We start from the raw sequence: 115,343 nt of genomic DNA on the forward strand, positions 1-115,343 counted from the left end.
TCAAAGATGAGAATAGAACCAATATTCTAGATGCTGCGCTCCAAATCGTCAAAGAAGAAGGATGGCAGGCCTTAAGTATGCGCAAAATTGCAGATATCATCGAATATACTGCCCCCATGATATACGAGTATTTCGCCAATAAAGATGCCATCTTGATGGAACTTGCCAACCAAGGCTATCTCCTGCTTGCCAAAAAAGTAAAGCAAGCCAAATCAACTGAAACCGATCTGGAGAAACAATTGGAAGCAATGTGGTTTAGCTATTGGGATTTCGCCTTCGAAGAACGCGAATTGTACCAATTAATGTTCGGTGTGGGAACTGCCTGTTGTGGTTTTGAAAAAACCTATAAATGTGCAGAATCCCATGGAAAATTGATAAGTGATGTCATCCGTGAAATCATGAAAGAGAAAAATCCATCCGAAGAATTGATCTGTAGAAAGTATTTTACGTACTGGTCTATTATACATGGATTGATTTCGATCAATCTGGTAAACCAAGGCAATGGCGACAATACCAATCAAGAAGTATTAAAGGATGCTATTTATGGCATCACGCGCTCCCTGACTGACTAAATTTTTTTACAGCAAAAAATACAACGTTAAGAAATCTAACACCGTTAAATATACCAAAACTTCAATTTTTAATATCACATGAAAACAAATTTATCACCAAGTCTTAAAAAGATTTACGTTCCAGCACTTAACAGTGTTAAACGAATTAATATCGTAAAGACTGCATATGTGTTGAGTGCAATCTTTCTATACAGTTGCTCAACCGGAACTAGTAAACCCATTGATCCACCACCCGTTAACCTCCCGGTCGTTACCATCGAGAACGGTAACGAGACGGTTTACCAGGAGTATCCAGCCACTATTGAAGCTTCCGCCAATATTGAGATCAGACCTCAGGTAGAGGGAATTTTGGAAAATATCTATGTTGATGAAGGAGCCAAAGTAACTAAAGGTCAAGCACTTTTCAAGATCAACGACCGCCCCTATCAGGAACAATTAAACCAAGCGAAGGCAAATTTACTGGCAGCAAAAGCTAGCTTGGAAAACGCCGAATTAGAAGTCGAAAAGAAAACAAAACTGGTGAATACCAAAGTACTGACAGACTTCCAGCTAAAAACAGCTATTAGCGCACGTAATGCCGCTAAAGCAAACGTACAATTGGCACTATCGGCCGTTGAAACTGCAAAAATCAATGTCGGATATACGCTAATACGGGCTTCAGCCGAAGGATACATCGGTAGATTACAGCGCAAGCAAGGGAGTTTGGTTGGTCCTACAGACCCACAACCACTTACCGCATTGTCAAATGTAAGAGATCTTCATGTTTATTTCTCACTGGGAGAAAATGACTTTATCGCATTCAAAAACAATACAGAAGGGAGCAATTTACAACAAAAGCTTCACAACCTCCCTCCGATCAGCCTAGTTCTTTCGGATCAGACAATTTATGATCAGAAAGGAAAAATAGATATGGTGGATGGACAGTTTGATAAAAATACCGGTGCGATTACACTTCGTGCAACGTTCAACAATCCAGAAGGAGTTTTACGCAATGGAAATACGGGTCGTGTAAGACTACAGAAGAAGTATGCACAAGCATTATTGGTACCACAACTTGCTACCCTTGAAATGCAGGATAAAATCTTCGTTTATACCGTTGGTAAAGAAAATAAAGTTGTTCAACAGCCTATTACTGTCATTGGAAAAAGTGGTGCAAATTACCTTGTAAGTAAAGGACTGAATGCGGGAGATCGAATTGTCTACAAAGGCATTGACTTGCTTCAGGATGGTCAGAAAATTACACCACAAGCCTTATCAAGAGATAGCATCAATTCATTATAATATTAGAAAATCACATGCTTAAGAAATTTATAGAAAGACCTGTACTTGCTACCGTTATCTCCATATTACTTGTCATATTGGGGGTGATTGGTATCCTAAAACTGCCTTTGCAGCAGTTTCCCGATATTGCACCGCCCGCGGTGCAGGTAACGGCTTTATATCCCGGGGCAAATGCCGAAACGGTCCTTCGTGCCGTAGCCCCTTCACTCGAAGAGTCAATTAATGGTGTTGAAAATATGAGCTACATGAGCTCTACCGCCAGCAACGACGGTTCGTTAATGATTACGGTATATTTTAAACTTGGTACAGACCCTGACCAAGCTGCTGTTAACGTCCAAAATCGTGTGGCTCAGGCAACCAGCCAATTGCCTGCTGAAGTTGTACAAGCCGGGATCACCACCGCAAAACAGCAAAACAGCTTGATCATGGTATTGGACCTTTACACGGAAGATCAGAGTAAATACGATCAGACTTTTATTACCAATTATGCGCAGATCAATATCATTCCTGAATTGAAACGGATACCCGGCGTGGGACAAGCATTGGCATTTGGTGGTAGCAAAGACTACTCCATGCGTGTATGGCTCAATCCAAATCAAATGGCGACCTATAAATTAACGCCTGAGGAAGTAATGGCCGCCATCCAAGATAAAAACGTCGAAGCTGCTCCGGGTAAATTCGGAGAGAGCAGCCGTGAAGCTTTTGAATTTGTAATCAAATATAAAGGTAAACTCAACCAGCCAAGTGATTACGAAAATATTATTATCCGCTCCAATACAGACGGTTCTGTACTAAAACTCAAAGACGTCGCTCGTGTCGAACTGGGATCTTATACCTATGCGAGTCATACGCGCATCAACGGTAAAGCAGGATTGAATATTGGGGTCATGCAGCTTGCGGGTTCGAATGCAAATGAAATTCAGATTGCCATTCAAAAATTCATGGAGAAAGCCTCTTTAAGCTTTCCAAAAGGTGTCAAATATCTCGTTTTATACAACACAAAAGATGCACTTGATCAATCCATTGACCAAGTAAAACATACACTAGTTGAAGCATTTATACTGGTATTTTTAGTTGTCTTTCTATTCCTTCAGGATTTTAGATCGACATTGATACCAGCGATTGCGGTTCCGGTAGCCATCGTGGGAACATTTTTCTTCATGCAGCTCTTCGGCTTTTCAATCAACCTACTGACTTTGTTTGCTCTGGTGCTTGCCATTGGGATTGTCGTCGATGACGCGATTGTGGTCGTGGAGGCTGTTCATGCCAAGATGGAACATGAGAACCTCCCACCTAAATTGGCAACGACATCTGCCATGAGTGAAATTACAGGCGCCATCATCTCGATTACATTGGTGATGTCTGCCGTATTCCTTCCCATCGGCTTTATGGAAGGCTCTACCGGGGTGTTTTATAGACAATTTGCTTTCACCCTGGCGATTGCAATTGTTATTTCAGCAATTAATGCCTTGACACTAAGCCCTGCGTTATGTGCGCTCTTCTTAAAACCAACGCATCATGGTCATTCTGATGCCAAGAAACTTAATTTCAAAGAGCGTTTCTTCGCTGGATTCAATGTCGGATTTGATCGGTTGACGAAGAATTATTTAGGTAGTTTACGCTTCTTGATCCGTTATAAGTGGGTTGCATTTGCAGGATTGGGAATTACCCTGCTTTTGACCGTGTTTATGATCCGTAGAACACCTACTGGATTTATCCCATCAGAAGACCAAGGATTCATTGCTGTATCCTTATCTATGCCAGCAGGGGCCTCTTTGGATCGTACCTCTGGAGCATTAGCCGAAGCGGAGAAACAACTTCAACATGCTGATTTTACCAAAACTTTAAATGTACTTGCCGGTTTCAATATTTTGACACAATCCACAAGTCCATCAGCAGGTGTTGCATTTATTCTCCTTAAGCCACATGAAGAACGTGGTAAGATAAAAGACATCAATGCTATTATGGCCGATGTCAATCAGCGCCTGGCAAATATCAAAGGCGCAAATTTCTTTGTCTTTACCTTCCCTACTGTACCTGGATTCAGTAACGTGGATGGTCTGGATATGGTACTGCAGGATCGGACCGGTGGACAACTCGGAAAATTCAGTGGCATAGGCCAAAAGTTTATTGGCGAATTGATGAAACGTCCAGAAATTATGATGGCTTTCACAACCTTTAAGGCGGATTATCCACAATATGAACTCCAGGTAGATGATATCAAAGCAGAACAACTTGGCGTAAGCACAAAAAGCATTTTACAGACTATGCAGGCCTATTTTGGTAGTGCCCAAGCCTCAGATTTTAATCGTTTTGGAAAGTATTATCGTGTGATGGTCCAAGCTGATGCCAAGGATAGAAGTGAACCAACTTCAATGGACGGAATTTTTGTAAAGAACAGATTAGGAGACATGGTTCCCATCAATACATTAGTCAAATTAGAGCGTGTATATGGACCGGAAACAGCATCTCGTTACAACTTATTCAATTCGATTGGAATAAATGCGATACCAAAACCAGGATATAGTTCCGGAGATGCTATCCGTGCAGTTGAAGAAGTTGCAAAACAACAATTGCCGACTGGATTTACTTATGAGTTCTCAGGTATGACCAAAGAAGAAATTGTCTCCGGAGGCCAATCCACATTGATTTTTATTCTCTGTCTGATATTCGTTTATTTTCTGCTTGCAGCACAATATGAAAGCTATATCATTCCATTGGCGGTTATTCTCTCTATTCCTACAGGTATATTTGGGGTCTTCGCAGCAATTAGCTTCACTGATATTGCCAACAACATCTATGTACAAGTCGCACTCGTTATGTTGATTGGTTTATTGGCCAAAAATGCCATTCTGATCGTAGAATTTGCCATCCAAGGGCGTAAACAGGGACTATCAATTCCTAGTGCCGCACTTAAAGCAGCGAGATTACGTTTGAGACCTATTATTATGACTTCCTTAGCTTTTATCGTTGGTATGATTCCAATGATGACAGCGGTAGGTCCATCAGCGCAAGGAAATCACTCAATCAGTATCGCCGCTGCGGGTGGGATGTTCACTGGAGTAGTTTTAGGACTCTTTATCATCCCTATTCTTTTTATTTTCTTCCAATTTATCCAAGAGAAAATCGGAGGTACTCCACGGCAAAAACAGCATGAAAGCGATGTCGTTTCATTGGAAATACCCGTGCATACAAACAATTAGTACATCATGGCAGCATTTAAATATATCAATAGTAAATCAAAATTACTGACGGTTTTCATCTTATCTTTTGTTGCATGGTCTTGCAAAACAGATAAGTTGGTCAGCAATCAACACCTTGCCCCCAACTTACCCGAACAATACCGCGACCAGGCCAAAGCTTCGCAGGAAACTAGCATAGGTTCTATTCCATGGCGCGATTTTTTTAAGGATCAAGTCTTACAAACCTTGATCGATAGTGCTATACAACATAACTTAGATATGCAACTGGCACTAAAAAATATAGAAGCGTCTCAACTGAGCCTGAAACAGGCAAAAGCCCACTATCTTCCCACGGCCCAACTACAGATCCGCGGAAATAGCACCAACCCATCCAATAACAGTATGAATGGATTGAGCCTGGGGCAGTTTTTAGGTCAACACCATGTAGAAGATTATACGGCATCCTTAGGTTTATCCTGGGAGGCCGACATATGGGGTAAAATCAAAAATCAAAATATCGCTGCTTTAGCTTCCTATTTACAGACAGAAGAAGCGAAAAAAGTAATTCAAACCCAATTAATTGCACAAGTTGCACAAGGTTATTATCAACTACTGATGCTTTATCAATTGCGTGATATCGCCAAACAAAACTTGCAATTAAGCGATACAACTTTACGTATTGTCCAGCAACAATATGAAGTTGGTGACATTACGCTGCTTGCATTGGAGCAGGTCGATGCGCAGCGATTGTCTGCAGCTGCCTTGATCCCCGACTTTGAACAACAGATCCGTATTCAGGAAAATGCCATTCAGATTCTTAGCGGAAAACTCCCGCAGGAAATCAAAATAGCGGAGAAATTGTCGAATATTCAATTCCCCGAAGAATTAGCAACTGGCGTCCCAGCCGATTTGTTAAGTCATCGTCCGGATGTAAAACAAGCTGAACTGGCTATTACAGCCTCACAAGCTTATCAACAATACGCAAAGGCACGCATGTATCCTTCCTTGGTTATTAGCGCCGAAGCAGGCGTAAATGCATTCAAGGCAAGCAATTGGTTCAACTTACCGGCTTCATTATTTGGGGCAATTACAGGAAGTATTACGCAGCCAATTTTACAGCGGAAGGAATTGAAAACTCAATATGAACTGGCACGTGTCGAACAAGAAAAGAACGTATTGATCTTCAAGCAAAAAGTAATCTCAGCAGCTGGAGAAGTTTCCGATGCTTTAATTTCAATTCAAAAATTGAAAGAAAAACAAAAGATTACTTCGGATAGAACGACGCGTCTAAAGGAAGCAACGAAGCACGCCAATCTTTTATTTGAAACAGGAATGGCCACATACTTGGAAGTAATTACGGCACAAAGCAATATCTTGCAAAGTGAGCTCGAACTTGCTCAGGTAAAGAAAGCGGAGCTTTCTGCAGTTGTTGACCTGTATCGTTCATTAGGTGGTGGATGGAGCAACAATTAATGCTGTAAAAAAAAGCAATTTTCTAATTTTATTATACATATCTGGTAGATGGGGGGCCTTAGGGTCCCCTGTTTTATTTTATCCAAAGCGCATGCTTCGATCACCTTTAATTTGTTTCCATATAAAGCAGACTTCAAAGCAAGCTAAAAGAAAGCTTTTTCTTTTGTTTAACCTTCTTCTACAGCAGAATCTCATTCAATTTATAAATCCTTCAAACCTTGGAATAAAAGAGACAAATACAGCTGAAACAATGCGATTACTTTTGTGACATCATATAAATTTTATAAAATGAGAGATTTAAAAAAGATTGCATTAGCGGTATGTATCGCCTTAAGCACATTAGTAGCGATGAGCTGCAGTAAAGATGAAGAAACTGTTGTTGAACCACAGCTTACACCAAGTGAAATATTGGCCAGTACACCCTGGGAAACAACAAACGCAAAAAATAATAAAGGAGAAAGTGTAGTGTTAACAGATGCTAACGTGTCAAATTTTGTAGGATTTGCTTATTTCAAATCTGACGGCACATTTACCATGTTCAATCTTGACAATTCTCCCAAAATGCACGGCGACTGGACCGTATCTGCAGATGGTAAAACGAGAACAATTGTTGCTAAAAATGCTGCTGGTGAAACATTGTTTACCCGTGTGGTTGATATTACCGTATTAACGAAGAAAGAATTCACGTATAGAGTTTATCCAAACGCTAATGACAAAACAATCTATTTCGATATTATCCATACACCAACAACACATCAAGAGCCAAAATAATTTACAGGATAACACATCGAAAAAATAGTTACCTCAATAAAACAGAAAGGCTTGACGAAATGATGTCAAGCCTTTCTGTTTATAGCTAAAAACGAACCTCATCTCCAAAGTCATTCTTTGACACTGTTAGATCAACCGATCACAAAAAGTCAATAACAACAAGATTTACAATCCATTAAAAAAACAGAACATCCGAATTTCATAAAAAATTATATTCTGATATGCCAAGGCAAGATAATCTATCGACCTTCGTCAATATACGTCTGAGTACATCAAATTGATATTTCAGTCGGGGCTTTATACGCTTCAGCAGAAATTTGTCGTCCAATACTAAAAGGAATTACGAAATTTGCATAGATTTCACCGATACATATAAGTTAAAAGAATGCAGGATATAGCGATCTATAAAAACGATAAGACTCTTATTAGTACAAATAAAAAAAGGCTGATATTTACCTTTCTGTCCTTTCTGCTTATTTATCTCGTCGCCTATATTATTGATCCTTTCTCAAGTTGCTGGGATGGCTATTTTAAACGGAATATGTTCGAAATACTCGGTGAATGGACATTTACGATCATTTACAGCTTTATCATTTCCGAATTTAGTATCATTGTCCATGACAAGCTTAATAAGTTCTTAACCTGGAAAGATAGTCCGACAGAGCGACTTCTACTTGAAACCGTCATCAACCTTTTTGCAGTACTCTTTATCAATTTACTTCTGGAGTACCTGATTTCAAAATATTATTTTGGACCTCAAAATGTTACTATAGCCCCATCTTTGGAGGAAAAAAGGGGGATGATTCAAAACATTACAATCAGTGTATTAATTGCGCTCATGATCATGGGGATCAATATTGGTAGTCATTTAATCACCAACTGGAAGAATGAATCCATGCGCGCAGCAAAGCTTGATCAGGTCATTCTTGAAACAGAACTTCAATCGTTAAAATTACAGATCGATCCCCATTTTGTCTTTAATAACCTGAGCGTGCTCTCAGAAATCATCCTCGAAGACCAACAATTAGGCTATGAATATGCAGAAAACTTCTCCAAAATATATCGCTACCTTCTTGTCAATTCCAAAAAGGACATTATCTCACTCGAAGAAGAACTCAACTTTCTAAATTCCTACATATTTCTCATCAAAAACCGATTCGGCGATGGGGTAAACTTCGAAATAAACGTCAATCCCGCCAAACGCAATTGTCAATTACCTCCCCTTACCTTACAATTATTGGTAGAAAATGCATTAAAGCATAATCAGACAAATAAGAAAAAACCGCTGAAAATAAAGGTATACACCAACTCCCAGAATCAACTTGTTGTTGAAAATATATTAATCCCTATTGAGAATGTATCCGAATCATCGGGAATCGGGATTTCAAACATCATTAAAAGATACGATTTGCTATCCAACTTAAAATTGCAAATAAAGAATGATGGCAAAACATTTAATGTTATCCTACCACTTTTAGCCCAAGCATAATGAATATAACCAAAGTATTAATCATCGAGGACGAAAAACTCAATGCCGATCGTTTAAAACGACTTTTGAAGGAAATAAAGCCATCCATCGTTATTTTAGATGTGCTGGATAATATCGCTGATAGCATCAACTGGTTCAATGGCAATGAACTTCCCGACCTGGTGATGATGGATATTCGTCTATCCGATGGTTTAAGCTTTGAAATATTAGAGACTATAAAAATAGATTGCCCCATCATATTTACAACAGCATTTGACGAATACGCTGTGAGGGCCTTTAAATTCAATAGCATAGATTATTTGCTTAAACCTGTAGAAAAAACAGAGCTGGAAAATGCCATCCAAAAACTTGACTATCAAAAAGATCTTCAGATCAACCAACAACCGCTTCAAGGTTTATTGGATTTTATCTATCCGAAAGATTTTCGCTCACGCTTTCTAATTCCATTCAAAGACGGCTATAAAACCGTTCTTGTTGAAGAAATATTATACTTCTATTCCGAATTTAAACTTACCCATGCGCAACTCAAATGTGGTACTGTCGAAATTGTACCTCAAACAATGGAAGAACTCGAACAGCAATTAAATCCAAAAGTATTTTTTCGCGCCAACAGGCAATTCATTGTACATATAGATGCGATCAAAAGATTACATAACCACTTCAACGGAAAACTAAAAATAGAAATTAAAAATAACGATCAAGTGGAAATCCTTGTGAGCAGAGAAAAGGCTCAACTGCTGAAAACTTGGTTAGACTATTGATGTTCAAACGGATCCGTTTGCTCCTTTTACGTCAGAAAGGTCAAATAAGTTTTTCGCGATGAACAAGGGAATGTCAATCGATAAGACCAATATCATCAACACAATTGGATCGTACCATTTAATATCGTAAAATTCAGATCATCACTGATACGTTTCAGTAAGCAATTGTAACGTCTCGGTAGATTTCTTTGCCTTATGGCTTAAAAGAATTCTTTTCTTTGTTTCATTATAAAATGATAAAATGGCACAAAGAACGATGACTTTAAAACCTTTCCTTACACTTATTACAGCAGCAGCATTATTATCGTCCTGTGGAGGCAACCAAGAACAACCGCAAGAGCAGGCAGTTACTGTTGACTTTATCGAATTATCTCCTACCCACGCGGAGACCGAAAAAAAATATCCTGGTACTTTAGAGGGGACCGTCAACGTCGATGTCAAAGCGCAGGTAACGGGGTACCTCGAGCAGATTTATGTCAAAGAGGGAGACTATGTATCCAAGGGGCAACCTCTTTTCAAAATAAAAGCTGACGTCTACAACGAACAAGTAAACAACAGCAAGGCAGCTTACCAAGCTGCTTTATCGGCAGAACAAAATGCAAAATTGGAGATTGACAAAATCAAACCACTGGTTGAAGGTAAAGTGTATACCGAATTACAGTTAAAAACTGCAGAGGCCAATTATGCCGCAGCTAAAGCGCAAGTAGCACAAGCACAGGCTGCACTCGGTTCATCGCAAATAAATGCCAAATTTACGTTGATCAATGCACCAGTGAGTGGTTATATCGGCCGTATCCCTAATCGGATCGGAAATTTAATTACCGCAGCAGACGCGACACCTTTAACGACGCTATCTGAAATTAATACCGTAAATGTGTATTTTTCATTGAGTGAGGCCGACTTTATAGCCTTTATCAAAGATCAGAATAACAAATCATCCAATCAACAAGCAACGCTCTTATTGGCTGATGGAACAGCATACAACCATTCGGGGAAAGTAGCGTTAGCCAGCGGTAACATCGACAGAACAACCGGAAGCATGGCACTTAAAGCAAGTTTCATCAACCCTGACAAAATTCTCCGTTCGGGTGGCTCAGCAAAAGTAATCTTGAAAAAAGCGCATGAAAACGTATTGTTGGTCCCTATGGCTGCTGTCAAGGATATTCAAGACCGCTATTTCGTTTATGTTATTGGTGAGAAAAATAAAATTTCCATGAAACAGATTGAAATTGCAGGAAATACCGCTAACGCCTACTTACTTCAATCGGGACTCACAGCTGGTGAAAAAATCGTTATGAATAGAATTGATATGCTTAATGATGGAATGCAAGTTCAACCAACCAAAAAATCCACCATGTAACAAGGATAGCAGGTATAGCAAAAGCTGAACTGCTCAAAGAAAGGCAACAAGCCTATACATTCAGTATTCACTTTTGAAAAAAAACGGTACTAAAAGCTTTATAAAATTTAAACTAAAATGTTAAAGAAATTTATTGACAGGCCAGTTTTGGCAACTGTTATATCTATCATATTTGTCATACTGGGGGTTATCGGTCTTTTTAGGCTGCCTCAAACGCGATTCCCGGATATCGCCCCGCCCACGGTTCAAGTTACCGGAAGCTATCCCGGAGGAAATAGCGAAACAGTATTGAGGTCAGTTGTTACACCCCTTGAAGAGCAAATCAATGGTGTGGAGGACATGGAATACATTACATCAACTGCAAGTAACGATGGTACATTCTCTGTGCGTATTGTCTTTAAAGCAGGTGTAAATCCAGATCAGGCAGCCGTAAATGTGCAAAACAGAGTACAACAGGCTACTCCTATCCTGCCACAGGAAGTTGTCCGAATGGGATTAACGACTTCCAAGCAACAAAATAGTATGATCATGATATTTAATATCTATACAGAAGATAATAAAAAATATGATGAACTATTTTTACAGAATTATGTGAACATCAACTTGATCCCACAGATCAAGCGTGTACCTGGAGTCGGTCAGGCCATGGTATTCGGTTCCAAAGACTATTCGATGCGTGTATGGTTGAATCCGCAAAAAATGGCGAGCTATGGACTCGTGCCACAAGAAGTCATTGCTGCAATTTCCAAACAAAGTCTGGAATCTGCACCTGGAAAATTAGGGGAAGAATCAAAAGCACCACTGGAATATGTCATACGCTATAAAGGGAAAAAGAACCTTCCAGAACAGTATGAGAACATTATCGTTAAAAACAATGACGTTCAGATCGTACGCTTAAAGGATGTGGCACGTATCGAGTTTGGCTCGATCAGTTATAGCGGTAATTCGCAAAATAATGGACTCAATACCGTTACCATTGGTATATTTCAGACATCAGGCTCCAACGCCAATGAAATTGAAATCGGAATCGACAAACAGATTGAAATAGCGCAACGCTCCTTCCCTCCAGGAATCAAGATTTTTAAATTGATCAGTACCAAAGAACGCTTGGATGAAAGTACAGCTCAAGTACGTTCGACATTGATTGAAGCCTTTATTTTGGTTTTCTTAGTTGTTTTCTTATTCCTGCAGGATATACGATCGACTATTATTCCAGCAATCGCAGTACCAGTAGCTATCGTAGGGACGTTCTTCTTCCTGCTGGTGTTTGGCTTTACAATCAATATATTGACGTTATTTGCCCTAGTACTCGCCATTGGTATTGTTGTCGATGATGCAATTGTCGTCGTCGAAGCAGTACATGGAAAGATGGAGACTTCCAACTTAACCGGTAAGCAGGCTACCCATAGTGCCATGAGTGAAATCACAGGGGCTGTAATCTCCATTACCTTGGTTATGTGTGCAGTTTTTATTCCCATTGGATTTATGACAGGTTCATCGGGCATGTTTTATAAACAGTTTGCCTATACCCTTGTTATCGCCATTGTGATCTCTGCGATCAATGCCTTGACACTGACACCAGCACTCTGCGCATTATTGCTTAAAAATACGCACGCCGAAAATCACGATGGGCAGACCCCGAACACAGGATTTTCTCAACGTTTTTTCAAAGCGTTTAACGCTGGCTTCGAAAACATGACCAACCGATACGTTGGTTCATTAAAATTCCTGGCAAAGAAAAAATGGATTTCGGCACTTTTGATACTGGCTACGATCGGTGTTGCCGGATACCTCATGACAAGCACTTCCAAAAGTTTTGTACCAATGGAAGACGATAACTTTGTTGTATACAGTTTAGAAATGCCCCCAGGAACGGGACTTGATCGAACCACAAAAGCAGTAGAAAAAATCGAAAAACTACTAGCCGATATCCCTTCTATTGAAAGCCATACAAGTATTACTGGATTCAATATGATCGGCAACAACTCCAGCGCAGCCTATGCAACAGGATTCATACGCCTGAAAGATAAAAAGAAACGTGGTGAGATGAACGATATCGATCAGATTCACCAAGTGATCTCACAAAAATTATCCAGTGTCAAAGAAGGTAACGCAATGGCCTTTCGCTCCCCTCCTGTTGATGGTTATGGTATGATGAATGGCGCGGAACTCGTTTTGCAGGACAGGGCTGGTAAATCGCCGGTAGAGCTCAAAGCAATGTCCGACTCCGTTATTGCGCAGATTATGAAACAACCCGGGGTACAGTTTGCCTATACCATGTTCAGAGCAGATTATCCACAGATGGAGTTAGAAGTCGATGAAGACAAAGCTGCCCAACTTGGTGTAGATGTCAGTGAAATGCTTTCGTCCGTTCAAACTTACTTTGCAGGTGACCAATCATTGAATTTCAATCGTTTCGGTAAATTCTATCGGATAGCAGTTAAAGCGGATGGGATCTATAGAACCGATAAAGAAGCCTTCAACGAAATATTTGTCAAGAATAATCTTGGCCAAATGGTTCCGGTGAACACTTTGGTTACACTTCGTAAAGTGTATGGTCCTGAGTCGGTGACTCGTTATAATTTATACAATTCACTCACGATAAACGTGGTTAGCACGCCTGGTATCAGTAATGGTGCGATCATGGAAACATTGGAGAAAAATGTATTGACCAAGTTACCGGGAGACTATAGCTACGAATGGACGGGACTTAGCTTGGAAGAGAAGTCTTCGGGCAATCAAACCGTACTTATCCTAGCATTAAGCCTACTATTTGTATATTTCTTACTATCAGCACAGTATGAAAGTTATTTATTGCCCCTTGCCGTACTGTTATCAATCCCAACAGGTATGATCGGCTCTTTCCTAGGAACACGGGCCATTGGATTGGACAACAATATCTACGTCCAGGTCGGCTTGATCATGCTCATCGGTCTCTTGGCAAAAAATGCCATTTTGATTGTTGAATTTGCTTTACAGCGGAGAAGAGCAGGCTCCTCACTCATTGATTCGGCTTTAGAAGGAGCAAGAGCTCGTCTACGCCCAATCTTGATGACTTCATTGGCTTTCATTGCCGGCATGGTACCCTTGATGTTTGCGACCGGCGGGACGGCTACAGGTAACCATTCCATCAGTACCGGAGCAGCAATGGGTATGTTAAGCGGTGTTATCCTTGGGGTAATTATTATACCATTACTGTACCTGGTGTTCCAATATTTGCAAGAAAAAGTTTCGGGTAAAAAACTTACGGACAATACAGTACACAATACAAACGATTAAAATGAAAAAATTTCATCACTATATAACAATTTTCGCAAGCACTACCCTGTTGTTGTCCGCATGCAGCGTGGGAAAAAAATACACACGTCAGGAGATAGTAATGCCCGAAAATTTCAAAAACAGCGAGGTTGTCCTGACGTCTGATACGCTACAGTTATCCTGGCGTAAATTTGTACAGGATCCCTTGTTGACCTCACTCATTGAGAAGGCATTATCCAACAATACAGACGTCAATGTTGCACTCCTCAACATGCAACAATTGGAACTCGCGTACAAGCAGTCTAAGAAAGGATTACTGCCAACAGCTGATTTAAGCATTGGAGCGAACAGAACATGGTTATCGAGCAACTCCTTGAATGGCTCACTGAGCGACCAATTTATTGGGACGCCTTATATGGACGATTATAGCGCCACGCTCAGATTGTCTTGGGAAGCCGATATCTGGGGAAAGGTAAAAATGCAGAAAGAGGAATCCTTGGCCAATTTTTTTGGCCAAAAGGAAAATCTTTCCGCATTAAAAACACGCCTTATTGTACAGGTCATCCAGTCCTATTATAATCTGATTGCTTTGGATGAGCAGCTTAAGATTGCACAAAGAAATGTTCAATTGAGCGATAGTACACTTAGCATGATACGTTTGCAATACAACTCATCACTGGTCAGTTCGCTTGCCGTGAAGCAAGCCGAAGCTCAGAAGAAAACTGCTGAATTGTTAATTCCTCTAGCCCATCAAAACATGGCTGTAGAAGAAAATGCACTGAGCATTCTTTGCGGAGGTTTCCCCGAGGGTATTCAACGTACAGCAAGTTTAGATGATACGATTGTTGGAGACGGACTTGCCGCAGGGGTGCCGGCCGAACTCTTGAGCCGCAGACCAGATGTCAGAGCAGCTGAATACGCGGTTGTGGCAGCTACAAGCAGAATGGGACTCGCCAAAGCGGCGATGTACCCTTCCCTAAGCTTGACACCATCCATTGGTACAAACTCCATTCAATTTAACAAATGGTTTGATCTACCGGGTTCGATCGTAAAAACAATAGCGGGGAATATTGCACAGCCAATTTTCCAGAAAGGTGCTTTAAAAACAAACTATGAGATATCGGTCATCGAACGCGAAAAGATAGCATTGCAGTTTAAACAGTCGGTTATGGTCGCCGTTTCAGAAGTTTCGGATGCCTTGGCAAAAATCAAACATACGGAACAGCGCCTGCAACTTATCCATGCCAAATCAAATGCCCTCGCCAAAGCCACCGCTGATGCAGCCCTACTTTACAAAAGTGGGATGGCAAACTATTTGGAAGTGATAACTGCCCAAAACAATGCGCTCCAAAATGATTTAGAACGTATTACAGTAAAACGGGAAAAGCTCAATGCAGCCATAGATCTTTACCGTGCGCTGGGCGGCGGAACAGATACTTTACCCTCGAATACGCCATAAAATCACAAAATAAAGTCAACTGACTAAATAGATGCCCCTAGAACCAAAGACTTTCTAGGGGCTTTTTCATTCCCTGTTTGCAGCTCCGCCCAAAATTCCCTATCTTCGGGTAAATACAAATATGATGAATAGAACGAGTTGTCTTCCTCCTCCAATAGCGTAATATTTTTTCTCTATATTACTGAAGCCCAATGCCAGAAATGGACCAATTTGCTGTGCTTCTTATTTTCTATCAATTTCATTATTTAACACCTTTCGTCCTTCATGGACGGAACCGGAAGACAATTTCTTATGAAACATTCATATTTCATGCTGCACCTTGCTGTGCTGTGCCTGGGACTATCTGGCGTATTTGGAAAACTGATTTCACTTAACGAGGGGATACTCACATGGTACCGTGTATTTTTAGCTGCCACTATCCTATTTTTTATTCTAAAATGGTATAAAATACCTACAGATTTTACTTTCAAAGAGAAACTGCATATTGCAAAAAATGGGCTACTATTGACAGCATCCTGGCTATTATTCTATGCTAGCATCAAATATTCAAACATTTCCATCGGCGTGATCTGCTACTGTATGGCGAGTTTTTTCACCGCTATTTTTGCACCGATGATCAATAAAGCGAAATTCAGATTGTCTGAAATTCTGTTGAGTGGGCTTACGTTGTGCGGTATTGCACTGATATTTCACTTCGATACCTCACACCAGCTAGGCATAGTCTTAGGGATAATTTCTCCGGCTTTTGCTTCTCTTTATGCTATTAACAACGAACGATTGACCAAAAAGTACAATGCCATCTGCATCAACTATTACCAAATGGTTGGCGGTGCACTCGGACTAGCTTGCTTACTGCCTTTTTACATTCAGCACTATCCAATCAGCACTTTCATTCCCAATGTCCTGGATATTTTATATCTAATCATCCTATCGTTATGTTGCACTGTGGGAGTCTATCTGGCATTTACAGAAATCTTAAAGAAGATATCGGCATTTACTTTGAACTTAAGCTTAAATCTTGAGCCTATATATGCTATTTTGATTGCCTTTTTATTTCTGAATGAAGCAAAAGAATTAAACCTATCCTTCTATGCAGGACTGTTTTTGGTTGTTTCATCTGTGTTATTGCAATATTGGATCAGCAGTAAAAAGAGTGCTTAACAATCTCCATTCATTTCCCAGTCCAACGAAGATTGGGAAATGAATGTTGTTTCCTCCATGTGCCAAGCAGGTAGCCCCAATAAACAGGTCGCCTCCCAAAAAACATGTTGAAAAGAAAAATGTGTGTCATTTTCAACAAAGCCTTATATTTATGAAACGGTTCGGGTTTTAATTCCAAAACCGGGACAACCAGTCAAGCAATTTATTATATATACATTAAATAGATAGTTCCGTTATGAGCAATAGCAGTACAGAAAACAAATTTGTCAACCAGCAGATCCAATACCTTGAGTTTGTATCAAGCGACCTTGAACGTGCCAAAGCATTCTACTCAACGAGTTTCGGTTGGGAGTTTACGGATTACGGCCCAGCATATACAGCTTTTGGCGGAAAATATGTTGATGGTGGTTTTACACTTGGTGACCCAATAAAGGGCAGTATTCTCGTCGTTATCTATGCCGACGATCTGCAGGCTACGCGTGATGAGGTTATCGGTGCTGGAGGGACTATATTAAAAGATATTTTTAGCTTTCCCGGAGGAAAAAGATTTCAGTTCCAGGATCCTGACGGATATGAATTGGCCGTATGGACTGTTGAATAAAAGTTGAATACAATATTTACTCAAATACAAAGCCCCCATATCAGAAAAATATAGGGGCTTTGTATGTTAAAATCAGGCTCTTTTAGCTTTCTGATAGTTTTTATTTTTATTCCTATTGAAACGCTTCTTCTTATGCTGTGGATTCTTTTTGGCAGGATTGTAAGTAGGCCCCGCTTCAAAACCCGCTGGCAATGGTAGTTGTTCAATCGGATAACCTATTAAATTCTCAATCTGAGCGAAACGGTTTTGGTCTTTCTCATTGACAAAGGTAATGGCTGTTCCTGTAGTTGCTGCTCGAGCAGTACGTCCAATACGGTGTACATAGTCTTCCGGATCCGGTGGAACATCGTAATTAACGACCAAACTGATCCCCACCACATCGATACCGCGAGATATCACATCTGTCCCCACCAGTACCCGCACCTGACGAGATCGGAACCTGCCCATGATATCTTCCCGTTTCGACTGTTCGAGATCCGAATGGAAACCCTCCGCATCAATCCCCTGCTTCTGTAATTCCTGGGCGAGAAGTTTGACTGTAGTTTTTTGGGATGCAAAAATAATAACAGATACATAGTTGGGATCCTTCAGTATATTCTTCAGAAGCTCCATTTTCTGTTGATCATAGGCAAGATATACGCGTTGATCTATTCCTTCCGAAGGTTTAGAAATGGCAATATTGACTTCCACAGGCTCTTGTAGAATTTTTCGGGCAAAAGACCTGATCTTCATCGGCATCGTAGCCGAAAACAAAAGCATCTGCTTTTTCTTCGGTAGATAACTTACAATACGTAAAATATCGTCTTGAAATCCCATATCCAGCATACTATCGGCTTCATCCAAAACAAAGTGCTTTAAATGAGAGAGATCAATCTTCATGGAGGTAAGATGGCTTATCAACCTTCCCGGCGTAGCAACAATGATATTTACCCCCTCCCGTATGGCCCGTTTTTGCTGTTCATACCCCATACCATCACCACCACCATAAATGGCTATGGATGTTGCACCCGTATAATAAGACATGCCCATAATCTGCTGGTCAATTTGCATAGCAAGTTCCCGGGTCGGAACAAGGATAATAGCGAGGATAGATTCCCTTGAATTCCGTGCTATTGCATCGAGGATCGGCAACATATAAGCTGCTGTTTTACCTGTACCTGTCTGTGCACAGGCAATCATATCTTTTCCCTCTTTAATAATCGGGATGGTCTGTTCTTGGATCGGCGTAGCCTCCTCAAACATCATACTTTCTAAACCTTCTTCCAAAGCTGGAACAAAGCCAAATTCATCAAATCTCAACGTATTGTTTTTATTGTTGTGCCCTAAATTACTAAATCTAATTCATAAAAGTCTAAAATTAATACCGATAGCTCGTTATCCGCTTTCAAATTAACCCTCAGATAGGATTTATCCATGAAGGAATCAGGACTGAATCTGACCAAAACAACGGTCCTACACATTATTGTAAGCCAAACGTACGACATTGAAAGCCAAGCATACGACTGCTATCTATGCAAAATCTAATCAATAGCCTCTGTTTTCTTTGCGGCTGACACCGCGCTCAAAACGACATAGCCTAGCAAGCCAGCGCATAAAGAAGCGATCAGAACCGCGAACTTTGCTTCTTCAATCAGCATGCTATCATCAAAAGATAGTATCGAGATGAAGATCGACATCGTGAAACCGATTCCCCCCAACAAGCCTACACCAAAAATCTGTTTCCAGCCAGCCCCTTCCGGTAATTGCGCAATCTTCAATTTTTTAGCAATAAAACAGATCAAAAATATCCCAACTGATTTACCAGCGATTAGACCAAGGATAATACCGATCCCCAATTTTGACGTCAAACCACCAATCATTTCCCCATGGATCGGAATAAGCGTATTCGCAAATGCAAACAAAGGAATGATAATGAAATTGACCGGTTTGGTCAATAGATGCTCAAGTTTTTCCAAGGGAGATTCTTCCGCATCCGGTGTTGTTGGTAACGTCATGGCCACCAGCACGCCAGCTATTGTTGCATGAATACCCGAGTGGTGAACAAAGTACCAAATAAATAGTCCCGGAATCAGGTAAGCCCATATCGCTTTAACGCCCAATTTATTTAACACGATCAAAAACAGAAAGATACCTAAAGCGATAAATAAATAGGTCGCATGAATACCATTGCTATAAAAGATCGCAATAACCAATATGGCAAGTAGGTCGTCAACAATCGCTAGCGCAGCCAAAAAGATCTTAAGACTGGCAGGTACCTTATTTCCAAGAAGCGTGATAACCGCTAAAGCAAATGCAATATCCGTTGCCATAGGGATACCCCAGCCGTTTGCAGTACCGGTTCCCTGATTTAATACAAAATAAATGATGGCAGGCAAAAGCGCCCCCCCGACCGCAGCCAAAATGGGCAGGATTGCTTTACTTGGCGATGAGAGCTCACCCTCTACAATTTCACGTTTTATCTCGAGCCCCACTAGTAAAAAGAAAATAGCCATCAAACCGTCGTTGAGCCACAATAACCACGAATATTTTAAATGAATATGACCGCTCTCAAAGCCTACTTCCCGGTTCAAAAATTCCATTACACTGGCATACAATGACGTATTTGCTACGATCAATGCCAGAATAACACAGGAAAAAAGTATAATTCCGCCAGCAAAGCTGGATTTTAAGAATTCTTTAAAGACAGTTAAATTGATAAGTTTTGACATGATTTGAATATCTAAAAACGCTTACAAAGGTTCACAAGATACGATTTTTAGGACCATTTACCGAATTCCCTAAACAATATCCGGAGCTATATCCAATGTAAAAAAGTTGAATTAGCTGTGTTTTATTTAGTGGTAAAAGAACCAAAAAGCGAATAAAAAAGACAAAAACTCTTCTGCTATCCTTATATTTTTCGAAAATAACGAATCAAATGTGAGAAACAGAGGTTATGCATTAAAATTTTATGAAAATTTGTTTATTTTTTTACCGAATTAATTTGACTTTGTTGCAAAAAATACTTAGCTTGCTACTATAGTTAATAAACCGTTTATTATGTGCAAGAAGTGGATTTTCATGGTGCTTCTTTTCGTAGCAAATTTTACATATGCGCAGACGACAGAGGATAAAACCCAACATTCAGGTTCCCATTACATTATTTTAGCAATCATCGCTATCATTGTCATTGTTTATATATTATACAGGAGGCAAAAGAGGAAATTTAATGAATAAGGGAGATCAGTAGATCTCCCTTATTCATTAAATTTCCTTCCACATCCCCTTCACTTCCCATCAAACTTTCAATGACTCAACATATAATCACGAATCGGTTCATTCGTTTGTGCTAATCGTTGCGATCCTGTATTTGCTGGACAGGCAATATCATCGGTTGCATCGTATACAAGCTTCTTACCATTCAATTTTGTAATCAATTCTTGAGGGACATACACCTGAACTTTAGTAACCGCATAACCACTTGGATAATAACGAACATAATAACCATCAGGATGAAGCGTCCAAATACCACTTGGCACGTCCGTACGAGGCTCAGCCATACCAGCTAAGATCGCATATTGTTCAAAATCAGCGTACGAATAGTTTCCTGAGGAAACGAGCTGCCGAATATTATTTTCTGCTTCAAAGATTGTCTGTACTGCCGGTGGCATCTGGTCTTTTGCCTTTTGGACAACGTCAAATGGCAAAACGCCAAGTGCACCACCTTCCAAATGTAAAATTTGTTCAGCCGTAAGCAATTTTAAGGCTGTTTCTTTCACCGGACCAGAATAATCAATAAATTTTGTCTTCGCAATGATCGTCCACAATAGCATCTGTATGTCTGATTGTGCAACTTCAGGGTGTTTTTCAGCGCTTTTCAAAATTGCAATGACCACGTCTCTCTTCTTGCCCAAAGTAGGTGCATACATATATCCATCACCTTTCGAAGGCGCATAAGTACCCGCTTTCAAGCAATAGCTCTTATTGGTCATTTCAAAATGTCCAGCCTCCAATAAGTAACCATCATGGCCATTCTTTTGCAAATTCTCTAAAGGTTTATAAACAGCCGTATTTTGAAAATCGGGCATTTGCTCCCCCTTCCTATTTACATCTTCAAAACTGGTACTAATCGCTTCGGGTTCTTTTAAAAGTTTATCCAGCCCAAGTACCTTGCTTCCCTTGGAAGCAACGGCTTTGCTTGCCTTATCCAATAGTCCTCCAAATTGAGCCGAGGCTCCTTGGATATTAAATAAAAAAGCAACTGCAAGTATAACGGCACCCGTTATTCTATTTCTTTTCATAATTGATTTCATTTCAGCTCTTGTCCACAAAAAAGAAGCCAATTTAAATCACCAGCACAATATTTATAATTTATTAATTCATTATTTGCACACATTGCTGGATTTCACGCTTCATTTCAAAGATCCTCTTCATCCATTGAAATTTTACAGCAAACAGGTTTTCCAAAGAAGCTAAAAACAGTTGATTTCCCCAACATTACTCTCCTCAATTTCTCCTGAAACTGATCACCGCAAATAGTTAAAAATACAATATTAAAACGTATCTTTGCAGCATGATTAATGTGTCAAATCTCTCCCTTCGTTTTGGTAAACGTGTACTATTCGAAGATGTCAATCTAAAATTCACACCTGGAAACTGTTACGGTATTATTGGCGCTAATGGAGCAGGTAAATCTACTTTCTTAAAAATTATCTCAGGGGAAGTTGATCCTTCGACAGGTTCAGTGGCATTCACGCCAGGCGAACGCATGTCTGTTTTAAGTCAGGATCACTATGCTTTCGATGAATTTACTGTTCTTGAAACTGTCATGATGGGTAACCAAGAGCTTTACAAAATCATGAAAGAGAAAGATGCCATTTACATGAAAGAGGATTTCTCTGATGCCGACGGCGAACGCGCTGGCGAACTGGAAAGTCTTTTTGCTGAAATGGATGGCTGGAATGCCGAATCTAATGCCGCAACTTTATTGAGCAGTTTGGGCATTAAAGAAGAACTACATTATAAGTTAGTTTCTGAAATTGACGGTAACCAAAAAGTCCGCGTACTCTTAGCGCAAGCATTATTTGGCAAACCAGATATTTTGATTCTCGATGAGCCTACCAATGATTTGGATATTAATACCATCGCATGGTTAGAGGATTTTTTAGCGAGTTACGAGGCAATCGTCTTAGTTGTATCCCACGACCGTCACTTCCTGGATGCTGTATGTACGCATACGGTGGATATTGATTTTGGTAAGATGACAATCTATACGGGTAACTACTCGTTCTGGTACGAATCTTCCCAATTAGCGTTAAAGCAACGTTCTGATCAAAACAAGAAAATGGAAGATAAAGTAAAAGAACTTCAGGAGTTTATCCGTCGGTTCTCTGCCAACGCTTCCAAATCCAAACAAGCTACTTCTCGTAAGAAAGCATTGGATAAAATTAATATTGACGAGATTAAACCATCCAACCGTAAATATCCGGCCATCATGTTCAATACCATGAATCGTGAACCAGGAGATCAAACGCTACAAGTTGAAGGCTTAAGCAAAACGGTCAATGGCGAGGTATTCTTCAAGGATATTACCTTTATGATTAATAAAGGCGATAAAATCGCTGTTCTAGGTCCAAATTCATTGGTAACCACAGCATTTTATGACATTATAACTGGTAGAGACACCGATTTCGGTGGCGAATTCAAATGGGGCGTTACCATCACTCCTGCCGATATGCCGATTGAAAATGCCGCATTCTTCGAAGGAAAAAATGAGAATTTAGTGGACTGGTTGAGAAACTATACGACTAACCCGGAGGCGGACGAACAATTTATACGTGGATTTCTAGGGAAAATGTTGTTCTCTGGTGAAGAAGTTATGAAGAAAGTATCTGTGCTTTCAGGAGGAGAAAAAATGCGTTGTATGTTTTCTCGTATGATGCTTCAAGGCGCCAACTTCCTAATCTTTGATGAACCAACCAACCACTTGGATTTGGAATCTATCACTGCATTGAACAATGGAATGTCTGATTTTAAAGGATCAATGTTGTTCACATCCCGTGACCACGAATTGACTGAAACTGTTGCAAATAGAATCATCGAATTGACTCCGAAAGGTATCATCGACAAATTGATGACTTACGATGAATACATTAATAGCGATGTGGTGAAAGCGCAACGTGAAGAAATGTATAAATAAGATAATTTATCCCAATTTAATAAAGGCTCCATAATTCATTTTATGGGGCTTTTTTGATGCGCAATAAAAAAGCACTGAGGGGTTCAGTGCTAATCGCGATTGATATGAAAGAATTGAGAAAGTTTTACTTTACTGAACCGAAGGTTTGACAACACGCCAACCTAATTGTAAGGACACCGCACAATGGTCGGATAAATCCTGTCCCTTTTCGTTTTGAAAAAGCTTTTTTTGAACCTGATAATTCTTTGCCTCAAATAGCAAAAGATGGTTATTGCGATAGTAAATTTTATCAATACCTTCGCAATCCTCTGTCAACTCCAATGCTGTTTTCGCTTCAAAATTCACTTTATGCCCAGGAATATTACCTTTGTTGCGTAAACTTACCCATGCATCTACCAAACCTAAGTCCTTCTGAAAAGAACTGATGTTATCCAGCTCGTAAGCATAATGTGCATTAAAGTCGCCCATAATCAAAAGTGGTCTGTCAGCCGAATACTTTTTAATATAGGCTTTTAGCTGATTTATATTCTTCTGCCGGGCAATCGTTGCATTCGGATCATCCTGAGCTGTCGCATGTACATTATAAACATCAATAAATACCGCTTTGGCCAATTGAATTCGAGCATAAGAAAAGCCTTTAGGAGTCAGACAATCTGCACCATTGCAATCAGTCCAGCCCACCCGCTCAAACTCAACGATAGGATATTTTGAAAGTGTACTCAGCCCGTCCCCAAAAGGTACCCCACCCATATTTTCCGTTCGGTAGCTATGCTTATTTTCGCTGTAGAGGAACTTGTTGTAGTTAAAATCTTCCTGCACATTGACAATATCAAATCCGTTGATCCGATTGCCGATCGACGTAATACTGGAAGACCGCTCGGTTACAGCACTGGAAATCAATTCAGGGAGGCCAGCTATATTGTACGTTAACAAATTTAGTTTTCCGTAAGTCGCTTCCGGCATAGCTGCATACACAGCATTACTGAGCTTTGGCTGTTGTTTTGGTTTCAACTTAAAACCGAGCATAACGCCGGTAGACGCACAAATAAATAAGATGACAATCTTTCGAAAACCCTTAGGTCTAATTTTTTTTTCGAACAACAGATCTAATAGCATGGATTGAATATTTCGTTCACTCCAAAGCTACTGCGCCAACATTAGCTCTATTATTATATTCAATTAATTCTATTTTTAATAATTATGCACAAATTATTAAAAACTAATAATTTATAAACACTATAATGACAAAAGGTTAATACCTGCATAGCATAGGAGTTACAGCTTTCAGCTATTTTTATACAATCCCTAATAAGAATAATATGAGAAAGGTAGCCTTCTTTACAGAGATACTCGTCGAGGATTTCGACGGTGCATCACGGACAATGTTTCAGCTAATAAACCGTATAGATCAGCAGAAATTCAACTATTTTTTTATTTATGGTGGCGGCCCTACGCAATTTCGCAACTTTCATTCTTACAAGGTACCCACATTCAAAATACCGGTCAACGACGATTATTGTCTCGCTATTCCACAGCTTATTAAAAAAAAACTTGAGCTCGCCTTAGATAAATTTGCTCCCGACATGATTCATATTGCTACGCCTTCCCTTTTAGGTTTTTTTGCATTACATTATGCCAAACGAAAAGGTATTCCTGTCCTTACGATCTATCATACACACTTCATTTCATACATTGCCTATTATTTCAAAAACATACTCCCCTTGGTCAAGCCAACTGAACAATGGATGAAAAAAGCAATGAATAACTTTTATAACAAATGTGATATTGTCTATGTACCCACCAAATCTATTCTAAACGAATTACAGCAGATCGGCTTACAACAAGAAGGATTAAAACTGTGGCAAAGAGGAATAGACACAGCCTTGTTTAATCCCAATAAAAAGAATCTATCTCAGCTGCAGACTATCACAAAGAATAACAAACCAACAATCCTCTTTGTCAGTCGTATCGTCTGGGAAAAAAACATTAAAACGCTTATTGAAATCTATCAACAGATACAAGCTCAGAATCTTGACTATAATTTCATTGTTGTCGGTGAAGGAACAGCCAAAATAATTGCAATGCAAGAGATGCCTAATGCCATTTTCTTAGGAAAGAAAAGCCATGATGAGCTTGCAATTCTATATGCTTCGGCAGATGCCTTTGTTTTTCCGTCGGTCTCAGAAACGTACGGAAATGTCGTTGTCGAAGCATTGGCATCCGGACTTCCTTGTGTTATCGCCGATGGTGGGGGTTCGGCTTCCTTGATTCAGCACGGGAAAAATGGATTTAAGTGTCAACCTGAAAATGCAGCTGGATATGTTTACTACCTCAAAAAAATTCTCTCTGACGCGAGCTTAAAAAAGAATCTCATCACTGAAGGTCTATCCTATGTCGGACAACTGGATTGGAATAGACTATCTGGATGCTATTTTAATGACATTGAACTATTGGTTGACAAAACACAGGAAGTCGATTTGGCATGGGCAAACTAACAAACCCAAGCCAGCTCATCAAAGGTATTTTTCTATTTTTGATTCTGGCGTCCATCACTGTCTTTTTAGCGAAAAGCGACTTAAATGCCTTGAAAAAAGAGCTCTCCTCAGTTGGTTATCGCTTTATAATTATTTTGTTTACGACTTTCGCGGCCTATTTTGTTGGCACATTCGCTTGGTGGATATGCTTGGGCTCCGCAAAAAAGAAGGTCAATTTGATCGAACTCTTTGCCATCCGTCAAATCGGGGAAACCGTTGGACTATTTAACCCTACAAGCATTATAGGTGGTGATTTATTAAAGGCACAATTGATAACCCGTTATGACATTCCCTTAAAAGAAGGATTGAATTCAGTTGCAATATCCCGTATTACCGCCGTACTGTCTCAATTGACACTCTTTTTGATTGCTATGCTTTGGTTGGTATTTTCTCCTTTAAAAAATGAAATTATACGCTACGCAGGCCCAGTAATATATATGATCTGTCTATTTTTGTTCCTTTTGATGATCCTGATACTTTATTGGTTAATGGTTGCAAAAAGTCCCTCGCAAACCAAGGCTTCAACAGCAACACTTTTTGGAAAAGCAAAAGCGCATTTTCAGTCACTACTTTGGAACGTTAAAGACTTTTATCGGCATCAAAATAAGGTTTTTTGGTATTCTTACTTACTTTTTGCACTACATTGGATTATTGGCAGCCTTGAATTCTATTATATTCTAAAATTTTTGGATGTTGCAGTACAACCAATACATGGTCTAATAGTAGATATGAGTGTCATTGTGCTGAAAAGCATCGGTGCTTTTATTCCAGGGCAACTGGGCATTGAAGAAATCGCCAATAAGCTCCTACTCCATATGATCGGTATTACTGGAGGTAGTATCTGGCTCAGTGCTTCATTACTACGTCGCGGCCGACAGCTCACCTGGGTAGCGTTGGGTTTTATATGTTATCTATGCATCAAAAAGAAACCAGTACATGTACCCATCTGAAATAGAAATACTATTTGTCAGCCACAAATATCCCCCAAGTGTTGGCGGTATGGAAAAACAAAGCTTTGAACTGATCAATACTGCGGCTCTTTACTTGAAGGTACACACCTTAGTCTATGACAACCGGGAACCTCTTTTAGCTTTCTTCTTCCAGCTGAATCGCCGAATTCTAGCCAAAATTAACGATAACCCCGGCATCAAGCTTATTCACTTTAATGATGGATTAATTGCCTCTTTAGCCTCTTTTCACAAAGGATATTCCCATTTAAAACGAGTTGCCACGCTTCACGGACTGGATATTGTATTTCCCTTTCGCTATTTTCAGCGTAAGATCATACCGCGGTTTAACACATTTGATCAGCTTATTGCGGTTAGCCAAGCTACCGCCGACGCCGCCCATTTACGTGGTATCGATCCATCCAAAATTATTGTTATACCCAACGGTGTAGATCCGATACACCACTCCACTGAAAACAATGAACCAGTCTGCGAAAGCAAGCCCTATTTTATCACTTTGGGACGCCCTGTTAAACGGAAGGGCTTCTCGTGGTTGATGAAACATGTCATTCCCGCTATCCAGGGTGATTTCAAATTACTGATGGTAGGTCCATTCGATCACAAACCTACATGGAAAGAACGCCTATTGCGGCTTATGCCCAAAAAGATAAATCATTTAATCACCTTATTCCTCGGATTTCCGACCGATCAGGGCGAGATCAGAAAATTACTGAAAGCGTACCCCGAAAAAATTGAACATCTTGGAAAAGTCCCATTCGAACAACTGCAAAGCCTCTTGACCAACGCACAGGCCTTCTTGATGCCCAATATTGAAGTGCCCGGAGATATGGAAGGCTTTGGGCTCGTCTGTTTGGAGGCTTCTATAGCAGGCACCATTGTTGTGGCCGCCGAATTAGAAGGAATTACAAGCGCCGTGACACATCATTGCAATGGCCTGCTCCTGGCAAGCAAAAACCAAAATGCATGGATCGAACAACTTCAAGCCATTTTAGCAAATCCAGTCCATTATAAAAGCCTGAGCCTACAATTTAAACAAAATACCCTAAAACAATATAGCTGGGATATTATGGCCAGATCCTATTGTCAATCATTTGCGGACTTAGTTACAGCAGCAGACCAATAATTGACAGTAACACTTCATAGATTTGACTGCATCTACCATTTAGAGGAAATGGCTCTCCAGAAAGCAATTTTCAACATCTTTCAAGACGCAAAACTTTTTTATAGTGACCTGCTAACGTTTTATAAAAAATCAATTGAATCAAAGCGAAACATCCTACCAAAACAAGCCCCAATGGTGAATAAAAAGTTAGACCGATATACAGTAGCAATAAGAACAGCCGAAGCATCTCAAGTGGAAAAACCCAGTCTTCATGTTCCAGGAGCCCCCCAATACAAATGACGCTACAGAGAATAAATCCTCCGCCAATAAGGAGTTGTATGAGTTGCTGATAATTCCCATAAAGCAAAAAGAAAAAAAGAAGCGTTACCGTCAACATGGACTGAAAAAAAATATAGCGGCTTAACACCTGTGCGTGAACTTGCGGCCGAGCTCCTGCAAAAATGCGTTCTTCCAGTTCTTCCCGAATTTCAGGCTGTATGTCGTCGGGCCGACCAAATATCGTCCGCATTTTGTTTTTAAATCCTTCCGCCCGCTTAAATGACAAGCCTATTTCAAATAAATAATGAAAATGCTGCCAAAGAAAAGTGTAGCGATGAATAGGTTTGGTAAGACCATAGACACAGGGTTCATCCTTTTGTTCCGAGATAAATGTTCCAAACAGCTTATCCCAAATAATCAGGATATCCCCATAATTCTTATCCAAATAGAGTTCATTGCTGCTATGATGCACCCGATGGTGAGATGGCGTTACAAATATACGCTCCAAAATACCCAAATTTCCGACGGTCTGCGTATGGGAGAAAAATGGATATACGCCATGAATCAACAAAATAGCGGTCATCATAAAGGGCGGGAATCCCAAAAGGGGAATAAAAGCCCAAAATAACGAACGGAAAACGGCTTGAAATATGGTAATCCGGGCTGCTACGGTAAAGTTATAATCTTCACTTTGGTGATGTACAACATGAGCTGCCCACAACAAGTTTATTTCATGGCTATAGCGATGATACCAATACCAGAGAAAATCTGTAAATAGAAAAAGTATAACCCAGGTCCAAACATTCGCTTCAATGTGAAATATCGCAAAGTTTTGATACACCCAAACGAAAAAAAAGTAAAATAAACTAACAGAAAACATATCACACATACGCTCGACGATACCAACATTGAGATTTGAGATCGATTCATCAAAAGAATAAAAACGTTTCTGTTTTTTGAGGCTATACCAATATTCCAACACCATCAAGATTAAAAATAAGGGAATGATAAACGCCAAAAAATTAAGTTTTTCCGTATACATGCAGTCGCTATTTTGAAGACAAAAAATCTACCTTAATCGCAATTCAACAAGAACCGTCTTTTCTGATGCCAAAAGATCAATTCTTCCAAACTCTTTATTATTAAACAATCAATTTTAAATCAGGTTTTTCAATTTATGGTTTTTCAATTGCCAAAAATCAATGCTACATCATGTCCAAACAAGAAGAAACGTCAACCCAAAGTGCTTTTCTACCAAAAAAGAACCTGCACAAAAAAAGTCCTCAAAAAGTTAAACACTTTTTGAGGACTTCTGATTGAACGATAAATTGTTCTTCACGGATGGTGCACTATGATAACAGCGCAGCAGACGAACCCAATACTAATGTACACTGGACATATCGATCTGCGTTTTCCCTTGTTTGATCATCAATACAAAGGGCACACACAGCAAAAACACTACCCCGAGATACAAAAACACATCCATATAAGATAAAACGGTCGCTTGCTTCATTACACTCATGTCTAATATTTGATGCGCTTTGGCCAGCGCCTCATTAGGCGAAAAGCCTTTCGACTGAAAACTCATTTGCAATTGTTGCACCCGTTGTTGCACATCAAACTTGCTTGGATCTAAATTGGCAACCAGGTCAACACGATGTTTTTGGCTATCACGGGCAATAAATGTCGTGATCAAGGCAATTCCAAATGAACCACCCAACTGGCGCATCATCCCTGTAAAAGCTGCACCTTCACCAATTGACTTACCATGTAATGTCGATAGCGAGAGTGTCATCACAGGCACGAATAACAATCCTAAGCCAACGCCACGTAGAATCAGTGGCCAAAACATATGCTCAGATCCCGTATCATTGGTCATGAGACTATACATCCAAAAACAGAAGCCAAAAAAGATACTAAGCCCCACGGCAACCATATATTTTTGAGGAACACCATTTTGGATCATCTTTCCTATAAAAGGCATCATGATACCGGTCATAATCGAACTTGGTAATAAGAGCAAACCCGCATCGGTCGCTGTCCATCCCAAAATTGACTGGGTATAGATTGGAATAATAAAGGTCGAGCCGAACAAGCCAAAACCGAGGATAAAGCTCATCACTACACCCACCTGCAAATTTTTATCCTTCAATACACGCAAGTTAACAATGGGTTTGTCATACACCAGTTCCCGCCAGATAAAGAACAATAACCCGAAAACAGACAAGATTGATAAGCCTAAAATCAAGGGGTCGTCAAACCAGTCATCCTGTTGTCCATGTTCCAATACAAACTGAAGGGAACCAATAAACATGATCAAAAAGATCATACCAAACCAATCCACTTCCTTTGCAGATTGCTTTTGGCTATATTTAGGACTGCGCACAAAAGATAAGGTCAACAAGGTCGCAATAATCCCTAACGGCACATTGATATAGAATATATATGGCCAGGAGAAATTATCGATAATATACCCACCTAAAGGTGGACCAAGCGTTGGACCAATAATTACTCCCATACCATAAATAGCCTGAGCCATACTACGTTTTTCCTTCGGATAACTCTCTGTGATGATGGTTTGTGCTGTTACTAACAAGGCTCCACCGCCCATCCCTTGTATAAAACGAAATGCAACAAGCTCCCAAATGTTGGTCGCATTACCGCATAAAAATGAAGATACTGTGAATATGATAATAGAAGCCGCAAAGTAATTTCTACGCCCAAACTGTTGGGACAACCAGCTTGTCATCGGAATCACAATTACATTGGCAATTGCGTAAGCTGTGATAACCCATGCGACATCCGTCAATGTTGCGCCCAGTGAACCTTTCATATCGTTCAGAGCCACGTTGACGATGGTTGTATCCACGATTTCCAACAGCGCACAAAGTACCGCTGTAATCGTGATTACAACACGTCGAAAACCATATTCAACCAGACTATCTTGTTGATTTAAATTTTCCATAGTTATTGAACATGCACATCTACGTCAGCATTCATGCCCGGTCTGAGCAAAGCCACATTTTCTGCTTTATTGTCTTTTGTCAATTTGATCTTTACGGGTAAACGCTGAACCGTCTTTACAAAGTTACCCGTTGCATTATCTGGAGGCAATAAAGAGAAACGTGAACCAGTGGCTGGCGAGAAGGAGTTTACCTCTCCTTCAAACTCAATATTAGGATAAGCATCCACTTTAATACCGACTTTTTGTCCAGGTTTCATTTTTTCCAATTGCGTCTCTTTAAAGTTGGCAACGACCCAAGTTTCAATATTATCTACAATGTAGAACAAAGATTGACCTGGATTGACCATCTGCCCTGGTTGTACCTTGATATTCGATACCTGGCCATCCACAGAAGCAAGTACTGCAGTATAAGAAAGGTTCAATTTAGCCGCTTCAAGTTGCGCATTCGCTCTCTTTATATTTGCCTCAGCAACAGAAGTTTGCTTTGCAGCTACTGTAGTCTTACTCACGATTGCATTACGTTGTGAAGCACTGGCGTTGCGTTGTTGTTGTAAGATTTCAACCTGCTTATCAGCTTCCAATTTAGCCGTTAATGCCTGCTCATACTGTTGTTTGGTGATCGATTGGTTGTTGTATAAGTTTTGGTAACGGATATAATCATTGTTTGCTTGTTTCGCACGGATACGTGCGGCATCAATGCTTCCCAAATTCGATTGGATCGTTGCATCAGAGATAGCCACATTTGCTGAAGATGCAGATACATCTGCCTTTGAAACATCAAAGCTGCTTTGAGCTGCTGCCAAGGCGGCCAACGCTTCATCCACACGAACCTGATAATCCTGGCTCTCAATGGTGAACAACGTATCGCCCTTTTTCACCAAATCATTATCTTTTACATACACTTTCGAGATAAACCCGCCAACACGTGGAATGATCGGGCTCATATTTTTCTCTACCTGTGCATCATCGGTGGTCTCATGCGCTTGGCCGTGCATATATTTATACCCGCCATAAGCTCCTCCGAAGATGACCAATGCCGCCAAAATAATTGTAAATTTTTTATTTGTACCTTTTTTTTCCGGTGCGTTTTCTACTGTATTTTCCATGTCTAGATTAATTGCTATTTAATGTTTAAAGACCCATTTGCCAATAGAAGGTCGTAATATTTTTCAATGGTGTTTGCTTTGCTAATTGCCAGATTGATCTTGCTCTGTAACTGCTGTACATCGGCGGTTAATAAGTCGTCTGTATCTGCTATACCATTATCGTACTTATCTTTTGTAATCCGATAATTTTCAACCGCCTGATCCACCGCTTGGTGGTACACCACATCCTGCTTTTGTGCCAGCATATAGTTTTCATTGGCCTGTTGAACCTGAACTTTCACCTTATCATTTAATAATTCAATGTGCTCATCAATTTCTTTTATACGATTTTTCGCAACATTCACTTCTCTTTTGTTTTTATAAAGTGAACCGATGTCGTAGGATACACCTACACCCACCATGGCCGCATTTGTTACAGTAACCACTTTTTGCAAACCAAAAGCATTGTAACCTGCCGTTGCAGAAACCTGTGGCAATGTGGATGCTTTTGTTACCTTCAACTGGTCTTCTGCAAGCAAACGTTGAGACTCCAAAGATTTCACATCAGAACGCGAGGTTTTCGCAGCGTCATAAGATGCTTTTAAACCCAAATCAACACCGTTCACCTCAGCAAGATTGATCTGATCCAGCTGTGTATTTTCATCAATTTTCAAAAAATTAGCCAATTGATAGTTCAGCACCTTGATATTTTTCTGCGCCTCCTGAAGCGAAACCTGATAATTTGAAAGCTGCAGTTCTGCTTTTAACAGGTCGTTACGCGCGATCAAACCATTGTCCAACATCGCTTTAAAATCCGAAACACGCTGCTCCGACTGCTTGATATTTTCAGCAATCAACAAGTTGGTTTGCTGAGCCTTATAAAGACTTAGATAAAGATTCACTGCACGTATAGCCAGTTGTTCTTTACTTGCTACAGCGTTGTATTCCTCAGCTTTCAATGCATCTTTTGCAATATCAATACCGCCTTTAATACGTCCACCTGTATAAATTGGCATGCTCACCGAAGCCTGTCCTAACCACAATTGGTTTGCAGCAATATCCGGAGCAGAGCCCCCCTCACCTAAAGCCAACTTTAAATTCACATTTGGAGTAGTCATAGCCATGTATTGTCCACTCAATTTTGCATCAGGAAGCTGTTTCGATTTGGCCGTTTCAACTTCGAGCTGTCTCCCCAATATCTTCGTATCGGTAGACTTTGCTTCCACGCTTTGATTTGCGGCCAAGTGAATTATCTCTTCCAAAGTCATGTGTTTGTTGTCTTGCGCCAACAGACCCATAGGACTTAAAAGCAATAAAGCACTCAAATTGGCCAACTTATTTTTCATATGTCAATAAAGCTTTAATTGTTTTCTGTATAAATTCTGTTAAAGTTGTTTCAATATAATTTGCATAGTCCTCATCGTTATCGATATGCAACTGATCCTGTAAAAAACAATGGTTCATCTGAAAATTCATAAATACGCCCATCATCATGGAGTGGATCAAGATGGGATCATATCCTGCTTTGAATACCCCTTGTTCTACCCCCGCATTGATAACAGACGATATCACTTCAAGATTGTGCAGCTTGAGTTTGCGAAAAGCCTCCGAGATCAGCATGCGCTGTTTTAACGAACTTTCAATGGTAATGATATGATATAGCTTACGATGGGAGTTCATGGACTTAAACGACCTATCGACCATGGCGTCAATTTTGTCCAATGCATTATCAATAAGCGCCAGCTCATCCACATTGATCATAAAATCAGGAACACGCCATTCAAAGAAAGTATCCAGTAGCTTGTCTTTAGAACCAAAATAATAATTGATCATCGCGACATTTACATTCGCCTCATTGGCGATATCACGAACGGAAGTTCCATCAAACCCTTTTGTTGCAAAAAGACGCTCAGCTGCAAGCAGGATATCAATCTGTTTCTCGTTAAATTCCATTTTAAACCTCTATCTTTTATAGATACAATCGCAGATTCGTAGCGATTATAAAATACATTCTCGCTAAATGCGCGACAAAGTTAAACAAACGTTTAATTTAAACAAGTGTTTAATTATTAAATTTGTGTAAAAAAAAACACCATTTCTGGTGTTTGCTATGCGGGATGGAATCAGTTGAGGATCTTGTAGACCATTTCTTTTAGAATTTCCTCACTGCTGAAATTGCTCGGGACATTGACTCCCTTGGATTTCAAATCTGTTTCTTTCAACACATTGAGCACATCGAAAGTTTTCCGTCTGTTGTAATTTCTTGCAGCAAGCTCGTATTCTTTCAGAAAGAAAGGATGTACCCCCAATTCTTTTACTGCGACCGATTTGTCAATCAGATAATGGTATTTGAGAATCTTCGTGAAGTAGGTAGCAATTTGTCCAATGACCATTACCAGCGGATTATTTTTGGGGTTGGCCACAAAATAATCAACAATCTGATAAGCTTTTAGGGCATTACGTTTAGCCAATGCTGTATTTAATTCAAAAACATTGTAATCTTTGGAGATGCCAATATTTCGTTCCACATCTTCCATGCTGATCTCTTGACTCTTTTGAACATTAAGCATCAGCTTGTCAAGTTCATTAGACACTTTGGACAGATCATTACCGAGATAGTCCGCAATCATCATCGTCGCTTGCGGATGAATGCGCCAGCCGGCATCTTTCACATACGCTCCGATCCAAGGGCCCACCTTATCGTCGTATAGTTTGGCCGCATCAACAACTAGTCCTTTTTTTTCAAATACCTTATAGATCTTTTTGCGTTTGTCAAATTTCCCATGTTTAAAACAAAACACAAGAATGGTTGTCGGTGTAAGATGCTCCAGGTATTTGGTCAACAGTTCTTCCGTATCCGATTTCCATTTCAGCTCCTGCGCTTCCTTGATAATAATCAACTGATAATCACTCAACATGGGATACCGTTTTGCTGCATTGACAACGGTAGACATATCAATATCTTTTCCATAGAAAATCGATTGATCAAAGCCCTTCTGCGCATCATTCAATACTGTTGCTTCCAAAGCGTCGGCAATGGTATCAATGAAATAACTCTCCTCCCCTTGCAATAAATACACTGGTTTAAAAGACCTGTTCTTAATATCGGATAAGATCGGATTTATGTTCATATATAGTCTATTTATTCGCCCGCTGTAGATCAGTTGCCCCCCATTTGTTTCCGGCATCCAAGCGATCTGCTAGCGCTAAAATCATCCCATGTCACCGCACATCAAAACGTCTATCGAACTCGAGCATGGGCATTTTATGCGAAGCAAAATTACGATTTTAATGGCAATTCAACCGAGTAAACTCCGAAAATTACGCTTTAATAATTGACTCCTGCACCGCGATTACATTAAACTATTGATTTAATGCCATGAACATTCAGCAACATAGCTTTCACCATCTCGTTAAGTAATCGCATCATAAATACAGACCTCGGGTTTCCCTAACCTAAAAAATCAGACTAGTCAAAAAAACACATATTTCAGACTTCACGAATTTATTTCTTTTGCTAAAATTTTAGTATATTTGTGTATGTTTTCACCGACTCCACTGAACTTACCGCCGTTTAAAGCTAAAATATCCAAAAAGAACAATGCGATTTACATCTTTGATGAGCTCAGAAAAAAGGACTTGGTATTAACACCGGAGGAATGGGTTAGACAGCATTGGATCAACTATTTGTCGCTCATGAAAAATTACCCCAAAACACTGATGCATATTGAAGGCGGATTGAAATTAAATAACCTTCAGAAACGAAGTGATTTATTGATTTACAACAGTAGCGGGCATAAGGTCGTGTTAGCCGAGTTTAAAGCGCCACATATAAAAATCACACAACAAGTATTTGAGCAAATTGCAAATTATAATACGGTTCACCGTATACCATACCTGTTAGTGAGCAATGGCATGAATCATTACTATTGTAAAATTGATTTTATAAACGCGTCTTACGAATTTTTGGAAGACCTCCCCAACTACAACGAAATTGACTAAGGAGCTATGCATGAAATAGATAAAGAATTAATCCGGAGATACGGTATCCCCCAGGTCCTGAAAGGGGATCACCGAAAAAATGTAAAGTAGATGTAAAACATCTTTTCAATTTATTTGATTTTTAAAATATAGTTTTATATTAGTCCTACAGAATAGAAAAAATAAAAAGATGAATATAGATAAAAACGAATTCAGAAAATATGCAGTAAAGCATCACCGTATTGGAAGCCAACATGTTGATAGCTTCATTGCTCGTACAGAGACAAGCATTCCGACAAACCTTACACCTTACATCGTTGAAGAGCGTCAATTGAACGTTGCTCAGATGGATGTGTTTTCGCGTTTGATGATGGACCGTATCATATTTTTAGGCAGCGGTATTGATGATCAGGTAGCCAACATTATTCAGGCACAGCTCTTGTTCCTACAATCTACCGATGCACAACGTGATATCCAGATCTACATCAATTCACCAGGGGGAAGCGTATACGCTGGACTAGGAATTTATGATACCATGCAATATATCACGCCAGATGTAGCGACGATCTGTACAGGTATTGCTGCGTCTATGGGAGCTGTTCTTTTAGTTGCTGGTGCAAAAGGCAAACGTGCAGCCTTACGTCACTCACGCGTCATGATTCACCAACCTTCCGGTGGTGCACAAGGAGTTGCTGCCGACATGGAAATCAACTTACGTGAGATGATGAAATTGAAAGAAGAATTATACACCATTATTTCAGATCATTCTGGACAAACTTACGAATGGGTAGAAAAATCTTCAGATCGCGATTACTGGATGAGAGCCAATGAAGCCAAAGAATTCGGTATGATTGACGAGATTTTACTTCCTAAGAAGGAGATTATTAAATAACAATGGCAAAGAATAACGATAGAGACATTCACTGTTCGTTTTGTGGCATAAGCAAAAATGAGGCCCAGATGCTTATTGCAGGCAACGGAGCACACATCTGTGACAGATGTATCCAGCAGGCAGGCGAAATCTTGGCCGAAGAATTAAAACAACGAAAAAGTAAAACTTTACAGACTGCTTTAAAGTTGATCCGTCCTTTGGAGATTAAAACTCACCTGGATCAATATGTAATCGGTCAGGATGATGCGAAAAAAGTAATTTCAGTAGCAGTTTATAATCACTATAAACGTTTAAATCAGAAAGTGGATAAAGACGAGATTGAAATCGAAAAATCCAATTTGATTATCGTTGGTGAAACAGGTACAGGTAAAACCCTGCTTGCAAAAACTGTTGCCAAGATACTCAACGTCCCCTTCTGTATTGTGGATGCAACTGTATTGACAGAAGCAGGGTATGTAGGGGAAGATGTAGAAAGTATATTAACACGTTTATTGCAAGCAGCAGATTATGATGTAGCTTCTGCAGAACGCGGTATTATCTATATCGATGAGATTGATAAAATCGCTCGTAAAAGCGACAATCCGTCTATTACAAGAGATGTATCGGGTGAAGGTGTGCAGCAAGCTTTATTGAAGATTCTGGAAGGTACAGTTGTAAACGTTCCACCGCAAGGCGGCCGTAAACACCCGGATCAAAAAATGATCGCAGTCAATACTAGTAATATTCTATTTATCTGTGGTGGTGCATTCGACGGTATTCAAAAGAAAATTGCAAACCGTCTGCGCACGCAAACAGTAGGTTATAAAATGAACGAAGACGAAGAGGAAATTGACTTGAACAATCTATACAAGTATATTACACCTCAAGACTTGAAGAACTTTGGTTTAATTCCAGAGTTAATTGGCCGTCTTCCTGTATTGACTTACTTAAATCCATTGGATAAGGAAACTTTACTGAGCATTTTGACTGAACCCAAAAATGCATTGGTAAAACAATATAAGAAGTTGTTTGAATACGAAGGTATCGAACTAAAATTTGATCCTGACGTATATACGTTTATTGTTGATAAAGCTGACGAATTTAAACTTGGAGCCCGTGGCCTCCGCAGTATCTGCGAAGCCATTATGCTGGACGCCATGTTTGAGATTCCGTCAACAAAAGAGCAAACGGGACAGAAAGCATTAGAAATTACCTTGGACTATGCGAAGACAAAATTCGAAAAGTCCGATTTAAAAAAGCTTAAAGTCGCTTAAAAAAAATCCCGTTCGCTGAACGGGATTTTTTTTTAGAAAAGAATTAAAAATCTTATATTACAATAATAACATAGCCATAACGGAATGTTGACAGGAAGATAAGAGATTCAAGAAATTAAATTTAATGACTATGACAACAAAGAAAAGTGCAAAGAATACCGTAAATAGTCCGATCACACCAGGTTTAAAAACCAAAGAAGAAATCGTGAACAACTGGCTTCCTCGTTATACGGGAAGACCTTTGGAAGAGTTTGGGGAGTATATCCTTTTAACGAACTTTTCAAAATATATCCACCTGTTTTCTGAAATGCATGATAATGCGCCTATTTATGGCGAAGACAAACCGATGCAATCCGTCACTGCCGGAGGTATCACCATTATCAACTTCGGTATGGGAAGTCCAATGGCCGCAACCATTATGGATCTATTGTCAGCGATTGCTCCAAAAGCCGTTCTATTCTTGGGTAAGACCGGGGGTATCAAGAAAAAAATTCCTGTAGGTGAATTGATTCTTCCAATTGCCGCTATCCGCGGCGAGGGAACATCGAATGACTACTTTCCACCTGAAGTACCCTCATTACCAGCCTTCGCCATGCAAAAGGCCATATCCACTACAATTCGGGATCACCAACGTGATTACTGGACTGGAACGGTATACACCACCAATAGACGGGTTTGGGAACATGACAAAGCTTTCAAAAAATATTTAAAATCAATCCGTGCCATGTGCGTTGATATGGAAACCGCAACGATATTCAGCGTCGGATTTGCCAATAAAATTCCAACAGGTGCTTTACTGCTCGTTTCGGATCAACCGATGGTACCAGAAGGTGTCAAAACTTCTGTCAGTGATGTAACAGTTACAGCAAAATATGTCGAAGCACATATCAGTATAGGCATCGATGCCTTAAAACAGCTTATCAATAACGGATTAACCGTGAAGCACCTTAAATTCTAAGGTACAAGGCAGGCAACATCATATTTTCCTTTGGCTGGAAAATATGATGTACTACTCTCCATAAAACCATAACTACCAAACCCTAAAACTATTAAACATTATTATTGATTAATAATTGAACAGTTGTTAATTAAGATTTGAGATGTTAACAAATGTTAATCTTCACAATAATTAAACTATTTGACGTTTATATTGTAATAATCATATTACACTACATATATATCGTAAAAATTAATCAAACATTGTGAAGAAAAAAACATTATCTATTTTCAAAGTATCCGTATTAATTTGTTCAGCCTTAGCCACGCAGGTAAGTTGTTCTTCAAGTTCTTCAAAAGAAAATAAAACCAATGAAAAAGCCGTAGCCTTACCCGTTTATACCGTCACTAAATCAGATGCGATCACCATCAAGGATTATTTAGGGACTATTGAAGGTAAGGTCAATGTCGAAGTTCGCCCGCAGGTCGAAGGTCTGCTGCAGGAAATTTATGTTGATGAAGGTTCTTTTGTACAAAAAGGTCAGAAGCTGTTCAAAGTAGACCCATCAACTTATCAGGAAAACCTCAATAACATGGTTGCTACAGAGCAGGTCGCCAGAGCCAAACTTAAAAATGCACAGCTCGAAGTCGACCGACTGAAACCACTGGTTCAAAACGACGTTATCTCCGATGTCAGACTGGCATCGGCCAAATCAGATTACCAAGTAGCCAAGGCAACACTGGATCAAGCCATCGCTGCCGTACGTTCGGCTCAGATCAGCAAGGATTTTACAGTGATCACCGCTCCGGTAAGCGGTTATATCGGCCGGATTCCAAAACGCATTGGGAATCTGGTCTCAAAAGGTGACAAAGAACCTCTCACCTATCTTTCAGACATCCAGGAAGTGTATGTTTATTTTTCCATGAATGAATCTGACTTTCTTTATTTTTCCAAAGCACAGGCAAAAAAAGATAGCCTAGAAGGAAAAAAATACAACCAGAATCAGAAGCTTGTATTTCCCGAAGTGACGCTCGTCCTTGCAGATGGTGAAGAATACGCAAAAAAAGGTATAGTGGATGCCGTCAATGGCCAGATCAACCGTACTACAGGTGCGATCTCCTTGCGTGCGACATTTCAAAATCACGACAATATACTTCGGTCCGGAAGTAGTGGCACGCTTAAAATTGCAGAGGTTAAAAAAGACGTTCTTCAAATCCCCCAGATTGCAGTCAATGAATTGCAGGATAAATCCTTCGTGTATATACTGGACCAAAACAACAAAGCACAGAAACGAAATATCCAACTGACAGGCAAAAGTAAAAACAATTATATCGTCTACTCAGGACTACAGGAAAACGATCGCGTTATTACCAGTGGATTTGACAAATTGACAGACGGTTCACCAGTAACCCCGATTTTACAGAAATAATTATCAATCATTTTTACATGCTACAAGGTGTCGGGCATACTGTACACTTCATGTAGCGTGTTTAAAATTCCATATATATGCTAAAAACATTTATAAATAGGCCTGTATTAGCCACGGTGGTTTCCATTATCCTGGTAATCTTGGGCTTAGTGGGGCTAAAACTTCTGCCTGTTTCGCGCTTTCCGGAAATTGCACCACCAAGTGTGCTTGTTTCTCTAAGTTACCCGGGAGCAAATGCCGAAACTGTAGCAAAAAGTGTTTTACTACCTATCGAAGAAGCCATCAATGGTGTAGAGGATATGACCTATATCAAGTCGTCGGCCTCCAATTCAGGATCGGGAAGTGTGTCGGTCTATTTTAAGACCGGTACAAATCCTGATATTGCCTCGGTCAATGTACAGACACGGATTTCCAAAGCAATCAGTTCCATTCCGGCAGAAGTAAATGAGGCCGGAATCACGGTCATGCCGCGGCAAACGGGTGTCATTATGACCATCAATCTCTACTCCGATCACCAGGATAGTGCCTACGACGAAACCTTTCTCCAGGCTTATGCACAGATTAACCTGATGCGGCCTTTGCTGCGTGTCGATGGTGTAGCCCAGGTTTCCCGTTTGGGAGCACGGGATTATGCGATGCGACTTTGGTTGAACCCCGAAAAACTAGCCCTGTATAACCTCGTCCCGCAAGATGTCACCAACGCTATAAAAGATCAAAACTTTGAGATTGCCCCCGGTAAATTTGGAGAAACCTCAGATGAAGCTTTCGAAACAGTGATCAGTCATAAAGGGCGTTTCACCACACCGGAGGAATTCCAGAGTATTGTGATCAAAACCAACAGCGACGGTTCAGTGCTCTATTTAAAAGATGTGGCACGCGTCGAATTCGGTGCCACCAATCTAAGCAGCGACAATAAAGTAAATGGACATCCCGGTCTTACACTCAACTTAACACAAACCAGTGGTTCCAACGCACATGATATTGATATTGCCGTCAGAAAGGTTCTCGAGGAACAATCCAAAACATTTCCAAAAGGCATACACTATGAGGTGACCTACTCGGTACGTGACCAGATCGATGAATCGATCAACCAGGTTGAGCATACCCTTTTTGAAGCCTTTATCCTGGTATTTATTATTGTCTTTATCTTCCTGCAAGATTTTAGATCCACCTTGATCCCTGCAATTGCAATCCCCGTTTCATTGGTGGGAACCTTCTTTTTTCTGCAGCTTTTTGGATTTTCGCTCAATGTCCTGACGATGTTTGCCCTGGTGTTGGCTATTGGAATCGTAGTGGATGACGCCATTGTCGTCGTCGAGGCCATCCATGAAAAAATGCACAGCACAGGAATGAAACCCAGAGCCGCTACATTATCGACGATGTCCGAAATTACGGGTGCTATCCTGTCCATAACCATGGTCATGGCTGCTGTATTTTTGCCTGTAGGATTTATGGAAGGGCCAGCAGGTATCTTTTATCGCCAGTTTGCTTACACCCTTGCAACAGCGATTCTGATTTCAGCGCTCAATGCCTTGACTTTAAGTCCAGCCCTATGTGCGCTACTCCTGAAAGCCCCGCAACAGCATACCAATCAAAAAAACGGCAAAATCAATCAATTTAAAGATCGCTTCTTCAAAGCATTCAATACCTCTTTTGATCGACTGACTGCCCGTTATGTCTCGATTGTAGAAATACTGATCAAGAATAAGAAAATAGCCTGGGCAGGCTTAATTTTAATTACAGCACTTGGCATTGTGTTTATGATTAAAACACCTAAAAGTTTTATTCCGACAGAAGATGATGGATTTATCACATACAACATTGCCCTCCCTCCCGGCGCTTCATTGAGCCGAACAACTGAGGTTCTTCATCGTGCCGATAGTATTTTAAAGAAAAGACAGGACATCAATGGAATGACAACTGTTTCTGGTTTTAATGCCCTGGACGGAAGTTCAAGCCCGGCATTTGCCGCCGGTTACATTACCTTAAAACCACATGCCAAACGCGAGCACATCAAAAATATCAATGCGTTTATGGATACCATCAGAAATGATCTATCCCAGATTAATGAAGCAACGTTTACAGTATTCCCCCGCCCTACCGTACAGGGTTTTGGCGACTTTGCCGGAATTGAAATGGTTCTTCAGGATCGAATGGGTGGTGACATTCGGGACTTTAACACCATTGCAGATACATTTATTAACCAACTCAATACCTTACCGGAAATACGAAGTGCTTACACAAGTTTTAAATCAAACTTCCCTCAGTACGAGGTAAATATCGATGCCGTAAAGGCAAAATCTCTGGGAGTTGAGATCAAAGATCTCATGTCCACAATCCGATCTTATTTTGCACGTGTACAGGCGAGCGATTTTAATCGGTTTGGTCGCCAATACCGGGTTTATGTCCAATCAGATTTCGACTTCCGCAAAGATCCCGAATCCTTCAATTCAATTTTTGTGCGCAACAGTAAAGGCGAAATGGTGCCTATTAACACCATATTGACCTTAGAAAAGACGGTGGGTCCAGAAACCATTACGCGTTACAATCTATACAATGCAATTGCAGTAAATATTACACCCGCGGAAGGCTATAGTACGGATGATGCCATGCAGGCTATCCAAAAATTGGCCGACAACAAACTTCCGGGGAATTACGGTTTTGAATGGACGGGCATGAGTTATGAAGAAAGTCAATCCGGCTCACAGACCATCTTGATTTTTGCGCTTAGTATCCTATTCGTCTACTTTTTGCTTTCCGCTCAATATGAAAGCTACATTCTTCCTTGGGCCGTGCTATTATCTATACCAGTAGGACTGATCGGCGTATTTTCCGTGATCAACCTTGTGGGACTTCAAAACAACATCTACGTGCAGGTGGGGCTTATTATGCTCATTGGCTTATTGGCCAAAAACGCAATTCTGATCGTCGAATTCGCCGTCCAGGAGCGTAAAAACGGAAAAAGTATCGTCGAAGCAGCCATTAGCGGCTCCAAACTGAGATTACGGCCAATCTTGATGACCAGTTTAGCCTTTGTTGCTGGCCTGGTGCCCTTGATGTGGACGGTTGGCCCGTCGGCGATCGGTAACCATTCGATCAGTTTCAGCGCTGCCGGCGGCATGCTCTTTGGTGTAGCCTTCGGCATCTTTATCATCCCTGTACTCTTTGTCGTATTCAAAAGCCTGGATGAAAAATTACATGATAAACTAGCTAAAGAAGAGGAAGAATAATGAAAAACATAAAGAAATACCTTTCGGGAATATCGATCATCATTGGTCTCTTAGGCTTGATGAATGCCTGTAAGATTGGCAAAGATTATGTGCAGCCCAAATTCAAACTTCCCGAAAACTTTCGTGGCGATACGTTGGATTATTTCGGAGACACCTCCAGTATGGGACTGATCCATTGGAAATCCTTCTTTCACGATCCTACCTTGAAACTACTGATTGATTCTGCCTTGGCCAATAATTTTGAGATGAAAACTGCACTACTCAACCTGCAGATTTCAAATCGGGTTTTAGCGCAGAACAAAGCCAATTATCTACCCAGTGTCAATGCGACAATTGCCAATGGAAACCGCACCTGGCGATCGAAAGACTTCGGCAGTGGTCCGCTGACCAAATATTACGATCATAACGGTGAAAAGGCACCGCAAAATATGTTTGTCTATCAATCTATGTTTGGTTCCGATATTAATTTTAGCTGGGAAATAGATATCTGGAAGAAAATAGGAAGTAAACAAGAACAACTTTTAGCCGAATATTTGGATACACAGGAGGCAAAAAATGCGATACAGACCTCTATCATAACTGCTGTCGCAAAAGGTTACTTCAATCTTTTGATGCTCGATGCCAAGATTGAGGTTGCCAAACGTAACGTCCAATTAAACGACAGTACGCTGCGCATGATCAAGCTTCAATATGAAGCGGGTGAGATCACCGCCTTGGCGATCCAACAAACACAATCACAGCGTCTATTGGCGGCCTCCCTCGTTCCCGAAATCGAAAAGGAAATTGTCATCCAGGAAAATGCGCTACAGACACTGACCGGAAAATTACCCGATAGCATCAAAAGAGGCACTTCTTACGAGCATCTCTTCGCTGAAAGCAAAGACATCTCCTTAGGTTCCCCAATCGAAATTGTGCGCAATAGACCAGATATCCGATCATCTGAATTTCAATTGATGGCAGCCAATGCAAATGCCAATATCCAACAGGCCATGCGTTACCCTTCATTGACCGTAGGCGGCGTATTGGGGGTAAATAGTATGCTCCCCAAAAATTGGTTCAATATACCAGGGGCATTGCTCGGTGGAATAACCGGGAATTTGACCACACCTATTTTCAAAAACAAAACCTTGAAAACACAGTATGAGGTCGCTAAATTGGAACGTGATAAAGCCGAAATCCAATTGCAACAAAAGGTCGTCGAAGCCGTAGCCGAAGTCTCTAATGCAGTGGTGACGGTCGACAAGCAACGGGAGCAATTGTCTTTGGCCAAAGAAAGAGTCGATAATGCACATCTTGCCGTTAAAAATGCGGGTTTACTCTTTAAAAGTGGTTACGCCACATATTTAGAGGTGATTACCGCGCAAAGCAATGCCCTAAACAGTGACCTCGATCTAGTCGAGTTAAGGCAACAGCATTTAGATGCATTTGTGGATCTGTACCGGGCACTCGGAGGAGGTTGGAGATAAGGATTTAAAACGTTATTTTTGTGGTATGACTCCAGAAGAATTACAACAATATTTTCAATCCAAAGACTTGCCTGAATCGTTAGAAATACAGCAAGATATGCAGGTCTTCGACGTACAACGTTTCTTGAGCACAAGTTTTATCCATGTTGGATTATGGAAAAAAGATCTAAGCAAATGTCCATCCTGGATTAGACTTCTTAAATTCAAGGATGCTTTAGAAAATAAAGAAGAGGCCTAACATCTGTTAGACCTCTTCTTTATTTATAGCTATATGCTAGGAGCAAGTTGTTTCATTAATAGTGGCATCTGTTCTTTCGAAAAGATCTCTTCTGCCCCAGCGTCCCGCAATTCCATCCGTTCATTCTCATCACTACTTGATGTCAGCCCAAATATTCGAATAGAGGGAAACCGCTCCCGTATGATTTTTGCCGTTTCTATCCCGTTTAATACAGGCATATGCAGATCTAATATACATATTTCAGGAAGTTCGTGCTCGTTTTCATCGAGGTAGTCGATTAAATCCCTACCATTGGAAGCACAATAAACCAAATCCAATAAATGAGATTGAGCCATAGCTCGCATCAACACATGATGAATCAGCGCATCATCTGCGTAGACAACCGTACATTTATTTTTGGTATCCATTTGAAAAAGCTATCATTTTAATAATTATAAAAACAATATTATATAAATATGTAATAAAATAAAAAATACAGAAAAAAGTTAGCAATAATTATGTTATTATACAAATTTTATTTCAAAATGTTCACTATTAACAATCCAACAAGCTTTTAGTTTGATTTATACAATAAGAACATCATAGGTAGTAAATCTCTCCGTGTCAATACCGTTAGAAAAGATTAAGTAAAGAGAAATAAAGATCGGTAGCCTATACCTTAAAAATCATCTTCAATAATTTCAGCCACTCTTCCTACTTGGCCATCCGTCAACCTGACTTTAATTCCCCTCGAATGATATGAGGATGATGTCAGCAAGTCTTTCACTATGCCTTCTGTTAAATTTCCTGTACGTTGGTCCTTTTTTAAGATTATATTCACCAACATACCTGGCTTTACATCTGCTCTATTTCTTCCATCCATGGTCAAACTTAGAAAAATTGTTTTTTAAATGCAATATAAATAAACAATTTATTGTTAGAAAAACCTTCGTCTCGTATTTTGGAACAGGTACAATGAAAGCAAATGAAAGCCAATAGCGTAGATGAATGTTATAAACCGAACTACAGGCTATTTTATTCAATACCTGCCTACCATAAAAAATGGTCGGAATTTCTTCCGACCATGATTGGCTTTAAGCCTTTTTTTATGGGATGTAGGCCATCAGCATATTGGCTGTTTGACCAATTGAATTTATTTAAATAGCTTAAAAATATCGTTTCCGAATATAAAGACCATTAAAGCCAATAAAATAAAGAAACCGACCATTTGTGCTTTCTCCAGGAATTTTTCGCTCAATGGTTTGCCTTGTATCATTTCAACCAACAAGAACAATACGTGACCACCATCCAAAGCTGGAATAGGCAATAGGTTCATAAATGCCAATGCCATAGACAACATCCCTACTAAGGACCAAAAACGGATCCAGTCCACTTCTGTGCCGAACAAGGTAGCAATTCCAATTGGGCCAGATAATGCTTTATCGGCACGTACCTCCCCTTTGAAAATCTTGCCAAATCCTTTGGCGTTGTCGGTAATCACGGTGAAAGCTTTTTTAGCGCCGATTGGAAATGCCTCCATCAAGCTATATTGCGTTGTAAAAGATTTGATGGAATAATCACGGTTAATGCCTATTCCCAGCATGGCATCCGCAGGAACATTGCCTTGCAAGGAAACTTCATCACCTTTGCGTACGACTTTAATTGCTACAGCTTTATTAATATTCGCTTTTATTTGTGCTTTAAACTCGTCGAAGAAAGGAACCTGTACCCCATTCACTGCAATAATGCTATCGCCTTTCACAAAACCCATTTTACTTGCTGCCGACCCAGGTGATACTTCAGCAACACTTGTTGTTTTAACACGTGGCTCGATAAACTTTTCCCCTTTCTTATCTGAAAGCGTATTCAATAAATCGGCCGGAACTTTTACTTCTGTTGTTGCACCGTTGCGTTCAACTGTAAGCGCCACTCCGCCCATCAATACTTTAGAACTGATCAACTCCGAGTAATTTTCGATACGGTGACCGTCTATTGAAATCACTTTATCACCAGCTTTCAAACCGATGGATTCACCAATGGATCCCGGAACAATACCGTTTACCAGCTGATCCATTTTGATATCTGTATTGCCCATTTTAAAAGTCAGCATCCAAAAAACAACAACGCCGACCACAATATTGACAATAATCCCCCCAAGCATAACGATTAAACGTTGCCAAGCTGGTTTTGATCTAAATTCCCAAGGTTGTGGCTCACCCTTTAATTGCTCGGTATCCATCGATTCATCGATCATACCCGCAATCTTGACATAACCACCTAAAGGCAACCAGCCAATACCATATTCACATCCTTTATAATTGAATTTAAATAATTTCACTCCCCAGGCATCAAAGAACAGATAAAATTTTTCCACCTTGATACCAAATGCACGCGCTGCTAAGAAATGTCCTAACTCATGTAGAACAATTAAAATTGACAAGCCTAAAATCACTTGTCCGACCATAATTAAAACACCCATGTATGCTTTTTAAAATTTAATCTTTGATTATTTCCTTCGTTATTAATCTTGCGACACGATCCGTCTCCAGATAATCATCCAGCGTCGGTGTCGTAATGAATTCTACTTTATCTAATGTCTGTTCAATAATATCACTCATCTCCAAAAAACCAACTTGATCTTTCAGGAAGGCATCCACAACAACTTCATTGGCTGCATTTAATACACAGCTTCTATTTCCGCCGGCACGAAGGCTCTCATAAGCAAGTGCCAAATTCCGAAAAGTTTCCATGTCTGCTTTTTCAAAACTGAGCGTTGGATAGTCCATGAAATTAAATCGCTCAAAACTGTTTTCAAAACGTGCCGGAAAGGTCAGTGCATATTGGATCGGCAATTTCATATCAGGAACCCCCATTTGGGCCTTCATGGATCCATCCTGAAACTGAACCAGCGAATGTACAATAGACTGGGGATGTACAATCACATCGACCTGATCTATTGACAGATTGAAGAGCCATTTTGCTTCAATCACTTCTAGCCCTTTATTCATCAAGGAAGCTGAGTCAATCGTAATTTTGGCACCCATCGACCAATTGGGATGTTTCAAGGCTTCAGCCTTGGTCACAGCGAGAAGATCTGCCCTCTTTTTACCACGAAAGGGTCCGCCGGAAGCTGTGATATATATTTTCTCGATTGGATTATGCTCCTCGCCAGCCAAACACTGGAAGATCGCCGAATGCTCCGAATCGACAGGAAGCATGCGTACACCATATTCTTTCACCAAAGCCATAATCAGCTCACCGGCGACAACCAGCGTCTCCTTATTGGCCAGCGCAATATCTTTTTTCGATTGAATCGCTTTAACAGTAGGTTTTAATCCCGCAGATCCAACGATCGCATTCAAAACAACATCTACTTCTTCGTACTGCACCACTTCAACCAGTCCAGCTTCCCCCAAAAGAACAGCAATATCATGTCCTTTTAAAGCATCCTGCACATAACTATACTGAAGGGAATCTGTTACGACAACCGCTTTGGGCTTAAACTCCAAGGCCTGTTTAACCAACAATGTGGCATTGCTACCACAGGTCAGAACGATTGCTTTAAATTTAGTAGGAAAGGCTCGAATCACATCCAAGGCTTGTGTACCTATACTTCCCGTTGCCCCTAAAATGGCAATTCCTTTTTTACTCAAAACCTTTGCTATTAATTAAAATATATTATTTAAAATCTTTGGATCCTCTCCCCCATGGTAATCCGCCATCATGGATCGGTAAGCGACCGAAACAACAATACTAGCCAAAGGTACCACCAAGAAAGAACTCACGAGGTTCAAAATAATAAAAATTATGTAATATTCTAAATAATTAAAATACATCTGTAATAACTGGAAAAAAGCAAATACAGCCAAAATCAATAATAGTTTGAATACATTGCCCTTTGTCAGTGCAAAACTGAATCGTAATGACCTCAATGTGCCCGCGTGTTTATCGATAATGAAAAATGGATAAAATGCCACTCTAATAATCAAGATGAAAGTCAATATTGCCGCGACAAAAACAACAAACATCGTAAAGTTACTCATCAGCTCCATCCGATTGTCACCATTTTCAAATAGATAAAGGAATGGTAAAGAAACGGCTCCTAAAATCATCAGCAGTGCTATGGAGAGCACCATTATACTTAACATGGCACCAAAAAAATAGGCAAGCTCCTTTGAGCTGGGAATACATTGAATCAGTTTCTTATCATGATTTCCATCAATCAGACTTAAGATATACTTAAATAAAGTCATATTCAATCCGAAATACATCACCATGAAAAAAAACGCCATGAAACCACTCAACACCACATTGAAATCACTGATGGTAGTCGCAAGATAATTGGAGAGTCCGGAGGTCACGAACAGTAAAAAACAAAGCCCTGCCACTGAAAAATAATGTCTTTTCAGCAGCTCCCATGACTTATTAAAAACCTCATTAACGGCAAAAGTACTTTCCTTTAGGAATTGAATCATTTTTTCTTTGAATAAACTTCTACAAAGATGCCATATTTTTTAATTTTCAACAATTTACACTCCCATAAAAATCATTTTTTTTATAATATTTAACATAAAAAAATCCCCTATCCGAATGGACAGGGGATTTTATAGGGTATATCGAACTATGCCTATTTAAATTCTTTGGGAAGCGGCTTCTCCAATAAGTATTGGTAGTAGAAACGTGCACGCTCATTAGAATCATATTTACTTTTCGAACGGTCAAATCCATGACGGCTTCCCGGATAGATCATCAACTCAAAAGGAACACTTCGATCTGTCAATTTATCGACTAGTTGGATTGTATTCTGTAAATGAACATTATCATCCATATCGCCATGCATAATACGCAAAACGCCTTTATAGTTATTTGCATAGGTCAACACAGAACCCGCTTTATAGCCTGCAGGATTGTCTTGAGGCGTATCCATCCATCTTTCAGTATAATGACTATCGTACAGATCCCAGGAGGTTACGGGTGCACCCGCAATACCGAAATCAAATACGTCAGCAGCCTTCGTCATCGCCAAACAAGTCATATAACCGCCGTAGCTATGCCCGGTGATAAGCACTTTGTTTTTAGCTACCCAAGGTTGAGATTTTAACCATTTAACAATCGTTGAATAATCAATAATCTCCCAGTGGCCAAGATTGCGGTGCATATAAGCAACACCTTGTTTACCAAAATGACCAGATGCCCGGTGATCTGCAGAGACTTGAATGATTCCTTCATTAGCCCAATATTGATTATTCGTTCCTTTCCAGGTATCTTTTACCGTTCCAGCATCTGGACCGCCATAGATACTGAAAACAACAGGGTAAACTTTTGATTTATCGAAATCTGTCGGGTAAGTAATTGTCAATGGAAGATCGAACAAACCGTCATCTGATTTAAGATGTAAGTATTCGGTTTTACCGTAGGTATAGGAAGCAAAATCAGCCGCTTTACTATCTGCTAACTGACGGACGACCTTCCCCTGATTATCCAACAAAGCAAACCGATCAGGAGTACTCACATTGGAGTATTTGGTAATGAAATACTTGCCGTCAGGCGATACATTGACATCGTGTGAGTATTCACCGAAAGTCAGACGTTTTAAGTTTTTACCCGAATAATCCACGCGGTACAAATCAAAACGTGCCGAGTTCTCTTTACGTGCGGTAAAATAGATCACCTTATTTTTTTCATCAATCCGTTTTAATTCGGTTACCTGCCATTCGCCGGAAGTAATTGGATTGACCAATGTTCCATCCAATTTATAGAGGTAATAATGCGCCCAGCCCGTCTTATCCGATTTTAAGATATAATACTTGTTGTCCGCAAGATAGGTGATACGCTCATCGTGATCCAAATTGATCCATGAAGCCTGGCGCTCATCGTAAATTTCTTTTTTCGAGCCAGAATTCGGATCCACCTGATAAAACTTCAAATTGGTCTGATCCCTGTTCATCCACTGCACCATCACATTTTTGCTATCAAAGGCCCAGTAAGGCTGCCCAAAATACTGATCATCTTTTTCGTTGAAATCAGCCCAGGTAACGTTCCCCCCATCGAGATGAACGATACCCACCTTCACTTCCGGATTTGGATCACCGGCTTTGGGGTATCTTGTCTCCTCCAGGTAACCATGCTGGCCTTTGGACGAATAGATCGGAAACATAGGAACCTTGGTATCATCGAAACGCATGAAGGCGATTTTACGGCTGTCCGGAGACCACCAAAAGGCTTTGTATTTTGTTGGACGCCCAAGAATTTCCTCGTAATATACCCAAGATGACCAACCGTTGTAAATCACGTCGGTACCATCATTTGTATATTGCATTTCTTTTCCCGATGTCACGTCCACGCTATACAAATTGCTTTTGCGGGTAAAGGCAACATATTTACCATCCGGCGATAAGGTCGGATTCTGTTCCGCAACATCAGGAGAGTTGGTCAACTTCTTGGCTACACCATCTGTACTTTTCAGGAAGATATCATTGTTTTCGACATAGACAACCGTCCCTTCTTTAGGAGGAACTGTATAAATGCTTCTGTGACCTGATTTAATGTTAACCTGATATAAACGACCATCATTTACATCATTTTCCAGATAAGCTGTCGCGTCCGCCCAGCCAGGATACTGATTCGTACGAACTGTCAACGATGGCTTTTGCCCCCAGGACTGTGCAAAATCCAATTTCTTTTGTGCAAAACCAACCTCATGCACTAAAAAAACGATAGACGCACCTAAGAGTACTCTTGATACCGTATTCATTAATTTTTGGATATGTTTATTAATTATTTTGGCTAAGATAAAGAATTGTGGCAAATAACGACGATTTTGCCTGTAACAAGCTTAATTCAGATTGCGCGTACCATAATGGCTTAGCAAAGACTTGATTAAACCGGATGATTCCTTGCTAAGGACGATGTTCGAAAAGTTTTAGCTGAATACCTTCCTTTGGAAAATCAGCTTCTTCCACAAAATTTGATATCGAAACACCCAACAACCTCACTTTGTTCACCAGCTCAACCTTACTCAACAAACTATGGGCAGTGGCGTAAATTTTGTCTTCCGAATCAAAACTATTTTCTAAGGTTATACTCCGTGTCAACTGAACAAAATCGGCATATTTAATTTTTATGGTTAAGGTTCTTCCAGAGATTTCCTTTTTCCCGATGCGTGTCCACAACTGTTTGCAGAGCCGTTGCAAAATGGTATTTAATTCTTCAAATGCTTCTACATCCTCGCCAAACGTATCCTCAATCCCAACCGATTTACTGCTGCGATTGGGAACAACAGGACGGTCGTCGATCCCGCGTACGATACGGTAAAAAAAGTGCCCAGTCTTTCCAAACCAGCGCACCAAATCCTCCTCGCGTTGTTTTTTTAAATCGAGCCCGGTAAAAAGCCCCAGTTCGTGCATTTTTTTCGCGGTTACTTTTCCTACGCCAAAAAATTTATCCACGGGCAATGATTCCATGAACTTGACAATTTTCGAAGGACCTATAAATGTTAAGCCGTTGGGCTTGTCCATATCTGAGGCAATCTTTGCAACAAATTTATTGACGGAAACACCAGCAGAGACGGTCAGATTCAACTCTTCTTTGATAGCCTCTTTAATGGCTTTGGCGATATCAATAGCCGAACCAATACCCTGTTTGTCTATGGTCACATCCAAAAAAGCTTCATCCAGGGAAAGCGGCTCGATTAAATCCGTATAACGGAGAAAAATCTCCCGAATTTGGTAGGAAACCTGACGATAAACATCAAAGCGAGGATAGGTAAAGATAATATGGGGGCACAACTGAAGAGCCTTTCGGGAGCTCATAGCAGATTTGACGCCAAACTTTCGCGCTTCGTAACTGGCCGTTGCAACTACTCCCCTCCCATCCGGGGAACCACCTACTGCAATCGCTTTTCCCCGATATTCGGGAAAATCACGCTGATCTACAGAGGCATAAAATGCATCCATATCCAAATGAATAATCTTGCGATGTACCTGTTCGGAATCCATAATCCAAATTTACAAAAATTAGCATTATAGACTAAGAAAACCAAAAAATAACTAATAGAATTAGCAACACAGCAAAAAACGACAATCACTAGGCTCGCCAAGCGTTAATCTAGGTATAATGCATTCGTCATTATGCTGTTAATTATTTATCTTTAGGTGAACCTATCCGTTGGACAGAAAAATCATCGTTCCGGCGCATAGTCCCAGGCACTGCATTAAATGGTTTTAATTAGCACACATGATGGAAAATTTACCCGAACAAAAACCGAAAAAATCCGGATTTAAGAAGTTCTTACTCCTGCTGATCCTTTTCCTCCTTGTGGGGGCCGGTTCCTACGTTTACTGGAAATATTACTATGTATTCGGTGAAGGTGTAAAATCTGGCTATCTTAATTATGCTGTAAAAAAGGGCAATATTTTCAAGACCTACGAAGGCAAGCTCATTCAGGAGGGATTTGGAAGTATCAAAACGGGTGGTATCGCCAGCAATCAATTTGAATTTTCCATTGAAGATGATTCTATATTCCGTCAATTGGAGCTCAATAGTGGAAAATACTTCGATCTGCGCTACAAAGAATACCATGGTGTGCTTCCCTGGCGTGGAAACACGGTTTATATCGTTGACAAAATTGTCAATATGAAATAGCGAACTCCGCCGTGTTTACCAGCGGAGTTATCGAAGTTCCGTTTAAATAAGTTAAACTACATCAGTACGCTATTGTAGGGGTGCCCCCTTCCATGAGCTGCTTATTGTCCGCCGCATTTGCGTTTCCGATAGAAGATTTTTCGAAAAGGCCTATTTATGCAGAAAGCACATCCCGGACGATCAATTTTTCGTTAAAATAACGTTTTAAAATGCTTCCGTCACCGTGTAGTGTCCAAACTTCTTTGGGATTTACCATTTTAATGTACTGAAGAATGTCATTCCAGTCCACATGATCAGAAATATACAGCTCGATATCATTCTGTGCCTGTAAACGTTTCCAGCCTGAGGCAAATGCGCGTAATACTTTGGTCGCCCTAAAATAACTATTGAAGGTCATCGGCGGTACCAAGTACACTTTGTTCTGTTCGCCCTGTTTCATTTCTTTTCTGTTGTAGGGCTCATAGTCTAACTTCTTCAGCCCGTGTTGATCATAAAGGCGATGGTAGGGCAATATTCCACTATGCACAAGCACTTTTCGATCTGGACAGTACCTGTTGATCAAATCAGTAATTCGCTGCGCCTTGCCCAACACATAAGTACCTAATAAGATATTACTGGCATGTCCATCAAGTTTTTTTATCTCCTCCGCCGGATCGGGATGGATAATCTCGGGATTTGCAAAGGTACTTTCCGTAATGAGGACATCGGCCTGCTGCACTTCGATCGGCTCACAGGTATCATCAGTTTGTAATTTATAATCGCCGGTGTACAAGTAACGTACCCCCCGATATTCCATTAGAATCTGTGCTGAACCCAGTATATGACCTGCTGGTAAAAATGTGATTTCGACCGCGCCTATTTTAAAGGGACTATTAAACAATTTGACCTGATAAGAATCTTTGCGATTTTGTTTATACCGATAAGTCATAAACAGTGAGGTCGCCTGTGTGGCATAAACATAGTCGTGTCCTGAACTGGCATGATCGCCATGAGCATGAGAAACGACATTGTGCATAACGGGATTGCTGGCATCAATAAAAAAATCACCATAACGGCAGTAATAGCCTTCTGGCTTTCTGACTAAGAAGTCAGCCAATAGTGTAGACATCATATTATTTTAGAAACTTTTGATGCAAAGTCCACACCTGCGGTAATAGCGGAGTGGTTCCATCATTAATGATGACGAAGTCTGCCAATTTTAATTTTTCTTCGTCAGATAGTTGCTTATTAATTCGCTCCATGACCTGTTCCTCAGTAACAGCATCACGCTCCATGACACGTTTAACGCGTATGGGTAAAGGCGCAGTAACCAGTATGGTATAATCAAGATCCTTGTAGGACCCACTTTCAAAAAGCAAAGCAGCCTCTTTGAGTGAATAACGTGACTTTTGCTGTTCGGCCCAGTCCTTTGCCGCCTGAATAACGATGGGGTGTACAATGCTGTTCACAAGTTCGAGCTTCGCCTTGTCGGAGAATATCTGTTCAGCCAAAAAAGCCCGATCCAGTTTCCCATTCTTATAGGTCTCTTCGCCGAACTCCGCAATCAAGCGTGCTTTGATCCGCAAATCGGTATTCATTAGCTTCTTGGCTTCCTCATCAGCATTATAAACAGGTACAGCCATGGCTTTAAAAAGCTGACAGATAAATGTCTTACCTGACCCAATTCCGCCTGTTATTCCAATCTTCATGAAAATATTTTTATTTACGTACAAAAAAGTCCACGTTTTGAGGGACAATACTGATTACCTTACAATAGTCAGGTACTTTGGTCAGCAAAATGGGTAGATATTGCACCTCATTCTTCTCCCAGTCTGCCAGGTCTACCACAGCCTCAAAATCACGCGATGTATAATTATTATAATCTTTGACGGACATCAACACCGTGACGACAACTTTGCTCGGACTAAGCCTGACCGAACTATAACGTTGGCCATTCTCTACTTTTACGGGCAACTCGATTATTTTCTCGGTCAATTCACCTACAGGCATAAGCACCTCGACCGAAGTCGGATAAACATTGATATTCGCTTTTTGGTTACGTGCCAGGTTGGCCACGGTCCGAACGTCGGTTTCGACTTCCTTTCCACGAACGGTATCCGTTTCCCAATACTCAATCGCCGAAACATCCTCGTAAGGTCCGGTTATTGTCACATAAGCTGGTGTAACTTTGGTATCAGCGATAAAACCGTAGCCGCGTTTAAATCCGATATTTGCAAGGGGTTTTACGGGTACCTTACGCTGGGTCTGTTTGGAAAAATCAAAAAATAAGGTATCAGGACTAACTGACACCACGCGCTGTTCATGCGGAAACTGCCGGTTGATAAAACCCAATTGGTTGGAAAAAACAATCCAGTCTTTGGTTTTTAAAGAGCTTAGGTCCACCTGCACCTTTGGGGTTTCCAAAGCAGCTTTGGAAAACAGAAATTGCCATCCTGTCATCTCCAGCTTCACTTTTACCGTATCGGATTGCTGGGGGTGAAATGCGCGTTTCTCGGGAAGATTGACGTATTCAATCGCCGCCTTGACGGAAACAGTATATTGATTGGAGATCGAAAACAATAACCAAGCTAACAACGAAATTCCAACACAACGCACGAAGACATTAATCTTACGCCGTTGGGTCTTATTTATTCGAACTGCATTCGCCATGATACAAACTTAATCAATTTGCGTAAAAATCTGTGTTCTTATCTGCATTTCATCTTAAAGACAGCAATATTTCCATTGCATTTTTCTCTTTTGTGGCAAGAGTTCTGAAAATTTCTGATGCCTGCTGCACATCATCAAAACTGGCTGTCTCCGCAATTTTACTAAACAATTCCGACAAGGATGTCCACAATAATGCAATCTGCACAAACTCATGATGAACCGCGGCGATCTGCTCTATTCCGAGCAGATCATAACTTTCCTTAATAAAGTCACGATATAGATTTCGAAACATAGCGCCCCCAGTACCTGCCTTTTCCATCAAATTTGCAGCCATTTTAAACTCACTTTCAATCGCATGGCTCGTCTTGTACCATTTGGTCAATTCCTCAGCAGTTTTCAAAATTCCTTTATATGAAATGTTGCTGATGGGCGGTGCAAGATATTCCTTTGCATTATTGACCATTGCAGCAATCAGCACCTCTTTCAGGTCCAAATCCCCGCCACTACCTGCTATCGTGTAATACAGATTTTTAGACGCCATAGGCCCCTTCTCTGCCCTGGCTAGCGCCAAACTCGCTAGGGATGTACGCACGCTTCCCCCCTGCTGCCTCGTATCCACTAAATAGGCATTATCATGGTCATAACCATAAATTGCTACATAATGACCCGCAAAATGAAAGGGTTTTGTAAAATATTCCAGGTGATAGGCATCGAGTTTTAAGCCTACCGGTTGCCCCCCATCCAAGAGCTGTTTTACAGCCTGCCAAGCTTTTACTTTTGAAGAAGTTTCATGAACGCTGAGGTTTAGACCGAGATTTTTGCAGATATGCTGCGTCAGGAGATCTGGTTTTATTCGTCCGCCTAAAAATGGAAAATCCATGGTTTTCATTTTCCAATAGATAAAACTGAGGCCTTCCCCCAGTCCAAAAAGCATCGGCTCGGAAAGTTCAATGCCTATATGGGCAAGTAATGTACCTGTTGCTGTGGTTTCACAATGCTGCCCATCAAATGATCTAAGATTTTTCATATCGTTTTTTTTCATAAAGTTAATCCCTCAACCGACAGCCCGATGTCAGCAGTGGATTAAACCCTAAAAACAAATGAAAAACAGTGGAGAATAACATTGCAAAAACGATTGTTTTTGACAACTATTACGTTTTAGGTTTACAGGGGTTTTACAGGGTGATTACAGGGAGTTAACAGGGGTATAACAGGGGTCAATCCCCTGCTAACCCGGTGTTAATCCCCTGTAAAAATAGTGTTACTACTAAAGTAATTAAGAAAATAGTAGTAAATTGATAATAAGCTCAAAACAAGAATTATAAACTAAAAGAGGAATAGCTATGGCAATTTTACAAAACGGTCCGAATGGACCTATTATTGGTAAATTTGGATCGGTGAGTGCCTACATGTTGAAGGATCAAAATGTGGTGCGCGGCCCAAAACGAAAACGCAGCTCCCCACCAAGTGCTGCGGAGCTCTTAAACAGAAAAAAACAGCAAGTAGCCGGTAAGTTTGCCGGCCATAATAAGCGGCTTCTCGAATTTGGTTACCAGTTTTTAGCGGAAAAAGGAAGTCGCGTAGGTGCATTCCAATTGGCACAACGGCATATTTTTAAGGAGGCCATCGAAATAGACGCTGATAATAACCCTTTTGTTAATCCAGAACGACTGCTTCTATTTTCTGGTCCGCTAACCCCATTATCCAACTGCCAAGTCAGTATCAACAATGATGTAATCGACCTGAACTGGGAAGCAGATGATCAATATAGTGATAGCGTATATAAAATCAACCTGGTATTATTGGACCCGTTTAATGAATCCCATTTAAGAACTTCTATCGCAAGCGTAAGTGAAGGTTCTTGTTCAGTCCAATTTGACCGGTTAAAGCGAAAAACTACTGATTTCCATGTGTATGTCGGAATATGGGATACCTTAGATGGCGGTTTTTCGAATTCCATTTATTGTGGAGTAATCTAAAGCATTGTTATGCTAGCAATTTATTTGAACGCTCCGCCTGGGCTTTCTATTAACAGCATAAAAAAGCCAGTTTTCTACGAAAACTGGCTTTCATTTCTTTTAGGAAAAAGCTTAAGAAGCGCTCTTCTCCGTGTTGTTAACAGCTTTAGAAGCATCTAAAGCAATTGCTGATTTATCAAAACGGATTTTTACACCCGAACCTACGTCTACTAAGAAAGTCGTGTCTGAGACTTCTACAATACGGCCATGAATACCAGCTGTAGTTACCACCTTTGAATTTACACCTAATTGCTCAATATATTTCTTATGGTCTTTTTGCTTTTTCATCTGTGGTCTGATCATGAAGAAATAAAATACCACAACTAGACCAACCATCATTATCAGTTGACCATAACCGGCGCCACCTGCTGCTTGTAATAATACTGTATTCATTTGTTATTATATCGTTTAATAATGTGTTATTTTGCTAATACTTCGCCTTTTAGCTGCACTGTCGTCAGGCCATTAGAGGCATTCGATTGAACCGTAATGATCTTCTGCTGTTTACCAACTTGTCCTTCACTATTGAAAGTTACATGGATCTCAGATTTTCCACCCGGCAAAATAGGACTTTTCGAAAACTCAGGTTGGGTACAACCACATGAAGCAGTCACTTTCGAGATAATAACAGGCGCGTCACCCGAATTTTTCAACACAAAGGTATGTTTTACCTGTGCGCCTTCCTTTACCTGACCGAAATCAAATGCAGACTCTTCAAATTCTACTTTTCCCAATTGTGCTGCTGCCTTAGAAAGGCTATCTGCAGCTGCTGTTTCAGTCGCTGTCTTGGTCCCTTCTTCCTTTCCCTTTTGTGCATTTCCGCAAGAAAATAAAAGTACTGTCGACAACGCTAAAACTGAATATTTGCCAAAGTTTTTCATTCGTATAAATTATTTATGCGCGTTTGGTTTTAATCTTTTAAACCCCGACCTGCCTTCTGGATTCGTCCCTGTTGATTCAGATCGTTCAATATTTTATCTAAGATACCATTAATAAATGTATTACTTTTCAATGTACTGAATACCTTAGAAATTTCAATATACTCATTTATTGTTACTTTCACAGGAATTGATGGAAAATTAACCAACTCACATATTGCCATACGCATCAATAATGTATCCATTAAAGCAATACGATCTGATTCCCAATTCTTGGTTTTCTCCGAGATAAGCTTTTGATACTCATTTGTATTGCGGATTGTTTTACCCAACAATGCAATAATATAGTCGCTATCATCATTCCAGTTTTGCGTAATTTCTGCAAGTTTATTTTTACGCGGATCTTCAGAACTAAAATTCTTAAAAGTCTTCGCAATCAAAGCTTGCAATACTTCTTTATCTACCGGCCAGTTGATGAATTTTTCTTCAAAAACCTGCTCAATAACCGGCGATTTTAAGATGATCTTTTTAAAGATATGCTTGATGATATCCTTTTCCGTACCGATCGAGCGATCTTCTTGTTGCAAGTACTCCAAATAAGCTTCAGAATCCTTTAACTGCAAAAATACAGTACGCACGATCTCCGGATCAAAGCTCCAGGAAATCTTATATTTTTTGACACCTTCTCCATATTGTGGATTTTGTCTCAATGACTCAATAAAAGTGTTTGTACTTAACTTGGTCGTTAAAGACAAGTCTTTTTCAGTTGGTAAAAACTTATTAGCCCTACCCTCTGCATCTATTAAGACATAATCAGATACCTCATCTAAAAGATTCAGTGTCCACATATACATCTCATAAACTTCATCCACATTTTTTAATAGTGCTTTCTCAAATGTTTTGATGTCTTTATCTTCTGAAAGACTGTACGCATAAAGCGTTTGCACTACTTTTACCCTCAGGTGTCTCCTGTTTAACATAGTAATTTAAAGAACGATTTTTTTATAAAATAATAAATAAGAACGATTTTGGGATGAAGACTATCTCTTGATTTTTTTAATATCTTGGATACGCTTCTCCGCGATGCGATTAGCCGCTTCAAAAGTAGAAATATTCTCTTCTTTTGATTTTTTCAATACGTCTCTAGTCGCATTATAAATATTTTTGATCACAAATTCAGTGTGATCTACGCCATAATTTTGAATTTCCGAATAACAGCCAATTAATGCACCGGCGTTGATCAAATAGTCAGGGGCGTATAATATACCTCTTTCATGAAGGATAGAACTTGTAACATGTTCGTCTTTCAATTGATTATTCGCCGAACCGGCAATAATTTTACATTGCATTTTCTGCGCGGATTCTGGATTTACCGTACCACCTAATGCACAGGGAGAATATACGTCAAATTCGTGATCAAATACTTCACCGTAAGGTATTGGCTCAGCTTTGTACTTGGCCGCTACTTTCAACATTTTTTCTTCCGTAATATCGCTAACATATACACGCGCATTCTCTTCACGTAACATTGCAATTAAACGCTCACCAACTCCACCGACGCCATGCACAATAACTTTTTTACCAGCAACATTTTCCGATCCGTACAATTCCTTTAAACAGGCTTTTATACCAAAATAAACACCCTGAGCTGCAAAGATCGAAGGATCACCGACACCACTGCCATGAATTGCTTTTGGTAAACCAGCAACATGGTCAGTTTCGGTATAAATATGTTCTAAATCGCGTTGTGTGGTACCTACATCCAAAGAAGCAATGAAATTTCCATTCAATCCTTCAATAAACTGGCCCAAACGGCGCAATAAAACCTCAGATTTGTCCAAACGGCTATTCCCAATAATAACAGCACTACCACCGCCTAAATTCAATCCAGTGATGGCTGATTTATACGTAATGGCCTTGGATAAACGTAAAGCATCCTCAATAGCTTCTTCTGTACTTTCGTAAGGTAACATACGAACCCCTCCTATCGCTGGCCCTAAGGTTGTATCATGGATCGCAACGATAGCTTTCAAGCCCACCAATTCATCATTACAGAAAAATAAGTTTTGATGGCCAGACTGGCTCATCAATTCAAAAATAGAATTTTGAGATGTTGACATAAAATGTACTACTCTAATTTGTTTTAATTTTTTAAGGTACTTGATGCAAAAGTAGGAAAATTATTCGTTGTGCATAACAACTTTTTTTATCCAAGACTTAACATTTGATTTCCGAATGACAGTAAATTCACTCAAATCGTAAAGCATTTTGATGAATTAGTCCTACTTTTGTATTCGTAATATGAAGGATCTCGCCTACTTAAATAAGTACTTTTATAAATACCGCTGGAAACTGGTTCCAGGGGTTATTTTTGTTATCATCTCCAACTATTTCGGGGTATTGCCGGCAAAGGTAATTCGCGAAGCATTTGATTTGGTACAGGAAAACATCTATCTATACCGTCTATTTGATGGTTTCGACAGACAGGAACTCATCTACAAGGTATTTGGCACCAGCCTCCTGTTTTTTGGTTTCGTCGTCCTCCTACTGTCGCTCTTGCGGGGCATATTTTTATTCTTTATGCGTCAGACGATTATTTTAACCTCGCGTTATATTGAATACGACCTCAAAAACGAGATCTATAATCACTACCAAGATTTAAACTTCGGTTTCTTTCGGAAGAACAATACCGGAGATCTCATGAGCCGAGCCACCGAAGATGTCAATCAGGTACGTAACTACTTAGGACCCGCCATCATGTATGCGATCAATACGGTAGTTTTATCGATCATGGTCATCTATGCGATGTATAGCGTCAATGGACGCTTGGCTACTTATGCATTGGCGCCAATACCGGTCCTATCGGTTATTATTTTATTTGTCAACAAGATTATTAACAAGCGTAGCTTAAAAATACAGAAACAACTGGCGAAGCTTTCTTCTTTCGTGCAGGAAACTTTTGCAGGTATCCGCGTCATCAAGACCTATACCAGAGAACAAAATAAAATGCAGGAATTTGAGAAGGAAAGTACCATTTACCGCAACACGGCTCTTGATCTCGTAAAAGTACAGGCTGTTTTCTTTCCGCTTATTCTATTGCTTATTGGGCTCAGTACGGTAATCACCATTTATATCGGTGGAATTGAAGTTGCCAAAGGAACAGTAACTGCCGGAAACATCGCTGAGTTTATCATCTATGTCAACCAGTTGACTTTCCCGGCCATGTCTTTGGCTTGGGTTACCTCATTGGTACAACGTGCTGCGGCCTCACAAAAACGCATCAACGAATTCCTTCAAACGGAATCTCCTATTGTTAACGGAACAGCTACCAAAGAACTCGCGGGTGAGATCAGGGTTGATGGAATCTCCTTTACCTATCCGGAAACAGGTATTCAGGCGATTAAAAATATATCGTTCCAAATTCCGATCGGCAAAACACTTGCTATTATCGGAAAAACAGGCTCCGGAAAATCCACGCTGGCCAACTTACTCCTTCGGATGTATGATATTGACAAAGGAAGTATTCATTATGATAGTCTAGAAATTAAAAACCTTGATTTCAAAAGCTTGCGCCAACAAGTTGGATTTGTCCCACAAGATGTTTTCCTATTTTCAGATACCATTGCCAATAATATAGGCTTTGGTTTAGACCACTTTACACAGGAACAAGTGGAACAGGCCGCCAAAGATGCCGCTGTATACGACAATATTATAGCTTTTGAAGATGGATTTGAAACTGCCGTTGGGGAACGTGGTATCACCCTCTCCGGTGGACAAAAACAACGGGTATCCATCGCACGCGCTTTAATTAAGGAACCCAAAGTATTGATTTTTGATGACTGTCTTTCCGCCGTGGATACAAAAACAGAAGAAACAATTCTCCGTTCGCTAAGCCGCATCATGAAAGGCAAGACCTGTATTTTTATTGCCCATCGCATCTCGACGATCAAGAATGCAGACCATATATTGGTGATGGATCAAGGCGAAATTGTAGAACAGGGTACACATGCTGAATTGATGGAGAAAAGAGGTGAATATTTTGAACTCCATGAAAAGCAATTACTGGAAAGTGTCGAAGGATAATTAAAATATCCCTGAATTCAGCTAAAGGATAGAAGGGATATCTCTCTTAAATTTGTCTTAAATATTTAAGTCAAACATTTTACAATAAAGGATCATGGAGAGAACCCCTATTCAGAAGGCTACGTCAAATGACGGAAAAACAATTGCTATTATTTCTTACTTAACCATCATCGGCCTTGTTGCAGCCATCATCATGAACAACAAGGAAAAGACTGCTTTAGCGCAATTCCATATCCGACAAAGTATAGGCATTTCAGTAACAGGAATGGCTTTGGGATTGTTACGTTTTGTTCCGGGTATTGGCGGAATCGCCATTAGTATTGTTGGATTGCTCCTACTTATTGCTCTTATACTAGGATTAATGTCCGCATTTTCCGGAGAGCGGAAACCACTCCCCTTCATCGGTGAAAAATACCAGGAATGGTTCAATATGATCTAATAGGCATTTTAAAGACATGGAGCACCTTCCCATCATAGATGCTCCATGTTATCGTTTTTTACGGACGTTCTGCCTTTAATTGAACATAGCGCATCTTTAACTGGCTTTCATATCCGGCATCGTTTTCTCCTCTTTAAAAAACAGGGCAAATAGCAAAAGACAAAAACCAGAAATACCTGCCGGAATAAACCAAAGATATTCCCAAAATTGAGCAGCATAAGCTGTTTTCAGGTAATCTGAAACAGCACCGGCAACCCAAAATCCGATCAGCATACCTACACCATACATCGCGATGGTAATAAGCCCCTGTGCAGAAGCCTTGTATTTTTCACCAGCAATTCGATCGGTATAGATCTGCCCCACTACGAACATAAAATCATAGCAGATGCCATGCAATAAAATTCCGGATAACAATAAGAATGACCGTTCCTGTCCGTCGCCGTAGGCAAAAAACAAATAGCGAAGTGCCCAGGCCGCAATGCCCAGTAAAATCATCTTTTTATACCCCAAGCGTCTAAAGAAAAATGGAATCAACAACAAGCAAATGGCTTCGGAAAATTGCCCCAATGCCATTTTTGCTGTGGGGTTCGGTATTCCGGCATTGACCAAAAATGGGTTCGCATTTTGATAATAGAACGAAATGGGAATACAGATGACAATTGCTGTTACAAAAAAAATCAGAAAACTCCGCTGTTTTAAAAGCTTCAATGCATCCAAACCGATTGCCTTTCCAAAATCAAATTTTTCATCCCTGAGTTTCACCTGAGGTGGAGTTTTTGGCAGGGCCAAACTAAAGAATGCCAGTAACAACGAACAAACCGCGCCCATAATAAAGGTATTATGCAAGGCACCTGCCTGTATCGATTCGGGAGCATCCCAACGGAACAAATAACTGATCACAAGTCCCGAACAGATCCAACCGATCGTTCCCCACACGCGTACCCCCGGAAAATACTTCTTTGCGTCTTCAATATGCCGGAATGCGATTCCATTGGATAAGGATAGCGAAGACATGTAAGCCATAAAATAGACAAATACATAGGGGTAAAAATGTGTCGCATCCGGTGCCTGCGACATCCCGTAAAGTAGTCCAGCTCCAATGAGATGTAATGCTGAAAGTACCCGCTCGGCATTAAAGTATCTGTCGGCGACAAAACCCACTAAAAAAGGAGCAAATACAGCACCAAGGGATTGTGTTGCAAAAATATTCGCGACCTCCATACCCGAGGCATTGAGCGATTTAATAAGGTATGTTCCCAAAGTAACAAACCAGGCCCCTTTGATAAAATATTCTAAAAACATCATCAGGGACAATTGGACGCGTAATACTGGTTTCATCGATTAATTCGTGTTGGAGGTGTTTGTTTTGATTTATTTCATCGGTTTCAATGACCACGTAGAAGCCTTATGTTATTGATACACACAACGACAGCGAGCGATACGATTGCTGAAATAACGCGCTCGTTGTCCTCGAGTGACCATCGCTTAAACAGGCTATTGTCTTCGGTTGTCATTGCTCTATACAAGCTCAAATAGAGCTCTATTTTATTCTTATGATTCGGGCAATGCATTTCGCATAAAATTAAGCCAGTTCTTGCTGGCAATCTTTTCAAGATCGGTGTTATTATACCCCCTTTTTGACAGGATGCCAAATAGTTTTTGGATATCAGCAATTGTTTCCAGATCATAAGGACACTGCTCACGGCCAAATGCGCCGTCTAAGTCGCTCCCCACGCCAACATGATCGACATTTCCTGCCAATTGACAAATATGATCAATATTGTTGGCCATGATATCCATGGAGCAATTGCTTGTTTTAGGATCGGATACACCTCGTACCCAATTCGGTACCATCATCCAAGCATCGAGCGCTACCCCGATCACTGCTTTTTTCTTTACAAGAGCCTTGATCATTTCATCACTGAACTGCCTGTTATGGTCCACAAACTTGCGACAGTTATTATGGCTGGCCCAAATCGCACCCTGATAGCGTTGGACAGCATCCCAAAAAGCATCATCATTCAGGTGTGTCGCGTCCAATATCATCCCCAATCGCTCCATTTCTTCCAATAACCTTATTCCCTGCTCATTAAGCTTACCCGACGAGTCTGTTCCATTGGCATATCGACCCGGTCCGTAATGTGCTGGCCCAATCGCTCTTAAGCCATAGTTATAGGCTGTTTCGAGATAGCTGATATCTACAATGGAATCGGCACCTTCCAGACTCAGCAGATATCCGATTGGCTTATCGGCATGATCGCTGCCATCCGACCAAAGCGCCAAATGCTGGTCCAAATCAGTTTTTGTACAGATCATTTTCATTTGTCCATCGGCTTCCATTGCTTTATACCATGCAAGCTGCCCCTGTGTTTGTGCCCATGCCTGTTCCGGTGAGTACCAGCCTGGTAAAGAGCTCTCGGGTTTTACGAAACGGGCGATTTGTGTAGCAACAACCAAACCAATATGACCACGACGCAATTCGTCAAAAGTGACGGTTGCCTTAGCCCGATCGGGCTTGTCATCCATCCCCTTTTCCCTACGGTTCAGTTCGGTAATCGGCAATCGAAGATCCCGATTCCATTCCATGGCGTTCATACTCAAATCCAAATGTGCATCGACCAAAAATGGCATTTCAAATTCGTACATATCAATAATTTATTTTTTTATTTCGCGCATAAACAGTCCAAATTTGATCTGCCTGTCGTTCATTGACAACTTGAAGTTCGCCATAACAAGCTACTGTTGGGCAGATGTGCCTTGGCACGGCATAAAGGGCATCGCCTAAGTTAAACTGGGTACTATCTGCTACCTCAACGACCAAATGTTCTTCACTCTGCATTTTTATTTCACCAATACGCGGATCGAAAAACTTGACGCGGGGTTGCGGCGATTCACATGCAACTGATTTATACCCCAGATCCAAACAAAGGTGCTTGTAATCAACAATCGAGACGACACGCGTCAGAAGTACCGCCGCAAGCATAAAATCCTGTTCTGCGTAATTTTCGGCATAGCCAAAATCCCAAAACACAAACGTTCCGGGACTGCATTCTACATCGCTGCGTTCGGCATGAAAAGGGAAACTTGGCGAACCGCCAATAACTTTAGTCAACGGTTTAGAGGTGGACACCTGCGCCATAAGGTAGGCGGTTTCGAGTATACCATATGAATGTTGGGATTGCTTTTCGCGAAGTTTATAATCCTTGTCATGAATATGACCGTCATAACCATGCACACCTACCAACTGAATACCTTCCAAAAGATGGATATCCATAACGAGACGCTCAATCCCTTCTAAAGATACTCCTGTACGGCCCATGCCAATATTAACATCGAGATAAACAGCGCTGCGTAAGCCTTTCGACAGACTACGCTTTGAAATCTCCTGTGCTGCATCGACATGATCCACAAGACATGCAAAATGTGTCTCCGGAAAGGCGGTTACAAGATTCAAAAAACGATCTATCTTTGGCCCTACGGGCTGGTATGCCAGCAAAACATCTTTTGCACCGATAACACCCAATAGTTCAGCTTCTGCAATGGTTGCACACTTAAACTTTGTAATCCCCCTATCCATCATCAGTTGGCATACTTCCCGAGACTTGTTCGTTTTGATATGCGGCCGCAATCGATCAGCCCGCCCATGCACAATATGTAAAGCGCGATCTATGTTCTTGACAATGCGATCAGGGTAGACCAGTAAAGCTGGCGAATCGACCTGATCGACATCATGTATATGGCACCAAGTTTCCATACAATTCCGATTAGTATAACTCAAATAATGCTTCGATTTCTACGGGAATATTATCGGGCAAAGAACCAAATCCAACGGCACTGCGTGTTCCAATACCATTCTCTTCTCCCCAAACCGCAGCGAATAGCTCACTACAGCCGTTAATTACGCCTGGATGATAAAGAAAATCCGAGGTACAGTTGACCATACCCAATACCTTGATCACACGCTTGATTTTGTTCAATGAGCCCAAGTTGGTTTTAATGGTCGACAACATGGTTAGACCAACTTGTCTCGCCGCAAGTTTGCCTTCTTCAGGACTGATATCACTTCCAATTCGACCGATAATTAATGCAGCATCATCTTGTACAGGACCATGACCAGAAAGATACAGGTACTTGCCGTCAATGACGTATGGTTTATAGACACCTTTAGGTGCCGGTGCTGGTGGTAATGTCAAACCTAATTTTTCGAATTGTTCATCTGCGTTGTACATCTTTAACGATTTTAAAGTTTAAAATAATAGCTAATATAAAATTAATTGCAATAGTAAAACAGCAAGCAGCCCAACAATGGAAACAATCGCCTCCATGATGGACCAGGAAAATAAGGTATCCTTTATGCTAAGTCCAAAGTACTCTTTAAATAGCCAAAATCCGGCATCATTAACATGGGAAAACATCAAACTGCCGGCTCCTATCGCCAACACCATAAGGTTGGGATCCACTTTTCCCCCTGTAACAATCGGTAGCAGCACACCAGCCGCCGTTAGAGCGGCTACTGTGGCCGAGCCGACACAACCTCTGATAACAGCTGTAATTAACCAAGCCAATAGTAGCGGTGAAATCGACAGCTGCTGCAGGGTATTGGCCAATAATAGACTCACACCACTATCCTCCATCACCTGTTTAAAGATTCCCGAGCCAGCAATAATCAGTAGGATCATGGCAATATCTTTCACTGCAGATTCATAGATTTTCATCACATTGGCCATCGATCGCCCCAATTTCAATCCTAATAAATAGGTTGCTACACTGACCGCAATAACCATAACAACGGTGGGGTTGCCGATAAACTTAACTCCCTGCTGCAGCGCTATATTGCTTGTATGATAGCAATAAGGAAGCAATGTAAATAAGACAATGAGCAATACCGGCAGCAAGGCTACAACCAAACTCACGGCCACTGTGGGGCGCAGATACTGCGCTGATTTCGAGTGATCTTTCTCGCGGAAAATTGATTCCTGACTTGCCCGTATATTTTTGAGGCTTCTTCCAAAAATTGGCCCACCCAAAATAATAGCGGGTATGGCGATCAAAAGACCATAGATAAGTGTCAGTCCCATATCAGCGTGAAACAGGGCAACTAATGCAACCGGGGAAGGATGCGGCGGAATAAAGCCATGTGTCACAGACAGGGCTGCCAGCATCGGTAATCCAATATATACTGTCGGCAACTTATAGCGGTAGGAAATCGAAAATATCAAGGGGACTAATAAGACAAATCCGATTCCATAAAATAGCGGTATTCCAACGATAAAACCCGTCAACATAAGCCCCCACTGTAGGTATCGCTCTCCCATCAGGCGGACCATTTGCTCAGCAATTATCTCAGCGGCCCCACTTTCAGCAACAATTTTCCCCAACATTGCGCCCAAAACAATGATTAAAGTTAGGCTTCCCATGACGCCTGCAACACCTTTTTCAACTGTACCCACCAACTGTGCCGGTGGAATACCCAAACAAAGTCCGCTGAGTAAGGAAACAACTAAAAAAGCGAGAAAGGCATTGATCTTAAAATAAGTTATGCAAAGGATAAGCAAACAAATGCTGATTACAATGAGGAGTATAGTCATTATATCACTATTAGGTTTTCCCTCAATTTGAGAGCTTGTATAAAATTTGGTCTATTAAATCATTTTTTCATCCTGAAAGTAAGGTAATTTTTCATTTTTTGCAAGAAAAATGAAAAATTAATGAAAATAAAAAAGGTATGGCTTACACCATACCTTTCTGTTTCCTTGACCTATCTCTTTTTGCTTTCATGACCTATCGTCAAAAAAAACCAGCAATAGGCCCTTGTTGAAAATTTATTTTTTAGGGATCTCTTTGAGAATTTCGAGCACAAAACTCCAAAACTTCTGCACCGAAGAAATGGAGACACGCTCTGCAGGCGAGTGTGCACCCAAGATTGTAGGTCCAAAAGAAATCATATCCATTTCGGGATAGTTTGTTCCCAGGATACCGCACTCAAGTCCGGCATGGCAAGCGACGACTTCTGGAGCTTCACCATGTTGTCTTGTATAAATTGATTTGAGCACTTCTAAAATTTCAGAATTCGGATTAGGTGCCCATCCTGGATAATTGCCCGAAAAATTGACAGTAAAACCACCTAGTTCAAATGCGGCTTTTAAAGAATGGGCTAAATCAAATTTAGACGTTTCAACAGAAGATCTGGTTAGACATTTGATGGAAACCTTTTCCCCGCCTACTTCTACTTTAGCAATATTATTGGAGGTTTCTACCAAGTCTTCAAAATCGGCGCTCACACGATACACACCATTTAAGGCCGCATAAACACTGTTGATCAGGTTTTCCTGCACGTTTACTGGAACTACTGTTGCATAAGCAGCATCAGTTTGCTTTACGACAATTTCCATAGCTGGTTCTTTCGTTGCAAACTCCAATTTAATATCCTGAGCCAATTGTGTCAAATTCTGAACAAAGTCAGTTGCTTTATCCTTCGCGATAACCACCTTTGCAACACTTTCTCTCGGAATGGCATTGCGTAGACTTCCGCCCAACAAAGAGGCAATACGCAATCCATAATGTGCATTGGCGCCAAAGAGCAAACGGTTCATCACTTTATTGGCATTGGCAAAACCTTTATGAATGTCCATACCAGAATGCCCGCCATGTAGTCCTTTTACGGTAATTTCAAAAGATAACGTATCAAAAGGACAAGGCTCTGCAACGTAGGACTGCGTTGCCGTTACATCAATGCCCCCAGCACAACCAATATCAATTTCAGTATCATTCTCTGTATCAAGATTCAACAGGATTTCACCCGAAAGCACACCGCCTTTTAAACCTAAAGCTCCCGTCATGCCTGTCTCTTCATCAATGGTAAACAAGGCTTCGATAGCAGGGTGTTCAATAATGGATGATTCCAAAATCGACATGATTGTCGCAACACCAAGACCATTATCTGCCCCCAAGGTGGTGCCCTCAGCTTTCACCCAATCCCCATCAACATACATCTTAATACCTTCATTATCGAAGTCAAAAACAGTATCGTTATTTTTTTGGTGCACCATATCCAAATGCGACTGCAATACAATCGTTTTACGGTCCTCCATTCCCGGAGTAGCGGATTTTTTGATGAGCACGTTGCCAATCTCATCAACGCTTGTTTCTAAACCCAAGGATTTACCAAAGTCTACCATAAAGGCGATCACGCGCTCTTCTTTTTTAGAAGCTCTCGGGACCGCATTCAATGCAGAGAAATTTTTCCAAATTGCTTTTGGTTCTAAACTATTTTCAATCATATCTAAAATTTTTCCTTGGTCAAAGTTACTCCATTTTTATTAGAAATTCGGTGATTATTGGTTTAGAATAAAAACAAAAGCCAATCGCTGTTCGTTCTAATAAAGGGTATAAACATGAACAAATTAATATGCATAGACCAGTACAAGTTGAACGAAAGGATATTTATTTTAAACCTGATAAAAAGAGAGTGCTAGCACGTTTTTTTTCGTTGGGAGATGATCGCACGATAAAAGTTATTAAACGCATTTTATCCCTTAACGAGGCGCAACGAAAAGAAGTTTTTGGACAGGTCTTACGAAGTTATACGAAAAGACATCGCAGCATTGTCCATATCTTTGAACGGAACTTTGACCGGGTTAGCCACCTATTGGAGAAGATTCCATTTTCAAAAGATAAGCTAAGTCATATCGACAAGCTGCTGATCGGCTCTTATTTCACGATGGAATATTCCATAGAATCGGCGGCATTGTTTAATCCTTCCATTATCGAACATCCGGATCAAACAGAATTATTTCGAGGTGAAAAACGTGTTATTTTGAGTTTCAGGGCTACAGGAGAAGGCCATGTCTCTTCGATCGTTTTTCGGTCCGGCACATTGGATGTCGACAACAATATACATATCGATTACGTCGGCAGTTTATTGGACAAACCTATGCAAGTCAAAAATCACCGTTATCACAAGGAGTCATTCTTAAAGAAGATGAATGAGCTACATGCCGAGCCAACGGAAGTCAAGTCCAAATTGGAGGAAAAACTAACGGAAACATTTACTTACGAAGAACTCAAACGGTACATCGATGAAGTTCGAAAGGATAGTGACGAAAATCTAGAGAATGTCACCTTTCTGCAACAGGCGCTCTGGCTCGCTTCCTCGCATTATGAAATGACCTTCTCCCTGGATACTTCCATTTCAGAACGCGTGATATTTCCAATTGCCGATACCGAAAAAAGGGGGATTGAAGATGCGCGTTTTGTTCAGTTCAAAAACGAAAAAGGGGAAAATACCTACTATGCAACTTACACTGCGTACGATGGATTCAGCATCCTCCCGAAATTACTCACCACAAAAGATTTTTACCACTTCAAAGTGAAACCTATTTATGGTGAAATTGCCAATAAGGGGGCGGCACTATTTCCACGTAAAATAAATGGACGTTATGCCATGCTCTGCCGGATTGATGGTGAGAACAACTACATCGCCTACTCCAATAATATCAATATATGGCAGGAAACGGCAATCCGGATTCAGCAGCCAGAATATCCGTATGAATTTGTTCAGATTGGCAATTGCGGTTCGCCGATAGAAACACAATACGGCTGGCTGATTTTAACCCATGCCGTTGGACCAATGCGTGAATATGTCCTAGGTGCAGCGCTTTTGGACTTGGACAACCCGCATGTCGAAATTGGACGTCTACACAGCCCACTGATGACACCCAATGACGAAGAGCGAGAAGGCTATGTACCAAATGTCATTTATTCCTGCGGAGCCATTGTACACAACGAACACCTGATTTTACCTTATGCGATGTCCGATTATGCATCAACTTATGCAACCATCAAGCTCGAAGATTTGTTGCTCGCTATCTTGAATCCTGATCGTTATCAATAAAAGCACGATAAACTACGATATAAGCCAAATAGAAACAAAGGGTGCTCTCCGCCCCTTGGTTTCTATTGATGCCATAGGACTCGAGCCCATCACAGCAACCTTTGGTTTCCTCGTCATACAAAGCGAGCCGAAGGTCATTCTCGCCCAAAAACCAGCGAAAGGAAGCAATCATACGGGTAAAATAGACCTTTTTATTCGTGAGTCGAAAAGCTTCACGATACATAAATACCATTGCCGTGACATCAAGTGGCTGCTGACCAAACTTGCTGATATGCTTTCCTTGCTTGGCCCATTCTTGGTTTCCGACCAATGAGAGCGCACCGTTTTGGACAGTGATACTTTCGAGAAACTTTAAAGTCGATAGTCCCAACTGTTTTATTGCTTCATCGTTCAAAAAAGGATAAGCCATCAATAAGGCATAAGGTAAAATTGCGTTATCATAACTCAGTACCCCTTCAAACCATTGCCAATGTTCATCTGAACTTGCCTCGTATTCCTTTACCAGTTTGCCGATAAGTGTCCGCATCAACTCTATCATCAGCTCGTCATTGGATTGATGATGCAAATATTCCGCAATACCCAATACAGTGTATGCAATCGCCCGGTTGGAACGCAACTTGCCAAAATTTGGAACAGCACGATAGAAAAGCTCATGTCCCAATTGATAATAACTTGTTAGTTTTGTTTCCCGAAGAAGCAGTCCCAATGCCCATATCGTCCGTCCAAAGGAATCTTCCGAACCGACTTCATCGAGGAAACTATGTTGGAAATTCATAAAATTGTGAAAAAGGCCGTCTTCGCGCTGATGATAATAGATATAGCTCAGGTAGGTCGAAATACGACGGTCGAGCCTTTTGTCGGCAAAATCTTGCTGCGCCAATAAAGTAACTAAAAGCGCTCTTGCATTATCGTCAAGACAATAGCCCTCTTTGTAGTTCGGGAGAGAATAGGTTGCATGCTGTACGATACCGACCTGATTGGTCAGTCTGTCGATATGCTTCCAGCTGAATTTAGGCATTTCCTCTTTGCTAAATCCGACATTTTCTTTGAGGCTATCGTAGGTAGGAATAATTTTATTTAAAATTCGCGTGTACCGGAGGCCTATATTTTTCCAGGTCATCTCTTTCCCAAATGCGCTGGCATTGTCCCGCAATGTTGTTCGATAGTCCAAATTTGAAAACAAATTTTTGAGCACCTCGGCCATCTTGCTGGAATTTTTAAATTCTACGAGTACACCCCTTCCATCAGCTAGCAATTCCTTGGCATGCCAATAAGGAGTGGAAACCACCGCAGCTCCGGCACCGATGGCGTAAGATAATGTTCCACTTGTGATCTGTGCCTCATTAACATAAGGTGTAACATAAACGTCGCAGGCGCTTAGATAATCCACAAGATCGGCCTGGCTCACAAAGGAATTCACAAATTGTACGTGTTCCTGCAACTGATAAGCTTCGACTAGACTGCCCAGGTATTCCCGGTACTCCTCCCCGGAATGCGCCAATACATTAGGATGCGTTTTACCAATAACGAGGTACAACAGGTCCGGTTCATCCTTGACGACCTCGGGGAGAGCTTCGATCACCATTTCAATTCCCTTGTTTCGCCCCAAAAAACCGAAAGTCAATAAAACTTTCTTTCCAGAAAGACCCTTCTTTAGTTTTGCAAGCTCATGATCCAAAGTAAACTCTGGAACCCCGTGCTGAATCAATCTCACTTTAGAGGTATTTACCCGATAAATCGATTTGAGTAAAGTGATTGCATAATTGCTCATAACGATCACAATGGATGCTCGCTTAACAATTTCAATAAGAATAGCCTTTTCATCAACATTGGGTTTCTCAAGAATGGTGTGAAAATTTACCAGCAAGGGAATATGTAACGCGTTAATCAAGGACAATATATATGTTCCACTGTTTCCGCCAAATATGCCATATTCGTGCTCCAGTATTACACAATCGTAGCCGTTTTCATTAATATAATTTGCGGCTTCAATATAGGACAATTGATCATGTTGGTCTATTTTAAACACGACCTCACTGGGATAAACATAGTCCCGATCCGCGACCGCAAACACATGTTGTGTCAGCTCCTGATTATGCAGTGCTACAGCATGCAACAAATCTGATGTAAAAGTGGCAATTCCACATTCTTTGGGCAAGTAGGTACTTATATAAGCAATCTTCATTGAAATAATAATTTTGAATATAGCCCGGACAAAGGCAATAGCATCGTGTGCTCCACTATCTAAATGCTTCTCGACCCCAAATTGTTTGTCACAACTGTATGATTTAAATCGGAAGAGGGTTTAATGATACCTTGTACAAATCCGTACGGTGCTATAAAACTTGGTGTGGCAAGGCTGTCCAGTTGATGGAAACAGAGTAATTTGATGGAAACAGGCTATGCTTTGGTTATGCTTAGCAAAAAACAAGGGTTTCACTGATTCTGCGAAATAAGAGAACCTAAAACCTAACGTCTTAACGCGTAGATTGCTATTGTATTTAAACATCAATTTATCTAAGTTTGTTGCAGAAAAATGGCCATTGAATGAAATCAGCAAAGGAAAAAATGATTGCCGGCCTTCCTTACATCGATTCGGAGGGGCAATTATTTAAGGAAAGACAATACGCAAAAGAAGAACTGAAGCGATTTAACGATTCAGAGCCTAAACAACTGAAATTCAGAAAACAGATTATTCAAAAGCTGTTTAAAGCGACGGGAACTCGATTCTTTCTCGAACCTCCTTTTCGTTGCGATTATGGATATAATATTACGATCGGTGAGAACTTTTACAGCAATTATAACTGTACGATTTTAGACGGCGCACCGGTTACCATAGGTGAGAATGTATTATTTGGGCCTAATGTAAGCCTCTTCACAGCGGGTCATCCGCTCCATTTTGAAGCAAGAAATCAAGGTTGGGAATTTGCTTTGCCGATCGTTATCGAAGATAATGTATGGATCGGTGGACATGTTGTCGTCAACCCCGGTGTGCGAATCGGAAAAAATTCGGTCATTGGTTCTGGATCGGTCGTCACAAAAGATATACCAGCGGATGTCATAGCTGCAGGTAATCCCTGCCGGGTCATACGTAACATCACCGAAGCGGATCGGATCACCTACACTGAAAATCTGTAGGGATAACACAGGTCACAAGGGATAACATAGGTCACATTTATGGGGAAAAGGATCTATCTTCCCGCTTACACTAAATTCCCACTTACAATTAATCTATAGGATCATCTGTTATAGATAATGAATAGGTGACGGTATCTTCATGCTGTTTTAGAAGAACAAATCCATTACTTGTCCAAAAATGTTGCTGATCGCCGGTCACATTTGCAAGAAGATATTTACCAGCAAACGTATGGATAAATAGTCGCGCATGCTTCAATAATGCTGTACCTACACCTTTCAGCCTTACATGTGGAGCAACAGCGAGGAAATGGATTGTATAAGTATCACCTAAACTAATCAGGCTCAGCACGCCTACCACGTCGTTTCCATCGTAGGCCGCAAAATGCGTCGCTTCAAAATCGCCATCCAACATCACTTCAGCCAGCTTACCTTCGGGAGAGAAAACCTCTTTTCGAAGTTTCCAGGTCCGGGCAGCAAAGACTTGTTCAATGTACCAATCCATCATAATCCTTTTCTAATTCGAGAAATGCATTGGAAAGATGACTAATGGTATCCGACGGTAACAGGGAATAGGTACCGATGGTCTTTACGGCAATATCTGCCGCGCCCCCATGGATATATACCCCCATAATTAAAGCCTCTTTGGAAGAATAGCCCTGTCCAAGCAAGGAGGTAATTATCCCCGTCAGGATATCGCCACTGCCTCCTGTTGCCATCCCAACATTGCCTGTACTATTGAAGTACACCATTCCATCGGGCATAACCATAGCACTATTAGCTCCTTTTATTAACACGTAAAACTGATGTTTACGCGCAAAAACTTTCACTTTCTCCATCTTTTCGAAATCATCTTGCCAAGCACCCAATATCCGGCTAAGTTCTTTGGGATGGGGAGTCAATATACTGTGCGCCGGAACGAAAGCCCAAAGATTCGGTTCGCGGGCAAGAATATTCAAGGCATCAGCATCTAATACCAAAGGAGTATCATTAACACGGGTTATAAATACCTTTAGCGCATCAATTGTCTGCGGCGCTGTTCCCATGCCGATTCCGATACCCACAGACTGGTAGCCATCGATTGCCGGGAATTGGCTAATAAAATCCTGCTCAGGATCTGTTATCACCATCGCTTCGGACACAGCGGTCTGTAAGATGGTATTGCCACCGTCAGGCACATAAGCGGAAGCTAAACCGCAGCCCGCTCGGAGAGCCGCTTTTAACGCAAGCTGAACAGCCCCCATTTTACCTTTACTTCCGCCAATAATCAGGGTATGACCAAATGTTCCCTTATGATCAAATTTCCTTCGTTGCCGATAAAAGGACCTGACAAGCGGCTCGTCGACATAAAAAAGATTGGTTTCTGCCGCTTCAATTGCTCGTTGGCTAAGATCGATATCCAATACCTTGAAGTCTTTTACATACCATTGGTTTTCGGGCAGCAGCAAGGCCAGCTTTGGAAACTGAAAGGTATAAACCAAATCTGCCTTTACAATTGGAACATCTGCAGCAGTCTTTCTATCTGCCAGTAGTCCAGAAGGCATATCGACGGAATAGATTCTTGCACCACATCCATTTATACTGGAAATTATACCGCTCCAATCAGTTGTCAATACACGCTTTAATCCATAACCAAACAAGCAGTCCAGTACGATTGCATCGGAAGGGATAGCAACCTGGTCTTGCGCAGCAACTTTTTGAATGATATGATTGGGTAAACGCTTCTGATTGGCAAGATTATCAGCGGAGTAATCCTCCACATCGATTAAATAGACCTTGACTTGGGCCTGTTGTTGGTCCAACAGACGGGCCAGCACCAAGCCATCGCCGCCGTTGTTTCCTTTACCGCAGAAGATGAAAAAGGTACTGTACTCCAATCGGGGATGACGCTTTTTAATTTCCTCAAAAACAACTGTTGCAGCTCGTTCCATCAGGTCTATACCGCTAATTTTTTGATCCTTTAGGGTTTCACTATCAATTTTGTTTATCTGCTGAGCGGAAAGTATCTTCATGTGGCTGCTATTTTTATTGAAAGTACCTATTCTCAAGGTCAATTAAAAATTTCGGTATCATTTTTTGGCGAGCTAGCGATAGTGATCCTCGTGTAGGATCCCACAGAGGAACCACATTGGATCGCTATCGTTTAGCTCATGCACGTACCTGCTTTTTATTCACTTGTTGTTACCAGCTTCTTATTCATTTGCTATTACCTGCTTCTTATTCACTTGTTATTACCTGCTTTACTCCCCCTGTCCGTTTCAAAGTACCCCAAGTATTTAATTCACCTTTAATCGCTTTTCTGACAGACTTGAATAAAACGAAGTACATCAGTTGACGCCAGAAAAAACGCTGCGGAAACAAATAAATTAAATTGCTAAGCTTCTCGCCTTCCATTTTAAAGGCAATACCTGCAAAGAACATATCCACGAGTACAAAAAGGAAGTAATAAAACATCACTTGACCGAAACCGTTATGCAGTGAAAATAATCCTGCAATTCCTGTCCAGCTGATACCATTTACCTCGCTTAAGGAGAAAAGACCACTCACGAGAGAGAATAACATAAAAATATCGGCCAACGGAGCAAATAAAGGCAGTATAATCTGAAAAATCAGAATATTAGGCATTCCGACCATACCAAAATAGCCATATTTGGGATTCAACAGGGTCTGTTTATTTTTCCAAAAACTCTGCAACACACCAAAACTCCAGCGGAAACGTTGCTTGAAGAGCATTTTGACCGTATCTGGTGCTTCCGTATAAGCGATTGCTTCAGATGAATTTCGCACGGTATAACCCGCTCTTAATATGCGCATGGTTAAATCACAATCTTCCGCTAAGGTATCCGTAGTAAATCCACCCACTTCCAAAATAACAGCTCTACGGAAGGCCCCAATTGCTCCTGGTACGACCGATATCATATTGAGCAAATCGAACGCTCTCCGATCCATATTCTGTGAGGTGATATATTCGATCGATTGCCAATGTGTTAATATATTATGCACATTTCCCACTTTAACACTACCCGCAACAGCGGCGACCTGAGGTTTATTGAAATATTTCATCAACTGTTTTAACGCATCTGTTTTCAGTTGTGTATCGGCATCGATACAAAGCACAAACTGTGCTTCGGATTGTTGGATACCATAGTTAAGGGCAGACGCTTTCCCCCCATTTGGTTTTGTAAATAACCTTACCTTAGGATGATCGCCATACACCTTACTGACAATCTCAAAAGTCTTGTCTTTTGATCCATCATCAACAAAAATCAATTCATAGTTGGGGTAATCCAAATTCAACAGGCTTTTTATCGTTGCCAAAACTGTTATTTCCTCATTATAGGCAGGAATGATCACACTTACCTTTTCACGAGGCTCCACAACCAATTGAGATCGCTCTTTTTTACTTTTTTGTTTTTGTCGGATTGCCAGATAAGCAATCATTGCTGTTCTAAAAATTGCCAATACAATTGCAATGGAAAAAACCAAGTTAAGGAAGATGTTACCGTAAAACAATGTTCCTAAGAACAAGCGGTTGGAAGATCCACTAAATCCCGAATCGGAAGCATTTTCTACAGGAGGCATCAGTTCATCACGTTTTTTCCCCATTAAATCTCCAATCGTCGCAAATTTATAACCATGAGATTTAAAATAATGAATAATACGCGGCAAGGCGGCTATAGTCGCTTCTCGATTGCCTCCGGCATCATGTAATAGAATAATGTTTCCATTATCGCGTTGTTTTATGACTTCATTATAGATTTCATCTGCAGTACGACCAGGTAACCAGTCGTTGGGATCAATATACTCGCCGATATTGATGTAGTTCTCTTTCCGGCTCTGAGCAACAGGCAGAATTTCAGCAACAGTCTGTGGCTCGGCATCAGCATTAAAAGGAGCCCGGAAAAGAATTGTACTATGACCGGTTATGCATTCGATGATCTTTCGGGTGGCATTCAGTTCAAACTTAACGCGATTCGGCCCTATTGTAGACATATCAGGATGAAAAAAGGTATGGTTACCGAGTTCATGTCCTTCTTGATATTCTCTCCGAACCAGATCCATATTTTTCTCAGCCATAACACCAACAAGAAAGAAAGCTCCGGGAACATGTTCCTTTTTTAAGATATCCAATACTTGTGGTGTATACGTAGGATCGGGACCGTCGTCAAAGGTCAGGACCACAGTATTATCTTTTTCTCCAAAGCGTTTGATTACATAATTACTTGGCGTCTTTACATACTCCTGATTCTGAACCATAAGCGTTGATGGGTCGTAAGTGAATTTCACCTCTCCCGGAGCGGGACTATTGACCAAGTCCAAAATTTCCCCATCCCCAATATATTGAATACCACCGACATTGATCTGGCTTATCTTTCTAAAGTCAAAAGGTTCTTTTTGCAGATTTTCTCGGTCCAATGATCTCGAAATAAATGACCATAAACGGGAGTCTTCACTTCCTAAACGCCAAAGTGCAATACCAGCTAGCCCCCAGTCATCTGCTTTGCGGATAAGATTAAAATAGGTTGCAGCGTCTGTAAAATACACATCATGATGCATCCCTGCCCCATCTTTATAGCTAAAGTTGAGATTTGCAGATTCGGGATCAAAAGTAATCTTAGCATTGTAATTATGCGCCAAAATAACAGCATTATCATAAGTCAATGTCTTGCCGACACTGCCTTTTGGCCAATCATATCCATAACAGGCCAAAGCCAGAATCACCTTGTCTGCATCGATCTTATTGCAAAGTTCATCGAGATTTTTTTCGACCCATGCCTGATGTGAAATGGCGCCGGCATTACTTTCAATGGAATGTTGATCATAAGCCATCAAAATAATATAGTCGTTGTATTTTTGTAAGGCAATGGGATCGTAATCATCATTTTCAGGTGAGATATCCTGTGTGACAAGTAGGCCCTCCGTATGAAATACAGTATAGATATGCGCCATAAAATCGTTTAATGGCTTGTGATCATCCAACTGTAAATTCTCAAAGTCAATATTTATGCCGGCAAAGCCATTGCGCTTCACTTTAAGAAGGATGTCGTCTATAAAACGCTGTTGTTTATCCGGATTAAGTAAAATAGCCTTTACAGTCTGCCCGTCAAAATCATTACCACTGAAATTGGAAATCTGTGCAATAGCTTTGCGCTTATATTGATGAATGACCTTAAGTGCAGCAGTATCTGCTTTATCCACTACTGTATCTTGATTAGGCACAGTAAAAAAGGATTCCATAGCAACCATATCCAAATGACCAATATTGCGGCGTAGATCCGATAAAGACTGCTCTCGGACTTCATTAGACCAAGAACTGACATAAAACCCCATATTGATTCTATCTTTGCTACCAATATGTTTCAAATGCTTCAGCTCGCGGTCACGTTTAATCTTCTCTAATTCGGATTTTACAATGGTAAACTCCTTAAATTGTTTGGATTTTTTTAATCTGGCGGTGGACTTTTCAGTCAATGCTGTGTTGGTATTAATTGTTGGAAAAGGAGGAATCTGAATCTTTCCCAATGTATAAACCACACAGATAACACCAATGATCAAACTGATCACCAATGCTCTGCTCATCCATGAAAAAGCGTACCAGCGCTTTTTGCTTGACGTCTGAAAAATCTGTTTTCCTGACATAATCGTATTCTTATTAACTTCGGCTAAGCTACATCAGAAAATGATCCAAAAAGTGGATGAATAGCTTAAAAATTCCTTAATTTTTTCAGACGATTCACACTTCGAATTCTATCTAAATTTAAGTATATTCGATGAAACGCAATACACTAGCTCAGAAACTTTTATATGAGATCGATATATGTACTCATTCCACTCCTCTCGTGTCAGGTTTTCAGTGGATGTGGGCAGCCAAATGTTGCTGCACCTAATAACAAAACTTTGAATCCGGCAACTACTGAGTCAATAGCACCTGACGGGAACCAGTTTATCAACCCCGATGGGATGACGATCAAATCGCGCATTTTGTTACCAAAAGGCTTTAAAAGGCCTGCCTACCGGGTCGAAGAATTTGGAAATTTTCTCGAAAATCTTCCATTATACCCCATCGACCAGGAAGTACATTATTATGATGGAAAAATTAAACCTAGAAATAACATCTACAACAGTGTTGTGAAACTAGATATAGGAAAGCGCGATTTACACCAATGCGCCGATGCTGTCATGCGACTCAGGGCAGATTACTTATACCAACAAAAGCGGTATAAGGACATCAAATTCAACTTCCTTTCCGATAGCAAACCCCGCGCTTATACAAACTATGCAAAAGGAGACTATTCCTACCCAACCTATTGGAAATACCTGGAATATGTGTTTGCCTATGCCAACACAGCCTCTTTACACGATGAGCTGCCCAATGTAAAAACGACTCAGGAAGTTAAGATTGGAGATACTTTTATCCAGAAAGGATCACCCATTGGCCACGCAATCATTATAGTTGATCTAGCCAAGGACAGTACTGGAAAAACAATCGTACTCCTCGCACAAAGCTACATGCCGGCGCAAGAAATACAGATTTTAAACAATTGGAACAACAGCACGCTTAGTCCTTGGTACGATATAGACCAGGATATTATAAAAACCCCTGAATGGACATTTTATCCTAAAAACCTCAAAACTTGGCCATAGTCTGCAATGAACAATCCGCTCATTAAAATTGAGCGGATGATTAAATTCTGTTTCGAAAAGTACCCCTGACCCTTTCACCATGAGTTCAAAAGCATACGCAATAACCTATCGGAAATGCTTCAAAAAACAACGGTCGGCCAATTCAACGACGACCTGATTAAAGGGAAAATCCTATTAACAAAAAAGCCATATCAACCCTGATAAAACCATAGGTAATTCCTTGGATTAACAGGCTAATTCTTCAGCTTCTTCCTTCATTTTTTCTATTGAGTACCATTTTGAAAATAATTCGGAAGACGTAAAATTCGCTTTTTTCGTATAAAACCACACCTTCACATAATCCACATAATACAACTGATTAAAAGCAATATAAAAATTATGAAACATTAAAATGTATCGCATTTAAGTGTCCCGCCATTCAATTATTCAAATCATTGAAATTACGCGAAATAGGATGATCCTAGGACCATTTCTAAACTTGTAATAAGGTCACCACCAAACTCGATATAACTCCCTGAAAGTAACCCTCCCTTTTAATTTAATCCGCTCGATAAAACAAGGAAATAGGCTTTTTGGCGGCCGATACCAAGTAACAATGCTCCTTCTTTTGACGTCTTTCCTTTGGGTTAAACCCCAAAAATATGGATCATTTCCTGACTATCACGCCATTTTCATACAATTTCCCATCTTACAATAAAAAATCAAAAAAAATACAAATTAACATCTACACAACAACACATTACAGACTTTATATAAATAAATAAAACATATGTAAAACGATTTAAAAAGCTTTGTTTTTATAGCAGGAAAGGCATGGATAAAATTTTATCCATACCTTTTCTGCTATTCATGGATAACGCGAAAGCGGGCATTCCCTCCAGTGCCGGACAAAAAAATACAGGGCGCAACAAATCTTTAAATTCTTCCTGTGCATTGGACAATTTGAAAAATTGAATGACTTGAAAAATGGCATCGGTCACAGTTTCCGCCATTAACGATGGCCACCCACCCAAAGGAGCACCCATACAGCAGAGCGCGCACATGTACGTTACTACATTTTCTAATGCTTCTCCCAACATCATGCGAAACGTTTCGACACCCAAAGCAAGTTCATTTGTAAGTCCACTTCATTAAGTATAAGTAAATACCGGATTTAACACCATTTTAATCCGATCTGAGACAACATCTCTTCACAATCGACAATATACTCACAATTTGCATAAAATTGCTTAGAACGATTAATAACAACCTTTCAGCAAAATTATAGGATGATCTAAAAAACTTATCCGCTACATAGACACACAACTCCCACCGGAATCGATCTGCGTCGACCGAGCCCCAACCATCCAAATCACCCGACTTAATTCTAGCCCTCTTTTAATCAATTTAAGACATCATCTCCGAGTTGAGCAGGGCATGGTTACTCAGGAAAAAGAGAGGCACAAACGAGCTTAAAACAACATTTACAGCATCGGGACCGCAATCGAATTTGATGGGTCAGATACCCCATTCGGTATACTCAACAGCGTCAAAAAACAACAAAATAAATCAATAAGAAGATTTAATACAGCTAAATAAATACAATAACCTTAAGTAAAACATTACAACTAAAACTACCCAAATCCATTAAAATCAAATTCACACAGAACAAAACAAACTCTTTTATTATATTTAAGTTTTCCAAACAAACCATGCGTAACGACCCCTCTGTATTGAGATCATTTTTAAAAACAGAACTTATAAAAATCAGGAAAACCCGCAATGTGATCATTGGCATCTTCCTCGCGATGTTCGTTTTTTGTTACGGATTTTTTCTGGTGGCTTTTTTTCAGAAATGGTCGGACAGTGAAGACAGGCTGTCGTTTTTTTCAAAATCACTCCCTACCCTATCCTTTCTTTTCGTTTATCTAGGTTTTGCGTTCGGCCTGTTGAGTTGGATAGCTTACATTAAAAACCAAAAATTCATCCATGCACTGCAACAACTAAACGACGACGATCTTGACATCTACCAGCAATATAGCAGACGGTTGGTCCGCATCTTTTCAGCTATCGCCCCATATCTTTTTTGTGAAAATGAAATTTTATTTTTCCCATTCATTGGAAACAAACAGATCCCAATTAGTCAAATTCATCGCATTGAAACAAAAATCATCAGAAACTACCGGGGGCCCAACAGCTATCGCATCTATTTCTATAATGAATTCAACAAAATCTATCAGGTCACTATGAATCAGAAAGGAGCTTTTGATTTCTTACAGGAGCAACTTCGGAAAGAAAATCCAACGATAGTTGTTGTTGCTAGAAACCATTAAACACATACGAGTTTTCAGATAATTCAGCGAAAAAGTGGAGCATCCCAACATCATCGCTTATTGAACTGCTAAATGTGATCTAGTTGAAAAATTTACCCCAATGTTTCTCGCGAAAATTGAACGTCGACACCTACAACCTATCGTTTATTCCCGAAGGAAACTAGACCGGAAGATACACCTGAAATTTACCGGATTCAGCAACTTCTTTGATCACCTGATTTCTTTCTTCAAGAAAGCGCAGCATGTATCGGGTTAAAAATAGCCATTCAGCAAGCCTTCCCAGAACCCCGAGCGGAGCCTTAAAATTGAACACATCGCGCATTAATACTTTGCCATGTTCCAGTTCCTTGAAAATATGCTGGTGATCCATCGAATGAAACACTCCCTGAGTCATTCGATCTTCGAAAAAATGAGGTTTTTCCATCGCTGTTATCTGCACAGTCAATGTTTGCTTTACTCCAAGATGCCTTGCGCGCCAGCGCACCTGCTGACCTGCCTCGATTAATCCCGTCGTCACCCCATCAATTGCCCTCTCTCCAGTTTTCTTTGTCGAATACATATGCAGATCAATACTACGTGCCAAATCAAAAACAACCGATAAAGGAGCTTCTATAATTGTATCTAAAATAAGCTGCGGCATATTACTCTTTCAATATATTTCGCACGAATTTCGTAAAATTCAGTAATTTCCTTAGGATCGGGCACGAGAATTTTCTAAATTGATCTGCCGTTCGCATGGCAACTAGACAATAATCATGATAACACTACTTCAATTCGACAAATCAGATTTCCCGCTTTTTAAGTCATGGATTCGATCAGCAGAGGAACTATTACAGTTTGCTGGACCGTATTTTTCGTTTCCGCTTACTGACGACCAACTTGAAAAATACATTCAAGATCCGAAACGACAAGCCTTTAAAATAATCGATACAGTAACCAAAGAAATTATCGGCCACTGCGAATTAAGCTTCGAACGGGATATTCCAAGACTTTGCCGTATTCTGATCGCAAAAAATTCGGAACGAAATAAAGGTTACGGCAAGAGCACTGTGAACACACTACTCAGGCGGATTTTTATTGAAGGCAATTATGAAACTGCCGATTTAAACGTTTATGACTGGAATCACAATGCAATCCGATGTTATGAAGCCGTAGGTTTTCGAATTAACGAAAATATGATTTCGGAAGTAACAATTGGCAACGAAACCTGGAAAAGCCTCAATATGAAGATTAGCAAATCTGACTGGAAAAGTTAATTTAGCGCTATGAAAAATAAGCGAAAATTAAAACATATAGTAATATGTTTATTCGTAATGGGTGCATTGCTCGGTTTTTACAGCTGGAAAATCGAGCCCCATTGGGTAAAATACGAGCAGATCAATCTAACTGTAAAACATTTACCAGAAGCATTGGAAGGAAAATCATTGATCCAGATCTCGGACATCCATATCGGCAACTATGTGGATAAAGATTTTATAAAAAGAACCTTTCGGGAAATCGGAGCATTAAAGCCCGATATCGTGGTATACACCGGCGATTTTGTACGTCTTGTTAACAATAAAATCCCCTTGGAACAACTCAGTGAAGTCATGCAAGATGCCCCAAAAGGCAAACTTCAAACATTGGCAATCCTAGGCAATCATGACTATGGAAAAAATTTTCGGGACAGTGCTGCAGCAGATTCAATCGTTAGCCTACTCCATGGATATTCGATAAAAGTATTGAGAAATGAAAGCGTAATAACCCAGGGGTTAAGAATATTCGGTATAGATGACTTTTGGGGAACAAACTTTGACCTTGTAAAGGCCATGAAAGACTACGATCAATCTCAAGCCAGTTTAGTATTATGTCATAATCCGGATGCCGCAGACCTCGACGACTGGAATAGATACAATGGCTGGATACTGGCAGGACACACACATGCTGGCCAAGTAAGAATTCCTTTTTGGGGCTCCCCGATTATTCCCGTAAAAAATAAAAACTACGATCGAGGAATCAAGAAAATAAGCGGAGACAGAACATTATATATCAACCGCGGACTGGGACACAGCATTCCCATCAGATTCAACGCCCGACCCGAGGTTACCATTTTCACATTAAGGAAAGAATAACAATCCAAGGATCGATTCAATTTGCCCCGTTCCTTTAAACAAGATATGGATAAAAGGCCGTATGAATCGTCTGTCTATAATCTTCCAGTGGATTTCCATTTTGGTGTGCACCCAAAACAGCATAGCTTGAGCTCCAAAAATCTGAAATGATAAAAAGTTGGCGCACGAACCCCTGTAAATTTACCAAGGGTATATCAGAACGAAACATGCCTAACTCAGCGTAATACAAAAATAGAGAGACAAGTTGCTCTTCACGCTGTGCCACCAAATTTCTGTAAGCTTCTGCAATACTGGGGATCCAGTTGCAAATTTCAACAAAATTCTCAAAAATAAACCTGTATTTCGATATCAGCGCATAAGAGCCATCAATAAAACTATCCAGCACCTGGCGAAATGTGCTTGCATCATCTTCAGGCTTCAAAATCATCTTTTCATACTCATTTTGCAATAATTGGAAAAGTTGAAAAATAATATCCTCGGTATGTTTAAAATGATAATGAAGATTACCGGCACTTATATTCAGTTCCTGAGCAATTTGACGCGTTGTTACCGTACGTATACCATCACGATTATAAAGCTTCAACGCACCCACAATAATTTTTTCTTTCGTATTCATGATGCAAAATTAGAACAATTGTTCTAATTTTGCATCATGAACTAAAAATAAGATCATATACATGGAAAAATCAACGGGAAATTGGCTAAAAAGGCAATACATCGAATTAAAACAAACTTTAATCCCAGCTCATCCAAACGACAGTTCTTGGAAGAAATTCGGTAAACAGACTGCTTTCTTTATGTTTCTAACTTTAATGGCATGTGGTGCTATAGCAATGTTAATCGCCATCTCCTTCGCTCATTAAGTAAGGAGCTGTTTGACGGCTTATTTATCTTCTACTGGTTTTGTTGGTTCTTTATTCGATTTACTCGGGCTAATCATTTCCCTATCCCCTTCCTGAACGACTGGCTGACTGATTTCGTTTTTGTACCGATCATTATCCATTGTTCATCTATCGTGGGTAGTTATGTATTCAACAATGGCAGAGCCCATGGTTATCCGCTTTACCAAATCTGGATAATTTCATTCTTTACCTCCGTACTTTTTGAATGGATCATGCCTCAATATACCACGTATAATACTGGAGATATTGCTGACGTCGTAGCTTACTTTGCTGGAGGGTTATTTTATTTCTGTTTCCATCAATCCTTCTATATCAAAAAAAATCATCAACTTATACAAGAGAGGAACAATAAGCAGATATTTACCTCATAAATTCTTAGAAGATAACTTAGAACCAACAGCATTTAAGGCAAAATATCACAAATCTACAAGGGTGACTCCAGAAGGACCATATAAAAAGTATACACATCACATCAAAATTAGATCAGCGACATATTCAAAATAAAGGGGAATTCTAAAAATTGAACTTTTTCTATAAAGGTAATCGTGAAATTATACCGGTAGGGAAAACTCTTTTCGCTCTGAAGCGAGCGATTAATGAAGCGATTTAAAAGCTAAAACTGCGGAAAGCCTCTCTTTTAAAGAATGCCATTAACGGAAAAGCAGGCATTCAGATAAATGTAAAAAACCTTTGTTTGACTCCAAATACCCTGACATCAAACAAAGGGCCTTATAATCATCAATACTCGATTAAGAGTACTTTTTTAGCTAATACTCGATCAAGACTTCAGTGACTTGAGCTCCTTGTTTAGCACTTTTAAATTTAAACTTCACTTTCTGATTCAGGTTCAATTTATGTCCAGCAAGACGGTCATTGAAATAAATAGATTGCTGAGTTTCGTTGTCTCTAATAAACCCATAGTTGGAGTCGTTATTGTAATGGACAACTTTTCCGAAGGAATACTCGTCATGATGATTTGAGGCCATGCTTGGACTCTCCCCTTCTTTCAATTTTATCGCAGGTCTGTCTGAAATATTCCCATGTTCATCAACATAAGCAAACAATTCTTCCAAAGATTTCCCCTTGTCGTTGTTTGTTTTGTTGAATTCTTTTTTCTCAATTTTTTGTTGTTTTTTGAGTAGTTTCTTTTTTTCTCGTTCTTTTTTGTTAAATGTAATTTGGCTTTTGCTCATTCAATATGGATTAAAATAAATGTTCCCGAGGAGGTTACGGACCTTTAGAGCTTCGTTGAAAAGATAAAAATGCGATGTGTTCTAAGGAGATAATTGCAAAGGTACAAAAAATTCTTTAAAAAAAGGGATAGTGAGCGATCCTGTACCAAGAGATCTTAATCTGGAACCGATTCGTTCCTTTGATTTTAAACAGCCCACATCCAGTTCATAAGTTATTGTTTAAACCTAGTCGCCTACAATGGGGCTGACAACAATCAGTCGTCTGACGCCCACCGATCTTTCAACTTTTTAAACAAGATTTATTTCGATCACAAAATTGAAAAATTCCATAAAACAAAAAGATCATTTGGACGTTATTTTTAAAAAAAACTATGGAAATAAGAAACATCGAAAGGGACGAGAGAGGCAATTTTATTGCAGAAGTTGAAAATAATGAAGCCGGAATTTTAGAGTATACCTGGCAAAACGATCATGAGTTTTCCATTGATCATACAGAAGTCTACGATGAGTATCAGGGAATGAGTGTGGGAAAAAAATTGGTACTGGAGGCGGTCGACTATGCACGAAAAAACGATGCCAAAATTATCCCAAATTGTCCCTATGCGAAAGCTATCTTTGATAAAACAATAGCTTTTCAAGATGTATTGGCATAAAAAAGCCGTTTTATCCTGTCGATAAAACGGCTTTTTTATACTTAATTGAGTGGGTTAAATCACAATATTGATTATCTTTCCTTTGACAAAAATAATCTTTTTGATCGCCTTCCCATCTAAATGCCGTTGTACATCAGCATGTGCTCTAATCGTATCTTCTACAGCTTTTTGATCTAAATCAAGCGCTAGTGATAGATTGAATTTCATCTTTCCATTGAAAGATACGGGATATGCAAATTCAGATTCAACCAAATATTCTGCTTTGAACACAGGATATGAAGCGTAAGAAAGTGTACCAGCTTCTTTACCCAACAGCGCCCACAACTCTTCCGTAATATGTGGAGCATAAGGCTGAAGGATAACGACGAGCTGTTCCAATATCTGTCTTTTATTGCATTTCAACTCAGTCAATTCATTGACACAGATCATAAAGGCTGAAACAGAAGTATTGAATGAGAAACGCTCAATATCATCTTCCACCTTTTTGATAATTTTATGTAAGGCTTTAAACTCTGCTTTGGATGGATCTTCATCGGAAACACTGAAATTACCTTCAGCATCGTGGAACAGTCGCCATACTTTACGTAAAAACTTATAAACCCCTTCAATACCATTTGTATTCCAAGGCTTAGCCTGCTCCAAAGGCCCTAAAAACATTTCGTATAGACGCAATGTATCTGCTCCATAGGATTCGATAATATCATCAGGATTGACCACATTGAATTTGGATTTCGACATTTTCTCCACCTCACTACCGCAGATATACTTCCCATTTTCCAATACAAATTCAGCATTTGCAAAGTCCGGTCTGAAATTTTTGAATTTTTCCAAATCCAGTACATCATTATGAACAATATTCACGTCTACATGTAAAGGAATAGTTTTGTATTCATTTCTTAATCCATAAGACACAAATTGATTTGTACCTCTCCCTTCGTCATCGAGTACACGATACACAAAATTAGAGCGCCCTTGAATCATACCTTGATTAATCAATTTGCGGAATGGCTCTTCCTCATTTTGATACCCCAGATCTTTCAAGAACTTGTTCCAAAAACGCGAATACAACAAGTGCCCAGTAGCATGCTCAGAACCACCGATATATAAATCCACCGCTTTCCAATAATCCACAGCCTCTTTAGACGCAAAATTACCTTCATTTTTCGGATCCATATACCTAAACCAATACCATGAAGAGCCCGCCCATCCTGGCATCGTGCTCAGTTCATACTCGTACTGATCTTCATATTTCCAATCTTTGGCCCTTCCTAAAGGAGGTTCACCCGATTCCGTTGGTAAATATTTATCAACTTCGGGCAATAAGAGCGGTAATTCTTCTTCTTTAATTAAATAAGGTAATCCATTTTTAAAGTAGACAGGAACGGGTTCTCCCCAATAACGCTGACGCCCAAAAATAGCATCACGCATACGGAAGTTTATTTTCGCTTTACCTAATTTTAATTCTTCCAATTTAGCAATCAAAGCAGGGACCGCCTCTTGGTAAGTCATACCATTGATAAAATCGGAATTGATGTATTTTCCATCTTTATTTGGATCAGCTTCTTCTTCAATATTTTGAGTATCCGAAATAGGAATAATAGGAAGAGCGAAATGTTTAGCAAACACATAGTCACGTTGATCACCACTTGGCACAGCCATTACAGCACCTGTACCATAACCAGCAAGTACATAATCTGCGATCCAAATCTGTACATCCTGTCCAGAAATTGGATGTTTCGCGTAAGAACCCGTAAAAGCACCAGATACTGTTTTTGTATCGGCCATACGATCCAATTCAGATTTTTTCGAAGTTTTCTCGATATAGGCGTCTACTTCTGTTTGCTGCTCAGGGGTAGTCAATGCTGCAACCAATTCATGTTCTGGAGCCAAAACGACAAAAGAAACACCATATATCGTATCTACACGCGTCGTAAAAACTTCAATTGCTGTATTTAATTGTGGTACGGGAAATTTCACCGAGGCACCTACCGATTTCCCGATCCAGTTACGTTGCATTTCAACCAAAGGTTCTGGCCAATCAATGGTATCCAAACCTTTCAACAAACGATCCGCATAAGCAGTAATACGCATAGACCACTGCATCATCTTCTTTTGCTCCACAGGATAACCACCACGCTCAGAGACACCGTTGATGACCTCGTCATTCGCTAATACTGTACCTAAAGCAGCACACCAGTTTACTGTACTTTCACGCAAATAAGCAATCCGATATTTCAACAATTCCCGTTGTTGTTTTTCTTCATCAAAAGATTTCCATTCGTCAGCGCTGAATTCCAGGACATCTTCATCCGAAACTGCTAAAATGCCAGTTGAACCACTTACAACAAACCTCGCGATTAACGTTTCAATCGGTTCAGCTTTATCTGATTCCTTATTATACCAAGAATCAAACAATCTCATAAAAATCCATTGTGTCCATTTGTAATATGACGGATCGGAAGTACGTACTTCTCTACTCCAATCATAAGAGAACCCAATGTTATCCATTTGCTCACGATACCGATTGATATTTACCTCAGTCGTCACAGCAGGATGCTGACCAGTTTGAATGGCATATTGCTCTGCAGGAAGTCCAAAAGAATCATATCCCATCGGATGCAATACATTGAAACCTTTCAAACGTTTATATCTTGAAAAGATGTCCGAAGCAATATATCCCAGCGGGTGACCAACATGCAGCCCCGCTCCGGAAGGATAAGGAAACATATCCAATACATAGTATTTTGGCTTTTGATGCGTATCGGACGTTTTATATGTTTGATGATCAGCCCAAAACTTCTGCCACTTTTTCTCTAATGATTTGTGATTATACTCCATTTTTATTCGTAAGGAATTTTTATGACTTGCGAAATTACGATTTTAATACTGAAATGTGATAAAAGTTTTGTAGTTTGAACAATAAATTATAGTATTGAAAAGTTAATTAAACAAAGGAAGAAAATAGCCTTCGAATTGATTTTATCAAAGTAATTACAAGATTAATTCGAAATCTTCCACTCAAATAGTTACTTTCGCAAATAAATTTTTGCTTATTATGTCAGAATACGAATTAAGCACACAAAAAAGAAAAACAAAATCTGTATATGTATCTACGGTTATCAGTATCGCTCTCGTGTTGCTGGTAACAGGTATGTTGGGATTACTCTTGGTGCACGCTAAAAATCTTTCGAAATACGTTAAGGAAAATATCGTCTTAAATGTCATCGTAAATGATGGCACAAGTGAAGGTGATGTCCTTTCTCTACAAAAAGACCTGGAAAAAGATCCCTACGTGCTCCGTACCGAATATATCAGTAAGGAATTGGCTGCAAAAAACTTAAAAGAAGATCTTGGCGAGGATTTCGTACAATACCTAGGGCATAACCCTCTTCTACCTTCTTTGGATGTTTATATGAAAGAGAATTATGCCAATACAGATAGCATTAAAACTTTTATTGAAAAGATCTCCAAAAACAATAAAATTAAAGAAGTTGTATACCAAGAGTCACTAATTGACATGGTCAACAAAAACGTACGCATCATCGGAATGATTGTTCTTGCTTTTGCGGTTATCCTATTGATTATCGCCGTAGCTTTAATCAACAATACGATACGTCTTGCAATCTATTCACAACGTTTCTTAATCAAAAGCATGCAATTGATTGGGGCTACTAAAAACTTTATTCGTAAACCATTTATAACGTATGGTATCATTCATGGTTTACTGGGATCTTTGATCGCGATTTTACTCCTCATTTTAACGCTGAAATTTGCACAACAGCAAATACCAGAACTGGTCTTTTTACGCAACTGGTTTGAATTTGCAGTGATCTTTTTAGGGGTAATTCTGATTGGGATCCTCATTTCTGGACTTAGTACCTACTTCGCTGTAACAAAATATTTAAAGGCACAATCTAACGATTTATACAGATAAAAAATGGCTCAAATAAAGAAATCTACTGAATCAGTCAACAAAGGTTCATTTGTATTCTCCAAAGTAAACTACCAACTGTTCATAGCTAGCTTGGCTGTTGTAATCATAGGCTTTACATTGATGTCCGGTGAAACTGATATCTATAGTTTTACCAAGATTACCTTGGCTCCTATTGTTGTTGTTCTCGGGTTTGCGTTAGGATTCGCTGCAATACTATACCGCCCCAAAAACAAATCCAACTAAAGCATAATCTTATTTCAAACAGATGTCTATTATTGAAGCTATCATCCTTGCTATCATTGAAGGATTAACGGAGTTTTTGCCTGTATCTTCGACAGGTCATATGATCATTGCTACTGCCTTAATGGGTATTCAGCCATCAGCATTTGTCAAATTGTTTACAATTGTGATCCAGTTAGGCACCATATTATCCGTTCTGGTATTATACTACAAACGTTTTTTTAAAACGCTTTCATTTTATTACAAATTGGTTATTGCGGCGATTCCGGCCTCTGTGTTGGGCTTGCTATTCAACGATTATATCGATGCATTATTAGAAAGTCCCTTAATGGTCGCGGTTATGTTGGTGATCGGGGGTGTAGTTTTACTTTTTGTCGACAAGTGGTTTAACAAACCAACTGTTGAAGATTCAGACAAGGTTTCCTACAAACAAGCTTTTATGATCGGGGTATACCAATGTCTTGCATTAATCCCGGGTACCTCAAGATCCGCAAGTACAATTATTGGCGGTATGGCCGAGAAACTAACCCGTAAAGCTGCTGCGGAATTTTCTTTTTTCCTTGCTTTGCCTATGATGTTTGGCGCTTCTGCAGTAAAGCTTTTAAAGTTTTTTAAAGAAGGTAACACCTTCACAGGAGAAGAACTTAATTTGCTTATTATTGGAAATCTAATTGGTTTCGTTGTTGCAATTGTAGCCATTAAGTCTTTTATTGGCTTTTTGACCAAATATGGTTTTAAAGCATTTGGTTGGTACCGAATCATCGTTGGTGTTATTATTCTTGCCCTCCTACTTTCGGGCCATAGTTTACAAATTATCTAAAATCTTCGGATGGAAAATATAGAGGTTAGTGAAAACCCAGCAAAGTTCAACTTTGCTGAAGGAGAAATGTTGTTGATCGATAAACCTTTAACATGGACAAGTTTTGACGTTGTTGGTAAAGTTAGAAACTCAATCAAGCCATTAAAATTAAAAGTCGGTCATGCAGGCACTTTAGATCCACTGGCAACAGGTCTACTGATTGTATGTACCGGAAAACTAACAAAGAAAATAGACAGCTACCAAGCTGAAGACAAAGAATATACAGGTTCGATCACATTAGGAGCGACAACGCCTTCTTACGATCTGGAAACAGAAATTGACCAAACCTTTTCAATCGATCACATCACAGAGGAAATGATCTTCGAAGCAGCAAAATCCTTTGAAGGCGATATTCAGCAATTTCCCCCAGCCCATTCAGCCATAAAAATTAATGGTGAACGTGTCTATGAAAAGGCCCGTCGTGGCGAAGAGGTTGAAATAAAATCCCGCCAGGTACGCATCAATAGCTTTCTCATTGAAAAGATCGAGCTTCCTAATGTGTATTTTCGCATATCCTGCTCGAAAGGAACTTACATTAGATCACTGGCCTATGACTTTGGAAAATTCTTACAGAGTGGATCACATCTGAGTTCTTTGAGACGCACCAAAAGTGGAGATTATTCGGTAGAAAATGCCTGGAATCTTGAACAACTTATCGCTGAAATAAAACGTCATAAAGAAATCATTAAATAACTTTACCCTCCCATTTTATTGATTCTTTATCTTATTTTTGCAAAAACTCCTATAAATGAAAATCTACAGAAGTTTAGATGATTTCTCACCAGTTGAAAATGCAGTTGTAACCATCGGTACTTTCGATGGTGTTCATATTGGCCATCAAAAAATATTGGCTCACTTAAAAGAAGCAGCTCATAAAATTAATGGTGAGACAATTTTGCTTACTTTTTTCCCACATCCACGATTGATTATCAATCCAGATGATGATAGTTTACGTCTAATCAACGATATCGAAGAAAAGGTCAGTCAATTAAGCAAAGTGGGAATTGACCACTTAATTATCATTCCTTTTTCCCGTGATTTTTCAAATCAGACTCCGGAAGAATACATTAGTAATGTTCTTGTAGGCAAATTGGGTACAAAAAAGATTGTGATAGGCTATGATCACCATTTTGGAAAAGACCGAAAGGGTACTATGGGCGATTTAGAGCAATTTGCATCTATATTTGACTACAGTGTTGACGAAATTCCGGAGCAGGATATCAACGATATTGCGGTATCCTCCACACGAGTACGTGAAGCGCTTATAAAGGGCGATATAAGAACGGCTAATCTCTATTTAGGCTATCCGTTCGAATTAACGGGAACTGTTATTAGAGGCGACCAAATTGGGCGTACAATCGGATTTCCAACAGCAAACCTGCAGGTTCACGAACCTCATAAACTCATACCGGCCTATGGTATCTATGCTGTTGAGGTATATATCTATAATCATATCCAAAACATCACTACAGGGGAGTATAAAGAGGAAAGTCCGGTTTCAATTGCGAAAGGTATGGGCTATATAGGGACCAGACCCACTGTTGATGGGATGAATCGTGCTATTGAAATCAGCCTTTTCGATTTCGATCAGGATATCTATGGCAAGACACTACGTGTCAAGTTCCTTCATTTTATCCGACATGATGAACGGTTTGACTCGCTTGAAGAAATGAAAGCTCAGATCAAAGCAGACGAAGTCGAAATCAGAAGTCTTATTGGTTAGAACAAGTCTGTTAGCTATAAAATAAAAAAGCGGGAATTCCCGCTTTTTTATTTTATAGCTATTTCTTCTCTTCCTTGCAAAAGAAGATATTATTTAATAAACGCCTCGATACCCAATCTGTAGCTATCCAGGCCAAAACCACAGATCACCCCTTTACAATTCTTTGCCAGAAATGAATGATGGCGAAATTCTTCTCTTTGATGGACATTGCTAATATGAACTTCAATAACAGGCGTTGTAACTGCCGCAATTGCATCTCCAATAGCAACAGAAGTATGTGTATACGCACCGGCATTCAACACAATTCCGTCAAATTCAAAACCAACTTCATGGATCTTATCAATTACCCCCCCCTCTGAATTGCTTTGAAAATAGTGCAATTGCACCGTTTCAAACTGTTGTTTAAGCTCTTCAAAGTAGCTAAGGAAATCCTGGCTACCATAAATAGATTTCTCTCTTACACCCAACAAATTCAAATTTGGGCCATTCAGAATGAGGATTTTTTTCATTGAAATATAATTACTTTTGTACTGGTCCATTGGCTAACCGGAGTGAACCCATACCATTTTCTGTTTAAATAGATCGTTTTTAAGCCGTAACAAATCATAATAAGGGATCGTCAACCATCGGATATTTTATGTCGACTGTATCAAAGCTTTCTCCCTTATGTTGTCCATTTTTCCTGAGACATGGTTTTAAAAACAAACTATATTGATCCTATAGTCGAATCAATATAGTTTGTCCTATTTCAAATATAGTTCGATTTATATCATTTCTATAAATCGTTATAAATTGCCCGGAAACTTGAGCGAAGTCCAAATGAAACAACGCCAGACTTATTGACTACAGGTGTTTCATATTGTGCTTTTGCGTAACGTTGGGTATAACCAAGTTCTAAGCGAAGGTTATACTTGGGGTTAAGCACATAGGCAGCCTTAGCATCCGCATAATAGATATTGTTCTTTATTCCTTGCGCAATATGGTTTCCATATAAATTTGGTATTGTATTATAGGATTGGAAAATATCCCCCCCCATATTACTTCCATCAGGTAGATCAAGTCCGTTTTGGGTAAACATCCCCTGTAAGGAGAAATCCCATCTATCCCATGCATAATTCACAAGACCAACAAGCTCTCTAAAGTTTGCCCCTTTTGGATGAGCCAATGGTTCGGCATTGTTGCTATAGTTTGAATACGATTTAAAGTGCGCATAGGTATACGGCCTAGCGGTATTATACTCGGCAAGAAAATTCAAGTTCTTAACGCCAAACACATCATATCCTCTTACACCAAGTTGGGCTCCCCATTTGTTGTGCGCATATCCATTCCCAGCAAAGAACTCTTTCGCTGTAAATTCACCCAGTAAAAACTGTCCGTAGGCAGTCAATCTATAAGGTAATTTATATTTAGAGGTCAACCCTAAAAACATTTTATCAGGCGAAGTACGATTATTACTTTCAACAGGTCGTATAAAAATAATTGGACTTATATAACTAAAATCAAAACCTCTTTTTCCGCCTTCATCTTGAGCTGCCCAGACCACAGACTGGAAGAAACCAACAGATAATTTATTGGTAACATTCCAATCAAGATATTGAAAAGCTCCCCATTTCTTTCCGTCTCCTAAACGCGTATTATTCTGCCCTTCCATAGGTATTGTACCGGTCAAATCCTGTCTAGGATGCGTCGGATCATTCATATAGGCCCAAATCGAAGTATATTGAACATTCCCTATGGTCCCAGTCAATTTCAAATGCGCATAGTTTGAGGAAAAGTCCGATAAAAGCATCGATCGATACCCATCCCCAATAAAGTTTTTGTCATAGGCCAAAGTTGCCTGAATATACTTATGCGCATCATAAGTCATACTGGCTGTCGCATACATCCAGTCCATTTTATTCTTGGACTGAAATTTTGTATTTCCTTGCCCGGGAATAACTTTGTGCGCAACAATATAATCATCCAGATATTTGGGAAAGACGGCTTGACTTTCAAAAGCAGAAGTATTGAATGTAAATTTATTCCCCACATTCAATCCCACCTGAAATCCCCGACTATTCATCCATGTTCGACGTTTGTCGCCTAACATGTCCTTTCCAATATAAAGATCCGGTAAAAAATCAGCATAGAATGTGTAGTCGTCTTTCTCAACCTGCACAAGATGTTCGTTAAAAATCTTCCGCATAAACCAATTGGATGAAGAAACGGGTTTATTGGATTGGATCGAATCAAACTTGGCTAACAATAAAGAGTCTTTTATGACGAATGGTTTGGCAGAGGTATGCATCCTCGTTTCAGTAGAATAAACCGCATCGTTCATTTTTTGATAAAAATGATACGAATAGGGCTGACTCTTAATCTGGGCAAAACCTCCGAAGGTAATACCTACTCCCATGCTTGCCAGTACAATTCGGAGTAAATTATTATTTTTTGTTATATTAAGCCTCATAAAATTATTTCAAAGATTATTTTTTCTAGCAAAATGCATTCCTAAACGCAAATTAACCGAATAAAATTGACTTTATTCATATGTTCAGTCAATTTTATCATGCTAAATCGTATTTGCTGTTCCTTTTATTCAAAAATATTTATATCTTGCATATCAGTAAATAACCTTATATCATAAAAAATAGCCCTAATAAGCATGAAACGCAGAACATTTATCCAAAACGCAACCCTGTTAACCGCAGGTGCACTTACAAGCAAATTTTCATTTGCTCAAGAACATTCTTTTCCCACTGTACGGACAGCGAGAGAGAAAAGACTTTTCTCGAGCAAGGTAATCGAAGATGCCATTGTAGAATTTCAGAAAAATGTTAAAAATAAGGAATTGGCTTGGTTATTTAACAACTGCTTTCCTAATACCCTAGATACGACTGTATTTCCTTATGTCCAAAACGGAAGAAATTATACCTATGTGATTACAGGGGATATTGATGCGATGTGGTTGCGCGACAGTAGTGCGCAGGTATGGCCATACCTCCCTTTTATGAAGAAGGACAAAAAGCTTCAGGATCTTATTGTTGGCTTAATCCAAAAACAGAGTAAATGCATCAATATTGATCCCTATGCCAATGCATTTTATAACGATCCAACAAAAAAAGGCGAATGGTTCAGTGATCACACAAATATGAAACCTGGAATCCATGAACGAAAATGGGAAATTGATTCATTGTGTTATCCAATTCGATTAGCTTATCATTACTGGAAAGAAACAAATGACAGCAGTCCATTTAATGAAGAATGGTTAGAAGCACAACATAAAATATATCAGACTTTCGTTGAGCAACAACGTAAAGATAGCCTAGGCCCATATAAATTTGAGCGAACAACCTCCAGAGGATCCGACACATTACAGGTCGACGGCTTCGGATATCCTGTAAATCCAGTTGGTTTGATCTGCTCCAGTTTTCGACCTTCAGACGATTCAACTATTTTCTCATTTTTAATTCCATCCAACTTATTTGCGATTGTTAGCCTTAGACAGTCTGCCGAAATTTTGAAAAAAGTTAAAAATGAACATGAACTCGCTGCAAAAATGGAAGCGCTTGCCAATGAGGTCGAAGCAGCAGTCAATAAATATGGTATCATCGACCACCCGACACTGGGCCGGATATATGCTTTTGAGGTAGACGGTTTTTCGAGCCATCTTATGATGGATGATGCAAATATCCCTAGTTTGTTGGCCCTACCATATTTAGGGGCTGTAGATCTAAATAACGAAGTTTACCAACGTACGCGTAACTTTGTTTTGTCTGATAAAAATCCATTCTTTTTTAAGGGAACGGCAGCGGAAGGCATTGGTGGACCTCACATAGGAAGAGATATGATCTGGCCGATGTCCATTATTATGCGGGCGCAGACCTCAACAAATGATGATGAGATTCGTAATTGCATTAAAACGCTCGTCAATACGCATGGTGGAACTGGATTTATGCATGAGTCTTTTCATAAAAACGATCCTAAAAAATTCACAAGGCATTGGTTTGCTTGGACAAATACATTATTTGGCGAATTAATTTGGAAAATATATAAAGAGAAACCATCTTTGCTTCAATAATTCTGAATCTTGTAACACAATGTTATAAGTGCAGGAGCTTATAACATTGTGTTATGGATAATCTATCAAAATCAGGTCCGATTGGTATTTTTGATTCCGGTTATGGGGGACTCTCCGTATTTAAGGAAATTCAACAACTTTTACCGCAATACGATTATATCTATTTAGGCGATAACGCCCGTGTTCCATACGGTACAAGATCCTTTGAGACCGTTTATAATTACACCAAACAATGTGTATTTAAATTATTTGACCTAGGTTGTAATCTTGTCATCCTGGCATGTAATACAGCCTCTGCAAAAGCCTTAAGGACTATTCAACAACATGATCTTCCCCCTGGAAAGAAAGTCCTTGGCGTCATCAGACCCACTACCGAAATCGTACACAATTTCACGAAAACCAACAAGATAGGTATTTTAGCCACTACAGGAACGGTGAAATCCGAATCCTATAAAATAGAAATACACAAATTCAATCCAGAAATAGAGGTTTTTCAACATGACTGTCCTTTTTGGGTCCCTCTGGTAGAAAACAACGAGATCAATACTGAGGGCGCTCATTATTTTGTTGAAAAGGACTTACGGGAACTTTTGCAGCAATCCGATCAGATCGATACCATTGTGCTTGCTTGCACCCATTATCCGTTGTTGCTACCGGTAATCCAAAAATATACACCAAGTAATATAACGATCATCTCCCAGGGACCTATTGTAGCCAATAGCTTAAAAGAATATCTTGACCGACATCAAGAAATTGAAACAATTTGTTCGCAAAATGGCCAACTGGCCTTTTATACCACAGATGATCCGAGAGACTTTGAGAGTAAAGCTAAGATATTTTTTGGACAGCCGATAGCCGCAAGCCACATCAGTGTTTAAAAAATAAAAGGCAATGATTTTTAAAACTTTTACTTCCTAATTTTCGTTATTCTGATAAAAAGGCAAGTACAATGAAAAAGAACTTTATAACCATTGCTTATAATCAGGAGACACAGCATTGCGAATCCAAAGAATTTTCAAGTATTCAGGAAAGTGCAGATTATTTTAAGACTTTCGAGACCTCTGCTCAGCCCGACTATGTACCTGTGTGTATCTACAATTTAAACACAAACACCATTCTAGATGTAAGTGATTATTATGTAAACAAGGATATTGAGCTCGAGCGGATCGTAAAAAACTGTTTAGGAGAAAAGTAACACCTTATATATAATTACAGATTCAACATAACAATTCAACAGCGCTAACATTGCTCTTTTAACGTATTAACTGGTTATATGTATAATCATATTATTACATTCTGAAAAATAATATTTCATTAATTTTTGATATCTTCAAGCAGATAATCAGACCAAAAACAAGTCACAGATAATGAAAACCAAACTAACAATAAGCCTCTTAACAGTATCTTTAGGATTAACTGCATGTAATTCCAACCATGCAAATTCAAGTTCAAGTTCGGATAGCAGTGCAAATGCTGCAACTGACACAACAAGTTATCCTCCGGTAGAAACACAAAAGGCAAACACGAATTATAAACCAGCGTTTCCTGGACAAACCAGAATTAATGGTGCAAAGACAAGCACACCGTTCGAAGGTAAAGTAATTGCCGAGGGATTAAAATCCCCTTGGGGTATAACTGCGCTACCGGATGGCCGATTATTAATCTCAGAAAAAGAAGGTGATTTTCGCATTGCTACGGCAGATGGTAAATTAAGTGAACCAATTAAAGGTTTACCTCAAGTCAATAGCAGTGGACAAGGTGGGCTTTTGGGATTACGTCTTGATCCAAACTTCGAGTCAAACCGTATGATATATTGGGTTTTCTCTGATAATACCGCTGCTGGAACTTTGACCGCTGTTGCGAAAGGAAAACTGTCTGCAGACGAGAAATCGATAGAAGGTGCTAAGGTTATCTACCAAGCTACTCCTGCTCATAAAGGGAATCTGCATTATGGTGGCCGTATTATCTTTGATAAAGATGGAAATATTATTTTGAGTACGGGTGAAAGATCTGATTTGGTCACAAGACCATTGGCACAGGATCTAAATGCAGCATTAGGCAAGATCTTACGTATCACCACTGATGGACAGCCTGCCCCTGGGAATCCATTTATAGGCAAGGCAAATGCACGTCCGGAAATTTACAGTTATGGACATCGTAATCCACAGGGACTTGCCTTACATCCTGAAACTGGCGATCTTTGGGAAACCGAATTTGGTCCGCGGGGTGGCGACGAGCTGAACCGAATTGAAGCTGGTAAGAACTATGGCTGGCCGACGATTACGTATGGTATAGAATATAAAGGCGATAAAGTTGGTGAAGGCATACAACAAAAAGACGGCCTGGAACAACCTGTTTATTATTGGGATCCTGTACTCTCCCCTAGCGGAATTACTTTCTATACCGGACAAAATATTCCTGAATGGAAGAATAATCTCTTTATTTGTGGTCTAAGCAGCATGCACATTGCCAGAATCATACTTAAGGATAATAAAGTGGTTGGAGAAGAACGTCTACTAGGTAATGAAGGACAACGGTTCCGGGATATCACACAGGGCAAAGATGGCGCGCTTTACGCTATCACCGATATCGGAAAATTATATAAAATTGATAAAAAATAAATATATCGATTCAACGCAGCTCCTCTCAAACGAGCTGCGTTTTTTTTGTCTGGCCCTAAAAAAACATACTTTCAACTATTTTTTGTTGACCTTATTTACTATATTTCTTTTAGAATATGACAAAAATATAGTTTGGCTTGATTATTGATCATTTACTAGCAAATCAATAAATTATTATATGGTAAAAAAAGAAAAAATGAAAAAATTATTAGAAATTAACCCCTTGTCGTTCTATATGACCAACTGGGGATTCGTAAACAACACCGCCCCAAAAAGAACGCGCAAAACCTGCCAATCTTCTCCCAAAAATTAAGCGTTCTTGCTTAGACAATTCATTAAATTTATTAAAATCATCTGCTGATATCCTCCATACGGATATTAAGTAAGAGATTTATTTCTTTTACTCGATCCGTATGGAAGGGTATTAAACTATGCGAACAAATAGGCCAATACGATTACGATAATAATACAAGCAATCATAATGTATTTATTCAATTGGCTATTTTTCTCTCCTTCGTCACTTTTATAGTGATAATCTCGTTTGTTGGGCAAATTCATAAGCTTGTTTTTATTCATGATGAAGTTACGGACTTTTTTCCATATTATTCGTGATGATAAGGTTCCCCCTTCATGATGGAAAAAGCACGATAAAGCTGTTCTGTAAAAAACAAACGAATCATTTGGTGCGAAAACGTCATCTTCGATAAAGAGATTTTTGACTTCGCCCGATCGTAAATTTTTTGGTCAAACCCATAAGGGCCACCAATAATAAACACCAGGTGTTGAACACTTTGTATCATCATTCTCTCTAAATAAGCAGAAAACTCCAACGAGCGAAATTCTTTTCCATGTTCATCTAACAGCACAACTAAATCTTGTGGCTGTAGCTGTTTTAAAATCAGCAAAGCCTCTTTATCTTTTTGCTGTTCGGCAGAAAGATTCTTGACATTCTTGATGTCGGGAATAACGACAATATTGAAGTTCACATAAAACTTTAATCGCTTAATATACTTTTCAATACCTTCAATAAGGTATTTCTCATCCGTCTTACCTATACAAAGTAATGTTATTTTCATTGAAATATTTTATTAGTTTTTGCCATCAATACCCCAATTAAAGCAAACTTGTTCGATCCAAAATAATGAATTCTATTCGCTTCTTGTCATTATCGAAGGCTGTTCACCAACTTTTGCCTAAGGCCTGCTATTCTAACGTTAAGAGCTACCATTCTAACAAACCCAAAAGTGCACAAAGTTCTGATTTTATTTAAAATAAACACAATCAAAAGGACAAAAAAACATAAACCTCATTTATTCGTTTAGTTATAAAACATTTATTTTCTCGTACACGCTTAAAATATCACGCTGAAAATAGATAATAGCCTCGTTTTAAGCGCATCGATCAGATCGCATTTACTATATGTGACAATAGGAATGAAATATATTTCAACAACTTCAACATGCAGAAATAAAGCCGTTGCGTTAGTTGTCTAAAAAGATGTAAAACTAGCTGGCTCATTTGGCTTATAATAACATGGAAATGCAAACAAAATAAGTATACACATGAAAATAATAAAATCAATTATCCTTATTGCTTTAAGTTTAATAGCATATGAAACCTATGCCCAAACAGCCGCAGTAGACAGTTCCAAAACCTGGATTATCAAAGGAGAAAACACCTTTCTGATCAACCAAAGTTCATTTTCTAATTGGGCTGCAGGTGGGGTAAATTCATTCTCCGGCAACCTAACTCTTAATTACGACTTCAATTACAAAAAAGGCAAATGGTCATGGGACAACAAGGTCCTTGCGGCCTATGGGCTAACCTTTCAAAAAGAGTCGGACTGGCGCAAAAATGATGACCGATTAGTTTTAAATAGCTTATTGGGACATCAGGCATCTCAGTATTGGCTTTATACCTTTTTTCTAAACTTTAACACACAATTTGCCGATGGTTATGATTACACCGCATCACCTAAAAAAAGGATATCCAGATTTTTAGCTCCGGCATACCTGAGCTTTGGCCCCGGTTTTGCGTATAAACGATCCGACAACCTCCGATTTAATCTTTCTCCTGCCGCTGTGCGGTTTGTATTCGTAAGTGATACACTCCTATCCACACGATATGGATTGGATCCAAGCAGCAAGTCCCGTACTGAATTTGGAGCATCATTCGACGCCTATTACAAAGTGAATCTAATGGAAAACATTTCATTTGAAAATATACTAAAACTCTATTCAAACTATTTAGATAAACCTCAAAATGTGGATATCGACTATACGGCCAATCTTTTTATGAAGGTAAATAAGTTTATTACAGTAAATGCAGGCGTACAGATGATCTACGATGACAATACGGCTATTCCGATTATTAAAGATGACGTTGAAGTTGGAAAGAGAAATTCAGCTTTACAGATCAGGCAAATTGTCGGTGCGGGTGTGACGTACAAATTTTAAAGGTAAAAAAAATAGCACACGCCTTCATAAGCCACATAAATTACTTAGGCGCCGTAAACGAAAAAACCGAATTTAATCATTCGGTTTTTTCTGTTATTTAGGAATACTTATGTAAAATTAATCGCTAAAATGGCGCATCATCAGGCATATCGTTCATGCGGGATGGCATCGTAATACCCCCACTGAAGCCCCCAGCACTAAAATCATCAGCAAAGTTTGGCGACGGATTTAATGCAGAAGCAGAAAATGTAGCCGGCGCATCACCGAATCCATCTCCACCACCAAGACCCGAAAACTCATCTTCTAAATCCACAAACTTCACAAATTTACCCACAAAACGAAGTGGAACAATTCCGGTCTCCCCATTACGGTGTTTTGCAATAATAACTTCACCGACACCGGCAGTAGGACGCCCCTCTTCATCTTCTGTCAAACCATAATATTCGGGTCTATATAAGAAAAGAACCATATCCGCATCCTGCTCAATAGAACCAGACTCCCGCAAATCGGACAACATAGGACGCTTACTATTTCCTGGTCTTGACTCTACAGCACGACTCAGCTGCGATAATGCCAGCACGGGGATGTTTAGCTCCTTAGCTACAGATTTCAAAGCACGGGAAATACTACCGATCTCTTGTTCACGGTTCCCCCCACCTTTACCTTCAGCTTTTCCATGCATTAACTGCAGGTAATCGACGATCACCATTTGAATATCGTATTGAGCCTTTAACCGTCTACATTTAGCCCTAAATTCAAACACGTTCAACGCCGGCGTATCATCAATAATAATAGGCGCATCGGTTAAACGGCCAATTCTCGAATGTAATTGTTGCCATTCATGATCAGCAAGATTTCCTTTTTTCAATTTCTCTTGCTCAATTTCGGTTTCACCGGCGATTAGACGATTGACAAGCTGAACGGATGACATCTCCAAAGAGAATACGGCGACTGCTTTTCCGTGTTCCACTGCAGCATTACGTGCAACGGAAAGTACGAATGCCGTCTTTCCCATCGCTGGACGTGCTGCAATAATAACCAGATCAGAAGGCTGCCAACCTGAAGTCATACGATCCAAGGCAGTCAAACCCGAAGGCACACCTGTCAGACCATCTGTGCGGTCACGCAGCATCTCAAGATTAGAGATCGCCTCACGCATAATATCGTCCATCTTTCTTGAATCTCTCCGCAAGTTATTCTGCGCGATATCAAACAAACTTTTTTCGGCATGATCCAACAGATCGAAGATATCTGAGGTTTCATCATATGAACTGTTAATAATTTCCGTAGAAACCTTGATCAGCTCACGCTGAATATATTTCTGTGAAATAATACGTGCATGATACTCAATATTAGCTGCCGAAACCACTCGATCTGTCAATTGCGTAATATAATAAGCACCGCCAACCATTTCAAGAGCCCCCATCCGTCTAAGTTCCGAGGTAACGGTTAATATATCAATTGGAGAAGTCTTTTGAAAAAGGCCAAAAATCGCTTCAAAGATCTTTTGATGTGATTCCTTATAGAACGATTCTGCTTTTAAAATATCAATAATTTCACTCAGCGCATTCTTTTCAAGCATCAAAGCTCCCAAAACAGCCTCCTCAAGATCCACTGCCTGCGGCGGAAGTTTACCCAAACCACTCACCAAATTATTTAATTTGGTACGACGTTCGCCATAATTACCCCGTTTGTTATTATCCGTGTTATTCGCTTCAAAATTACTGTCGTTCATCATGATATTATATCAGAAATATAGCTTTGCTATCCGTATAAATTTTAGATAGGATAACAAATGTATAAAAAATAAAATTCACCACCATGCGGAGTTACACACAGAGAAATTCAACGATCACACCCGAAACCTCAAAAAGCTTTGAAGGACACAGATTTACATAGTGAGTTTTCAACACTTACTGTTGAAAAGATGTTGAAAATAAAAAATTACCACTTAAAATCAACACATTAAAAAATGTTAATAACTTAAGCCATTGTGAATAAGCAAAATGGTAAAAAGCAAATCAATACGCTCCACTATCATCAATACAAACTGACTTTAAGATGAAAACAAATCCCTTTTTTAGCTCTAAAAAATATTCATATATTGTATCTTTGTAACTATGACGCACGACTCCTCAACATTAAAACCCTACAAAGATACCAACGATGGGAAGAAGAAACAGGTGGCAGATATGTTTGACAACATCTCCCATTCCTATGATTTTTTAAACCATTTCATGTCTTTGGGTATTGACATTATATGGCGCAAAAAAGCCATCAATGCATTAAAGTCCATAAAACCGCAACTGATGTTGGATGTAGCGACAGGAACCGGTGATTTTGCATTGGAATCAATTAAAATCTTGAATCCAAAAAAGATTATTGGTGTCGATATTTCCCAAGGAATGCTTGAAGTCGCTAAGAAAAAAATTGCAAGCAAGGGATTAGCTAATCAATTTGAGGTAGCGTTAGGAGACTCAGAGAGGCTTCAATTTGAAGATAATACGTTCGACGCTGTTACCGTAGCATTTGGTGTCCGTAATTTCGAAAACTTGGAGAAAGGCCTATCAGACATATACCGCGTGTTAAAACCTGGTGGGAAAGCTGTTATTTTAGAATTTTCGAATCCGAAGAAATTCCCCATTAAACAGCTTTATAATTTTTATTTCAAGTTTATTACACCAACCATTGGAAAATTCTTTTCAAAAGATTCCAGTGCATATGAATATTTACCAGAATCTGTTGCTCAATTTCCAGATGGACAAAAGTTCGTTGCCATAAACAAAAAAGCAGGTTTTCATGACACTATTGTTAGACCGCAAACATTTGGTATCTGTACCATCTATATTGCTACAAAATAGTGCAAGCTAAGATCTGGTTTTGAATCAAATCGGATTAATTTTTAATATCAACGAGTTACTTTATATGACTAAAACAGTTTTTATTACAGGAGCAAGTTCAGGAATTGGTCAGGCTTGTGCCGAAGTTTTAGCGAAAGAGGGGTACAATCTTTTACTTTGCGCGCGCAGGTTAAACCGTTTAGAGGCATTAAAAGATGCATTGTTAGCGGCCTACCCTACTATTCAGATCCATATTTTTGAGCTTGACGTTCGCGATGCAGAACAAGTTGCGAATCAGATTGAGGGCCTGCCTCCAGCATGGAAAAAAATAAATGTCCTCATCAACAACGCTGGTCTGAGTCAAGGATTGGATCCTATCCAAGATGGTGATATCGGAGATTGGGACAGAATGATTGATACCAATATTAAAGGTTTACTGTATGTGAGTAAATCTGTGATACCACTTATGGATACCGAAAACGGCGCCCATATTGTTAATTTAGGATCTATTGCAGGGAAAGAGGTTTATCCGAATGGAAATGTGTACTGTGCTACCAAACATGCCGTTGATGCGTTGACTAAAGCTATGCGCATTGATTTGCTAACTCAGGGCATTAAAGTAACCTCTATCGACCCCGGAATGGTGGAGACAGAGTTTTCGGAAGTTCGTTTCCATGGAGATCGGGAAAGAGCTAAAAATGTTTACAATGGTGTACAACCCCTGACAGGGAAAGATATTGCCGAAACGATCCTTTTCGTCATTACCAGACCGGCACATGTGAATATAAACGATCTCTTAATAATGCCTACAGCGCAAGCGACAGGCGCAATTGTCAATCGAAAATAATTTAAATATCATGTCATTAGAAATACAAATAAATCAAGACATTAAGGCCGCAATGATCGCAAAAGACACGGCAAAATTACGTGGCTTACGTGCAATTAAGGCAGCTATCCTCTTAGCAAAGACAGAAAAGGGCCATGCCGAAGATCTTAACCAGGAGGCGGAGATTAAAGTTTTACAAAAACTTGTAAAACAACGTCGCGAATCTGCGGAAATTTATAAGACTCAAAACCGGGAAGATCTTTATGAAATTGAAGTTGAGGAAGAAAAAGTTATTGAAGCTTATCTACCAAAACAGTTAAGCAAGGAAGAAGTTGAAACGATTGTCAAAGCAATTATCGCCGAAACAGGAGCTTCTTCCATTAAAGATATGGGCAAAGTAATGGGTGCCGCAAATCAAAAGCTTGCTGGACAAGCAGATGGGAAAACCATCTCTGAAGTTGTTAAAAGTCTACTCGCATAAAACGCTCAAATCAATAGAGTCAAATTAAATTGGGTATGTCTTTCCAACCCTATCGATTGTATAATTTGGCTCTATTTTTATTTCAATTATGGCTTTTCAGTGGAACCTAAAGAGTTTTGACGAACTCAACACGAAAGAATTATATCGTATTTTAAAGCTTCGCATGGAAGTTTTTGTTTTGGAGCAGGAATGTTTATATCCTGAATTGGACGATAAAGATTTTGCTTGTCTGCATCTGTGGACAGAACAAGATGATCGTATTATAGCATACACGAGATTAGTTCCTCCGGGCCTTTCCTACCCACAAGCTTCCATTGGTAGGGTTATCGTTGCAGAGGAAGCGCGCGGAACCGGCCTGAGTAAACAATTAATGATGCATTCCATCGAATCGCTCTACAAAGAATTTGGTGAAGGCGAGATACAGATAGGTGCGCAATTTCATTTAAAATCCTTTTATGAAAAATTAGGCTTTGAGCAAATTTCCGAGCCCTACCCTGATTATGGAATCCTTCATATTGATATGATTAAACCCGCAATTTAGTAAATTTAGGCATGCAAAACGTTGTCATCATCACAGCCGCCCTATTTGGCGGCCTCGCTATTATCCTAGGTGCATTTGGAGCACATGCATTCAAAAAAATCCTATCCGCTGAAAAGCTGGAATCCTTTGAGGTCGGCGTTCGATATCAAATGTATGCTGCTCTTACACTATTGATTTTAGGATTTAATTTCCACTTTGAGCTTCAGTCTGAACGAGTCGCATTTTATTTAATCACACTAGGAACTATTTTATTCTCGGTAAGTATATATTTTCTATCGTTTGCCGAATACTGGAAAAAGAATTTAAAGTTTCTTGGCCCAATTACCCCGCTCGGCGGATTGCTTATGATCGCAGGTTGGGTTGCTATAATCATTCGCTTTTTGTAGATTTGAAATAAATATGGCAATGATGTCTGCCCCGAACCGCCCTAATAAGCTGATGACGTCTACTATTTTAGTATAAAACAACAATTTTATATAAAGTGTAGACTTATGGCTATAACACATTCAAATCAAAGCAATCTTCATTTTTTTCTTAAATGGCTTATCTCCTGTAGTGCGATAGGTTTCATCGTAGGATCTATTTGTGCATTTTTTCTCTTTTCCCTCAATTGGGTAACGCAGTACCGAGAAGCTCATCCTTGGATAATTTATGGACTCCCCCTAGCGGGATTTGCCATTGCATTGTCCTACAAGTATTGGGGCAATCCATCAAGCAAAGGAAATAATCTGCTGATTGAAGAATACCTTCATCCCCAACGCCGCATTCCGCTTATCATGGCGCCTCTTGTCCTATTCGGAACTTTACTTACACATCTGTTTGGAGGTTCGGCAGGCCGTGAAGGAACTGCCGTTCAGATAGGTGGAGCAGTTTCCGATCAGCTCAATCGCTGGTTTGACTTCGATAAAACTGAACGCCGTATCTTAATTTCCATCGGCATCACTGCAGGCTTTGCCGCTGTTTTTGGCACCCCACTCGCCGGAACAATATTTGGTCTGGAAGTCCTATTGATTGGCAAAAAAAGATATTTCGGTATCCTGCCCTGTTTATTTACCGCCTATTTTGCGAACTTCAGCTGTCAATTATGGAATATTCCACACACTCATTATCCAATTCATGATGTTATTCCAATGCTTTCTTTGACCAATATTGGATTTAGCCTTGCCGCAGGCATGCTATTCGGTGTTACAGCATGGCTTTTTACATTTACCAGCGATTTCTTTAGCCTTCAATTCAAACGAATTAAATATCCTCTGCTTAGACCGGTAATTGGCGGTATTATTTTGGTACTTATCATTAGGTTATTCCATAGCAGCAACTATATTGGACTTGGTATCCCGATGATTCAGAACGCATTTATCGATCAGTCGAATTATTATGACTTTATCATCAAATTACTTTTAACGACTTTCACCCTTTCTGCCGGATTTAAAGGCGGAGAAGTCACCCCGCTGTTTTTTATCGGGGCAACCTTAGGGAGTGCATTAAGCACCGTTATTCCACTTCCCATCAGCCTGCTGGCTGCTATGGGCTTTGTAGCTGTATTTTCAGGCGCTACAAACACCCCGCTGGCCTGTATTGTAATGGGTTATGAATTATTTGGGATTCAACCTATTTTATTTATAACAATAGCGTGTATAGTCGCTTTTTTATTTTCCGGGAAAAAAGGAATTTATATTGCGCAAAAAGGCGGTTTAAAGGAAAAATTATACCGCAGACTCAATTTATAAACAAGACAATGCGCTTTCAGCTTCTCAGCCTATCTCTTTGTATTCCATTATGAACTACTTCAAATAAAAACAGGATAGGGCAAAAAAACATGCTAAGAAGAAGAGTGCAGACCACAATGAATGGACAGATGACTTCAATAAAGACATGAGAAAGATTTTTTAATAAAAAGAGCCTAAATCATAAGTATGCTTTAGGCTCTTTTTATTAAATCTTATCATCCAAACTACAGTAGTTTTCCATGCAGAAAGAATGCTGCAACAGTAAAATAGATAATCAATCCTGAAACATCCACCAATGTAGCTACAAATGGCGCTGATGCGGTCGCTGGATCCAATCCAAACCGACGTAGAATAAATGGAATAAACGATCCTGACAAAGTCCCCCATAAAACAATAAACAATAAGGAAACAGCAACCGTAAAACCAATTGAAATCCAATAAGGACCATAGTCATACAGACCAAGAAAATGCCACGCCAATATCCGTAGGAATCCGATCGACCCTAATATTCCACCTAAGATTAAACCAGAAGAAACTTCGCGCTTCATCACGTACCACCAATCTTTCAGCTTTAATTCACCGAGTGCCATGGCACGAATAATTAAAGATGCCGCCTGTGATCCCGAATTACCTCCACTGGATATAATTAAAGGAACAAATAAGGCAAGTACAACCGCCTTTTCCAATTCGCCTTCAAAAAACCCCATTGCTGAGGCTGTAAGCATTTCGCTAAAAAACAAGATGATCAGCCAGCCGGCTCTTTTTTGGATCAATTGCAACAAAGGAGTTTTCGTATAAGCCAGATCCAATTCTTCCATCCCCCCAAATCGCTGGATATCTTCTGTATCCCGATCTTCAATTCGATCCAACACGTCGTCAAATGTCACAATTCCGACCAATACCCCTGCCTCAGTAATAATAGGCAAAGCACTACGGTCATATTTTTGAAAAATCTCAAATGCCTCTTCCATGGGTGTAGAAGCCTTAATCGCGGCAAAATTGTAGTCAATTAAGTCGGAAATCTTGGTAGAAGAATCCGATAGTAGTAATTGACCAATTTTCAAGTCATCGATCAACACATTTTTCTCATCGACTACATAAATAAAATTAAGCGTTTCGGCCTTTCTTCCAAACACCTTGATATGCCGAAAAACATCATCGACGGTATAATAAGGGCGTACCTGCACATACATTGGTGTCATAAGCCGGGCAATACTGTCCTCTTTATAACCAATCAGCTCCAAAGCCATTTGCTTCTCGCGCTCATTCAAAAGATTGATCAGATATTTGATCAGGTCATCCGGCAATTCCGACAACAATTCATTACGCGTATCCGGCTTCAGGTTATTCAGCAATTCAGACAGCTCATGTTCCGTCATGGATTTGATCAACGTATATTGGACATCCATTTCAAAAAAAGAAAAGATCTCCAATCTATCCTCCAAAGGATAGTCCATAAACTCTTGATGTTGCTCCCCTTTACTTAAACGCGATATTTCTTCCGCGATATCGGCTGGGTGTAATGCTGAATTTTGTTCCATTGGAAGAAAATTTTAATGGATTTAGCGCAAAAGTAGCTTATTTTGTATGATTTTCAACAATCTGAAAAACTATTTTTTCTAATGGGAATTGCTGCTAGTCTTTCGTAAAATCGTCTACTACTACATTGAAGAGTACATTTGACTTGAAATGCCCATGAACTTTACACTATCTTAAAAATTAATTAATCCAGGCGCTAGCTCCTCGGGCTCGAAACCAGCTTTAAATAGCCGGGCTGTTAAATTACCTTTCAGTTCTACATTTCCTTCATTTACCTGCAGCCAGCTCCCTTCACGTAAGCCTATGACTGGCTGAGGATTAAGTTGATGAAATTCCTGGATTCGCGTTTCCCTTGTTTCTCCTTTATGTGTAGAATTTGGATCCGGATCCAAATAATGTGGATTGATATTAAAAGGTAAGAAACCAAGTGCGTCAAAGCTAGGCGGATAAACAATAGGCATATCATTTGTAGTTCCTATTGTTAGTCCGGTCAAATTGGACCCCGCAGATGTACCGACATATGGAATCCCCTTTGCTACTTGTACGCGCAATTGCTGCACCAAATCAAGCTCATATAGTGTTTTTAAGAGTAGAAATGTATTTCCGCCGCCAATAAAAATAGCCTTAGCATCCTGAATAGCCTTCTTCATGTTATGAAACTCATGTAATCCCCTAACCGTTACCCCCTTATCTTTCAACGCATCTTGCACTTTAACAGTATAGGCATCAAACGAAATTCCAGAAGGTCGCGCAAATGGAATAAATAATAATTCGTCTGACTGAATAAATTCTACAAAATCTTGCTTAATATAAGCTAAAAACTCACTACCATGGATCGTGCTTGTACTTACGACCAATAACTTGTACGCTGGATTAATCTTCATCTTCTATCGTTAAAACATTAAATAAAAAGTACCTTTGGCTTTGTCAATTGCGAGGCCAAAGGTACAGTTTTCATTCCTTACTATAGGCATTCCTTACTATAGGCTATTTCTTATCGACAGTCTTTTTTTCTGTGCCCAATCTTTTATTTTCTTGCAGCGCTTTATGTAAAA

Annotated in this window: 100 protein-coding genes and 1 riboswitch (2 of these 101 cut by a window edge); of the genes, 52 read left to right on the forward strand and 48 right to left on the reverse strand. The window is 39.9% G+C overall.

Annotation, left to right across the window (positions count from 1 at the left end):
* From ACLCDV_RS16355 to ACLCDV_RS16410, 12 genes are all read left to right on the forward strand, one after another.
* On the forward strand, window positions 1–572 hold the 3' portion of the coding sequence (locus ACLCDV_RS16355; RefSeq protein ID WP_046674552.1) for a TetR/AcrR family transcriptional regulator. 28 nt of this gene lie to the left of the window's left edge; 572 of the gene's 600 nt are visible here — the last part of the coding sequence; its start codon lies off the left edge, out of view; it ends in the stop codon at window positions 570–572.
* A 78-nt stretch (window positions 573–650) separates the two neighbouring features.
* The gene (locus ACLCDV_RS16360) at window positions 651–1,853 is read left to right on the forward strand and encodes an efflux RND transporter periplasmic adaptor subunit (RefSeq protein ID WP_333574772.1); all 1,203 of its coding nucleotides are present in this window, start codon (window positions 651–653) and stop codon (window positions 1,851–1,853) included.
* A 14-nt stretch (window positions 1,854–1,867) separates the two neighbouring features.
* Complete coding sequence (locus ACLCDV_RS16365) at window positions 1,868–5,056, forward strand: efflux RND transporter permease subunit (RefSeq protein ID WP_317665754.1); 3,189 nt, start codon at window positions 1,868–1,870, stop codon at window positions 5,054–5,056.
* Between the two features lie 6 nt (window positions 5,057–5,062).
* The gene (locus tag ACLCDV_RS16370) at window positions 5,063–6,508 is read left to right on the forward strand and encodes an efflux transporter outer membrane subunit (RefSeq protein WP_411971676.1); all 1,446 of its coding nucleotides are present in this window, start codon (window positions 5,063–5,065) and stop codon (window positions 6,506–6,508) included.
* Window positions 6,509–6,796: 288 nt separating this feature from the next.
* The gene (locus tag ACLCDV_RS16375) at window positions 6,797–7,279 is read left to right on the forward strand and encodes a DUF4822 domain-containing protein (RefSeq protein WP_333574770.1); all 483 of its coding nucleotides are present in this window, start codon (window positions 6,797–6,799) and stop codon (window positions 7,277–7,279) included.
* Window positions 7,280–7,664: 385 nt separating this feature from the next.
* Window positions 7,665–8,768, forward strand: coding sequence for a sensor histidine kinase (locus tag ACLCDV_RS16380; RefSeq protein ID WP_182331310.1), 1,104 nt, complete (start codon window positions 7,665–7,667; stop codon window positions 8,766–8,768).
* Entirely contained in the window at window positions 8,768–9,529 is a 762-nt protein-coding gene (locus ACLCDV_RS16385) for a LytR/AlgR family response regulator transcription factor (protein WP_182331308.1), read from the forward strand. Before ACLCDV_RS16380 ends, ACLCDV_RS16385 begins: the two co-directional genes overlap by 1 nt.
* 241 nt (window positions 9,530–9,770) lie before the next feature.
* Window positions 9,771–10,889: an efflux RND transporter periplasmic adaptor subunit gene (locus ACLCDV_RS16390; protein WP_411971677.1), complete on the forward strand. Its 1,119-nt coding sequence runs from the start codon at window positions 9,771–9,773 to the stop codon at window positions 10,887–10,889.
* A gap of 117 nt (window positions 10,890–11,006) precedes the next feature.
* Complete coding sequence (locus tag ACLCDV_RS16395) at window positions 11,007–14,168, forward strand: efflux RND transporter permease subunit (RefSeq protein WP_317665744.1); 3,162 nt, start codon at window positions 11,007–11,009, stop codon at window positions 14,166–14,168.
* A gap of 1 nt (window position 14,169) precedes the next feature.
* Window positions 14,170–15,606, forward strand: coding sequence for an efflux transporter outer membrane subunit (locus tag ACLCDV_RS16400; RefSeq protein WP_411971678.1), 1,437 nt, complete (start codon window positions 14,170–14,172; stop codon window positions 15,604–15,606).
* Between the two features lie 291 nt (window positions 15,607–15,897).
* On the forward strand, window positions 15,898–16,767 hold the full coding sequence (locus ACLCDV_RS16405) for a DMT family transporter (protein ID WP_411971679.1): 870 nt from the start codon (window positions 15,898–15,900) through the stop codon (window positions 16,765–16,767).
* A 235-nt stretch (window positions 16,768–17,002) separates the two neighbouring features.
* A complete protein-coding gene (locus ACLCDV_RS16410) occupies window positions 17,003–17,368 on the forward strand; it encodes a VOC family protein (protein WP_411971680.1) in 366 nt (121 codons plus the stop codon).
* A gap of 72 nt (window positions 17,369–17,440) precedes the next feature.
* Here the strand turns inward: ACLCDV_RS16410 and ACLCDV_RS16415 are convergent, their stop codons facing one another.
* The 3 genes from ACLCDV_RS16415 to ACLCDV_RS16425 all read right to left on the reverse strand — a co-directional run bounded on the left by ACLCDV_RS16415 (window position 17,441) and on the right by ACLCDV_RS16425 (window position 21,648).
* Window positions 17,441–18,667: a DEAD/DEAH box helicase gene (locus ACLCDV_RS16415; RefSeq protein ID WP_411971681.1), complete on the reverse strand. Its 1,227-nt coding sequence runs from the start codon at window positions 18,665–18,667 to the stop codon at window positions 17,441–17,443.
* A 221-nt stretch (window positions 18,668–18,888) separates the two neighbouring features.
* Window positions 18,889–20,076, reverse strand: coding sequence for a Na+/H+ antiporter NhaA (gene nhaA / locus ACLCDV_RS16420; RefSeq protein WP_411971682.1), 1,188 nt, complete (start codon window positions 20,074–20,076; stop codon window positions 18,889–18,891).
* A gap of 576 nt (window positions 20,077–20,652) precedes the next feature.
* Entirely contained in the window at window positions 20,653–21,648 is a 996-nt protein-coding gene (locus ACLCDV_RS16425) for a hypothetical protein (RefSeq protein WP_411971683.1), read from the reverse strand.
* Window positions 21,649–21,920: 272 nt separating this feature from the next.
* On the opposite strand from ACLCDV_RS16425, the gene ACLCDV_RS16430 reads away from it, so the two are divergent.
* Window positions 21,921–23,546, forward strand: a complete 1,626-nt coding sequence (locus ACLCDV_RS16430; protein ID WP_075993261.1) for an ABC-F family ATP-binding cassette domain-containing protein — start codon at window positions 21,921–21,923, stop codon at window positions 23,544–23,546.
* Between the two features lie 129 nt (window positions 23,547–23,675).
* On the opposite strand, the gene ACLCDV_RS16435 is transcribed toward ACLCDV_RS16430, so the two are convergent.
* The gene (locus ACLCDV_RS16435) at window positions 23,676–24,662 is read right to left on the reverse strand and encodes an endonuclease/exonuclease/phosphatase family protein (RefSeq protein WP_411971684.1); all 987 of its coding nucleotides are present in this window, start codon (window positions 24,660–24,662) and stop codon (window positions 23,676–23,678) included.
* A 203-nt stretch (window positions 24,663–24,865) separates the two neighbouring features.
* On the opposite strand from ACLCDV_RS16435, the gene ACLCDV_RS16440 reads away from it, so the two are divergent.
* The 3 genes from ACLCDV_RS16440 to ACLCDV_RS16450 are packed head-to-tail and all read left to right on the forward strand — an operon-like array spanning window position 24,866 to window position 28,171.
* Window positions 24,866–26,041, forward strand: coding sequence for a glycosyltransferase family 4 protein (locus ACLCDV_RS16440; RefSeq protein WP_411971685.1), 1,176 nt, complete (start codon window positions 24,866–24,868; stop codon window positions 26,039–26,041).
* A complete protein-coding gene (locus tag ACLCDV_RS16445; protein ID WP_317665723.1) occupies window positions 26,029–27,030 on the forward strand; it encodes a lysylphosphatidylglycerol synthase transmembrane domain-containing protein in 1,002 nt (333 codons plus the stop codon). The genes ACLCDV_RS16440 and ACLCDV_RS16445 overlap by 13 nt, the downstream gene beginning before the upstream one ends.
* 49 nt (window positions 27,031–27,079) lie before the next feature.
* Complete coding sequence (locus tag ACLCDV_RS16450; protein WP_411971686.1) at window positions 27,080–28,171, forward strand: glycosyltransferase family 4 protein; 1,092 nt, start codon at window positions 27,080–27,082, stop codon at window positions 28,169–28,171.
* Window positions 28,172–28,241: 70 nt separating this feature from the next.
* Here the strand turns inward: ACLCDV_RS16450 and ACLCDV_RS16455 are convergent, their stop codons facing one another.
* The 6 genes from ACLCDV_RS16455 to holA form a co-directional block, all read right to left on the reverse strand.
* Window positions 28,242–29,471 carry a sterol desaturase family protein gene (locus ACLCDV_RS16455; protein WP_201667849.1) on the reverse strand — a complete coding sequence of 410 codons (1,230 nt, stop codon included), beginning with the start codon at window positions 29,469–29,471 and terminating at the stop codon, window positions 28,242–28,244.
* 339 nt (window positions 29,472–29,810) lie between these two features.
* Window positions 29,811–31,394, reverse strand: a complete 1,584-nt coding sequence (locus ACLCDV_RS16460) for an MDR family MFS transporter (protein WP_317665718.1) — start codon at window positions 31,392–31,394, stop codon at window positions 29,811–29,813.
* A 2-nt stretch (window positions 31,395–31,396) separates the two neighbouring features.
* Window positions 31,397–32,500 carry an HlyD family secretion protein gene (locus ACLCDV_RS16465; protein WP_317665716.1) on the reverse strand — a complete coding sequence of 368 codons (1,104 nt, stop codon included), beginning with the start codon at window positions 32,498–32,500 and terminating at the stop codon, window positions 31,397–31,399.
* Window positions 32,501–32,514: 14 nt separating this feature from the next.
* Complete coding sequence (locus ACLCDV_RS16470; protein WP_317665714.1) at window positions 32,515–33,825, reverse strand: TolC family protein; 1,311 nt, start codon at window positions 33,823–33,825, stop codon at window positions 32,515–32,517.
* Complete coding sequence (locus ACLCDV_RS16475; RefSeq protein ID WP_317665712.1) at window positions 33,815–34,432, reverse strand: TetR/AcrR family transcriptional regulator; 618 nt, start codon at window positions 34,430–34,432, stop codon at window positions 33,815–33,817. Before ACLCDV_RS16475 ends, ACLCDV_RS16470 begins: the two co-directional genes overlap by 11 nt.
* 170 nt (window positions 34,433–34,602) lie before the next feature.
* Window positions 34,603–35,610, reverse strand: coding sequence for a DNA polymerase III subunit delta (gene holA / locus ACLCDV_RS16480; RefSeq protein WP_411971687.1), 1,008 nt, complete (start codon window positions 35,608–35,610; stop codon window positions 34,603–34,605).
* A 409-nt stretch (window positions 35,611–36,019) separates the two neighbouring features.
* On the opposite strand from holA, the gene ACLCDV_RS16485 reads away from it, so the two are divergent.
* The 8 genes from ACLCDV_RS16485 to ACLCDV_RS16520 all read left to right on the forward strand — a co-directional run bounded on the left by ACLCDV_RS16485 (window position 36,020) and on the right by ACLCDV_RS16520 (window position 45,905).
* Window positions 36,020–36,481, forward strand: coding sequence for a type I restriction enzyme HsdR N-terminal domain-containing protein (locus tag ACLCDV_RS16485; protein WP_317665708.1), 462 nt, complete (start codon window positions 36,020–36,022; stop codon window positions 36,479–36,481).
* Between the two features lie 169 nt (window positions 36,482–36,650).
* The gene (clpP, locus tag ACLCDV_RS16490) at window positions 36,651–37,352 is read left to right on the forward strand and encodes an ATP-dependent Clp endopeptidase proteolytic subunit ClpP (protein ID WP_046674530.1); all 702 of its coding nucleotides are present in this window, start codon (window positions 36,651–36,653) and stop codon (window positions 37,350–37,352) included.
* A gap of 2 nt (window positions 37,353–37,354) precedes the next feature.
* Window positions 37,355–38,605, forward strand: a complete 1,251-nt coding sequence (gene clpX, locus ACLCDV_RS16495) for an ATP-dependent Clp protease ATP-binding subunit ClpX (protein ID WP_317665705.1) — start codon at window positions 37,355–37,357, stop codon at window positions 38,603–38,605.
* Window positions 38,606–38,729: 124 nt separating this feature from the next.
* The gene (locus tag ACLCDV_RS16500; RefSeq protein WP_070565520.1) at window positions 38,730–39,563 is read left to right on the forward strand and encodes an AMP nucleosidase; all 834 of its coding nucleotides are present in this window, start codon (window positions 38,730–38,732) and stop codon (window positions 39,561–39,563) included.
* 244 nt (window positions 39,564–39,807) lie between these two features.
* On the forward strand, window positions 39,808–40,971 hold the full coding sequence (locus ACLCDV_RS16505; protein ID WP_411971688.1) for an efflux RND transporter periplasmic adaptor subunit: 1,164 nt from the start codon (window positions 39,808–39,810) through the stop codon (window positions 40,969–40,971).
* 77 nt (window positions 40,972–41,048) lie between these two features.
* Entirely contained in the window at window positions 41,049–44,201 is a 3,153-nt protein-coding gene (locus ACLCDV_RS16510; protein WP_411971689.1) for an efflux RND transporter permease subunit, read from the forward strand.
* Entirely contained in the window at window positions 44,201–45,667 is a 1,467-nt protein-coding gene (locus tag ACLCDV_RS16515; RefSeq protein WP_411971690.1) for an efflux transporter outer membrane subunit, read from the forward strand. Before ACLCDV_RS16510 ends, ACLCDV_RS16515 begins: the two co-directional genes overlap by 1 nt.
* A 25-nt stretch (window positions 45,668–45,692) precedes the next feature.
* Window positions 45,693–45,905, forward strand: a complete 213-nt coding sequence (locus ACLCDV_RS16520; protein WP_120332699.1) for a DUF6965 family protein — start codon at window positions 45,693–45,695, stop codon at window positions 45,903–45,905.
* A 29-nt stretch (window positions 45,906–45,934) separates the two neighbouring features.
* On the opposite strand, the gene ACLCDV_RS16525 is transcribed toward ACLCDV_RS16520, so the two are convergent.
* The 7 genes from ACLCDV_RS16525 to dinB all read right to left on the reverse strand — a co-directional run bounded on the left by ACLCDV_RS16525 (window position 45,935) and on the right by dinB (window position 53,881).
* Window positions 45,935–46,312, reverse strand: a complete 378-nt coding sequence (locus ACLCDV_RS16525) for a response regulator (RefSeq protein WP_088162127.1) — start codon at window positions 46,310–46,312, stop codon at window positions 45,935–45,937.
* A 251-nt stretch (window positions 46,313–46,563) separates the two neighbouring features.
* The gene (locus ACLCDV_RS16530; RefSeq protein ID WP_046674525.1) at window positions 46,564–46,767 is read right to left on the reverse strand and encodes a YwbE family protein; all 204 of its coding nucleotides are present in this window, start codon (window positions 46,765–46,767) and stop codon (window positions 46,564–46,566) included.
* A gap of 270 nt (window positions 46,768–47,037) precedes the next feature.
* Window positions 47,038–48,363 (reverse strand): RIP metalloprotease RseP, encoded by a 1,326-nt coding sequence (gene rseP, locus ACLCDV_RS16535; protein ID WP_317665691.1) that lies wholly within the window; start codon window positions 48,361–48,363, stop codon window positions 47,038–47,040.
* Between the two features lie 16 nt (window positions 48,364–48,379).
* Window positions 48,380–49,537 carry a 1-deoxy-D-xylulose-5-phosphate reductoisomerase gene (locus ACLCDV_RS16540; protein ID WP_317665689.1) on the reverse strand — a complete coding sequence of 386 codons (1,158 nt, stop codon included), beginning with the start codon at window positions 49,535–49,537 and terminating at the stop codon, window positions 48,380–48,382.
* 15 nt (window positions 49,538–49,552) lie between these two features.
* Complete coding sequence (locus ACLCDV_RS16545) at window positions 49,553–50,359, reverse strand: beta-carotene 15,15'-monooxygenase (RefSeq protein ID WP_153846361.1); 807 nt, start codon at window positions 50,357–50,359, stop codon at window positions 49,553–49,555.
* 152 nt (window positions 50,360–50,511) lie between these two features.
* The gene (locus ACLCDV_RS16550) at window positions 50,512–52,638 is read right to left on the reverse strand and encodes a DPP IV N-terminal domain-containing protein (protein ID WP_411971691.1); all 2,127 of its coding nucleotides are present in this window, start codon (window positions 52,636–52,638) and stop codon (window positions 50,512–50,514) included.
* Window positions 52,639–52,783: 145 nt separating this feature from the next.
* Window positions 52,784–53,881, reverse strand: a complete 1,098-nt coding sequence (gene dinB / locus ACLCDV_RS16555; protein ID WP_317665683.1) for a DNA polymerase IV — start codon at window positions 53,879–53,881, stop codon at window positions 52,784–52,786.
* Window positions 53,882–54,119: 238 nt separating this feature from the next.
* On the opposite strand from dinB, the gene ACLCDV_RS16560 reads away from it, so the two are divergent.
* Entirely contained in the window at window positions 54,120–54,527 is a 408-nt protein-coding gene (locus ACLCDV_RS16560) for a hypothetical protein (RefSeq protein WP_075993279.1), read from the forward strand.
* Between the two features lie 154 nt (window positions 54,528–54,681).
* Here the strand turns inward: ACLCDV_RS16560 and ACLCDV_RS16565 are convergent, their stop codons facing one another.
* Genes ACLCDV_RS16565 through ACLCDV_RS16580 form a run of 4 tightly spaced genes read right to left on the reverse strand, consistent with a single transcriptional unit; the run spans window position 54,682 to window position 58,203 of the window.
* Window positions 54,682–55,638, reverse strand: coding sequence for an exonuclease (locus ACLCDV_RS16565; RefSeq protein ID WP_333574741.1), 957 nt, complete (start codon window positions 55,636–55,638; stop codon window positions 54,682–54,684).
* A 1-nt stretch (window position 55,639) separates the two neighbouring features.
* Entirely contained in the window at window positions 55,640–56,215 is a 576-nt protein-coding gene (gene coaE, locus ACLCDV_RS16570; RefSeq protein ID WP_317665676.1) for a dephospho-CoA kinase, read from the reverse strand.
* A gap of 10 nt (window positions 56,216–56,225) precedes the next feature.
* Window positions 56,226–57,176 (reverse strand): hypothetical protein, encoded by a 951-nt coding sequence (locus tag ACLCDV_RS16575; RefSeq protein WP_075993280.1) that lies wholly within the window; start codon window positions 57,174–57,176, stop codon window positions 56,226–56,228.
* 49 nt (window positions 57,177–57,225) lie between these two features.
* Entirely contained in the window at window positions 57,226–58,203 is a 978-nt protein-coding gene (locus ACLCDV_RS16580) for a BtrH N-terminal domain-containing protein (RefSeq protein ID WP_411971692.1), read from the reverse strand.
* Window positions 58,204–58,519: 316 nt separating this feature from the next.
* Between ACLCDV_RS16580 and ACLCDV_RS16585 the strand changes: the two genes are divergently transcribed.
* Window positions 58,520–59,155: a hypothetical protein gene (locus ACLCDV_RS16585; RefSeq protein ID WP_411971693.1), complete on the forward strand. Its 636-nt coding sequence runs from the start codon at window positions 58,520–58,522 to the stop codon at window positions 59,153–59,155.
* Window positions 59,156–59,266: 111 nt separating this feature from the next.
* Here the strand turns inward: ACLCDV_RS16585 and yajC are convergent, their stop codons facing one another.
* From yajC to ACLCDV_RS16605, 4 genes are read right to left on the reverse strand one after another with little or no spacing between them, the layout of a single operon-like run.
* Complete coding sequence (gene yajC / locus ACLCDV_RS16590) at window positions 59,267–59,587, reverse strand: preprotein translocase subunit YajC (RefSeq protein WP_317665669.1); 321 nt, start codon at window positions 59,585–59,587, stop codon at window positions 59,267–59,269.
* A 26-nt stretch (window positions 59,588–59,613) separates the two neighbouring features.
* Window positions 59,614–60,075: a DUF1573 domain-containing protein gene (locus tag ACLCDV_RS16595; RefSeq protein ID WP_317665667.1), complete on the reverse strand. Its 462-nt coding sequence runs from the start codon at window positions 60,073–60,075 to the stop codon at window positions 59,614–59,616.
* Window positions 60,076–60,104: 29 nt separating this feature from the next.
* Window positions 60,105–61,052: a transcription antitermination factor NusB gene (gene nusB, locus ACLCDV_RS16600; RefSeq protein ID WP_333574739.1), complete on the reverse strand. Its 948-nt coding sequence runs from the start codon at window positions 61,050–61,052 to the stop codon at window positions 60,105–60,107.
* Between the two features lie 60 nt (window positions 61,053–61,112).
* Window positions 61,113–62,192, reverse strand: a complete 1,080-nt coding sequence (locus tag ACLCDV_RS16605) for a Glu/Leu/Phe/Val family dehydrogenase (RefSeq protein WP_294182569.1) — start codon at window positions 62,190–62,192, stop codon at window positions 61,113–61,115.
* A gap of 181 nt (window positions 62,193–62,373) precedes the next feature.
* On the opposite strand from ACLCDV_RS16605, the gene ACLCDV_RS16610 reads away from it, so the two are divergent.
* On the forward strand, window positions 62,374–64,155 hold the full coding sequence (locus tag ACLCDV_RS16610) for an ABC transporter ATP-binding protein (protein ID WP_317665662.1): 1,782 nt from the start codon (window positions 62,374–62,376) through the stop codon (window positions 64,153–64,155).
* A gap of 94 nt (window positions 64,156–64,249) precedes the next feature.
* Complete coding sequence (locus ACLCDV_RS16615) at window positions 64,250–64,594, forward strand: hypothetical protein (protein ID WP_159730972.1); 345 nt, start codon at window positions 64,250–64,252, stop codon at window positions 64,592–64,594.
* 96 nt (window positions 64,595–64,690) lie between these two features.
* On the opposite strand, the gene ACLCDV_RS16620 is transcribed toward ACLCDV_RS16615, so the two are convergent.
* From ACLCDV_RS16620 to ACLCDV_RS16645, 6 genes are all read right to left on the reverse strand, one after another.
* Window positions 64,691–65,932 (reverse strand): MFS transporter, encoded by a 1,242-nt coding sequence (locus tag ACLCDV_RS16620; RefSeq protein ID WP_411971694.1) that lies wholly within the window; start codon window positions 65,930–65,932, stop codon window positions 64,691–64,693.
* Between the two features lie 213 nt (window positions 65,933–66,145).
* Window positions 66,146–67,240 carry a dipeptidase gene (locus ACLCDV_RS16625; RefSeq protein ID WP_411971695.1) on the reverse strand — a complete coding sequence of 365 codons (1,095 nt, stop codon included), beginning with the start codon at window positions 67,238–67,240 and terminating at the stop codon, window positions 66,146–66,148.
* A gap of 1 nt (window position 67,241) precedes the next feature.
* On the reverse strand, window positions 67,242–68,348 hold the full coding sequence (locus ACLCDV_RS16630) for a D-TA family PLP-dependent enzyme (RefSeq protein ID WP_411971696.1): 1,107 nt from the start codon (window positions 68,346–68,348) through the stop codon (window positions 67,242–67,244).
* Between the two features lie 10 nt (window positions 68,349–68,358).
* Window positions 68,359–68,823 (reverse strand): RidA family protein, encoded by a 465-nt coding sequence (locus tag ACLCDV_RS16635; protein ID WP_075993294.1) that lies wholly within the window; start codon window positions 68,821–68,823, stop codon window positions 68,359–68,361.
* Window positions 68,824–68,853: 30 nt separating this feature from the next.
* On the reverse strand, window positions 68,854–70,182 hold the full coding sequence (locus ACLCDV_RS16640) for a gluconate:H+ symporter (RefSeq protein ID WP_317665652.1): 1,329 nt from the start codon (window positions 70,180–70,182) through the stop codon (window positions 68,854–68,856).
* A 234-nt stretch (window positions 70,183–70,416) separates the two neighbouring features.
* Window positions 70,417–71,874, reverse strand: coding sequence for an aminoacyl-histidine dipeptidase (locus tag ACLCDV_RS16645; RefSeq protein WP_317665650.1), 1,458 nt, complete (start codon window positions 71,872–71,874; stop codon window positions 70,417–70,419).
* A gap of 128 nt (window positions 71,875–72,002) precedes the next feature.
* Between ACLCDV_RS16645 and ACLCDV_RS16650 the strand changes: the two genes are divergently transcribed.
* Window positions 72,003–73,487, forward strand: a complete 1,485-nt coding sequence (locus ACLCDV_RS16650; protein WP_317665648.1) for a glycoside hydrolase family 130 protein — start codon at window positions 72,003–72,005, stop codon at window positions 73,485–73,487.
* On the opposite strand, the gene ACLCDV_RS16655 is transcribed toward ACLCDV_RS16650, so the two are convergent.
* Window positions 73,459–75,672, reverse strand: a complete 2,214-nt coding sequence (locus ACLCDV_RS16655) for a glycosyltransferase family 4 protein (RefSeq protein WP_317665646.1) — start codon at window positions 75,670–75,672, stop codon at window positions 73,459–73,461. The two genes, ACLCDV_RS16650 and ACLCDV_RS16655, sit on opposite strands and share 29 nt — an antisense overlap.
* Window positions 75,673–76,034: 362 nt before the next feature.
* Between ACLCDV_RS16655 and ACLCDV_RS16660 the strand changes: the two genes are divergently transcribed.
* Window positions 76,035–76,625 carry a sugar O-acetyltransferase gene (locus ACLCDV_RS16660; protein WP_317665644.1) on the forward strand — a complete coding sequence of 197 codons (591 nt, stop codon included), beginning with the start codon at window positions 76,035–76,037 and terminating at the stop codon, window positions 76,623–76,625.
* An 88-nt stretch (window positions 76,626–76,713) separates the two neighbouring features.
* Here ACLCDV_RS16660 and ACLCDV_RS16665 read toward each other — a convergent pair whose 3' ends face one another.
* From ACLCDV_RS16665 to ACLCDV_RS16675, 3 genes are all read right to left on the reverse strand, one after another.
* Window positions 76,714–77,130, reverse strand: coding sequence for a GNAT family N-acetyltransferase (locus ACLCDV_RS16665; RefSeq protein ID WP_317665642.1), 417 nt, complete (start codon window positions 77,128–77,130; stop codon window positions 76,714–76,716).
* Window positions 77,111–78,634: an NAD(P)H-hydrate dehydratase gene (locus tag ACLCDV_RS16670; protein WP_317665640.1), complete on the reverse strand. Its 1,524-nt coding sequence runs from the start codon at window positions 78,632–78,634 to the stop codon at window positions 77,111–77,113. The genes ACLCDV_RS16665 and ACLCDV_RS16670 overlap by 20 nt, the downstream gene beginning before the upstream one ends.
* A gap of 205 nt (window positions 78,635–78,839) precedes the next feature.
* A complete protein-coding gene (locus ACLCDV_RS16675; RefSeq protein ID WP_411971697.1) occupies window positions 78,840–82,262 on the reverse strand; it encodes a glycosyltransferase in 3,423 nt (1,140 codons plus the stop codon).
* A gap of 165 nt (window positions 82,263–82,427) precedes the next feature.
* Here ACLCDV_RS16675 and ACLCDV_RS16680 point away from each other — a divergent pair, with 165 nt between their 5' ends.
* Window positions 82,428–83,267, forward strand: coding sequence for a DUF4846 domain-containing protein (locus ACLCDV_RS16680; RefSeq protein ID WP_411971698.1), 840 nt, complete (start codon window positions 82,428–82,430; stop codon window positions 83,265–83,267).
* 797 nt (window positions 83,268–84,064) lie between these two features.
* Here ACLCDV_RS16680 and ACLCDV_RS16685 read toward each other — a convergent pair.
* Window positions 84,065–84,349, reverse strand: a complete 285-nt coding sequence (locus tag ACLCDV_RS16685) for a hypothetical protein (protein WP_411971699.1) — start codon at window positions 84,347–84,349, stop codon at window positions 84,065–84,067.
* Between the two features lie 609 nt (window positions 84,350–84,958).
* Between ACLCDV_RS16685 and ACLCDV_RS16690 the strand changes: the two genes are divergently transcribed.
* The gene (locus ACLCDV_RS16690; RefSeq protein WP_341831831.1) at window positions 84,959–85,579 is read left to right on the forward strand and encodes a hypothetical protein; all 621 of its coding nucleotides are present in this window, start codon (window positions 84,959–84,961) and stop codon (window positions 85,577–85,579) included.
* 160 nt (window positions 85,580–85,739) lie between these two features.
* Here ACLCDV_RS16690 and ACLCDV_RS16695 read toward each other — a convergent pair whose 3' ends face one another.
* A complete protein-coding gene (locus ACLCDV_RS16695; protein ID WP_411971700.1) occupies window positions 85,740–86,219 on the reverse strand; it encodes an SRPBCC family protein in 480 nt (159 codons plus the stop codon).
* A gap of 115 nt (window positions 86,220–86,334) precedes the next feature.
* Between ACLCDV_RS16695 and ACLCDV_RS16700 the strand changes: the two genes are divergently transcribed.
* Window positions 86,335–86,835, forward strand: coding sequence for a GNAT family N-acetyltransferase (locus tag ACLCDV_RS16700; protein ID WP_411971701.1), 501 nt, complete (start codon window positions 86,335–86,337; stop codon window positions 86,833–86,835).
* A gap of 57 nt (window positions 86,836–86,892) precedes the next feature.
* Window positions 86,893–87,690, forward strand: coding sequence for a metallophosphoesterase (locus tag ACLCDV_RS16705; protein WP_411971702.1), 798 nt, complete (start codon window positions 86,893–86,895; stop codon window positions 87,688–87,690).
* A 34-nt stretch (window positions 87,691–87,724) separates the two neighbouring features.
* Here the strand turns inward: ACLCDV_RS16705 and ACLCDV_RS16710 are convergent, their stop codons facing one another.
* A complete protein-coding gene (locus tag ACLCDV_RS16710; RefSeq protein ID WP_411971703.1) occupies window positions 87,725–88,306 on the reverse strand; it encodes a TetR/AcrR family transcriptional regulator in 582 nt (193 codons plus the stop codon).
* 61 nt (window positions 88,307–88,367) lie between these two features.
* Between ACLCDV_RS16710 and ACLCDV_RS16715 the strand changes: the two genes are divergently transcribed.
* On the forward strand, window positions 88,368–88,553 hold the full coding sequence (locus tag ACLCDV_RS16715; RefSeq protein ID WP_088162164.1) for a hypothetical protein: 186 nt from the start codon (window positions 88,368–88,370) through the stop codon (window positions 88,551–88,553).
* 806 nt (window positions 88,554–89,359) lie between these two features.
* Here the strand turns inward: ACLCDV_RS16715 and ACLCDV_RS16720 are convergent.
* Entirely contained in the window at window positions 89,360–89,785 is a 426-nt protein-coding gene (locus ACLCDV_RS16720) for a cold-shock protein (RefSeq protein WP_317665621.1), read from the reverse strand.
* Between the two features lie 371 nt (window positions 89,786–90,156).
* On the opposite strand from ACLCDV_RS16720, the gene ACLCDV_RS16725 reads away from it, so the two are divergent.
* Window positions 90,157–90,438, forward strand: a complete 282-nt coding sequence (locus tag ACLCDV_RS16725; RefSeq protein WP_070565582.1) for a GNAT family N-acetyltransferase — start codon at window positions 90,157–90,159, stop codon at window positions 90,436–90,438.
* Between the two features lie 54 nt (window positions 90,439–90,492).
* On the opposite strand, the gene leuS is transcribed toward ACLCDV_RS16725, so the two are convergent.
* Complete coding sequence (gene leuS / locus ACLCDV_RS16730; RefSeq protein WP_317665620.1) at window positions 90,493–93,276, reverse strand: leucine--tRNA ligase; 2,784 nt, start codon at window positions 93,274–93,276, stop codon at window positions 90,493–90,495.
* A gap of 217 nt (window positions 93,277–93,493) precedes the next feature.
* Between leuS and ACLCDV_RS16735 the strand changes: the two genes are divergently transcribed.
* The 5 genes from ACLCDV_RS16735 to ACLCDV_RS16755 are packed head-to-tail and all read left to right on the forward strand — an operon-like array spanning window position 93,494 to window position 97,194.
* The gene (locus ACLCDV_RS16735; RefSeq protein WP_046674489.1) at window positions 93,494–94,372 is read left to right on the forward strand and encodes a cell division protein FtsX; all 879 of its coding nucleotides are present in this window, start codon (window positions 93,494–93,496) and stop codon (window positions 94,370–94,372) included.
* Window positions 94,373–94,375: 3 nt separating this feature from the next.
* Window positions 94,376–94,615, forward strand: coding sequence for a DUF3098 domain-containing protein (locus tag ACLCDV_RS16740; protein ID WP_317665619.1), 240 nt, complete (start codon window positions 94,376–94,378; stop codon window positions 94,613–94,615).
* Window positions 94,616–94,637: 22 nt separating this feature from the next.
* Window positions 94,638–95,432, forward strand: coding sequence for an undecaprenyl-diphosphate phosphatase (locus ACLCDV_RS16745; RefSeq protein ID WP_317665618.1), 795 nt, complete (start codon window positions 94,638–94,640; stop codon window positions 95,430–95,432).
* A 9-nt stretch (window positions 95,433–95,441) separates the two neighbouring features.
* Window positions 95,442–96,164, forward strand: a complete 723-nt coding sequence (truB, locus tag ACLCDV_RS16750) for a tRNA pseudouridine(55) synthase TruB (RefSeq protein ID WP_336836004.1) — start codon at window positions 95,442–95,444, stop codon at window positions 96,162–96,164.
* Between the two features lie 55 nt (window positions 96,165–96,219).
* A complete protein-coding gene (locus ACLCDV_RS16755) occupies window positions 96,220–97,194 on the forward strand; it encodes a bifunctional riboflavin kinase/FAD synthetase (protein WP_046674485.1) in 975 nt (324 codons plus the stop codon).
* 89 nt (window positions 97,195–97,283) lie between these two features.
* On the opposite strand, the gene aroQ is transcribed toward ACLCDV_RS16755, so the two are convergent.
* Window positions 97,284–97,703 (reverse strand): type II 3-dehydroquinate dehydratase, encoded by a 420-nt coding sequence (aroQ, locus tag ACLCDV_RS16760; protein ID WP_317665614.1) that lies wholly within the window; start codon window positions 97,701–97,703, stop codon window positions 97,284–97,286.
* Window positions 97,704–97,969: 266 nt separating this feature from the next.
* On the reverse strand, window positions 97,970–99,643 hold the full coding sequence (locus tag ACLCDV_RS16765; protein WP_317665613.1) for a gliding motility protein RemB: 1,674 nt from the start codon (window positions 99,641–99,643) through the stop codon (window positions 97,970–97,972).
* Window positions 99,644–99,838: 195 nt separating this feature from the next.
* Between ACLCDV_RS16765 and ACLCDV_RS16770 the strand changes: the two genes are divergently transcribed.
* The 4 genes from ACLCDV_RS16770 to ACLCDV_RS16785 all read left to right on the forward strand — a co-directional run bounded on the left by ACLCDV_RS16770 (window position 99,839) and on the right by ACLCDV_RS16785 (window position 103,875).
* On the forward strand, window positions 99,839–101,254 hold the full coding sequence (locus ACLCDV_RS16770) for a glycoside hydrolase family 125 protein (RefSeq protein WP_333574729.1): 1,416 nt from the start codon (window positions 99,839–99,841) through the stop codon (window positions 101,252–101,254).
* Between the two features lie 53 nt (window positions 101,255–101,307).
* Entirely contained in the window at window positions 101,308–102,132 is an 825-nt protein-coding gene (murI, locus tag ACLCDV_RS16775) for a glutamate racemase (protein ID WP_317665610.1), read from the forward strand.
* A 71-nt stretch (window positions 102,133–102,203) separates the two neighbouring features.
* Window positions 102,204–102,449 (forward strand): hypothetical protein, encoded by a 246-nt coding sequence (locus tag ACLCDV_RS16780; RefSeq protein ID WP_317665608.1) that lies wholly within the window; start codon window positions 102,204–102,206, stop codon window positions 102,447–102,449.
* A gap of 172 nt (window positions 102,450–102,621) precedes the next feature.
* The gene (locus ACLCDV_RS16785; RefSeq protein WP_317665607.1) at window positions 102,622–103,875 is read left to right on the forward strand and encodes a PQQ-dependent sugar dehydrogenase; all 1,254 of its coding nucleotides are present in this window, start codon (window positions 102,622–102,624) and stop codon (window positions 103,873–103,875) included.
* A gap of 429 nt (window positions 103,876–104,304) precedes the next feature.
* Here the strand turns inward: ACLCDV_RS16785 and ACLCDV_RS16790 are convergent, their stop codons facing one another.
* Together ACLCDV_RS16790 and rlmH are read right to left on the reverse strand one after the other, a co-directional pair.
* Entirely contained in the window at window positions 104,305–104,433 is a 129-nt protein-coding gene (locus ACLCDV_RS16790) for a hypothetical protein (protein WP_317665605.1), read from the reverse strand.
* A gap of 44 nt (window positions 104,434–104,477) precedes the next feature.
* Complete coding sequence (gene rlmH, locus ACLCDV_RS16795) at window positions 104,478–104,951, reverse strand: 23S rRNA (pseudouridine(1915)-N(3))-methyltransferase RlmH (protein WP_317665603.1); 474 nt, start codon at window positions 104,949–104,951, stop codon at window positions 104,478–104,480.
* A gap of 486 nt (window positions 104,952–105,437) precedes the next feature.
* On the opposite strand from rlmH, the gene ACLCDV_RS16800 reads away from it, so the two are divergent.
* Window positions 105,438–106,331 (forward strand): DUF3078 domain-containing protein, encoded by an 894-nt coding sequence (locus ACLCDV_RS16800; protein WP_317665601.1) that lies wholly within the window; start codon window positions 105,438–105,440, stop codon window positions 106,329–106,331.
* Between the two features lie 124 nt (window positions 106,332–106,455).
* Here the strand turns inward: ACLCDV_RS16800 and dnaB are convergent, their stop codons facing one another.
* A complete protein-coding gene (gene dnaB, locus ACLCDV_RS16805) occupies window positions 106,456–108,066 on the reverse strand; it encodes a replicative DNA helicase (protein ID WP_411567704.1) in 1,611 nt (536 codons plus the stop codon).
* Between the two features lie 385 nt (window positions 108,067–108,451).
* Here dnaB and ubiE point away from each other — a divergent pair, with 385 nt between their 5' ends.
* The 6 genes from ubiE (at window position 108,452) to ACLCDV_RS16835 (ending at window position 112,749) form a co-directional block, all read left to right on the forward strand.
* Window positions 108,452–109,192 carry a bifunctional demethylmenaquinone methyltransferase/2-methoxy-6-polyprenyl-1,4-benzoquinol methylase UbiE gene (gene ubiE / locus ACLCDV_RS16810; RefSeq protein ID WP_317665598.1) on the forward strand — a complete coding sequence of 247 codons (741 nt, stop codon included), beginning with the start codon at window positions 108,452–108,454 and terminating at the stop codon, window positions 109,190–109,192.
* 64 nt (window positions 109,193–109,256) lie between these two features.
* Window positions 109,257–110,018, forward strand: a complete 762-nt coding sequence (locus ACLCDV_RS16815) for an SDR family oxidoreductase (RefSeq protein WP_075993324.1) — start codon at window positions 109,257–109,259, stop codon at window positions 110,016–110,018.
* 10 nt (window positions 110,019–110,028) lie between these two features.
* Entirely contained in the window at window positions 110,029–110,478 is a 450-nt protein-coding gene (locus ACLCDV_RS16820; RefSeq protein ID WP_317665596.1) for a GatB/YqeY domain-containing protein, read from the forward strand.
* Window positions 110,479–110,566: 88 nt separating this feature from the next.
* Window positions 110,567–111,019, forward strand: a complete 453-nt coding sequence (locus tag ACLCDV_RS16825) for a GNAT family N-acetyltransferase (RefSeq protein WP_411971704.1) — start codon at window positions 110,567–110,569, stop codon at window positions 111,017–111,019.
* Between the two features lie 11 nt (window positions 111,020–111,030).
* Window positions 111,031–111,405 carry a DUF423 domain-containing protein gene (locus tag ACLCDV_RS16830; RefSeq protein ID WP_411971705.1) on the forward strand — a complete coding sequence of 125 codons (375 nt, stop codon included), beginning with the start codon at window positions 111,031–111,033 and terminating at the stop codon, window positions 111,403–111,405.
* A 6-nt stretch (window positions 111,406–111,411) separates the two neighbouring features.
* Window positions 111,412–111,474: riboswitch (Fluoride riboswitch) on the forward strand.
* A 36-nt stretch (window positions 111,475–111,510) separates the two neighbouring features.
* Complete coding sequence (locus ACLCDV_RS16835; protein WP_317665592.1) at window positions 111,511–112,749, forward strand: voltage-gated chloride channel family protein; 1,239 nt, start codon at window positions 111,511–111,513, stop codon at window positions 112,747–112,749.
* Between the two features lie 224 nt (window positions 112,750–112,973).
* Here ACLCDV_RS16835 and mgtE read toward each other — a convergent pair whose 3' ends face one another.
* The 3 genes from mgtE to ACLCDV_RS16850 form a co-directional block, all read right to left on the reverse strand.
* Window positions 112,974–114,290, reverse strand: coding sequence for a magnesium transporter (gene mgtE, locus ACLCDV_RS16840; RefSeq protein ID WP_317665591.1), 1,317 nt, complete (start codon window positions 114,288–114,290; stop codon window positions 112,974–112,976).
* Between the two features lie 171 nt (window positions 114,291–114,461).
* Window positions 114,462–115,172 carry a dipeptidase PepE gene (gene pepE, locus ACLCDV_RS16845; RefSeq protein ID WP_411971706.1) on the reverse strand — a complete coding sequence of 237 codons (711 nt, stop codon included), beginning with the start codon at window positions 115,170–115,172 and terminating at the stop codon, window positions 114,462–114,464.
* 103 nt (window positions 115,173–115,275) lie between these two features.
* Window positions 115,276–115,343 carry the 3' portion of a ribbon-helix-helix domain-containing protein gene (locus ACLCDV_RS16850; protein ID WP_411971707.1) on the reverse strand. 109 nt of this gene lie beyond the right edge of the window, so the window shows 68 of its 177 coding nt (coding positions 110–177); its start codon lies beyond the right edge, outside the window; its stop codon occupies window positions 115,276–115,278.

It is taken from the genome of Sphingobacterium sp. Lzh-3, assembly GCF_046764375.1.
Lineage (GTDB): Bacteria > Bacteroidota > Bacteroidia > Sphingobacteriales > Sphingobacteriaceae > Sphingobacterium.

Bases quoted from the DNA above. Each gene is read 5' to 3' on its own strand.
- ACLCDV_RS16360 (WP_333574772.1), top strand. From the start codon at position 651: ATGAAAACAAATTTATCACCAAGTCTTAAAAAGATTTACGTTCCAGCA.
- ACLCDV_RS16365 (WP_317665754.1), top strand. From the start codon at position 1,868: ATGCTTAAGAAATTTATAGAAAGACCTGTACTTGCTACCGTTATCTCC.
- ACLCDV_RS16370 (WP_411971676.1), top strand. From the start codon at position 5,063: ATGGCAGCATTTAAATATATCAATAGTAAATCAAAATTACTGACGGTT.
- ACLCDV_RS16375 (WP_333574770.1), top strand. From the start codon at position 6,797: ATGAGAGATTTAAAAAAGATTGCATTAGCGGTATGTATCGCCTTAAGC.
- ACLCDV_RS16380 (WP_182331310.1), top strand. From the start codon at position 7,665: ATGCAGGATATAGCGATCTATAAAAACGATAAGACTCTTATTAGTACA.
- ACLCDV_RS16385 (WP_182331308.1), top strand. From the start codon at position 8,768: ATGAATATAACCAAAGTATTAATCATCGAGGACGAAAAACTCAATGCC.
- ACLCDV_RS16390 (WP_411971677.1), top strand. From the start codon at position 9,771: ATGGCACAAAGAACGATGACTTTAAAACCTTTCCTTACACTTATTACA.
- ACLCDV_RS16395 (WP_317665744.1), top strand. From the start codon at position 11,007: ATGTTAAAGAAATTTATTGACAGGCCAGTTTTGGCAACTGTTATATCT.
- ACLCDV_RS16400 (WP_411971678.1), top strand. From the start codon at position 14,170: ATGAAAAAATTTCATCACTATATAACAATTTTCGCAAGCACTACCCTG.
- ACLCDV_RS16405 (WP_411971679.1), top strand. From the start codon at position 15,898: ATGAAACATTCATATTTCATGCTGCACCTTGCTGTGCTGTGCCTGGGA.
- ACLCDV_RS16410 (WP_411971680.1), top strand. From the start codon at position 17,003: ATGAGCAATAGCAGTACAGAAAACAAATTTGTCAACCAGCAGATCCAA.
- nhaA (WP_411971682.1), bottom strand. From the start codon at position 20,076: ATGTCAAAACTTATCAATTTAACTGTCTTTAAAGAATTCTTAAAATCC.
- ACLCDV_RS16425 (WP_411971683.1), bottom strand. From the start codon at position 21,648: ATGAAAAGAAATAGAATAACGGGTGCCGTTATACTTGCAGTTGCTTTT.
- ACLCDV_RS16430 (WP_075993261.1), top strand. From the start codon at position 21,921: ATGATTAATGTGTCAAATCTCTCCCTTCGTTTTGGTAAACGTGTACTA.
- ACLCDV_RS16435 (WP_411971684.1), bottom strand. From the start codon at position 24,662: ATGCTATTAGATCTGTTGTTCGAAAAAAAAATTAGACCTAAGGGTTTT.
- ACLCDV_RS16440 (WP_411971685.1), top strand. From the start codon at position 24,866: ATGAGAAAGGTAGCCTTCTTTACAGAGATACTCGTCGAGGATTTCGAC.
- ACLCDV_RS16445 (WP_317665723.1), top strand. From the start codon at position 26,029: ATGGGCAAACTAACAAACCCAAGCCAGCTCATCAAAGGTATTTTTCTA.
- ACLCDV_RS16450 (WP_411971686.1), top strand. From the start codon at position 27,080: ATGGAAAAACAAAGCTTTGAACTGATCAATACTGCGGCTCTTTACTTG.
- ACLCDV_RS16455 (WP_201667849.1), bottom strand. From the start codon at position 29,471: ATGTATACGGAAAAACTTAATTTTTTGGCGTTTATCATTCCCTTATTT.
- ACLCDV_RS16460 (WP_317665718.1), bottom strand. From the start codon at position 31,394: ATGGAAAATTTAAATCAACAAGATAGTCTGGTTGAATATGGTTTTCGA.
- ACLCDV_RS16465 (WP_317665716.1), bottom strand. From the start codon at position 32,500: ATGGAAAATACAGTAGAAAACGCACCGGAAAAAAAAGGTACAAATAAA.
- ACLCDV_RS16470 (WP_317665714.1), bottom strand. From the start codon at position 33,825: ATGAAAAATAAGTTGGCCAATTTGAGTGCTTTATTGCTTTTAAGTCCT.
- ACLCDV_RS16475 (WP_317665712.1), bottom strand. From the start codon at position 34,432: ATGGAATTTAACGAGAAACAGATTGATATCCTGCTTGCAGCTGAGCGT.
- holA (WP_411971687.1), bottom strand. From the start codon at position 35,610: ATGAACATAAATCCGATCTTATCCGATATTAAGAACAGGTCTTTTAAA.
- ACLCDV_RS16485 (WP_317665708.1), top strand. From the start codon at position 36,020: ATGTTTTCACCGACTCCACTGAACTTACCGCCGTTTAAAGCTAAAATA.
- clpP (WP_046674530.1), top strand. From the start codon at position 36,651: ATGAATATAGATAAAAACGAATTCAGAAAATATGCAGTAAAGCATCAC.
- clpX (WP_317665705.1), top strand. From the start codon at position 37,355: ATGGCAAAGAATAACGATAGAGACATTCACTGTTCGTTTTGTGGCATA.
- ACLCDV_RS16500 (WP_070565520.1), top strand. From the start codon at position 38,730: ATGACTATGACAACAAAGAAAAGTGCAAAGAATACCGTAAATAGTCCG.
- ACLCDV_RS16510 (WP_411971689.1), top strand. From the start codon at position 41,049: ATGCTAAAAACATTTATAAATAGGCCTGTATTAGCCACGGTGGTTTCC.
- ACLCDV_RS16515 (WP_411971690.1), top strand. From the start codon at position 44,201: ATGAAAAACATAAAGAAATACCTTTCGGGAATATCGATCATCATTGGT.
- ACLCDV_RS16520 (WP_120332699.1), top strand. From the start codon at position 45,693: ATGACTCCAGAAGAATTACAACAATATTTTCAATCCAAAGACTTGCCT.
- ACLCDV_RS16525 (WP_088162127.1), bottom strand. From the start codon at position 46,312: ATGGATACCAAAAATAAATGTACGGTTGTCTACGCAGATGATGCGCTG.
- ACLCDV_RS16530 (WP_046674525.1), bottom strand. From the start codon at position 46,767: ATGGATGGAAGAAATAGAGCAGATGTAAAGCCAGGTATGTTGGTGAAT.
- rseP (WP_317665691.1), bottom strand. From the start codon at position 48,363: ATGGGTGTTTTAATTATGGTCGGACAAGTGATTTTAGGCTTGTCAATT.
- ACLCDV_RS16545 (WP_153846361.1), bottom strand. From the start codon at position 50,359: ATGATTCAATTCCTAAAGGAAAGTACTTTTGCCGTTAATGAGGTTTTT.
- ACLCDV_RS16550 (WP_411971691.1), bottom strand. From the start codon at position 52,638: ATGAATACGGTATCAAGAGTACTCTTAGGTGCGTCTATCGTTTTTTTA.
- dinB (WP_317665683.1), bottom strand. From the start codon at position 53,881: ATGGATTCCGAACAGGTACATCGCAAGATTATTCATTTGGATATGGAT.
- ACLCDV_RS16560 (WP_075993279.1), top strand. From the start codon at position 54,120: ATGATGGAAAATTTACCCGAACAAAAACCGAAAAAATCCGGATTTAAG.
- ACLCDV_RS16565 (WP_333574741.1), bottom strand. From the start codon at position 55,638: ATGATGTCTACACTATTGGCTGACTTCTTAGTCAGAAAGCCAGAAGGC.
- coaE (WP_317665676.1), bottom strand. From the start codon at position 56,215: ATGAAGATTGGAATAACAGGCGGAATTGGGTCAGGTAAGACATTTATC.
- ACLCDV_RS16575 (WP_075993280.1), bottom strand. From the start codon at position 57,176: ATGGCGAATGCAGTTCGAATAAATAAGACCCAACGGCGTAAGATTAAT.
- ACLCDV_RS16580 (WP_411971692.1), bottom strand. From the start codon at position 58,203: ATGAAAAATCTTAGATCATTTGATGGGCAGCATTGTGAAACCACAGCA.
- ACLCDV_RS16585 (WP_411971693.1), top strand. From the start codon at position 58,520: ATGGCAATTTTACAAAACGGTCCGAATGGACCTATTATTGGTAAATTT.
- yajC (WP_317665669.1), bottom strand. From the start codon at position 59,587: ATGAATACAGTATTATTACAAGCAGCAGGTGGCGCCGGTTATGGTCAA.
- ACLCDV_RS16595 (WP_317665667.1), bottom strand. From the start codon at position 60,075: ATGAAAAACTTTGGCAAATATTCAGTTTTAGCGTTGTCGACAGTACTT.
- nusB (WP_333574739.1), bottom strand. From the start codon at position 61,052: ATGTTAAACAGGAGACACCTGAGGGTAAAAGTAGTGCAAACGCTTTAT.
- ACLCDV_RS16605 (WP_294182569.1), bottom strand. From the start codon at position 62,192: ATGTCAACATCTCAAAATTCTATTTTTGAATTGATGAGCCAGTCTGGC.
- ACLCDV_RS16610 (WP_317665662.1), top strand. From the start codon at position 62,374: ATGAAGGATCTCGCCTACTTAAATAAGTACTTTTATAAATACCGCTGG.
- ACLCDV_RS16615 (WP_159730972.1), top strand. From the start codon at position 64,250: ATGGAGAGAACCCCTATTCAGAAGGCTACGTCAAATGACGGAAAAACA.
- ACLCDV_RS16620 (WP_411971694.1), bottom strand. From the start codon at position 65,932: ATGAAACCAGTATTACGCGTCCAATTGTCCCTGATGATGTTTTTAGAA.
- ACLCDV_RS16625 (WP_411971695.1), bottom strand. From the start codon at position 67,240: ATGTACGAATTTGAAATGCCATTTTTGGTCGATGCACATTTGGATTTG.
- ACLCDV_RS16630 (WP_411971696.1), bottom strand. From the start codon at position 68,348: ATGGAAACTTGGTGCCATATACATGATGTCGATCAGGTCGATTCGCCA.
- ACLCDV_RS16635 (WP_075993294.1), bottom strand. From the start codon at position 68,823: ATGTACAACGCAGATGAACAATTCGAAAAATTAGGTTTGACATTACCA.
- ACLCDV_RS16640 (WP_317665652.1), bottom strand. From the start codon at position 70,182: ATGACTATACTCCTCATTGTAATCAGCATTTGTTTGCTTATCCTTTGC.
- ACLCDV_RS16645 (WP_317665650.1), bottom strand. From the start codon at position 71,874: ATGATTGAAAATAGTTTAGAACCAAAAGCAATTTGGAAAAATTTCTCT.
- ACLCDV_RS16650 (WP_317665648.1), top strand. From the start codon at position 72,003: ATGCATAGACCAGTACAAGTTGAACGAAAGGATATTTATTTTAAACCT.
- ACLCDV_RS16655 (WP_317665646.1), bottom strand. From the start codon at position 75,672: ATGAAGATTGCTTATATAAGTACCTACTTGCCCAAAGAATGTGGAATT.
- ACLCDV_RS16660 (WP_317665644.1), top strand. From the start codon at position 76,035: ATGAAATCAGCAAAGGAAAAAATGATTGCCGGCCTTCCTTACATCGAT.
- ACLCDV_RS16665 (WP_317665642.1), bottom strand. From the start codon at position 77,130: ATGATGGATTGGTACATTGAACAAGTCTTTGCTGCCCGGACCTGGAAA.
- ACLCDV_RS16670 (WP_317665640.1), bottom strand. From the start codon at position 78,634: ATGAAGATACTTTCCGCTCAGCAGATAAACAAAATTGATAGTGAAACC.
- ACLCDV_RS16675 (WP_411971697.1), bottom strand. From the start codon at position 82,262: ATGTCAGGAAAACAGATTTTTCAGACGTCAAGCAAAAAGCGCTGGTAC.
- ACLCDV_RS16680 (WP_411971698.1), top strand. From the start codon at position 82,428: ATGAGATCGATATATGTACTCATTCCACTCCTCTCGTGTCAGGTTTTC.
- ACLCDV_RS16685 (WP_411971699.1), bottom strand. From the start codon at position 84,349: ATGATGTTGGGAGAAGCATTAGAAAATGTAGTAACGTACATGTGCGCG.
- ACLCDV_RS16690 (WP_341831831.1), top strand. From the start codon at position 84,959: ATGCGTAACGACCCCTCTGTATTGAGATCATTTTTAAAAACAGAACTT.
- ACLCDV_RS16695 (WP_411971700.1), bottom strand. From the start codon at position 86,219: ATGCCGCAGCTTATTTTAGATACAATTATAGAAGCTCCTTTATCGGTT.
- ACLCDV_RS16700 (WP_411971701.1), top strand. From the start codon at position 86,335: ATGATAACACTACTTCAATTCGACAAATCAGATTTCCCGCTTTTTAAG.
- ACLCDV_RS16705 (WP_411971702.1), top strand. From the start codon at position 86,893: ATGGGTGCATTGCTCGGTTTTTACAGCTGGAAAATCGAGCCCCATTGG.
- ACLCDV_RS16710 (WP_411971703.1), bottom strand. From the start codon at position 88,306: ATGAATACGAAAGAAAAAATTATTGTGGGTGCGTTGAAGCTTTATAAT.
- ACLCDV_RS16715 (WP_088162164.1), top strand. From the start codon at position 88,368: ATGGAAAAATCAACGGGAAATTGGCTAAAAAGGCAATACATCGAATTA.
- ACLCDV_RS16720 (WP_317665621.1), bottom strand. From the start codon at position 89,785: ATGAGCAAAAGCCAAATTACATTTAACAAAAAAGAACGAGAAAAAAAG.
- ACLCDV_RS16725 (WP_070565582.1), top strand. From the start codon at position 90,157: ATGGAAATAAGAAACATCGAAAGGGACGAGAGAGGCAATTTTATTGCA.
- leuS (WP_317665620.1), bottom strand. From the start codon at position 93,276: ATGGAGTATAATCACAAATCATTAGAGAAAAAGTGGCAGAAGTTTTGG.
- ACLCDV_RS16735 (WP_046674489.1), top strand. From the start codon at position 93,494: ATGTCAGAATACGAATTAAGCACACAAAAAAGAAAAACAAAATCTGTA.
- ACLCDV_RS16740 (WP_317665619.1), top strand. From the start codon at position 94,376: ATGGCTCAAATAAAGAAATCTACTGAATCAGTCAACAAAGGTTCATTT.
- ACLCDV_RS16745 (WP_317665618.1), top strand. From the start codon at position 94,638: ATGTCTATTATTGAAGCTATCATCCTTGCTATCATTGAAGGATTAACG.
- truB (WP_336836004.1), top strand. From the start codon at position 95,442: ATGGAAAATATAGAGGTTAGTGAAAACCCAGCAAAGTTCAACTTTGCT.
- ACLCDV_RS16755 (WP_046674485.1), top strand. From the start codon at position 96,220: ATGAAAATCTACAGAAGTTTAGATGATTTCTCACCAGTTGAAAATGCA.
- aroQ (WP_317665614.1), bottom strand. From the start codon at position 97,703: ATGAAAAAAATCCTCATTCTGAATGGCCCAAATTTGAATTTGTTGGGT.
- ACLCDV_RS16765 (WP_317665613.1), bottom strand. From the start codon at position 99,643: ATGAGGCTTAATATAACAAAAAATAATAATTTACTCCGAATTGTACTG.
- ACLCDV_RS16770 (WP_333574729.1), top strand. From the start codon at position 99,839: ATGAAACGCAGAACATTTATCCAAAACGCAACCCTGTTAACCGCAGGT.
- murI (WP_317665610.1), top strand. From the start codon at position 101,308: ATGGATAATCTATCAAAATCAGGTCCGATTGGTATTTTTGATTCCGGT.
- ACLCDV_RS16780 (WP_317665608.1), top strand. From the start codon at position 102,204: ATGAAAAAGAACTTTATAACCATTGCTTATAATCAGGAGACACAGCAT.
- ACLCDV_RS16785 (WP_317665607.1), top strand. From the start codon at position 102,622: ATGAAAACCAAACTAACAATAAGCCTCTTAACAGTATCTTTAGGATTA.
- ACLCDV_RS16790 (WP_317665605.1), bottom strand. From the start codon at position 104,433: ATGAATTTGCCCAACAAACGAGATTATCACTATAAAAGTGACGAAGGA.
- rlmH (WP_317665603.1), bottom strand. From the start codon at position 104,951: ATGAAAATAACATTACTTTGTATAGGTAAGACGGATGAGAAATACCTT.
- ACLCDV_RS16800 (WP_317665601.1), top strand. From the start codon at position 105,438: ATGAAAATAATAAAATCAATTATCCTTATTGCTTTAAGTTTAATAGCA.
- dnaB (WP_411567704.1), bottom strand. From the start codon at position 108,066: ATGAACGACAGTAATTTTGAAGCGAATAACACGGATAATAACAAACGG.
- ubiE (WP_317665598.1), top strand. From the start codon at position 108,452: ATGACGCACGACTCCTCAACATTAAAACCCTACAAAGATACCAACGAT.
- ACLCDV_RS16815 (WP_075993324.1), top strand. From the start codon at position 109,257: ATGACTAAAACAGTTTTTATTACAGGAGCAAGTTCAGGAATTGGTCAG.
- ACLCDV_RS16820 (WP_317665596.1), top strand. From the start codon at position 110,029: ATGTCATTAGAAATACAAATAAATCAAGACATTAAGGCCGCAATGATC.
- ACLCDV_RS16825 (WP_411971704.1), top strand. From the start codon at position 110,567: ATGGCTTTTCAGTGGAACCTAAAGAGTTTTGACGAACTCAACACGAAA.
- ACLCDV_RS16830 (WP_411971705.1), top strand. From the start codon at position 111,031: ATGCAAAACGTTGTCATCATCACAGCCGCCCTATTTGGCGGCCTCGCT.
- ACLCDV_RS16835 (WP_317665592.1), top strand. From the start codon at position 111,511: ATGGCTATAACACATTCAAATCAAAGCAATCTTCATTTTTTTCTTAAA.
- mgtE (WP_317665591.1), bottom strand. From the start codon at position 114,290: ATGGAACAAAATTCAGCATTACACCCAGCCGATATCGCGGAAGAAATA.
- pepE (WP_411971706.1), bottom strand. From the start codon at position 115,172: ATGAAGATTAATCCAGCGTACAAGTTATTGGTCGTAAGTACAAGCACG.